Source organism: Mesorhizobium sp. B2-3-4 (assembly GCF_006442315.1).
Lineage (GTDB): Bacteria > Pseudomonadota > Alphaproteobacteria > Rhizobiales > Rhizobiaceae > Mesorhizobium.
In genome coordinates this window covers 56,485-161,388 of sequence record NZ_VFVY01000020.1, presented here as the reverse complement: position 1 = coordinate 161,388, position 104,904 = coordinate 56,485, and the positions used below count along the sequence as shown (strand labels likewise).

Annotated in this window: 97 protein-coding genes and 1 tRNA gene (1 of these 98 only partly in view); 47 read left to right on the top strand and 51 right to left on the bottom strand. The window is 64.7% G+C overall.

What is annotated here, in order from left to right; all coding sequences use genetic code 11:
• Positions 1-114: 114 nt before the first annotated feature.
• Positions 115-375 carry a YiaA/YiaB family inner membrane protein gene (locus FJ967_RS26150; protein WP_135898198.1) on the bottom strand — a complete coding sequence of 87 codons (261 nt, stop codon included), beginning with the start codon at positions 373-375 and terminating at the stop codon, positions 115-117.
• A gap of 111 nt (positions 376-486) precedes the next feature.
• Positions 487-1,113, bottom strand: coding sequence for a PspA/IM30 family protein (locus FJ967_RS26145; RefSeq protein WP_246675390.1), 627 nt, complete (start codon positions 1,111-1,113; stop codon positions 487-489).
• 181 nt (positions 1,114-1,294) lie between these two features.
• Here FJ967_RS26145 and FJ967_RS26140 point away from each other — a divergent pair, with 181 nt between their 5' ends.
• Both FJ967_RS26140 and FJ967_RS26135 read left to right on the top strand, forming a co-directional pair.
• A complete protein-coding gene (locus FJ967_RS26140; RefSeq protein ID WP_140735202.1) occupies positions 1,295-1,936 on the top strand; it encodes a TetR/AcrR family transcriptional regulator in 642 nt (213 codons plus the stop codon).
• Positions 1,937-1,979: 43 nt separating this feature from the next.
• On the top strand, positions 1,980-2,276 hold the full coding sequence (locus FJ967_RS26135) for an HlyU family transcriptional regulator (RefSeq protein ID WP_140735201.1): 297 nt from the start codon (positions 1,980-1,982) through the stop codon (positions 2,274-2,276).
• Positions 2,277-2,507: 231 nt separating this feature from the next.
• Here FJ967_RS26135 and FJ967_RS26130 read toward each other — a convergent pair whose 3' ends face one another.
• A complete protein-coding gene (locus FJ967_RS26130) occupies positions 2,508-3,539 on the bottom strand; it encodes a class I SAM-dependent methyltransferase (RefSeq protein WP_140735200.1) in 1,032 nt (343 codons plus the stop codon).
• A 310-nt stretch (positions 3,540-3,849) separates the two neighbouring features.
• On the opposite strand from FJ967_RS26130, the gene FJ967_RS26125 reads away from it, so the two are divergent.
• Complete coding sequence (locus tag FJ967_RS26125) at positions 3,850-5,832, top strand: EAL domain-containing protein (protein WP_181176146.1); 1,983 nt, start codon at positions 3,850-3,852, stop codon at positions 5,830-5,832.
• Between the two features lie 82 nt (positions 5,833-5,914).
• On the opposite strand, the gene FJ967_RS26120 is transcribed toward FJ967_RS26125, so the two are convergent.
• From FJ967_RS26120 to FJ967_RS26110, 3 genes are all read right to left on the bottom strand, one after another.
• Positions 5,915-7,117: an MFS transporter gene (locus tag FJ967_RS26120; protein WP_140735198.1), complete on the bottom strand. Its 1,203-nt coding sequence runs from the start codon at positions 7,115-7,117 to the stop codon at positions 5,915-5,917.
• Positions 7,118-7,294: 177 nt separating this feature from the next.
• Positions 7,295-7,987, bottom strand: coding sequence for a glycerol-3-phosphate 1-O-acyltransferase PlsY (gene plsY, locus FJ967_RS26115; protein ID WP_140735209.1), 693 nt, complete (start codon positions 7,985-7,987; stop codon positions 7,295-7,297).
• A gap of 46 nt (positions 7,988-8,033) precedes the next feature.
• Positions 8,034-8,492 carry an Lrp/AsnC family transcriptional regulator gene (locus tag FJ967_RS26110; RefSeq protein WP_140735197.1) on the bottom strand — a complete coding sequence of 153 codons (459 nt, stop codon included), beginning with the start codon at positions 8,490-8,492 and terminating at the stop codon, positions 8,034-8,036.
• 144 nt (positions 8,493-8,636) lie between these two features.
• Between FJ967_RS26110 and FJ967_RS26105 the strand changes: the two genes are divergently transcribed.
• Positions 8,637-9,377, top strand: a complete 741-nt coding sequence (locus FJ967_RS26105; RefSeq protein ID WP_140735196.1) for an AzlC family ABC transporter permease — start codon at positions 8,637-8,639, stop codon at positions 9,375-9,377.
• Entirely contained in the window at positions 9,374-9,673 is a 300-nt protein-coding gene (locus FJ967_RS26100; protein WP_140735195.1) for an AzlD family protein, read from the top strand. The genes FJ967_RS26105 and FJ967_RS26100 overlap by 4 nt, the downstream gene beginning before the upstream one ends.
• 53 nt (positions 9,674-9,726) lie before the next feature.
• Here FJ967_RS26100 and FJ967_RS26095 read toward each other — a convergent pair whose 3' ends face one another.
• The gene (locus tag FJ967_RS26095) at positions 9,727-10,356 is read right to left on the bottom strand and encodes an FMN-dependent NADH-azoreductase (RefSeq protein ID WP_140735194.1); all 630 of its coding nucleotides are present in this window, start codon (positions 10,354-10,356) and stop codon (positions 9,727-9,729) included.
• 108 nt (positions 10,357-10,464) lie between these two features.
• Here FJ967_RS26095 and FJ967_RS26090 point away from each other — a divergent pair, with 108 nt between their 5' ends.
• Positions 10,465-11,427: a LysR family transcriptional regulator gene (locus FJ967_RS26090; RefSeq protein ID WP_140735193.1), complete on the top strand. Its 963-nt coding sequence runs from the start codon at positions 10,465-10,467 to the stop codon at positions 11,425-11,427.
• 264 nt (positions 11,428-11,691) lie between these two features.
• Here FJ967_RS26090 and FJ967_RS26085 read toward each other — a convergent pair whose 3' ends face one another.
• Positions 11,692-12,285, bottom strand: coding sequence for a TetR/AcrR family transcriptional regulator (locus FJ967_RS26085; protein WP_140735192.1), 594 nt, complete (start codon positions 12,283-12,285; stop codon positions 11,692-11,694).
• Positions 12,286-12,351: 66 nt separating this feature from the next.
• Between FJ967_RS26085 and FJ967_RS26080 the strand changes: the two genes are divergently transcribed.
• Both FJ967_RS26080 and FJ967_RS26075 read left to right on the top strand, forming a co-directional pair.
• On the top strand, positions 12,352-12,777 hold the full coding sequence (locus tag FJ967_RS26080; protein ID WP_140735191.1) for a VOC family protein: 426 nt from the start codon (positions 12,352-12,354) through the stop codon (positions 12,775-12,777).
• Between the two features lie 224 nt (positions 12,778-13,001).
• On the top strand, positions 13,002-15,842 hold the full coding sequence (locus FJ967_RS26075) for a patatin-like phospholipase family protein (RefSeq protein WP_140735190.1): 2,841 nt from the start codon (positions 13,002-13,004) through the stop codon (positions 15,840-15,842).
• Positions 15,843-15,876: 34 nt separating this feature from the next.
• Here the strand turns inward: FJ967_RS26075 and FJ967_RS26070 are convergent, their stop codons facing one another.
• Positions 15,877-16,842, bottom strand: coding sequence for a trypsin-like peptidase domain-containing protein (locus FJ967_RS26070; protein WP_140735189.1), 966 nt, complete (start codon positions 16,840-16,842; stop codon positions 15,877-15,879).
• A gap of 224 nt (positions 16,843-17,066) precedes the next feature.
• On the opposite strand from FJ967_RS26070, the gene FJ967_RS26065 reads away from it, so the two are divergent.
• The 3 genes from FJ967_RS26065 to FJ967_RS26055 all read left to right on the top strand — a co-directional run bounded on the left by FJ967_RS26065 (position 17,067) and on the right by FJ967_RS26055 (position 19,558).
• Positions 17,067-17,939, top strand: coding sequence for a S1C family serine protease (locus FJ967_RS26065; RefSeq protein ID WP_140735188.1), 873 nt, complete (start codon positions 17,067-17,069; stop codon positions 17,937-17,939).
• Positions 17,940-17,947: 8 nt separating this feature from the next.
• Entirely contained in the window at positions 17,948-18,574 is a 627-nt protein-coding gene (locus FJ967_RS26060) for a response regulator transcription factor (RefSeq protein WP_140735187.1), read from the top strand.
• Positions 18,575-18,691: 117 nt separating this feature from the next.
• Positions 18,692-19,558 (top strand): NAD(P)-dependent oxidoreductase, encoded by an 867-nt coding sequence (locus FJ967_RS26055; RefSeq protein ID WP_140735186.1) that lies wholly within the window; start codon positions 18,692-18,694, stop codon positions 19,556-19,558.
• A gap of 39 nt (positions 19,559-19,597) precedes the next feature.
• Here FJ967_RS26055 and FJ967_RS26050 read toward each other — a convergent pair whose 3' ends face one another.
• Positions 19,598-20,302, bottom strand: a complete 705-nt coding sequence (locus FJ967_RS26050; RefSeq protein ID WP_140735184.1) for a class I SAM-dependent methyltransferase — start codon at positions 20,300-20,302, stop codon at positions 19,598-19,600.
• An 85-nt stretch (positions 20,303-20,387) separates the two neighbouring features.
• On the opposite strand from FJ967_RS26050, the gene FJ967_RS26045 reads away from it, so the two are divergent.
• The gene (locus tag FJ967_RS26045) at positions 20,388-21,164 is read left to right on the top strand and encodes an AraC family transcriptional regulator (RefSeq protein WP_140735182.1); all 777 of its coding nucleotides are present in this window, start codon (positions 20,388-20,390) and stop codon (positions 21,162-21,164) included.
• A gap of 31 nt (positions 21,165-21,195) precedes the next feature.
• On the opposite strand, the gene FJ967_RS26040 is transcribed toward FJ967_RS26045, so the two are convergent.
• Both FJ967_RS26040 and FJ967_RS26035 read right to left on the bottom strand, forming a co-directional pair.
• Positions 21,196-21,717 carry a TIGR00645 family protein gene (locus tag FJ967_RS26040; protein ID WP_140735180.1) on the bottom strand — a complete coding sequence of 174 codons (522 nt, stop codon included), beginning with the start codon at positions 21,715-21,717 and terminating at the stop codon, positions 21,196-21,198.
• Between the two features lie 383 nt (positions 21,718-22,100).
• On the bottom strand, positions 22,101-24,338 hold the full coding sequence (locus FJ967_RS26035) for an OmpA family protein (protein ID WP_140735178.1): 2,238 nt from the start codon (positions 24,336-24,338) through the stop codon (positions 22,101-22,103).
• Positions 24,339-24,535: 197 nt separating this feature from the next.
• Between FJ967_RS26035 and FJ967_RS26030 the strand changes: the two genes are divergently transcribed.
• Together FJ967_RS26030 and FJ967_RS26025 are read left to right on the top strand one after the other, a co-directional pair.
• Positions 24,536-24,982, top strand: a complete 447-nt coding sequence (locus FJ967_RS26030) for a YcgN family cysteine cluster protein (protein ID WP_140735208.1) — start codon at positions 24,536-24,538, stop codon at positions 24,980-24,982.
• Positions 24,983-25,247: 265 nt separating this feature from the next.
• Positions 25,248-25,604: a hypothetical protein gene (locus FJ967_RS26025; RefSeq protein WP_140735176.1), complete on the top strand. Its 357-nt coding sequence runs from the start codon at positions 25,248-25,250 to the stop codon at positions 25,602-25,604.
• A gap of 244 nt (positions 25,605-25,848) precedes the next feature.
• Here the strand turns inward: FJ967_RS26025 and FJ967_RS26020 are convergent, their stop codons facing one another.
• On the bottom strand, positions 25,849-26,559 hold the full coding sequence (locus FJ967_RS26020) for an SIMPL domain-containing protein (RefSeq protein ID WP_140735174.1): 711 nt from the start codon (positions 26,557-26,559) through the stop codon (positions 25,849-25,851).
• 135 nt (positions 26,560-26,694) lie between these two features.
• Between FJ967_RS26020 and FJ967_RS26015 the strand changes: the two genes are divergently transcribed.
• Positions 26,695-26,770: transfer RNA gene (locus tag FJ967_RS26015), tRNA-Ile, on the top strand.
• A 125-nt stretch (positions 26,771-26,895) separates the two neighbouring features.
• On the opposite strand, the gene FJ967_RS26010 is transcribed toward FJ967_RS26015, so the two are convergent.
• Positions 26,896-31,260, bottom strand: coding sequence for an autotransporter domain-containing protein (locus FJ967_RS26010; protein WP_181176144.1), 4,365 nt, complete (start codon positions 31,258-31,260; stop codon positions 26,896-26,898).
• Between the two features lie 299 nt (positions 31,261-31,559).
• Between FJ967_RS26010 and FJ967_RS26005 the strand changes: the two genes are divergently transcribed.
• Positions 31,560-32,528 (top strand): helix-turn-helix transcriptional regulator, encoded by a 969-nt coding sequence (locus FJ967_RS26005; protein ID WP_140735170.1) that lies wholly within the window; start codon positions 31,560-31,562, stop codon positions 32,526-32,528.
• Between the two features lie 54 nt (positions 32,529-32,582).
• Here FJ967_RS26005 and FJ967_RS26000 read toward each other — a convergent pair whose 3' ends face one another.
• The 4 genes from FJ967_RS26000 to FJ967_RS25985 all read right to left on the bottom strand — a co-directional run bounded on the left by FJ967_RS26000 (position 32,583) and on the right by FJ967_RS25985 (position 37,552).
• Positions 32,583-33,281, bottom strand: a complete 699-nt coding sequence (locus tag FJ967_RS26000; protein WP_140735168.1) for an ABC transporter ATP-binding protein — start codon at positions 33,279-33,281, stop codon at positions 32,583-32,585.
• Complete coding sequence (locus FJ967_RS25995) at positions 33,278-35,119, bottom strand: branched-chain amino acid ABC transporter ATP-binding protein/permease (protein ID WP_140735166.1); 1,842 nt, start codon at positions 35,117-35,119, stop codon at positions 33,278-33,280. Before FJ967_RS25995 ends, FJ967_RS26000 begins: the two co-directional genes overlap by 4 nt.
• A gap of 11 nt (positions 35,120-35,130) precedes the next feature.
• Positions 35,131-36,006 carry a branched-chain amino acid ABC transporter permease gene (locus FJ967_RS25990; RefSeq protein WP_140735164.1) on the bottom strand — a complete coding sequence of 292 codons (876 nt, stop codon included), beginning with the start codon at positions 36,004-36,006 and terminating at the stop codon, positions 35,131-35,133.
• Between the two features lie 193 nt (positions 36,007-36,199).
• Positions 36,200-37,552 (bottom strand): substrate-binding protein, encoded by a 1,353-nt coding sequence (locus tag FJ967_RS25985; protein WP_140735162.1) that lies wholly within the window; start codon positions 37,550-37,552, stop codon positions 36,200-36,202.
• Positions 37,553-37,780: 228 nt separating this feature from the next.
• Here FJ967_RS25985 and FJ967_RS25980 point away from each other — a divergent pair, with 228 nt between their 5' ends.
• On the top strand, positions 37,781-38,515 hold the full coding sequence (locus FJ967_RS25980) for a Crp/Fnr family transcriptional regulator (RefSeq protein WP_140735160.1): 735 nt from the start codon (positions 37,781-37,783) through the stop codon (positions 38,513-38,515).
• A 3-nt stretch (positions 38,516-38,518) separates the two neighbouring features.
• Here FJ967_RS25980 and FJ967_RS25975 read toward each other — a convergent pair whose 3' ends face one another.
• Genes FJ967_RS25975 through FJ967_RS25965 form a run of 3 tightly spaced genes read right to left on the bottom strand, consistent with a single transcriptional unit; the run spans position 38,519 to position 41,555 of the window.
• Positions 38,519-39,658, bottom strand: a complete 1,140-nt coding sequence (locus tag FJ967_RS25975; RefSeq protein ID WP_140735158.1) for an alpha-hydroxy acid oxidase — start codon at positions 39,656-39,658, stop codon at positions 38,519-38,521.
• A gap of 30 nt (positions 39,659-39,688) precedes the next feature.
• Positions 39,689-40,786 (bottom strand): isocitrate/isopropylmalate dehydrogenase family protein, encoded by a 1,098-nt coding sequence (locus tag FJ967_RS25970; protein WP_140735156.1) that lies wholly within the window; start codon positions 40,784-40,786, stop codon positions 39,689-39,691.
• Between the two features lie 25 nt (positions 40,787-40,811).
• A complete protein-coding gene (locus tag FJ967_RS25965; RefSeq protein WP_140735154.1) occupies positions 40,812-41,555 on the bottom strand; it encodes a glucose 1-dehydrogenase in 744 nt (247 codons plus the stop codon).
• Positions 41,556-41,697: 142 nt separating this feature from the next.
• Here FJ967_RS25965 and FJ967_RS25960 point away from each other — a divergent pair, with 142 nt between their 5' ends.
• Positions 41,698-43,194: an aldehyde dehydrogenase family protein gene (locus FJ967_RS25960; RefSeq protein WP_140735152.1), complete on the top strand. Its 1,497-nt coding sequence runs from the start codon at positions 41,698-41,700 to the stop codon at positions 43,192-43,194.
• Positions 43,195-43,351: 157 nt separating this feature from the next.
• Here the strand turns inward: FJ967_RS25960 and FJ967_RS25955 are convergent, their stop codons facing one another.
• The 7 genes from FJ967_RS25955 to FJ967_RS25925 form a co-directional block, all read right to left on the bottom strand.
• Positions 43,352-43,639, bottom strand: a complete 288-nt coding sequence (locus FJ967_RS25955; protein ID WP_140735150.1) for a GIY-YIG nuclease family protein — start codon at positions 43,637-43,639, stop codon at positions 43,352-43,354.
• Between the two features lie 154 nt (positions 43,640-43,793).
• On the bottom strand, positions 43,794-44,690 hold the full coding sequence (locus FJ967_RS25950; RefSeq protein ID WP_140735148.1) for a LysR family transcriptional regulator: 897 nt from the start codon (positions 44,688-44,690) through the stop codon (positions 43,794-43,796).
• Positions 44,691-44,813: 123 nt separating this feature from the next.
• Positions 44,814-46,313 carry a sugar ABC transporter ATP-binding protein gene (locus FJ967_RS25945; protein WP_140735146.1) on the bottom strand — a complete coding sequence of 500 codons (1,500 nt, stop codon included), beginning with the start codon at positions 46,311-46,313 and terminating at the stop codon, positions 44,814-44,816.
• 3 nt (positions 46,314-46,316) lie between these two features.
• A complete protein-coding gene (locus tag FJ967_RS25940) occupies positions 46,317-47,411 on the bottom strand; it encodes a strictosidine synthase (protein ID WP_140735144.1) in 1,095 nt (364 codons plus the stop codon).
• Positions 47,408-49,525 (bottom strand): SMP-30/gluconolactonase/LRE family protein, encoded by a 2,118-nt coding sequence (locus tag FJ967_RS25935; protein ID WP_140735142.1) that lies wholly within the window; start codon positions 49,523-49,525, stop codon positions 47,408-47,410. The genes FJ967_RS25940 and FJ967_RS25935 overlap by 4 nt, the downstream gene beginning before the upstream one ends.
• A 12-nt stretch (positions 49,526-49,537) precedes the next feature.
• Positions 49,538-50,554, bottom strand: coding sequence for a sugar ABC transporter substrate-binding protein (locus FJ967_RS25930; protein WP_140735140.1), 1,017 nt, complete (start codon positions 50,552-50,554; stop codon positions 49,538-49,540).
• Between the two features lie 35 nt (positions 50,555-50,589).
• Complete coding sequence (locus tag FJ967_RS25925; protein ID WP_246675389.1) at positions 50,590-51,543, bottom strand: ABC transporter permease; 954 nt, start codon at positions 51,541-51,543, stop codon at positions 50,590-50,592.
• A 310-nt stretch (positions 51,544-51,853) separates the two neighbouring features.
• Between FJ967_RS25925 and FJ967_RS25920 the strand changes: the two genes are divergently transcribed.
• The gene (locus FJ967_RS25920; protein WP_140735136.1) at positions 51,854-52,126 is read left to right on the top strand and encodes a hypothetical protein; all 273 of its coding nucleotides are present in this window, start codon (positions 51,854-51,856) and stop codon (positions 52,124-52,126) included.
• Here the strand turns inward: FJ967_RS25920 and FJ967_RS25915 are convergent.
• Positions 52,101-52,631 (bottom strand): peptide deformylase, encoded by a 531-nt coding sequence (locus FJ967_RS25915; RefSeq protein ID WP_140735134.1) that lies wholly within the window; start codon positions 52,629-52,631, stop codon positions 52,101-52,103. The genes FJ967_RS25920 and FJ967_RS25915 overlap by 26 nt on opposite strands.
• An 82-nt stretch (positions 52,632-52,713) precedes the next feature.
• On the bottom strand, positions 52,714-53,799 hold the full coding sequence (locus FJ967_RS25910) for a CaiB/BaiF CoA-transferase family protein (protein ID WP_140735132.1): 1,086 nt from the start codon (positions 53,797-53,799) through the stop codon (positions 52,714-52,716).
• Between the two features lie 106 nt (positions 53,800-53,905).
• Here FJ967_RS25910 and FJ967_RS25905 point away from each other — a divergent pair, with 106 nt between their 5' ends.
• Both FJ967_RS25905 and FJ967_RS25900 read left to right on the top strand, forming a co-directional pair.
• Positions 53,906-54,928: an LLM class flavin-dependent oxidoreductase gene (locus tag FJ967_RS25905; protein WP_181176145.1), complete on the top strand. Its 1,023-nt coding sequence runs from the start codon at positions 53,906-53,908 to the stop codon at positions 54,926-54,928.
• A gap of 48 nt (positions 54,929-54,976) precedes the next feature.
• Complete coding sequence (locus FJ967_RS25900; RefSeq protein WP_140735128.1) at positions 54,977-55,624, top strand: ThuA domain-containing protein; 648 nt, start codon at positions 54,977-54,979, stop codon at positions 55,622-55,624.
• On the opposite strand, the gene FJ967_RS25895 is transcribed toward FJ967_RS25900, so the two are convergent.
• Positions 55,625-56,044, bottom strand: coding sequence for a VOC family protein (locus FJ967_RS25895; protein ID WP_140735126.1), 420 nt, complete (start codon positions 56,042-56,044; stop codon positions 55,625-55,627).
• Between the two features lie 600 nt (positions 56,045-56,644).
• The gene (locus FJ967_RS25885) at positions 56,645-58,672 is read right to left on the bottom strand and encodes an amidase (RefSeq protein ID WP_140735124.1); all 2,028 of its coding nucleotides are present in this window, start codon (positions 58,670-58,672) and stop codon (positions 56,645-56,647) included.
• 30 nt (positions 58,673-58,702) lie between these two features.
• Here FJ967_RS25885 and FJ967_RS25880 point away from each other — a divergent pair, with 30 nt between their 5' ends.
• Entirely contained in the window at positions 58,703-60,064 is a 1,362-nt protein-coding gene (locus tag FJ967_RS25880) for a hypothetical protein (RefSeq protein WP_140735122.1), read from the top strand.
• An 18-nt stretch (positions 60,065-60,082) separates the two neighbouring features.
• On the opposite strand, the gene FJ967_RS25875 is transcribed toward FJ967_RS25880, so the two are convergent.
• From FJ967_RS25875 to FJ967_RS25860, 4 genes are all read right to left on the bottom strand, one after another.
• A complete protein-coding gene (locus FJ967_RS25875) occupies positions 60,083-61,168 on the bottom strand; it encodes a Gfo/Idh/MocA family oxidoreductase (RefSeq protein WP_140735120.1) in 1,086 nt (361 codons plus the stop codon).
• A gap of 70 nt (positions 61,169-61,238) precedes the next feature.
• The gene (locus FJ967_RS25870) at positions 61,239-62,003 is read right to left on the bottom strand and encodes an ATP-binding cassette domain-containing protein (RefSeq protein ID WP_140735118.1); all 765 of its coding nucleotides are present in this window, start codon (positions 62,001-62,003) and stop codon (positions 61,239-61,241) included.
• Complete coding sequence (locus FJ967_RS25865; RefSeq protein ID WP_140735116.1) at positions 62,000-63,004, bottom strand: ABC transporter permease; 1,005 nt, start codon at positions 63,002-63,004, stop codon at positions 62,000-62,002. The genes FJ967_RS25870 and FJ967_RS25865 overlap by 4 nt, the downstream gene beginning before the upstream one ends.
• Entirely contained in the window at positions 63,001-63,990 is a 990-nt protein-coding gene (locus FJ967_RS25860) for a substrate-binding domain-containing protein (RefSeq protein ID WP_140735114.1), read from the bottom strand. Before FJ967_RS25860 ends, FJ967_RS25865 begins: the two co-directional genes overlap by 4 nt.
• A 372-nt stretch (positions 63,991-64,362) precedes the next feature.
• Between FJ967_RS25860 and FJ967_RS25855 the strand changes: the two genes are divergently transcribed.
• Together FJ967_RS25855 and FJ967_RS25850 are read left to right on the top strand one after the other, a co-directional pair.
• A complete protein-coding gene (locus tag FJ967_RS25855; protein ID WP_140735113.1) occupies positions 64,363-64,593 on the top strand; it encodes a hypothetical protein in 231 nt (76 codons plus the stop codon).
• 80 nt (positions 64,594-64,673) lie between these two features.
• Positions 64,674-64,874: a hypothetical protein gene (locus FJ967_RS25850; protein WP_140735111.1), complete on the top strand. Its 201-nt coding sequence runs from the start codon at positions 64,674-64,676 to the stop codon at positions 64,872-64,874.
• A 158-nt stretch (positions 64,875-65,032) separates the two neighbouring features.
• Here the strand turns inward: FJ967_RS25850 and FJ967_RS25845 are convergent, their stop codons facing one another.
• Positions 65,033-66,202 (bottom strand): alpha-D-ribose 1-methylphosphonate 5-triphosphate diphosphatase, encoded by a 1,170-nt coding sequence (locus FJ967_RS25845; RefSeq protein ID WP_140735207.1) that lies wholly within the window; start codon positions 66,200-66,202, stop codon positions 65,033-65,035.
• A gap of 331 nt (positions 66,203-66,533) precedes the next feature.
• Between FJ967_RS25845 and phnF the strand changes: the two genes are divergently transcribed.
• Positions 66,534-67,298, top strand: coding sequence for a phosphonate metabolism transcriptional regulator PhnF (phnF, locus tag FJ967_RS25840; RefSeq protein WP_140735109.1), 765 nt, complete (start codon positions 66,534-66,536; stop codon positions 67,296-67,298).
• 19 nt (positions 67,299-67,317) lie between these two features.
• Positions 67,318-67,845, top strand: coding sequence for a GNAT family N-acetyltransferase (locus FJ967_RS25835; RefSeq protein ID WP_246675388.1), 528 nt, complete (start codon positions 67,318-67,320; stop codon positions 67,843-67,845).
• A 60-nt stretch (positions 67,846-67,905) separates the two neighbouring features.
• Here the strand turns inward: FJ967_RS25835 and FJ967_RS25830 are convergent, their stop codons facing one another.
• The gene (locus FJ967_RS25830) at positions 67,906-68,964 is read right to left on the bottom strand and encodes an aminopeptidase (protein WP_246675387.1); all 1,059 of its coding nucleotides are present in this window, start codon (positions 68,962-68,964) and stop codon (positions 67,906-67,908) included.
• 169 nt (positions 68,965-69,133) lie between these two features.
• The gene (locus FJ967_RS25825; protein WP_140735107.1) at positions 69,134-70,237 is read right to left on the bottom strand and encodes a helix-turn-helix transcriptional regulator; all 1,104 of its coding nucleotides are present in this window, start codon (positions 70,235-70,237) and stop codon (positions 69,134-69,136) included.
• 199 nt (positions 70,238-70,436) lie between these two features.
• Here FJ967_RS25825 and FJ967_RS25820 point away from each other — a divergent pair, with 199 nt between their 5' ends.
• The 4 genes from FJ967_RS25820 to FJ967_RS25805 all read left to right on the top strand — a co-directional run bounded on the left by FJ967_RS25820 (position 70,437) and on the right by FJ967_RS25805 (position 73,394).
• A complete protein-coding gene (locus tag FJ967_RS25820; protein ID WP_140735105.1) occupies positions 70,437-71,195 on the top strand; it encodes an SDR family oxidoreductase in 759 nt (252 codons plus the stop codon).
• A 17-nt stretch (positions 71,196-71,212) separates the two neighbouring features.
• Positions 71,213-72,124 (top strand): sigma-70 family RNA polymerase sigma factor, encoded by a 912-nt coding sequence (locus tag FJ967_RS25815; RefSeq protein WP_246675386.1) that lies wholly within the window; start codon positions 71,213-71,215, stop codon positions 72,122-72,124.
• A gap of 101 nt (positions 72,125-72,225) precedes the next feature.
• Entirely contained in the window at positions 72,226-72,861 is a 636-nt protein-coding gene (locus tag FJ967_RS25810; RefSeq protein ID WP_140735101.1) for a TetR/AcrR family transcriptional regulator, read from the top strand.
• The gene (locus FJ967_RS25805) at positions 72,858-73,394 is read left to right on the top strand and encodes a DUF6151 family protein (protein WP_140735099.1); all 537 of its coding nucleotides are present in this window, start codon (positions 72,858-72,860) and stop codon (positions 73,392-73,394) included. The genes FJ967_RS25810 and FJ967_RS25805 overlap by 4 nt, the downstream gene beginning before the upstream one ends.
• A 45-nt stretch (positions 73,395-73,439) precedes the next feature.
• Here the strand turns inward: FJ967_RS25805 and FJ967_RS25800 are convergent, their stop codons facing one another.
• Positions 73,440-74,063, bottom strand: a complete 624-nt coding sequence (locus tag FJ967_RS25800; protein WP_140735097.1) for an FMN-binding negative transcriptional regulator — start codon at positions 74,061-74,063, stop codon at positions 73,440-73,442.
• Positions 74,064-74,171: 108 nt separating this feature from the next.
• Between FJ967_RS25800 and FJ967_RS25795 the strand changes: the two genes are divergently transcribed.
• Positions 74,172-75,599: a PLP-dependent aminotransferase family protein gene (locus tag FJ967_RS25795; protein ID WP_140735095.1), complete on the top strand. Its 1,428-nt coding sequence runs from the start codon at positions 74,172-74,174 to the stop codon at positions 75,597-75,599.
• Positions 75,600-75,602: 3 nt separating this feature from the next.
• Here FJ967_RS25795 and FJ967_RS25790 read toward each other — a convergent pair whose 3' ends face one another.
• Positions 75,603-76,751, bottom strand: a complete 1,149-nt coding sequence (locus FJ967_RS25790; protein WP_140735093.1) for an amidohydrolase — start codon at positions 76,749-76,751, stop codon at positions 75,603-75,605.
• 49 nt (positions 76,752-76,800) lie between these two features.
• Complete coding sequence (locus FJ967_RS25785) at positions 76,801-77,013, bottom strand: hypothetical protein (RefSeq protein WP_140735091.1); 213 nt, start codon at positions 77,011-77,013, stop codon at positions 76,801-76,803.
• Between the two features lie 158 nt (positions 77,014-77,171).
• On the opposite strand from FJ967_RS25785, the gene FJ967_RS25780 reads away from it, so the two are divergent.
• From FJ967_RS25780 to FJ967_RS25750, 7 genes are all read left to right on the top strand, one after another.
• Complete coding sequence (locus tag FJ967_RS25780) at positions 77,172-79,424, top strand: caspase family protein (protein WP_140735090.1); 2,253 nt, start codon at positions 77,172-77,174, stop codon at positions 79,422-79,424.
• A gap of 25 nt (positions 79,425-79,449) precedes the next feature.
• A complete protein-coding gene (locus FJ967_RS25775) occupies positions 79,450-80,355 on the top strand; it encodes a hypothetical protein (protein ID WP_140735088.1) in 906 nt (301 codons plus the stop codon).
• Positions 80,352-81,521 (top strand): hypothetical protein, encoded by a 1,170-nt coding sequence (locus tag FJ967_RS25770; RefSeq protein ID WP_140735086.1) that lies wholly within the window; start codon positions 80,352-80,354, stop codon positions 81,519-81,521. The genes FJ967_RS25775 and FJ967_RS25770 overlap by 4 nt, the downstream gene beginning before the upstream one ends.
• Positions 81,522-81,665: 144 nt before the next feature.
• Positions 81,666-82,526, top strand: coding sequence for a xanthine dehydrogenase family protein subunit M (locus FJ967_RS25765; RefSeq protein ID WP_140735084.1), 861 nt, complete (start codon positions 81,666-81,668; stop codon positions 82,524-82,526).
• A complete protein-coding gene (locus tag FJ967_RS25760; RefSeq protein WP_140735082.1) occupies positions 82,526-83,002 on the top strand; it encodes a (2Fe-2S)-binding protein in 477 nt (158 codons plus the stop codon). Before FJ967_RS25765 ends, FJ967_RS25760 begins: the two co-directional genes overlap by 1 nt.
• 1 nt (position 83,003) lies before the next feature.
• Complete coding sequence (locus FJ967_RS25755; RefSeq protein WP_140735080.1) at positions 83,004-85,265, top strand: xanthine dehydrogenase family protein molybdopterin-binding subunit; 2,262 nt, start codon at positions 83,004-83,006, stop codon at positions 85,263-85,265.
• A 17-nt stretch (positions 85,266-85,282) separates the two neighbouring features.
• Complete coding sequence (locus FJ967_RS25750; protein WP_140735078.1) at positions 85,283-85,528, top strand: MoaD/ThiS family protein; 246 nt, start codon at positions 85,283-85,285, stop codon at positions 85,526-85,528.
• Between the two features lie 146 nt (positions 85,529-85,674).
• Here the strand turns inward: FJ967_RS25750 and FJ967_RS25745 are convergent, their stop codons facing one another.
• From FJ967_RS25745 to FJ967_RS25730, 4 genes are read right to left on the bottom strand one after another with little or no spacing between them, the layout of a single operon-like run.
• The gene (locus FJ967_RS25745; RefSeq protein WP_140735077.1) at positions 85,675-87,330 is read right to left on the bottom strand and encodes a hypothetical protein; all 1,656 of its coding nucleotides are present in this window, start codon (positions 87,328-87,330) and stop codon (positions 85,675-85,677) included.
• Entirely contained in the window at positions 87,323-87,931 is a 609-nt protein-coding gene (locus tag FJ967_RS25740; protein ID WP_140735075.1) for an HNH endonuclease, read from the bottom strand. Before FJ967_RS25740 ends, FJ967_RS25745 begins: the two co-directional genes overlap by 8 nt.
• A complete protein-coding gene (locus FJ967_RS25735; RefSeq protein ID WP_140735073.1) occupies positions 87,924-88,592 on the bottom strand; it encodes a hypothetical protein in 669 nt (222 codons plus the stop codon). Before FJ967_RS25735 ends, FJ967_RS25740 begins: the two co-directional genes overlap by 8 nt.
• Positions 88,593-88,599: 7 nt before the next feature.
• Positions 88,600-91,116 (bottom strand): ATP-binding protein, encoded by a 2,517-nt coding sequence (locus FJ967_RS25730; RefSeq protein ID WP_181176143.1) that lies wholly within the window; start codon positions 91,114-91,116, stop codon positions 88,600-88,602.
• 399 nt (positions 91,117-91,515) lie between these two features.
• On the opposite strand from FJ967_RS25730, the gene greA reads away from it, so the two are divergent.
• From greA to FJ967_RS25715, 3 genes are all read left to right on the top strand, one after another.
• On the top strand, positions 91,516-91,998 hold the full coding sequence (greA, locus tag FJ967_RS25725) for a transcription elongation factor GreA (RefSeq protein ID WP_140735069.1): 483 nt from the start codon (positions 91,516-91,518) through the stop codon (positions 91,996-91,998).
• A 247-nt stretch (positions 91,999-92,245) separates the two neighbouring features.
• On the top strand, positions 92,246-92,716 hold the full coding sequence (locus tag FJ967_RS25720; RefSeq protein WP_140735067.1) for a hypothetical protein: 471 nt from the start codon (positions 92,246-92,248) through the stop codon (positions 92,714-92,716).
• Positions 92,717-92,756: 40 nt separating this feature from the next.
• The gene (locus tag FJ967_RS25715; RefSeq protein WP_140735065.1) at positions 92,757-93,191 is read left to right on the top strand and encodes a hypothetical protein; all 435 of its coding nucleotides are present in this window, start codon (positions 92,757-92,759) and stop codon (positions 93,189-93,191) included.
• A 55-nt stretch (positions 93,192-93,246) separates the two neighbouring features.
• Here FJ967_RS25715 and FJ967_RS25710 read toward each other — a convergent pair whose 3' ends face one another.
• Both FJ967_RS25710 and FJ967_RS25705 read right to left on the bottom strand, forming a co-directional pair.
• A complete protein-coding gene (locus FJ967_RS25710) occupies positions 93,247-94,209 on the bottom strand; it encodes an ornithine cyclodeaminase family protein (RefSeq protein ID WP_140735063.1) in 963 nt (320 codons plus the stop codon).
• A gap of 69 nt (positions 94,210-94,278) precedes the next feature.
• Complete coding sequence (locus FJ967_RS25705; RefSeq protein WP_140735061.1) at positions 94,279-94,710, bottom strand: DOPA 4,5-dioxygenase family protein; 432 nt, start codon at positions 94,708-94,710, stop codon at positions 94,279-94,281.
• A gap of 294 nt (positions 94,711-95,004) precedes the next feature.
• On the opposite strand from FJ967_RS25705, the gene FJ967_RS25700 reads away from it, so the two are divergent.
• Complete coding sequence (locus FJ967_RS25700; RefSeq protein ID WP_246675385.1) at positions 95,005-95,838, top strand: class I SAM-dependent methyltransferase; 834 nt, start codon at positions 95,005-95,007, stop codon at positions 95,836-95,838.
• Between the two features lie 64 nt (positions 95,839-95,902).
• Here the strand turns inward: FJ967_RS25700 and FJ967_RS25695 are convergent, their stop codons facing one another.
• Positions 95,903-97,735, bottom strand: a complete 1,833-nt coding sequence (locus FJ967_RS25695) for an ABC transporter ATP-binding protein (RefSeq protein WP_140735058.1) — start codon at positions 97,733-97,735, stop codon at positions 95,903-95,905.
• Between the two features lie 199 nt (positions 97,736-97,934).
• On the opposite strand from FJ967_RS25695, the gene FJ967_RS25690 reads away from it, so the two are divergent.
• From FJ967_RS25690 to FJ967_RS25670, 5 genes are read left to right on the top strand one after another with little or no spacing between them, the layout of a single operon-like run.
• Positions 97,935-99,287 (top strand): LLM class flavin-dependent oxidoreductase, encoded by a 1,353-nt coding sequence (locus tag FJ967_RS25690; protein WP_140735056.1) that lies wholly within the window; start codon positions 97,935-97,937, stop codon positions 99,285-99,287.
• A gap of 10 nt (positions 99,288-99,297) precedes the next feature.
• Complete coding sequence (locus tag FJ967_RS25685; RefSeq protein ID WP_140735054.1) at positions 99,298-100,071, top strand: DUF427 domain-containing protein; 774 nt, start codon at positions 99,298-99,300, stop codon at positions 100,069-100,071.
• A gap of 40 nt (positions 100,072-100,111) precedes the next feature.
• On the top strand, positions 100,112-101,746 hold the full coding sequence (locus FJ967_RS25680) for an ABC transporter substrate-binding protein (protein ID WP_140735052.1): 1,635 nt from the start codon (positions 100,112-100,114) through the stop codon (positions 101,744-101,746).
• A gap of 14 nt (positions 101,747-101,760) precedes the next feature.
• Complete coding sequence (locus FJ967_RS25675) at positions 101,761-102,720, top strand: ABC transporter permease (protein ID WP_140735204.1); 960 nt, start codon at positions 101,761-101,763, stop codon at positions 102,718-102,720.
• Positions 102,717-103,598, top strand: a complete 882-nt coding sequence (locus tag FJ967_RS25670; protein WP_140735050.1) for an ABC transporter permease — start codon at positions 102,717-102,719, stop codon at positions 103,596-103,598. The genes FJ967_RS25675 and FJ967_RS25670 overlap by 4 nt, the downstream gene beginning before the upstream one ends.
• A 430-nt stretch (positions 103,599-104,028) precedes the next feature.
• On the opposite strand, the gene FJ967_RS25665 is transcribed toward FJ967_RS25670, so the two are convergent.
• On the bottom strand, positions 104,029-104,397 hold the full coding sequence (locus FJ967_RS25665) for a response regulator (RefSeq protein ID WP_140735048.1): 369 nt from the start codon (positions 104,395-104,397) through the stop codon (positions 104,029-104,031).
• Positions 104,398-104,412: 15 nt separating this feature from the next.
• Positions 104,413-104,904, bottom strand: partial view of a PAS domain S-box protein gene (locus FJ967_RS25660; RefSeq protein ID WP_140735046.1) — the 3' portion only. Its footprint extends 1,770 nt past the window's final position; the window shows 492 of its 2,262 coding nt (coding positions 1,771-2,262); its start codon lies off the right edge, out of view; it ends in the stop codon at positions 104,413-104,415.

Sequence of the window (104,904 nt, the reverse complement as noted above, 5' to 3'; positions counted from 1 at the left end):
CGAGCGCTTGAAACTCGCACTGTGTCTGGACATACAAAACCCCCGAAGGTTGTGTCCAACTTTCGGGGGTCAGTTCAGGCGACCCGGGCTTTTCTGCGTCAGGGCAGGCCGGCATCATTCCTTGCCGACATACTCGCTGATCAGTTTTTCGTTGCGCGCCTTTTCGATCTTGGCCGTGGTCTCGGCGGAGATGCGTTCGTCGGTGCGATACTTGACCAGGTTCACCAGGCTGCCGGTGAGCAGCAGGATGCCCATGCCCCAATAGCCCTTGGTCGAGAGGTCGACAGGCGCCAGCCACAGCGACAGGCCGAGCATGAAATAGGCGGCGCCAACCGAGATGGTGTTGAACATGATGTAGGTCTGATTGCCGTTCATTGTCGTGTTCCTTTGATTGGATCGAAGTTGGGTCCGATAAGATCGTTGTCAGGTCCTGGAGGCTTCAGTCGACGGTCCTCAGGCGTTCGAGCACGTCCTTGGCGCGTACCTTCACCGCCGGGCCGTGTCCGGCGTCGGCAAGGCGGTCGCGGATCGCGTCGTGACGCAGCTCGCCGTCGATCTCGTCGAGAATGCCGGCCTCCTGGAACGGGTCGCTGGCGCCCTGCGGGCCAGAAGCTCCTCGGCGTCGTTGAGGCTCGCCGAACGGCCGATCGACCTGACGAGACGTGACTGCGCCTTGCGCTCGGCATCGATGGCGCGGGCCGAGATCATGCCCTGGTTGAGGTCGATGATGCGGCGGTGCGCCCGCTCCACCGAGACCCGCATGCGCAAGGTTTTTTCGCCGAGGCTCTGCACCGTGGCGCGGCGAACCTCGCGTTCGTTCTCCAGTTCGGCGATGGCCGCCGCACCGCTTTCGGCCAGCCCGCCATTGCCGGCCGCCAGCGCGCTGAGCGTGCGTGTTTCGAGGTCGGCGTGGCGGCGTTCGAGCTGGTCGAGGCCGGCCTGCTCGGCGCGCTGGCGCACAATCAGCGTGGCAAGCGTCTGCTTGGCGGCGGCGAGGCCCGCCTCGGCGTCGCGGATGCGTTGCGCCAGAAGATCGATGGCGAAGCGATCCTTGAGGCCGTCCTCGGCGCGCGCGCTGGCGCCGTCGAGCAATGTCTTGATCAGGCTAAGCATGGTTCTTCTCCCTGCGAATTTTCTTGTGAACGATGTTCACGAAGTCAACATAACAGGAAATGAACGTTGTTCAAGATCTTTTTTGAACGCTGTTCACGACACCCTGGATATGGTAAACGAAGCGGCATCGGGGTCGAAAACTACGGGCCGTTCGCAAGGCGCGCCCATCAGAAGGAAAAGCATGGCACTGGACAAGGAAGAGACGGGTGAGCGGGTTCTGGCCATTGCCGAAGTGCTGCTCAACGAAGGCGGCATGGACAATCTGAAGGCCAGGACCATCGCCGAGCAGGCGGGCATCTCGGTCGGCTCGGTCTACAATCTGTTTTCCGACCTCGACGGTGTGCACCGCGCGGTCAATATGCGGCTGCTCGACCGGCTGGGTGTCGCGGGGGCGGCGGCAATGGCCGATCTCGGCAGGCGCGGCGTCACCGACGTGCGCGACCGGCTGCTGGCGCTGGCCGATGCCTATGTGCGCTTCGTCGAGGCGCATCCCGGCAGCTGGCCGGCCCTGCTTGCCTTCAACAGGCGGCGTCCGGTGTTGACCGAGCCCGATGTCTATGAGGCGCGGCTCGACCAGTTGTTCGAGATCATCGCCGGGGTTCTTGCCGATGGCGGCTTCGATCTCGACGAGGACACGCGCCGGATCGCCGCCAGAACCCTATGGTCGAGTGTGCATGGCATCGTCACCAGCGGCTACGCGGCCCGGTCGGTGCGCCGGCAGGCGGACGAGATCGATCGGCAGATCGCACTGCTGGTCGGCGTCTTCATCAGGGGGCTGGAACGCGGCGGCACATTCGCGCATGCTGGGGGGACAACGTCGTGAATCGCATGCGAAGGCGGTCACCGGCGACAAGGAGATTTGAGCGATGTCTTTTCTGAAACGTCTTTTCGGCGGTGGCGGCGGCGGTGAAGCGGCCGAACCCGGCAGCGCCGCACCGGCCAAGCAGGTCGAACACAAGGGTTTTACGATCAGCGCCACGCCCTACAAGGCCGATGGCCAGTACCAGACCTGCGGCGTCGTCTCCAAGGAGGTCGATGGCGTGGTCAAGGAGCACAAATTCATCCGCGCCGACCGTTTCGCCGGGCTGGACGATGCCGTCGACATCTCGATCAAGAAGGGCATCCAGCTCGTCGACGAGCAGGGCGAGCGGATTTTCGGATAGGGCAGGGCCGTTCCCGAAGAGCGGGGATTGCGCGTCGGCGAGCCGATACCCTCGAGCACTGCGATCGAAGCGCTGGAGGTCCTTGGAGCGGTTCAGAGTTTGATAGAATCTCTGACCCGTCCAACGTATTGTTTTTACGCAATTTCCAGGGGAAGCGCTGCGCGCCTCTCCCGGGAAAACCACTCCGCACTTTTCCCGGAATTGCTCCAGCCGGTGCCGTCCAGACGGATTTCATCCGCGCTTCTGGATGACGGCGTAGAGAACGTTGCGGTTCTCGCCGAAAAACACCTGGGCCTCGACGGTGTTGCGGTCGACGCTGGCGTTGATGATGTTCCACATGTCGACTTCCGACCGCAGCAGCAGCACCCAGTCCATGAAGGTTTCGCGGTAGCCGGCGTCAGGCGTGCCCTCGGCGTAGTTGGCAAACAGGAACGTGCCGTTCGGCTTCAGCATCTGCAGGCAGGTCTTCGTGAGTTTCACGGCGACGTTGTGCTGGAGGTAGTCGTAGAGGCCCGAGGCATAGATGAGGTCGAACTTGCCGAGCTTGTGGCCGCGGGTCAGCACGGTCCGCACCGAGCCGTCGATGGCTTCGACCGCCGTGCCCCGGAAGTCGCGCGCGATCAGTCCGACGCTTTGCGGGTCCTGGTCGAGTGCGACCCAGCGCTTGAGGCCGCCTTCGGCGAGCGCGACGGAGCGGTTGGCTTCGCGCAGATGGCCGGCGGCGATCGCCAGCACTTCCGTGTCGGGGCCATGCCTGGCGGCGGCCTCGTCGACATAGCGGGTCAGGAGATCGCGCCGCTCGCGAGCCGCCACGCAGGACGGAACGTTCTGGGTGTGGCTGTAAAGCGCCTTGCCGATCTCGGAGGCGTTGGCCACGCTCTCGGCCACGTGCGGGTCGCAATAGATATAGTCGAGCAGTTCGGCGTCGCCGGAATAGCCCCTGGGCTTGGTGAACGACCAGTTCGTCAGCGGATCTTCGAGGAAATAGTTCTGCAGCGGATGGTTCTGCGCCACCGGGATCAAGGCCTGCCAGACGTCGGGATGGACCTTGTCGCGCAGCGCGTTGAGCAGCGACAGCAGCCGGCGAACGATCTCGGCGGGGAATTTCTGCTCCTCGATCTGCTGCTGTGTCGCGTGCAGGATGAGTGCCAGTTCCGCGCGCGCGGTCTCGAATGCTTCGCCCTGGTGCTCGGGATTCCGATGGAGACTGCCGGCGATCATCTCGGAAGTAATCAGACTTTGGCCATCAAGGACAGTTTGCACCGCAACGCTCCATAGTTAACAGTCAGTTAACTTATTGCGTAGAATGCACGGTTTGCCAATGCGGGTTCCAGCGCAATTTAGCGGTATGATTAATTTCTGGTTAACCATCTCGGCTCATTAGAGATCTTGCAGATAAGATTCGGGGGTCGAGTTAACGCAAACTTGTCTTGCACCGTTGCATTTTACTGCGTGGTAGATCGTGCCGTGACCCAAGGAGTCGGCCTGCGTGGGGGCAGAAGCTGGAAAAGAGCTTGAAGCGCAAAGTTCCCCACAGCGGGGGTTCATCGTGAACGAACGCGCGTCATTCGGATTGGCCGACACGGCGCCCGCGGATACGTTCGACCCACGCCACGAGCTTGGGGCCGACGAACTGCGCATCCTCTACCGCACCGAGGCCCAGTCCAAGCGACGCAAGGACGCCAGGCCGGGGCTCTGGATCGCCGTCGTCATCTATGTGCTGTTTTCGGTGTCGGATCTGTTGCTGATACCCGACGTGGCGGCCTATACGATCACGGCGCGCTTTGCCGTCGGGCTGACCGCCTTGCTGATCCTGGAAGCCCAGCTTCGCCGGGGAGCCGCCACCGAGTGGCTCGACGTGACCTGCGCCGCGGCCATCATTTTCGGCTATATTGGCTGGCTGTATCCGGCGTCGATGGGCGCGAACAAGGAAAGCGTCGCCTACTACATGGTTTTCGGCACCATCTTCATGATGAGCGCCAACCTCTTTTTCACCTTCAGCTTCAAGGTCTCGATCGTCACATCGACGATCATCCTGTGCATCCTGTACGTGGTGAATTATTTCGTGCCCGCGTCGCTGACCTACAAGATGGTCTTCGGCACGTTCTACGTTTCGTGCTTCACCTTCACCTCCTATGTGAACTGGAAGCTGAACGAAGAGCGCTACAACGTTTTCCTGAACGCGCTGGAAGCCAAGATCCAGCACAATGAGGCCACCGAACGCGGCAAGGCCCTGCTCAGGCTGTCACGGACGGATCCCCTGACAGGTCTGGAAAACCGGCGGGCGATCGACGAGAAGCTGCGCGATTACTGGAATGACTGGCAAAAGCTTGGCCACGGTTTCGCGGCGATCCTCATCGACGTCGATTTCTTCAAGAAATTCAACGACTGCTACGGCCATCAGGAAGGCGACCGTTGCCTGATCCAGGTCGCCAATGCGCTCAGCGATCTGATCAGGCAATATGACGGTTCCATCGGCCGCTATGGCGGCGAGGAATTCATCGTGCTGGCGCGCATGGAGAAGAAGGACCAGGTCGCCGATCTCGCGGAAGCCATTTGCCGCACGGTCGAGAACCTGGCGATCGGGCATGAGTTGCGCCGCGACGGCATTTCGATCGTGACGGCGAGCGTGGGCGCGGCATTCACCAGGAAGCAGACCGCCGCCAAGCTGGAGAAGATCATCCACGAGGCCGATCGAGCGCTCTACCTGGCGAAAGCCGGCGGCAGGAACTGTGCCCGGCTGTTCGATCCGACCGATCCCCAGAGCAGCGACGAGAGCGAGAACCTCGCGGCTCTGCTGAAGATCGCGATCGGCCAGGATCTGGTTTCGCTTGTCTACCAGCCCATACAGGACGTCACGTCGGGTGGGGTCGAGGCCGTCGAGGCGCTGATGCGGCTCAAAATGCTGGACGGCACCCTGGTTCCGCCGAGCCTGTTCATTCCCGTCGCGGAACGGACCGGCGCCATCCTCGAGCTCGGGCGTTGGGCGATAAGGACCGTGTGCGCCGAATTGCTGGCGCAGGACCATGTCCGCGTCGTCAGCGTCAACGTATCGCCGATCCAGCTCAAGACGCCCGGTTTCGCGACATCGGTCGCGACCATTCTGGGCGAGACCGGCGTGACCGGCAACAGGCTGGCCTTCGAGATCACCGAAGGGCTGGAGATGGAGATGCACTCGGACATCCTGCGTTGCATCAGCGACCTGAAGCTGCTCGGGATCAGGATCTGGCTCGACGATTTCGGGACGGGCTTCGCCGGCCTTTCATGGCTTCGTCTCATCGATTTCGATACGGTCAAGATCGACCGCTCGTTTCTCCACGACTGCGGCACCCCCAAGGGCATGGCGATGCTGCAGGACATCATTGCCCTGGTCAGAAATCGTGGCCACAAAATCCTGGTCGAAGGGGTGGAGACCGAAGAGCAGATGCTGCTCATGCGCCAATTCGGCATCGACAAGGTCCAGGGCTTTCATGTCGGCCGGCCGGCTCCGGCGGCAAGTTTCCAGGTCAAACGGCCGCTTCAGAAACGGGCGTTCACGGTCCTCAAGTCGGCTTGACGCAGGCCGGGCGGTGGCTTGACGGGCGATTGGCCCGCCAAGCCACGACGTCGAGAGGCCTCACTGTGCTGCCTGGCCCCGCCTATGCCGCCTGCAACGCCCTGCGTGGCAGCGGCGGGAAGGCGATGGCTATGCCCGCGGCACCGAGGCCAATGAGAGCCGAGCCGATGAACAGCCAATGGTAACTGGCATAGGCGTCGAAGATCATGCCGCCGGCAAGCGGGCCAAGCGCCATGCCGAGACTGGAGAGCATGGTGGCGGCGCCGAACACGGTGCCGAGGATGCGCTGACCGAAATACTCGCGTGCCAGCACCGCGTAGAGCGGCATGACGCCGCCATAGGTGGCGCCGAAGATGATGGCCAGCATATAGAACTGGTCGAGCTGGCTGATCGAGAGATAGGCGGCAATGACGACCGCCTGGATCGCCAGCCCCGCGATCAGCACCGGCTTGACGCCGAGCCGATCGGCCAGCACGCCGTAGAGCAGCCTGCCGCCGAGGCCGGCCAGGCCCTCGACGCTGTAGATCGAGACCGCGGCCATGGGGGCGACACCGCACAGCATGGCGTAGCTGACCATGTGGAAGATCGGGCCGGAATGGGCCGCGCAGCAGGCGAAGAAAGTCAGCCCCAGCACGATGAATTGCGGCGAGCGCAGCGCCTGCCCGACCGTCAGGCCGGCGCCGTCGGCGACCGGCGTCGCGGCCGCATCGGCGGCCGCGGGCTTCGGCGGCTGGCGCACCAGCAGGACGGCGGGCAGCAGCAGCACCCAGGCCAGGAGACCGATGTCGAACATGGCGGTGCGCCATTCATAGGCCGTGATCAGCCAGCGGGCGAAGGGCGAGATCGTCATCGGCGCCACGCCCATGCCGGCCGAGACCAGCGACACGGCCAGTCCGCGATTGGTGTCGAACCAGGCCGTGGTGAGCGCGATCATCGGGGCGAAAAACGCGCTGGCCGCCAGCCCCACGAGCACGCCATAGGTGATCTGGAAGGTGAGAAGCGAACCGGCGCGGCTTGCCAGCACCAGCGCCAGCCCGAGCAATACCGCACCGATCGCAACGACGATGCGGGCGCCGAACCTGTCGGACAGGGCGCCCCAGGCGAAGCCGCCGAGACCCATCACCAGGAAGTTGAGCGTCATGGCGCTCGAAATGCCCGCGCGCGACCATTGTGTGTCCAGCGCCATGGGTTCGAGGAAGATCGCCAGCGAGAACATGGTGCCGATGGCGACGCAGGACATCAGCGCGCCAGCGGCGACGATGACCCAACGGTAGGAATGGTTCATGGTTCTCTCCCATGCCGGAACGCAGTCTTGTGACGGCACGGTCCAGCTTCGCCGTGCCATTGCGTCCGTAGGACGCCGGCGCGGGCATCCATCCTACAATCCGGTTGCATTTTTTATCCAGTCTGGACGCGCAGATTTGCGGCGGCGCGGCAAACGGGTCGCGGAATGCGCCCGGGATCAGCGCTGCCGTTTCGATCCCGCTTCCGGGGCCAGGCTTGATTGCCCTAGACGTGGCTCTGTGCCAGCGAGCAGCCGCTGGATGTTGGCGCGATGGCGCGCGATCACGTAAATGCCGCCGGCAATCACCAGCAGGCGGTAAGGCAACGGATGCTCGAGCCCGCAGATCAGGGCGATGGCACTCAACGCCGCCAGCATGGAACCGAGCGAAACGATCCGAACAACTGCCAGGACGAGACCGAAAATCCCGGCCGCGCCCAGACCGACGGGCCAGGATATCGCCATGAGCACGCCAAGGCCGGTCGCGGCCGATTTGCCGCCCGTGAAATTCAGCCAGATCGACCGGCCATGCCCGAGCAGCGCGGCAAGCCCGGCCAGGCAGACGGCCCACGGCACAAAGGTCTGCGCGGCAAGCGCCGCCGGCGGCGTGACGGACGGCATGGTGAAGAGCCAGGCGAAAAACCGGTTTGCAAAGGCGATCGCCGCCGCGCCTTTCAGCACATCGACCAGCAGCACGACCAAGGCAGGCCCTTTTCCCAGGGTTCGCAATACGTTCGTGGCTCCAGTGGATCTGGAGCCGTGCTTGCGGATATCGATACCCCCGAGCAGTTTGCCCACCAGATAACCCGTCGGAATGGAACCGAGGAGATAGGCAATCGCCAATCCAGCCGCACACGCTATCCAGAACACCACGGAATTCATCTTGAGGCCCTCGTTTCGGCGCGCATGCGGACCTGTCCTAGATCGGCAGTTCCGACGTGTATTTGATGGTCTGGCTCGGCACATCGGTCTTGACGTTCTGCACGCCCTTGATGCGGCTCAGATGCTCCGATTGGAAGCGGCGGTAGTCGTCGATGCCGGCCGCCACCACGCGCACCATGGCGTCGCAGTCGCCAAGCATGAGGTAGCACTCCATGACCTGCGGCAGCTTGGCGACCTCGGCGGCGAAATGTTCGATCGTGTCCTCGTCCTGCGCCTTCAGCCAGATGCGGGTGAAGAAGGTGAGGCCCTTGCCGATGCTGGCCGGATTGAGCACCGCGACATAGCGGTCGATGATGCCGGCTTCCTCCAGAAGCTTGACGCGCCGCAGGCATGGCGAGGGCGAAAGCCCGACTTCCGTTGCCAATTCATTGTTGGGAATGCGCCCGTTGCGTTGAAGGGCGCGCAGGATACGCCTGTCGATGTCGTCCAACTTCATGGAGTGGTATTTCAACCTCATGATATTTTCTGGCATTCAATGCCAATATGGCAGGAATAACAACAATGTTCGCAACCAAATTGCGAAGGCAAGTTTATATGGTTGCGTCGGTACCACCGAAACGGAGCCGCGAGTCCGGCAGTCATGAGCATTTCCCAGGCAGCAGCTTCCGAGGCCGTCCACGGCCGATCGGGTTCGGAGTTCCGGCGCGGCGTCATGTCGTGCCTGCCGGTGCTTCTGGGCACGGTACCTTATGCCCTGGTGTTGGGCGCGCAGGCGCGGCAGAAGGGGCTGAGCGCGCTGGAATTGCCGATGATGACCGGACTGAACTTCGCCGGTGGTTCGGAATTCGCGGCGATACAGCTGTGGACGTCGCCGCCGCATATCGTGCTGATCGTGGCGATCACTCTCCTGGTTAACAGCCGGCATCTGCTGATGGGCGCGGCGCTCGCGCCGTTCCTGCGCCACCTGCCTCGGCGCAAGGCGTTCGCGGCGCTGTTCTTCATGTGCGACGAGAGTTGGGCGCTCGGCCTGGCCGACGCCAGGCGGCGCGCCGGCGCGAATGTGACGCCCGCTTTCAGCCTTGCCTATTACATGGGCGCGGCGCTTGCCATGTATGTGGCCTGGGTCGCCTTCACGACGGCTGGAGCGCTGCTTGGCCCGTTGCTCGGCAATGTCGAGCCTTATGGTTTCGACATGGCGTTTCCGGCCGTTTTCCTGGTGCTGATGGCCGGCATGTGGAGGGGCGTCGCGGCGGCGCGGCCCTGGCTGGTCAGCCTTGTCGTCGCGGCGCTGGTTTATCTGCTCGTTCCCGGCGCCTGGTACGTTGCCGCCGGCGCGGTCAGCGGACTGGCTTCAGCATGGCTGATGGCGGGTGACGCATGATCGACATGGCAACACTTCTCGCCATCGTGCTGATGGCCTGTGTCACCTACCTGACGCGCATCGGTGGATACATCGTCCTGCGAAACCGCGCGCTCAGCGCCCGCGCAACGGCCGTGATGGAGGCCGCGCCGGGCTGCGTGCTGATCTCGGTCATCGCACCGAACTTCGTCTCAAGGAACCCCGCCGACCTCGCAGCGCTTGCCGTCACCATCCTTGCCGCCACGCGGCTGTCGATGCTGCCGACAGTGGTGATCGGAATAGCCTCGGCGGGATTGCTGCGGCATCTCCTGGGTTAGAAACGAAAAAGGCTGGCCTGAGGCCTGCCTTTTCAGTTCATGCGGAGGATGGATTACGCGGCGAGGTTGCGCGCCTCTTCCACCACGGCATCCACCTTGGCGGTGGCCTTGGCAAGTGCTGCGGTCACCGCCTCAGGCCCCATGCCGACGCCCTCGATGCGGATGACGTCGACATCGGTCATGCCGAGGAAGCCGAGCACGCCGCGCAGATAGGGAACGGCGTGATCGAACTGCACGGCCGCACCTTCCGAATAGATGCCGCCCGAAGCTAGCACGATGTAGACCTTCTTGCCGGTGACGAGGCCCTTGGGGCCGCCTTCTCCATAAGCAAAGCTCCTGCCCGAGCGGGCGACATGGTCGACCCAGGACTTCAGCGTCGAGGAGATGTTGAAGTTGATGAAGCCGGTGGCCAAGATCACCGTGTCGGCGGCAAACAACTCGTCGAGCACGGCGTCGGAGACGCCGACCACCTCGGCCTGGCGCGGGGTGCGCGCCTCGGCGGGCGTGTAGATGCCGGTCGAATAGTCGGCATCGATATGCGGCAGCGGGTTGGCGACGAGGTCGCGCACGACCAGCGTGTTGGACGGGTCGGCGGCGATGAGTTTTTCAGCGAACTCGGTGGCGATGCGGGTCGAGTGCGAGGCAGCGCCGCGCGGGCTCGAGGTAACAAGAAGAATGGACATGGCGGGTCTCTCCAGTGGAATGAATTGTCCCGCCACATATGGGGCTATCGATCCATCCGATAAACTGGTATATTTTCTATATGATCCATCTATAAAATCGATAGCGCGATGCAGCCCAATCCAACCCTCGACCAGCTCCAGATCCTTGTCGCCGTTGCCGACACCGGCAGTTTCTCGGCCGCCGGCCGCAAGCTCAACCGGGCGCAGTCGGTCATCAGCTACGGCATCGCCAATCTCGAGGCGCAGCTTGGGCTGAAGCTTTTCGAGCGCGAGGGCACGCGCGAACCGCAGCTGACCGAGATCGGCCGCGCTATGCTTGAGGACGCGCGGCGCATGATGGGCATGCTGCAGCGCATCCGCTCGCGCGCCGACGGCCACCATCACGGACTGGAGGCCGAGGTCGCGCTGTCGGTCGACGTGGCCTTGCCTTCACCGGTGCTGGTGGGGGTGCTGAAAGCCTTCGAGGCGCAGTTCCCGACGGTGACGTTGCGCCTGCATATCGGCACGCTCGGCCTCATTCCCGACCTCGTCGTCAACGGACAGGCCGATCTCGGCATAGGCGGCCTGCTGGGGGAGGTGAATGTGCATCTGGTGCGCATCGGTTTCATGTCGATGGTGCCGGCGGCAGCACCCCACCATCCGCTGGCCCTGCTGCCGAAGCCGGTGGCGCTCGAGGACCTGCGCGAACACACGCAGCTTGTCGTCACCGACCAGTCGGAGCGTACCAAGGGGCGTGACTACGGCGTCTTCGCCTACCGCACCTGGCGACTGACCGACATGCGCACCAAACACATATTGATGCGCGAGGGGCTGGGCTGGGGCGGCCTCCCGCGCTGGCTCATCGCCGACGATCTGGCCTCCGGGCGGCTGGTGGAACTCGATCTCGAACCCTACAAGGAAACGAGCGCGCCCTTGTTTGCCATGCACCGCACCGACCGCAGCCCGAAGCCGGCCGCCGCCTGGCTCATCGAGCGGTTCAAGCGCGGGCTCGGCTGCTTCAACGAGTTCGAACCGGGCGAGGTGCCCGAGGAGGAACCGGAGGTCCATGGCGGCCCGGGCTCCGGTATCTGATCCGGCAACGCCCAAGCCCCGCAGCTCGCCCTGGAATCACTGGATCATCGTCACCCCGGAAACCACGATCTGCGCCGTGCGTGCGGTCAATTTTTCGCGCTTGCGTAGTGTCGGTTTCTCATAGGTCTTTTTCATCTGTCGGTCCCGAGTGCTGGCTCCCGCCGGGTTGGTAAGCTCAGTCATAACGGCATCGCGCTGGTTCGGTTGCGTCGCGCGGCGGTTTTCATCGTCACCGCCGGAGCGCGGATGCGTGCTGCCTGCCAGCTAGGCGCGGGACAAGCCATCGATGAGCGCTGTCAGAACGGCGCGGTACTCCTCGGCCGGTGCGCCCGCCTCGATGGCCAGCGCCGCCCGGTCGAAAGCGGCGGCAAGAAGGGCCGTCAGCGCCTCCGCCGGCAGCTTTGTCATCGATCGCGCGCGCATGGCCGCGACAAGGCCCTCACGCAGCGAACGGTTGCCGTGGCGGTTGTCGATGGCATCCATTTCGGCGCGGCCAAGCACGGCCGGGCCGTCGAGCAGCAGAAGCCGCGTGCGGCCGGGTACCCGCATGGCGGCAAGATAGGCATCGGAGCCGGCAAGCAGCGCATCGCGGGCACCGAGCGAAGGCGGGGAGGCGCGGTCGATCTCGCCCGCTACCGCCGCCGCTTCCTGTTCGACCACGGCGGCGAACAGCGCCTGCTTGTCAGCGAAATGGTGATAGAGCGCGCCGCGCGTCACCCCGGCCGCGGTGACGATCTCCGGCGTGCTTGTCTCGGCGTAGGATTTCTGCGTGAAAAGTCTTCGCGCCGCGGCGATCAGCTCGGCGCGCGTCGCCTCGGTGCGGTCGCGGTTCGAGCGGCGCGCGGAATCCTGTTGCATACATGCAGCCTGTATGTTAATTCAACTTACATGCAGACTGTATGTTAATTGACGGGAGAAAGAAAGATGAAGACGACGAGCTACTATCCGGTGCTGATGACGGGCGATGTCGCCGGCACGGCGGCGTTCTATGTCGAGCATTTCGGCTTCCAGCCGCTGTTTGAAAGCGACTGGTACGTGCATCTGCAATCGGTCGACAGCAAACGCGTCAATCTCGGCATCGTCCAGGGCGACCACGAGACCATTCCCGAGCAGGGGCGGGGGCGGACGTCGGGCCTGCTGATCAATTTCGAGGTTCGCGACCCCGATGCGGTCTATGCCCGGATCCTTGCCGCCGGCCTGCCGATCCTGCGGACACTGCGCGACGAGCCTTTCGGCCAGCGCCACTTCATCACCAGGGATCCCAACGGCGTGCTGATCGACGTGATCAAGCCGATCCCGCCCAGCGAGGAATTTCTGGCGCAGTATGCGGAAGGGGCGGCGGGGGCGTGAGGGGTCCTGCCGGCAGGCGCCGCCGGGATGCCGCTCGCGCCGTCTTGCCTGACGCTGCCCGTCCGATGGCTTGCCGGCGGCAAGGTGATTGCCGCGACATTATAATCGGTCTTGTTTCAAATCTTGGCTGAAAAGGGCCGGTTCAACTTCCCGAATGCAATAATCCTTGCTGAAAACTTTCCGGCCTGCTGTATAATTCAACAGGGTTGGCATCGGGGGGAGCCATGGCCACCGACTTCAAGACGGTTCTGCGGTCCGAGTATCGTTCGATCATCCATCGCCGCAAGAGACTGGGCGTGAAGGTTTCGAACGATGCCAGCGGCGGTAAGCCGGATTCCGTTCCCAGGCATGATCCTGCCTGGCTGTTCGGCGTTGCGCTGTCGGGCGGCGGGATAAGGTCGGCTTCGTTTTGCCTTGGCGCGTTACAGGCGCTCGACCAGTACAAGCTCATACCCAGGATCGACTATCTGTCGACGGTATCGGGCGGCGGCTATATCGGATCGGCGATGGTCGCCGACATGACGCGTCAGGAACTCAAGCAGGCGAGGAGAGGCAACGACGATCAGCTCGATTTTCCCTTCGCCTCCGACGACGACGTGCATGACAACAAGCTCGTCGGCCATATCCGTGACAACAGCCGTTTTCTGGCGCCGCGCGGCTTTCGCGACATCACCCTTTCTGTCGGCATCCTCATGCGCGGCTGGATGGTGAATTTCCTGCTGCTGCTGACCCTTGTCCTGCCGCTGGCGACATTCATCATCCTGACGAACCCGACCACCGATCATCTCGGCCACAGCATCGTTCTCGACGTCGCCAACTGGCTGTTGGGGGCCGACTGGGGCATGACCGGATGGGGTGCCAGCCTGCGATCGATGATCGCCAATCCTTTCGTGCTGTCGCGCTCGGCCCTGGTGGTCTTCGCGGTGTGGCTGGTTGGATGGGGGCTGCGGCGATCCTACTCCGACAGCTATGCCATCGCGCGCAAGGGCGAGCATCTGGAACAGGACAGCCTCTGGGCCAAGGATGGCCGTACCTTGCTGCTGGTCACGGCCGGCCTGTTCCTGATCGAAGTGCAGCCCAAGATCATCCTGTGGCTGATCGAGGTGACCTCGCCGAAGTCCGGCCACCGGCAGACCACGTTGGAAACGCTCAAGGCGCTGATCACGGCCGCCGCGGCGATCGTCACCGCCACCGCGGCTTTCAGAGGCTTGCTGATTTCCTGGGTGCAGAAGGCGCTGAATTCGCCGAAGATCGGGCATCAGATCCGCGGCTACCTGGCGCGGGCGGCGTTCCTCGCGCTAGGCCTTGCCTTGCCGTTGCTGATCTATGGTTTCTTTCTGCTGATCACGCTCTGGGGCATCAAGATATCTGCGATCACGTTCCTCGGCTTCAACGTGTCGTGGTTCTTTGGCCGTGCCAGCGGTTACGCCTACGGCCCGGCCTGGCTGACCGCCGACAGCCACCTGCTGTTCACCTGCCTGGCCGTTTGCACGGCGCTGTTCCTGCTGGGGCGAACCTTCGCGGTCCGCTATCTTGCCGACGATCTGGCGCCTGGCCGGCTCACCGCCTTCTTTGCCGCGATGAGGCATGACTACAGCGGATCCGTGGTCGTGAAGGTGGTTCTGGTGCTTGCGAGTTCAGGTCTTTTCGCCGTGGCCGCCAGGATGTCGGGCGGTTTCTGGCATGCCGACGAATTCACGGTGCTGCTCAATTATCTGGCCATTACCGTGATCGTGATAACGGTGGCCTTCAATTTCACCGAGAATGCCAATGGCCTGCACCGCCTTTACCGCGACCGGCTGCGCTGGGCGTTCCGGCTCGGCGGCAGCGAAGGAATGCCCGACATCGCGTTGAAGGGGCTTGGCGCCAAGGCGCCTTATCTCTTGATAAACGGCACGTTGAATGTCCGTCACGCCAGGCAAGCCGCCGGACCTGCGAGAAAATCATTCGTCGCCAGCGCGGTCCGCTGGGCGGGCAAGAAGATTGCCGCCGCGATCAGGTTGAGCGCCTGGTGGGGCGGGCCCGACATCACGCTGCCGCCCCGCCGCCAGCCTCCGGCAAAGGTAGCCGCCAGCCTGCCGCTGGCCGATCCCAGCAAGCGGGGACGCAATGCCGAGTTCTTTCTGTTTTCAAAACACTTCGTCGGCAGTGAATCGACAGGCTACGTGGCATCGGCCGCGATGGCCAAGGAGGAAGGCCAACTGGATCTCGCGGCGGCGGCCGCGATTTCGGGTGCCGCCATCTCTTCGAGCATGGGACGGATCAGTCTCGGCCTGCTTGGGCCGACGCTGGCGTTGCTCAACCTGCGGCTGGGATTCTGGCTTCCCAATCCAAGCCGGGTCGCGCTTGAAAGCGAGCGTGCCATCCTGGGCCCGGTCGCGACCGAAGAGGAGCGTCCAAGGCGCAGCTGGGAGGACATATTGCGGCTGTACCTGCTTGCGGAGGCGACGGGACAGTTGAGGTCGGACAGTTCGCGCGTCTACATCACCGATGGCGGCCATATCGACAATATCGGTCTCTATCAATTGCTGAAGCGCAAGTGCAAGCTGATCATCGTCGTCGATGCCGAGGCCGATGCCGGCATGAATTTCGGCGCCTTCACCGATGTGCAGCGCTTCGCCAGGATTGATCTCGGCGCACGCATCTCGCTCGACTGGCGGCCGGTGCGGGATGCGGCGCTGGCGCGCGACGCCAACCGCACCAAGATCATCCCGGCGGAATCGGAACTGCATCTGCGGCATTTCGCTGTCGGCAAGATCCTCTACGAGAATGATCCGGTCGAAGGCATCCTGCTTTACGTCAAGGCGTCGGTCACCGGTGACGAGCCCGACTATGTCCTCGACTACGAACGACGCTACCCGCTTTTCCCCAATGAGCCGACCAGTGATCAGTTCTTCTCCGAGGAGCAGATGGAAGCCTACCGCTCGCTCGGGTTTCACGCCATGCGCGTGGCGCTTCGCGAACGGCAGCAGACCGCAAGCGTCCAGGGTCTGGATTCAATGCAGGCAAGCCGCGTCACCTTGCTGAAGATGCGGCTGGGCAATCAGGGACTGGAAATCAACTAGGGCAGGGGCGGGCCGAAGGTCCGCCCTTCTCAGGTCAACTCGCCCGTGCCACCGGCGTAACCGCCACCTGGCTGACGCCGGTGCGGCGTACCACGGTGCAGAGCGTCTCGCGGCCGATGCGCTCGGCGTCGAGCATGCGCACGAGATCGTCGACGCCGGTGACCGGGCGTCCGTCTATCGCCGCGATGATGTCGCCTTCCTTGAGGCCAGCCTTGGCCGCCGGGCCGCCCTTCTCGACACTGCGCAGGCGCACCGCCGTGCTGGTCGATACCTGCGACAAGAGAGCGGCGCGGCGCGGCAGATTGGTGGTGTCGGCGGAGACGCCGATGAAGGCGCGCCGCACGCGGCCAAAGCGGATGATCTCGGAAATGACGAACCTGGCGGTGTTGGAGGCGACCGCGAAGGCGATGCCTTGCGCGCCATGGATCATGGCGGTGTTGACACCGATGACTTCGCCCGCTGACGACACCAGCGGCCCGCCCGAATTGCCGGGGTTCAGCGCGGCATCGGTCTGGATGACGTCGTCGATCAGCCGGCCGGTCGAAGCGCGCATCGAACGGCCGAGCGCGGAGACGACGCCCGAAGTGACGGTCCATTCGAAGCCGAGCGGGTTGCCGATGGCGATCGCGATCTGACCGCGCCTGAGCCGCTTGGAATCGCCGAGCGGCGCCACGTCGGCAAAGCTGCCGTCGGCGCGCACCAGCGCAATGTCGGTGTCGGGATCGCGGCCGAGCACGCGGCCCTCGCTCGAGGCGCCGTCCGGCATCGAGACGCGCACTGTCCTGGCGTCACCTACGACATGGAAGTTGGTGACCACAAGCCCATCCGGCGCGATGACGAAACCCGAACCATGACCGCCCTGGCCGCCAACGCGCTCGATGCGGCAGACGGCCGGCCCGATGCGGTCGACGGCATCCGCGACCGTCGTCGAGTAGGTGTCGAGCAGCAAGCCGTCGGCCAGCGCTTCATCGGTTTCAAATTTCTGGGCGGCAAGGGCCATGGACGGGCTCCTATTGTCAGGCGCAACGATGCGTTTCTCGTGTATGTGCCGTCATCCCGAACTGGTGAGCACTTTTGGCCGGCACGCACTATATGTGCGGAGCGGCGCGAACCGCCGCGACCTGACCAGATGGCCAGTCAAGTCAGCAACTAGCCGTCAGGCGAGTACCTGCAAGCGCGCCGTCGAGCGATATCTGGGACATGAGAGAAACCCAGGAGACCCATATGAGCGACTTCAATCCAAGCGCGTTTTCAGACGCCATTGCCGATCTGGCCGCGAAGGCGGCTCTCGCGACGGCGAGCTTCGCCACCCATCATCACCGCACCGTAAGCGCCTTCCATTGGCGTGACGGCTATTTCGTCACCGCCGAGGAGGCCGTCGAGGCCGGCGAGGAGATCGAACTGACGCTGGCCTCAGGCGAGACGGCGAAGGCCGAACTCGTCGGCCGTGATCCTTCGACGGGCGTGGCCCTCCTGAAGCCGGCGGATGCGGCCGCCGCGCCTGTCCTTGCCAGGGCCGATGCCGTGCGGCCGGGCAACATCGCCATCGCCGTCGGCAGCAGCGAGGGTTCGTTGCTGGCGGTGTCGGGCTCGGTCGGCGAGGTCGGCCCGGCCTGGCGCTCGATGCGCGGCGGCACGATCGACCGGCGCATCAACCTGGCCGTCGGCGCCGGCGGCCGCTTCGAGGGCGGTCCGGTGCTGGACGCGAAGGGCGCGCTGATCGGCATGCTTTTGTTCGGGCCGCGCGGGCGCGCGCTGGTCATGCCCTACGAGACGATCGAGCGGGCGGCGGCGACACTGCGCGAAAAAGGCCATGTCGCGCGCGGCTATCTCGGCGCCGGCCTGCATCCGGTGCGCGACCGCGACGCCAAGGGCGCGATGGTGATGAGCCTCGACGACAATGGCCCGGCCAAGGCCGCCGGCCTGTCGCTCGGCGACATCATCGTGGCCTGGAACGGCGAGGCCGTGCATGGCCCGCGCGATCTGATCCGCAGGCTCGGACCCGACAGCGCCGGCGCTTCGGTGACGCTTGGCGTCGTGCGCGGCGGCGAAAAGCGCGACGTGCAACTTACCGTCGGCGAGAAGCCGCTCTCCTGAGAGGAATGATGGACATATCGGCCAGCGATCGCATCATGAGTGACAGCACCACCGCGCGGCGGCTGGTGGTGCTGATCGCGCTTGGCGACGCGGCGCGCGCCGAACAGCTTGCAGCCTCTCTCGCCGCCAGCGAGGATCTGTTGCCGGTCGTGGCCGGTCCGGCCGATGTGGCCGTCGTCGACGACAGGAGCAGCGATGCCGTGCCGGCCTCGACGCCGCGGGTGCTGCTGTCGGGCCGCGCCGAGGGCGAGCGGCCAGCCGGCGAAGTCCTCGCCGTCATGGCCGCCGGCGCTGATGATCTGCTCATCGCATCGGCGGTGCGGCTGGCGGCGGTGGGTTATCGGATTTCCGCCGGTGTGCGCGCCAGCCCGCAGGATTTCCGCGGCGGTGAAAGCGAGCCGCTGGAAGAGGAAGCTTCCGACGAGCATGCCGCTCATCCGGCGCTGTCGCCACGCGAGGCGGAAGTGCTGGCGCTGCTGGCCGAAGGCGCGCCCAACAAGGTGATCGCGCGGCGGCTCAATATTTCCGTACACACGGCGAAGTTCCATGTCGCCGCGATCCTGATCAAGCTCGGCGCGGCGAACCGGACAGATGCCATCGCGATCGCCATGCGGCAGGGGCTGGTGCTGGTTTAGGAACCCAAGTTCTGTGAGACCCTCCGCAGCGTCACCATAACTTCGCGCCAGAAGCTCTTGTATCCCGCTGCGGCGCGCGCAAGGATCGCGCAACGAGACAATTCACGCGGAGGAAAAATGTCGCTCAAGGGAAAGACGCTGTTCATCTCCGGCGGGTCGCGCGGCATTGGGCTGGCGATCGCGCTGCGGGCGGCGCGCGACGGCGCCAATGTGACGATCGCCGCCAAGACCGCCGAGCCGCATCCGAAGTTGCCGGGCACGATCTACACGGCGGCCGAGGAGATCGAGCAGGCCGGCGGCAAGGCGCTGCCCATGTTGTGCGACATTCGCGAGGAGACGCAGGTCGCGGAGGCGGTTGCAAAGACGGTGGAAAAATTCGGCGGCATCGACATCTGCGTCAACAATGCCAGCGCCATCCAGCTCACCGGCACGCTGGAAACCGACATGAAGCGCTACGACCTGATGCATCAGATCAACACGCGCGGCACCTTCCTGGTGTCCAAAATGTGCATTCCGCACCTGAAGTTGGCTGAGAATGCTCACATTCTGAATCTGGCGCCGCCGCTCGACATGAAGGCCAAATGGTTCAAGAACCACGTCGCCTACACCATGGCCAAATTCGGCATGTCGATGTGCACGCTGGGGATGAGCGCCGAGTTCGCCAAGGACGGCGTCGCGGTCAATTCGCTGTGGCCGATCTCGACCATCGACACGGCGGCGGTGCGCAATCTGCTGGGTGGAGCGACGGTTGCCGCGATGAGCCGTTCGCCCGACATCATGGCGGATGCCGCGCATGCCATCTTCATGCGTCCGTCGCGCGAGGCGACAGGCAATTTCTACATCGATGAAGAGGTGCTGCGCGCGGAGGGCGTCAGCGACTTTTCCATTTACGCACCCGGCGCCACCGGCCCGCTGGCCGGCGACTTTTTCGTGCCGGACGAGGTGTTCGCCAATTCCGACACCAAGATCAGGACAGCTTTCTGACGCGGCCGCGAAGACGCGTCCGGCGCGTCGTCGCCCGTATCACTTTCGGAATGCGATCCAGGCACCCCAGAACAGGCTTGAGAAAAAGCGCTGCGGCCTTGTAAAGCCGGACTGCGAAAGCAGGGCGAAGACGGCATCTTCCGATTGCGGCGGGTCGGCTCCTTGCAGGATTTTGCCAAGCTTTGCCTCGATCTCGGAAGGGGTCGCTCCGTTCATTCGCCAACGCTGAGCCCAGGCCGCCATCATCAGCGGCTGCGAAGCGTAGGCATGGTGATTGCCAGCCAGGACAAGCGGACCGTCCTTTTTCACACGCCTGGCGATGTCGCCGAGGATTGTCTGCTTGGCTTCGTGGCCGGGCAGATGATGCAGGACGCCGATCAGCGTCGCGGCATCGAAGCCCCCGTCCTCGGGCAGGTCCGACACGGTCCCCAACACCGTCTCAGTCCGATCCATGAGCCCGGCGGCCTCGATGCGCGATGTCGCCAAATCCAGCATCGGCTTCGACGGGTCCACGGCGACGAAGGTCCAGAACGGTTCCAGCCTTGCGGCAGTGATGATCTCGCGTGCGGTGCCGCCGGCGCCCGCGATAAGTATGCGTGAGCTCGATTCGGTGCCGAGCGACGCCGCGAGCATGCAGGCGGCGAGCTCATGGCAGGCATCATAGCCGGCAAGCGCGATCCTGCTTTGGGTTTCGTATTCGGCGGCCCGCGACGGGTCGAACTTGGCGGCGGCATCGACTGACATGGCGGTCCAACTCTGATGTGTCAGGGGTAGCTCTATCAAGGAACGTCACTTTGGCATAATCTCGATCACGATTACCGGGTGTTGCATGATCGAGAATCTGATTTCTGGACGAAAGCATGATCGGCTGACGGCCTTCATGCAGGCGTTTGGCCTGCGGGCCGTGGTGACCGACCGGCTGGAGGCAGACGCCAACCTCTTCCTGGTCAGCCGAGAAGAAGAAGCCGACGCCTCGTACGTCGTCTTCCGTGCCGCGGGAGGCGCTCCCAGCGACCCGACGTTTTCCGTCCTGGTGGCGGCCAGGATCGATTTTGGCGGGATCGACAATCCGCTTGTCGGGGCCTTGCCCGAGGAACTGGTGTTGGCGTTGGCCGAGCACCCGCGGATGCGGGGTCTTGCCGACGCCTTGATGATGGAGACCGAGAACGCCAGTTGCGGTGGACGCACCGTCCAGGAACGCCTGTGCGAAATCATCGTGGTCCTGGCGGTGCGGCGCGCGATAGACATGGGGCGCGTCGGCGCGGGACTTCTGGCCGGCCTTGCCCATCCGACCCTGCACCCATGCCTTGTGGCCGTCCATGACAGGCCGGCTTTTGGCTGGCGCACCGAGACGCTCGCCCAATTGGCGGGACTGTCCCGCGGCCACTTCATCGCGCAATTCACCGGGGTCGTCGGGACGACGCCCGCTGCCTATGTGACGGCCTGGCGGCTTGCGCTGGGCCGTGCCGAAATCGCTGCCGGCCACAGCGTCAAAGCCGTCGCACACAGGGTTGGTTTCGGCAGCGCGGCGGCGTTTTCCCGAGCCTTTTCCCGCAGCTACGGCTATCCGCCCGCGGAGACGCCCAAAGCCAGATCGCCGCGATGATCCTAGCCAACCCGCCGGGCCAATGCTGGCCTCACTCCTCGTCCTTCTTGCCTTTGCTCAGGCCCATGAGGCGGTCGATATAGGCCAGCATCAGCGCCGAGACGACGAAGGCGAGGTGGATGATGGTCAGCCACATCAACTGGTCCGTCGAATAGGAGGACGAGTTGAGGAACACCTGCAACAGGTGGATGGAGGAGATGGCCACGATGGTCGAGGCGACCTTGACCTTCAGCGAGCCGACATCGATCGTGCCCAGCCAGTGCACGCCGCCGTCGCTATCCTGGGCGTCGAAGCGGCTGACGAAATTCTCGTAGCCCGAGATGATGACCATCACTACCAGCGAGGCGACAAGGGCTGCATCGATCAGGCCGAGCATCTTCAAGATGGTGTCGGTGTCGCCAAGCAGGAACACCGTGGTGATGAACTCGTAGAGCTTCTTGCCGAACGACAGCGCGTAGACCGCCAGCGCGAGGCCGAGCCCGATATAGAAGACGACCAGCAGCCAGCGCGAGGCCAGGATGATCGATTCGATGGCGAGTTCGAGACGCTTCATGGGGCCGGTTCCGCTTGGTTCTCTTGTCCGTCGGGGCGTATTTCGGTCACCCGGCGACAGTTTGCAAGACAAAATCAGAAGCAAAAAACCCCGCCGGAGAGGGGACCCGGCGGGGCTCAATGCGTCCCGCTGGAGTCGGGACGGGGCAGGGAACGCCCAGTCCTGAATCTGGGGTAGGCGGCCTCGCGATTCAATGAGCGGGACGGCCTGGCTGGACAATTCTTGTTGAATTGGGTGGTCATGCGGGGCCGGACCCATCCCGGCGAACCGGAATGGGCCTTTCTTGCCGATCTGATTCCAGAGGCCGCCTCAAGCCTCTGGAAAAACAGACATTTGACGGGCCATGGTCTTTTGGGAAAGGCGGTTTCCTTTCCGGTTCATGGTCAGTTGTTGCTGGCAACCGGCGCCACCAGCGAGGTGATGCGGCGGATGGCGACGCGCCGGTTCTCGCGGTTGGGCGCGGAGGTGTTTACCTTCAGATACTCCTCGCCATAGCCCTGCGTCGTCAGGTTCTCCGGCGGAATGCCAAAGGCATTGGTCAGCGCCTCGGCGACCGCTTCGGCGCGACGATCCGACAGGGCAAGGTTCGCCTCGGGTGCGCCGACCGCGTCGGTATGGCCTTCGATGAGGAAGGTCTCGGCCGGGTTCTTCTTCAACAGCTTCTCCATGGCATCGGCGACGCCTTCGAGCTTCTGCACCTCGGTGTCGGAGATCGAGGAGGAACCGAATTCGAAGTTCAGCGTGTCGAGATCGACGCGGCGTGCGATGTCGCGCACGCGGGCCGAGCGCTTGACCTCGTCGATCGAATAGAGGCGCTGGACCTTTTCCACCGGCGGCTGTTCGAGGAAGGTGTAGTAGTCGTCGGGGCTTTCGACATCCTCCGAATCCAGGATGTAGTCGCGACGCGGGATGGTCAGCCGCATCGGCGGCAGGTCGTCGCCGGGATCGCGCCAGTCGCCATCGTCCTGATAGCTGCGCTCGTCGACATAGCTCAGCACATATTCGCGGCCATCGGAGCCGATGCGCGAGCGCTGGATGACATCGCCGTAGCGGTTGCGGATGGTGACGATCTGGACGCCATTGCCGCGCTCGACGGTTTCGCGGGTGCGGCCCTGCGGCAGGTCTTCGTAGTAGACATCCTTGGCGCCACGGTTCATGCGCGGTCCGTCATTGCTCTGGACGATCGTCTGGCCGCCGAGCTGGATGATGACGCGGTCGCCGATCTCCTTGAGCACGTCGACGCCCTTGGGCCGGCGGCGGTCACGGATGTTCTCGTCGGGGGCGCGATCGAGGCGTTTGCCCTTCTCCTGCGTCACCGGGACGATCTTTTCCGGCTTGATCGCTTCCTGGGCGGCCTTGTCGTCGGTGGGAGGCGGACCCTGATCGACGGGTGCCACGACCGGCTTCTGGCCCTGGTCTCCGCCCTGCTGGGCATTCTGCCCGCCATTCTGCTGCCCGTCATTTTGTTGCTCGCCGTTCTGCTGGCCGTTCTTGTCGCCATGCTTGCGGCCGCCGCCCTTGCGTTCGGCATCCTTCTGGCTGTCGAGGATCGGGGCGGCATTCTTGTCGGCGGGTGCTTCGCCCTGGACAGGGTTTTCGCCCTGCACAGGCGCCGCCTTGCCGCCGTTAGCTGGCTGCTCTCCCGTCGCCGGCTGTTCGCCGGTGGCGGGCTGCTTGCCGGTGGCGGGCTGTTCGCCGTTTGCGGGCTGTTCGCCATTCGCCGGTTGTTCGCCAGCCGGTTTCCTGCCGTGCTTCTTGGTCTTGTCCTGGGACTGCTCGCCCTGGACCGCCGGCTGTTCGCCGGCGGGGGCCGGTTCAACCTTCGGCGTTGCTTCGCCGGCGGGTGCCTCCTTCGGCGTCGGAGCGGTCTCCGGCACCGCGGCGGGCGCCTCTTTCTGCTGGTCCTGCTTGTGCTTCCTGCCGGGTTTGGCCGGCTGGTTGTCATTGGCAGGGGCCGCCTCGCCGGCGGGCGCCTGTTCGGTCTGCTGCTGCTTGTCGCGCTTCTTTTTGCGCGGCTGCTGTTCGTCTGTTGCTGGCGCCGCCTCGCCGGCGGGCGCCTGTTCGGTCTGCTGCTGGTCGCGCTTCTTCCTGCGCGGCTGCTGCTCGTCTGTTGCTGGCGCCGCCTCGCCGGCGGGTGCCTGCTCGGTCTGCTGCTGCTGATCGCGCTTCTTCTTGCGCGGCTGCTGCTCGTCGGTCGCGGGGGCGGCCTCGCCGGCCGGGGCCTGTTCGGTCTGCTGCTGCTGCTGCTCGCGCTTCTTCCTGCGCGGCTGCTGCTCCTCGGTGGCGGGGGCGGCCTCTCCGGCCGGGGCCTGTTCGGCCTGCTGCTGCTGGTCGCGTTTCTTCCTGCGCGGCTGCTGCTCTTCGGTGGCCGGTGCCGGCTGCTCTGCGGCGGGGGCGGCCTCCGTTTGCTGCTGCTGCTCGCGCTTCTTCCGGCGCGGCTGTTCCTGATCGCTCTGTCCCTGGTCGGTGGGCGTATCCTGCGCCAGGATGATCAGCGGTGTCGCGTCGCGTTGCATGGGGCCGAACGCGGCCGTTCCCTGCAGCGGGGATGCGCCTAACGGCGCGGATGCCATTAGCAGGCCAAGGGCGGTGCCTGCCAGAATCCGTGGTTGGCGTTTCATCGAAATTCTCCTTGTGGGGTCCCATCCTTGCCGAAACCGCTTCTAACGAAATTGGTTCCAGCTGCCCATGGTTAGGAGCCGTACGGGGCGATTGGCCGGCCTTTTGAAGGCAAATTCGTGTCATTCGGCCGGGTTGCCGCCCCATTCCGGCTGTTGTCGCGCTTGACCTGGGCGGCGGCTGGGGCCACATGCCGGAAATGGAAACGCCGTTCTGGAAAACCAAGACGCTGGAAGCAATGAGTCCCACGGAGTGGGAATCGCTCTGCGACGGCTGCGGCAAATGCTGCCTGTCGAAGCTCGAGGACGAGGATACCGGTGAAATCTACTGGACCAGCGTCGGCTGCCGGCTGTTCGACGCCAGGAACTGCCGCTGTGCCGACTATGCCAACAGGCTGGCGCGCGTTCCCGATTGTGTCGGGCTGACGCCGCAGAATGTGCGCACCATCAGCTGGCTGCCCAGCACTTGCGCCTACCGGCTGGTGGCCAAGGGGCGCGATCTCTATTGGTGGCACCACCTGGTCTCGGGCAGTGCCCAGACCGTGCACGAGGCCGGCATTTCGATGCGTGGCCGCGTCAAGGCGAGCGAGACCGATCTGGCCGAGCCGGAAGATTACTTCGACTATATGCTCGACGACGAGCCTTGATGCGCGGGGATATCGTCCGCTGTTGGTGACCAAATCGCTCGTTGCCGGGAACCGGGCGAAGGGGCAAGGCGTTTGGCGCGATATTGTTTGATACCGGCGGGGATTTGACCGGGTTAGAGATTTGCAAATGCCGGCGATTTGCCCGCCGGCGCCACATGAACCGCAGATGAACGGCGAGTTCGTAAATAGTTCAGACAGGCCAGTGCATTCTCCCGCTATCGGTTTCACGAGGACGGGCGCCAGCCCGCAACAAGGAGAGAGAACCATGTACACCACCATCAAGACGGCTGCGCTTTCGGCCCTGGTCGGCCTCGGCACGCTGGCGGCCATTCCCGCCCATGCCGACAGCCTCTACCTTGGCTTCGGCAACAACCAGGATCCGCGCTTCGGCGTCTATGCCGGCGACGACGGCTATCGCCACCGCCGGGACGAGCGCCGCGACGATTGGCGCCGTGGCTGCTCGCCGGACCGCGCGCTGGACAAGGCCGAGCGCATGGGCCTGCACCGTGCCCGCATCGTCGATGTCAACCGCCGCGTGGTCAAGGTGATGGGCCGTCAGTATGGCGACCGGGTGGTCATCGTGTTCGCCAACGAGCGCGGTTGCCCGATCATCAACCGCTGAGGCGTTCTTCTGCGAGGATCGGCCGGTGCAGATCGGTAGCGGCATAATCCTCTGCGATGACTAGCTTGGAGACTCGATCTTCCGAGAAGATCGGTCTGGAGTAGTGAGCCCCTGTCTTGTCGACGGGTGCGGCTCGAAAAAACCCCGCGGGATCGATCCCGCGGGGTTTTTCATGTGTGCCGGATGGCGATCGATGGCCGGCAGGGCCGGCCATCGTCTTCAGGCGCTTACTTCGGTTCGCCAATCATTTGAGTTCGAAGGTCACGGTGACCTGGACATTGTAGGCGTTCTCGCCGGCCTGCACGGGGGCCGCGCCGGCGGCTGCGTCGAACGCCTTGGCGTTGATCGGCATCGGTGCCGGCCTGATGTTCTGATCGGTGATCTCGAGCACCCTGCCGAGGCTGACCCCGGCCGCCTCGGCCAGCGTCTTGGCCTTGGCCATGGCGTCGGCCACGGCCTTCTTGCGGGCCTCGGTGACGGTGGCCGCCGGATTGTCGTTGGTGAAGGCGATGCCGCCACCCTGGTTGACGCCGAGGGACACCGCCTTGTCGAGGATCTCGCCTGTCTTGTCGACGTCGCGCACGCGCACCGAGAGCGTGTTGGTGACCTGATAGGCGACGAGTTCGGCCTCCTGGCTGCCGTCCGGCTTGTTGGTGTAATTGTAGCGCGGGTTGATCTGGATGCCCGCGGTCTGCAGGTCGCGATCCTTGATGCCGGCGGCCTTCATGGCGGCGATCACGGCGGCCATCGCATCATTGTTGGCGTCGAGCGCGGCGCGCGCCGTCTTGGCTTCGCGCATGACGCTGAGCGTCAGGACGGCAAGGTCCGGGGCCACGGTTGCTTCACCCTCGCCGGACACGATGATGCGCGGCGGCGTCGGCAGATCGGTGGCTCCAGCCATCGCCGGAAAAGCGATTGCAGCGGCGAGCGCGAGGGGCAAAAGATGTCTGGTCATGAAAATCTCCTTGGTCCGCGATCAAAGTCGCAGGCGTCGCGTAGAGCGCGATTATGGGATGATTTGGGCGATCTGCGAAAGCCAGCCGGTAAAGCCTTGTGCCGCGATGCGAAAGACATTAATCCAGCCCGCGTGGGGCCTGTAGCTCAATGGTTAGAGCCGGCGGCTCATAACCGCTTGGTTGGGGGTTCGAGTCCCTCCGGGCCCACCATTATTGTCCGCCATTTAGGCGCGTTCTCCGTGGATTAGCCGGCGTGTGAGCGGCAAGGCTTGGCCGGGATCGCCAGTCCCGGCCATGGAGGCGGCCGTCCTTTCGCCGGGACCGCACGCGTGATCTCAGAATTTTGCGTCGAAGGTGGCCTTGACCGACTGGTCGGACAGGCCTGACCCGTACTGGCCGTCATAGGTCACATCGAGTTCGGCGTCGGGGCCCAGGGCGAGGTCGAAGCCTGCCTCGACTTCGGCCGTGTCGCGGGCGGTCGGAACGCCTGCGATCGTGAAAGGATCGCCGCCGGCGGCAAAGCGCATCGTCGAGAGCGGCGTGACGTCGCCGAAGGCGTGACGCCAGCCCAGCGTGCCCTTTGCCGTCACCGTCGCGCCATTCACATCGAAGCTGGTCGAGGCGTGCAGGCCGAGCGTCGTGAGTGTCGCATCGGTCGTCGCCTCCTCGACGGTCAGCGCGGCAGCGCCGCCCTTCTCGGCAAAACCGTCGGTGTGGGCGCTCACATAAGCGAGGTTGGCAAAGGGCTCGAGCCGGGCGTCGCCAGTGGCGATGCCGTAGCCGACTTCGCCGAAGACCTGCGCCGTGCCGGCGTCGTAGTCGGCCTTCAGACTGTCGCTGAAGCCCGGGAAGGCCACGTCGCGGTTCGTCGCGACGTCGTGCCAGGCGTAGGCGGCGCCCGAGCGGAAGGCAAGATTGCCCCAGTTCGTGCCGGCATAAAGGCCGAGATGGTAGGTGTCCGCCGAAGCCGAGGAGTGGCGATCGTCAACGTCGAAGCTGGTGTTGGCGTAGCCGGCCACGACGCCGAAGCGCCAGCTGTCGAAGATCGGCGCATCCGCGCCCATCAGGAAGCCGCCGGTCGAGCGGTCGAGGCGCGCGGCATTGCCGTCGCTGTTCCAATGGCCCCAGGACCCGAAGGCCTGGCCCCAGACGGCGAAGCGGTCGGTCGTGGCGGGTGCAAGTTGCGGGGCGCCATCGGCATAGGCCATGACCGGCATGGACGAGGCGCCGACGCTGTCGAAGGCCGCACGGATGCGATCCTCGACGGTGTCGCGGATGAAGCGGCTGTCCTCCAGCATGGCGGTGTGGAGCGATGGGTGAATCTCGCCGGAGAGCTGGTCGAAGGCATAGCGCGCCTGATCGGCCGAGAGGTTCAGCACCGCATCGTAAATCGGGTCGCTGGCCCCCAGGCTTTCGACGCCGCCGGCGGTAGCGATCTGGTTCGGGGTCAAGCCGACATTCTGGAAGCCGATGTCGTTGCGTGTCATCGTCAGATAGACGTCGTTGGCATCATAGCTGAGCGACGGGTTGAGGAAGGCGAGGTTCGAGGTTACGGTGTCGAACTGGCCGTTGCGGCCGCCATTGGCGGCAAGGATCGTGTACTGCGTCTGCGGCGCATAATTCCCGGCGCCGGCCAACACCTTCACCGAGCCGCCATTGATGGTGGCCGCACCCGTCGCCGCGATCTTGTCGGACTGCCCGGCATCGTCCACTTCGACCTCATAGATCGAACCCGGATTGAAGGCGATGCCGCCGGTCACGTTCAACGTGCCGATCGAACCGCCCGGCGCGACTGTGCCGTCGACGACGGTGTCGCCGACCGTGCCGGAGCCTGCAAGCCTGGCGCCCGTCTGGACATCGACGGAGCCGCCCAGCGTCCCGTCGACGCGCAGGGCCCCTTTGATGACATTCGTCAGGCCGCTGAAGCTGCTGCTGTCGCCGGTCAGCGTCGTCGTGCCGGTGCCGATCTGGCTGATCGCGCCGGTTCCCGAGATCACGCCCGCGAAACTGAAATCATCCGAGCGGTAGAAACCCAGCACGCCGGCATCCGCGACGTTCCCCGCAATCGATCCGCTGGTCCCGCCATCACCGATGGCGAGGGCTGCGCCGCCCGAGATGATCGTGCCGCCGGTGTAGTTGTTGTCGGCGGTCACCGCCACGAGGCCGGCGACAAGCTGCACCGAACCGGAACCAGTGATCGCGCCGGTGAAAACCAACTCGTCCGAACGGACAAACGCAAGTTCCCCGTTGTCGGTGACGTCGCCTGTGATCGACCCGGTGGTGCCGCCATTGCCGAGTGCCAGCGAGGCGCCGCTGGCGATCGTGGTGCCGCCGGTATAGCTGCTGTCGGCGGTCAACGAAACGCCGCCCGCGATCAGATTCACCGAACCCGAACCGGTGATGGTGCCCGCGAAAGTCAGGTCGTCGGAACGGTCGAAGGCAAGCACGCCATTGTCGGCGACGTCGCCGGCGATCGACCCGCTGGTGCCACCATTGCCGATCTGGAGCGTGCCGGCGCCGATGATGGTGCCGCCGGTGTAGCTGTTTTCGCCGGTCAGGATCAGCGTGCCGAGGTCGTCCTTGACCAGGCCGCTGGCGCCGGTGAGTTCGGAGCCGATGGTGGCGCTGTAACCGGCGCCGGCCGCCGTTCCGTCGCCGACGCGGATGGTGGTGTTGCCGCCGGCGCCGGCGAGCGTGACCGGATCGCCCGAGACGGTCCACCCCGCGCCGATGAACTGCATGCCGGTCGTCGCGATCGCCCCCGCGGAGCTATCGACCGTCACCGTGCCCGGATTGGTCTGGAACACCGCGAACTGGCCGCCCCAGGCGCTGGCGGTCGCACCGTTGGCGTCGGTCCAGTTCGTCGGTCCGGCGATCCAGGTGCCGTTGCCGCCGTGGATGGTGCCGTCGGCCGTCGTTGTCGAGCCGTTCCAGAACTGCGTGTCGTTGACCGAGACGACTAGGTTGACCTGGTTCGCCACGGAGGTCTGCACAGCGCCGTTGTTGCCCGCGGGCATCATGCCGACATTGAGGCCGTTGTCGGTGAGCGCGCCGGTATAGTCGATGATACGATAGACACCCTGGCCGAAACCGCCGGCATCGGCGACGTTGAGCGCGCCGTCGAGCGTGAGGTTGCCGTTGACCTTGAACAGGCCGGTGGTGTTGCCCGCCGTACCGAGTGAGACGTTGACGTTCGAGGCGGAGGCGAGCGTGAGATTGCCGGTGGTCAACGTCTGGCCCTGAACGCCGGCGAGCGTGCCGCCATTGGCGACGGAAACGGCGCCCACGGTGCCGGAGCCGGCAAGCGTGCCGCCGGACTGGACGGCGACCGAACCGCCAAGCTTTCCATCGACCGTCAGGCGCCCGCCGGTAACATTGGCAGCGCCGGTGAAGCCGCTGGAGTTGGCGGTCAGGATTGTGTTGCCGGCAATCTGGTTGATGGTGCCGAGGCCCTGGATCTTCGGAGCGAAGCTATAAGCAGGATCGGAATGCTTGAAGTTGATCGTGCCGGTGCCGGCGCCGAACGACACGGTGCCGGCATTCAGCGTGCCCGTGGCCACCGGCGCCTGGATGGCGGGCGCGCCGATGTCCAGCGTGCCGGTCGAGCCCGCGAGATCCGCGATGATCACGGAGCCGCCCACGTTGACCGCAGCGCCGTCCTGTACGATCAGAGTTCCGGTGCCGCCATAGCCGACGAAGAGGTCGTGGGTCGTGGTCCAGGCCGAGCCTGCGCCGCTGACAATCACCGCTGCGTTGCCGATCGCGCGCTCAGCCAGATAGCCGTTGTCGCTCGCGACTTTACCGCCATTGGTAACGCTTAGGAGCGCGGTGCCGTACCCGGCAACAGTCAAGTCCGAGCCATTCGTCCACGTCGATCCGGAGCCATCGACCTTGACCGTGCCAACCGCCCCGTTGGAGGCGGCCAGAGCGCCTCGCAAGGTGTTGGCCACCTTGGCGCCATTGGTGATCGTCAGCGAGCCCACCCCGCCGGTTGAGCTTTCACTGCCGCCGACGACCATGCCCGTGCTGCTGGTCCAGGAGGAGCCGGCGCCGTCAACGGTGACAGTACCCGTTGCACCGCCGAGCCAGCCAACGCCACCGTCGCTGCTGGTCACCACGCCCCCGTTGCTGATGGTCAGCGTGCCAGTGCCTTGATCTCCGACGAGAAGAACGTCGCCGTTGATCCATTTCGAGCCAGCGCCATCAACGGTCACGGTGCCGGTCGCGTTGGGCCCAAAGCCAATAAGTCCTTTGGCGTTGTGAACTTGGCCACCATTCTGGATGGTCAGCGTGCCGGTGGCGGCGAATCCGGCATAGAGATCGTTGACAATGGTCCATTGCGAGCCTGCCCCAGTCACCGTCACCGTGCCCGTCGAACCGGGGTTTACGCCCACTCTGCCGGCAGTGCTGCCAACCGTTCCTCCGGTCTGGATGGTAAGCTGGCCCTTGGCGAGGACGCCCACATCGAGGGTACCGGTCTGTGCGCCGGGCGCACCGACGACCGTAGGATTCGGAGAGATCCTGTCGATGTTCGTGAGGACCGCGCCTGGGACGCCGGCCGTCCAGTTGGACGCATTGAACCAGTTGGAGGAGGTCGTACCGGTCCAGTCCGTCGCCATGGCAGGAGACATCGGCAAGAGAAACAAGGCGGTGCCGCCAAGCAACGCCCGCGCGCGAATTGCGCACGCTCTATTTTTCATCGAATTCCCCCGGTCTTTCATGCTACGGGCAGCGCCCGCATCCGTGGCGGAATCTACAGGCTCGGCGCATGCGGTCTTGGGCAGGGGCGCGCTCAATCTTTGGCTGAAGCGCAGTCGGCATCGTTTGCCGATGCGTGTGGTCTTTCGGCAACCCACCCCAGGGTTGATTGAGTTGCTGCGCAGTTTCTTGTGCTGGAGCGCATAGCTGCGTCAGTTTGACGCACAAATCGCGTCCGTCTCCCGAGCGACGGCAATGCGGGACTCCAATAACCTGCACCAACTCAACAAATTGTCGTGCAATGACCCCGAAATATCAGCCGGTTCGATTGTCGACGGACGACATTCCCGAGAAGCATCGCGATGAGATGATCCGCGACTTCTACGGGAAAATCGCGATGCGCATGGAGGTCGCGCCGATCTCCGATGAACCAATCTGGATCGATGCCTACACGCATTCCTTGCCAGGCATAATGGTTTCTCTTGGAAGCTTTTCAGCCGTTTCGGGCGAGCGCACGAGTGAATTGCTCTCCGACGGCAATGACGATATCTTCATTTCCGTTGCCGCCGATGGCTTCATCGCTTCGCGCAACGGCAACGAGGCGTTGCGGACGACCTCGTCGGAGGCGGTGCTGACCTCGCTGTCGTCCCGCATTCGCTTCATGTCCCCGCGCACCTCTCTCAGGACCGTGCAGATCAAGCGCGGGCTCGTCGCTCCGCTGTCGGACGCGATCGACGACCCGCCGATACGCGCGCTTTCGCTGAGCCGGCCCGAGGTGCGATTGCTGTTCCACTATGTCGACGGACTGGCGGACCTCGACCTGTCGTCGCCGCAGGTCAAGCAGACCGTTGCAACGCATCTCACAGACCTGGTCTCGCTCGCCATAGGCGCGACGCGCGAGGCCGCGGAAATCGCACAATTGCGCGGCCTGCGCGCCGCGCGGGTGCGCGAAGTGCTCTCCGAGATCAAAGCGGGTTACGCGAACCCGGCCTTCTCCGTTACCGACATAGCGCGCAAGCTAAGGCTATCGCCTCGCTATGTGCAGGACCTGTTGCACGAAACCGGCACAAGTCTCAGCGCCCGCATCCTGGAATTTCGCCTGCAGAAGGCGCATGCGATGCTGGTCGACCGCCGCAACCTCAGTCTGCGCGTCAGCGAAATCGCCCTCACATCCGGTTTCAGCGATATTTCTTATTTCAACCAATGCTTCCGCCGCCGCTACGGCCTGACGCCGTCGGATATCCGCGCTGCCAGTCACATGAGCGGGTAGCGCTGGGCCCTCGGCGGTTGCGACAACCTGTCGGTAGCGGAAATTCCGGCGGCCTTAGACGCCGAGATAGCGCTGCAGCAGTTCCGGCTGCTGCTTCAGCTCCGCAGCCGGGCCCTCATGCGCGATGTGGCCGTTGTTGATGATATAGACCCGGCTGGCGAGCGCCAGCGTCGCGGCGAGGTTCTGCTCCACCAACACCATGGTCTGTCCGGCCTGTGCCAGTTCGCGGCAGGCACGCACGAGGTCGTGCACGATGACGGGGGCAAGCCCTTCGAAGGGCTCGTCGAGCAGCACGATTTTCGGATCGCGCACCAAAGCGCGCGCGATCGCCAGCATCTGCTGCTCGCCGCCGGACAGGTCGGTGCCGCGGCTGCCGCGCCGCTCCTTCAGCCGTGGGAACATGGCGTAGATACGTTCCAGCGGCCATTTGTTCTGCGCGGTCAACCCGGCGAGAATGATGTTTTCTTCGACGCTCAGGCTGCCGAAGATGCGGCGGTTCTCGTGCACGAGCTGCATCCCGCGCCTGGCGATGCTGTGCGCCTTCTTGCCGGCGAGTTCCTCGCCGTCCAGTTTGACGCTGCCGGCGCGCGGCGTCACCACGCCCATCAGGCTCTTCAGCGTCGTCGATTTGCCCGCGCCGTTGCGGCCGAGCAGCGCCACCACCTCGTTCTTCTCGACCTTCAATGCGACATCGAACAGGATGTGGCTGTCGCCATAGTAGCTGTTCAGTCCGCTGACCTCGAGCAGGCTCATGCCATCTCTCCATGCACGCCGCCGAGATAGGCTTCCTGCACCTTTGCGTTGGTCTTGATCTCGGCCGGCGTGCCTTCCACCAGCACCTTGCCCTCCTGCAGCACGGTCACCTTGCCGACCAGTTCGAACAAGGCATCCATGTCGTGGTCGATGATGATCATGGTGCGGCCGCGCGCGATCGCCTTGAGCAGCGCCACGGTTTCGACGCGCTCGCGCGGGCTCATGCCGGCGAGCGGTTCGTCGAGCAGAAGCAGGCTGGGGGAGGTGGCCAGCGCCAGTCCGATCTCCAGCCGGCGCTTTTCGCCATAGGCGAGCTCCGAAACGGGGACGTCCAGTCGCGCCGTCAGGTTGACCAGCGCCGCCGTGCGCTCGACCTGTTCGCCGAGACCGGGAACGCCGTGAAGACCCTTGAACAGATCGAGCCTGAACTTGCCGCGGGTCTCGCCCAGCGCCGCGATCGTCAGATTGCGGCGCACGGTCAGCCGGTCGAACAGCTGGTTGATCTGGTAGCTCTTGGTCAGGCCGAACTGGCACACGTCGGTGACGCTCTTGCCGGTGATGTCGCGGCCCTCGAACATGATCGTGCCTGACGTCGGCGCGATCTCGCAGGTCAGCATTTTGAAGAAGGTGGTTTTGCCCGCGCCGTTCGGCCCGATGATGCCGCGCATCTCGCCATGGTCGACGGAAAAGTCGATGTCGCTGTTGGCGGCAAGGCCGCCATAGCGCTTGGTCAGGCCACTCGCTTGCAGGATCGGTCCGGAGGTCGCCGCGTCGCCGCGTCGCCGCGCCGGCATCGGCTCAATCGCTGCCGGGTCGAACGCGGCTGCCGCCGTATCGACCCGCTCGGCCGGTCGAGCGTTCTTGCCGGCTTTCGCAACCAGCCGGTACAGGTCGACGATGGCGCCGACGATGCCGTGCCGCAGGAATACCACGAGAAGCACGAAGACGATGCCGAGCACCAGCTTCCAGGTTGCGCCAAGATGCAGCGTGTTCTGGAAGAAGTCGCTGAGATAGAGCCACACCGTGGCGCCGACCAAAGGCCCGAACAGCGTGCCGGTGCCGCCGATCGCGGTCTGCATGACGAGTTGGCCGGAGGTGTCGAACATGAAGGCGTCCGGCGGCATGAAACCCTGCATGGTGCCAAGCAGGCCGCCGGCGAAACCGGCATAGATCGCCGCCACGACGAAGGCGGTCAGCTTGTAGCCGTGGATGTCGTGACCGAGTGCCGCGGCGCGCAGCGGATTGTCGCGGATGGCCGAAAGGATCGCGCCGACGGGTGAGCGAACTATACGCAGCGCGGCGGCGATGCCGATGAAGTACCAGAAGGCCAGGAAGATATACATCGTCCAGTCGGTGTTGAATTTCAGCACCGTGAAGCCGAGATTGAACTCCGGCGTCGGCACGCCGGGAAGGCCGTTCTCGCCGCCGGTATAGGCCGAGAGGGGGTTGAATTCGACGAAGAAGAACACCTCGGCGATCGCCACCGTGATCATGGCGAAATAGATGCCGGTGCGCCGCAACGCGATCAGGCCGATAAGATAGCCGACGGCGCCGGCCACGACCGCACCGAGTATGATGGCGACCATGACGTAGTCGAAACCCGCCTCGGTGAGCAGGTAGGCGGCAAACATGCCGCCGGTGCCGTAGAAGGCGGACTGGCCGAAGGACAACAGCCCGGTGTAGCCGAACAGGATGTCGAAGCCGAGGCCGAACAGACCCCAGATCAGGATGCGGTTCATGGTGCTCGGCGAAAAGCCGAGATGGGGCAGGACGAATGGCGCCAGGATCAGCGCCAGGGCGGTGATCAGCTCGGCCAGATAGGGGCGTTTCATCTGCATGACGGGCACCCCTATTCGCGACCGGCCTGGCCGAACAGCCCGTGTGGGCGCAGCACCAGAACCAAGGTCATCGCCACGAACAGCATGATGTAGGAGTAACCCGGGTTGAACATCGAGGTGATCGATATGATCTCGCCGGCGATGAGGCCGCCGATGACGGCGCCGGGGAAAGAGCCGACGCCGCCGATGACCACGACCACGAAGGTCTGCACAAGGATCGCCTCGCCGACATCGGGTGCGATCGATACGACGGGCGCGTTGACGATGCCGGCGAAGCCCGCCGCCATGGCGCCGATGCCGAACACCAGCATGAAGACCTTGTAGACATCGATGCCGAGCGAATCGACCATCCCCGAATCCTCGATGCCGGCGCGCACGATCATGCCGATGCGGGTGCGGTAGAGAACGAAATAGAGGATCAGCAGCGCCACGGCGACGATGCCGAGCAGGGCCAGCCGGTAGGTCGGGTAGATCATGAAGCCGAGATTGGTGATGCCGACCAGCGGCCCCGGCGGCGGCACAGTCTGCGACAGGGAGCCGAAGAAAAAGCGCACCGCCTCGACGAAAACGATGCCGAGGCCAAAGGTGACGAGAAGCTGGTCCTCATATGGCCTGGTATAGAAATGGCGGATGATCAGCCGCTCCATCACGATGCCGACGACCATGACGAACAGCGAGCCGGCGGCGACCGCGGCAAGATAGGAGCCGGTATAGCTATAGGCGAGCCAGCCGGCATAGCCGCCCAGCATGAACATCGCGCCATGCGCCAGGTTCAGCACGCCCAGCGTGCCGTAGATGATTGTCAGGCCCGACGAGATCAGCGCCAGCAATGCGCCCAGCACCAGCCCGTTGAAGCATTGTGAAATGAAGTTGGCCCAGTTTATCACGCTGCCGTCCGCATTGAGGTTGAGGTAAATCCGTGTTGCCCGTCACTGCCATCATGGCAGTGAATCGGCGAACTTTCGACAGCCCATCGCCATCGATGGATTGTCGGTGCACCCTGCCTCGGAACGGCTGTCCGGTCACAGGAAGAGCCTTCTCCACCCCTAGGGGCGGAGAAGGCTCGGGAGAGGGTCAGGGTCAGGTGTAGTCGCCGAGCTGGCAGCCGAAAGCGTCGGGCTTCTGCATCAGGCCTTCGCCCGGGACGACTTCGAGCACCTCCCAGAAGTCCTCGTCGTTCTTCATGTCCTTCTTGGCCTTGCCGCGAACGATGACGACGGGACGGATGCACTGATGGTCTTCAGGCCGGTAATGGACATCGCCGAGCAGGGAGGGAATGGTCTCGCCCTTCTCATATTGCTTGATGACATCAGGCGGATAGAAGCTGCCTGCTTCGGAGACCATGCGCGCCCAGTGGGCGAAGCTGACATAGCTGTTCTCGGCGCCCCATTCGGGCCGATATCCGAACTTGGTCTGGAACGCCTCGACGAACTGCTTGGCCAGCGGATACTGGTCTTCCTGCGTCCACCAGAAATCGGTGGCCGCGAAGACGCCCTCGGTGATCTCGGGACCGACTTCCTTGGCCAGGAACGGGATCTGGTAGGGGATGACGAGCTTCATGTTGGGCAGGAGGCCGAACTGCTTGGCCTGCTGCGACGACAGCACCGCGTCGCGGCCCCAATTGACGTTGATGAGGAATTCGGCGCCGGAATTGGCGATGTTGGTGAGATACTGGCTGAAGTCCTGGGTACCGAGCGGGGACACCTGGTTGGTCACCATCTCCCAGCCGCCCTCCGAGGTCAGGTAGTCGTTCACCGACTTGGTCACGGTGTGGCCGTAAGTGTAGTCCGGCGTCATGAACGCCGCCTTCTTGCCCTTGCCGAACTGCTTCAGGAGCACCGGGCCGATTGCCGCGGCGGAGGTCTGGCCGAAAAGGTTCTGGCGGAAGCCATAGCGGACGCAGTCCTTGCCGGTCGTGTCGTTCGAACCGGAAATGCCCGCTACATAGAGGACCTTCTCGCGCTGGGCGAATTTGTTCAGCGCAACCGCGACCGCCGACGACGTCGAGCCGGTCATCAGGATAATCTTGTTCTGATTGATGTAATTCTGCTCGACCTCGACGGCCTGATTGGGCTTGGCAGCGCTGTCGGCGGACACCAGCTCCACCTTCTTGCCGAGCAGCCCTTTTTCGACCTTCGGCGCCAGCGCCTTCATCAGCTCGTGGCCATTGTTGATGTGCTCGACCGCGAGCTGCCAGCCCTTGAGCTCATCGGCTCCCTGCAACGCATAGGCGCCGGTGAGCGGCACCGCGGCGCCGATATAGACGGTGTCGCCTGCCGACCCGGCCGGCCAGGTGCCGATCGCGGGCTTGTCGTCGGCCGCGAAGGCGGAAAAACTGAAAGCGGGCAGCATGGCGCCGCCCAGCAAACCGGCACCGGCGTGCAGCACGGTACGGCGCGATATGGTGGCGGCCTGTCGATCGTCGAGCGGCATTGTGTTCCTCCTGAACCTTGAAGCCTTCCAAGGCTCTCGTTGTTGTTCCCAGATTGCGAGACCGGCTTGTTCAAGCGAGACGGTAAAAACACACCTGCCTGCATGGGGCATTCGCAGCGGCGGGGGCGGGGTAGTCAATACAACTTTCGTTTGATGATTCTCTTCATTAATCTGGATTAATAGTCCTGTAGAAGTTTCGCCGCAGATCACGAGCCTTAGGATCCTGGCATGCCGCTGACCGGCCACCCCGTCGTGACCCGATTGACACGCGCGATGAAGTTGAATTCGGCCGACATCGAAAACCTCGCGGCAATCTTCGAGCGCGATCTTTCGATCCGCAAGCGGGAGGAACTCGTCGTTCACGGTTCGGAGTTCCGGAGCCTGTGCTTCGTCAAGGACGGCTACGCGATCCGCTACAGGCTGCTTCGCAGCGGCAAGCGGCAGATCCTGAAGCTCATCCTGCCCGGCGACGTCATCGGGTTTCCGGTCAGCTTCTTCGACCGGTCGAGCGGCGCGGTCGTTGCCGTGAGCGAACTGACATACGCCGTCTGTCCGTTCGATGCCTATGTGCGTCTATGCTATGAGCAGCCGCAATTCGGCCTGGTCTTGAGTTGGATCGCCGCCCAGGAGGCGGCGACCTATGCCGAACAGATCGTCAATCTGGGCCGGCGCACCCCGATTGAAAGGCTGGCGCATCTCCTGCTCGAGATTCACGCGCGTCTCTTCGAGGTCGGGCGCGCGGGCGAGGCAAGTTTCGAACTGCCGTTTTCGCAGGAAATCATGGCGGACGCGCTTGGCTTGAGCGTGCCTCACCTCAATCGTGTCATTCAGCAATTGCGCGCCGAGCAGCTCATCACCAGCAGTTCCCGCTTCATCGAACTGACCGATCTTTCGGGCCTGCGAAGGCTGGCGCAGTACGAGCCGATGGCGCTCATTTCGATCCCGCTGCCGGGCCATTTCTAGCGATCATGCGATCAGGTCGGGACCAATCCGGCTGAACGCCGGCGTGCCCGCGAGTTTCAGCCCGTTGGCGATTTCTTCCAGCAGTATTTCGAGCACCCTGGTCACGCCGGCCTCTCCGGCGACGGCGCCGAACAGGGCAGCCCGGCCGATCGCGGCCGCGCGCGCGCCGCTTGCCCCGGCCTTGATGACGTCCATGCCGGTGCGGATGCCGGAATCGATCAGGATCGGCACGTCGGCGCCCAGCGCATGGCGGATCGCCGGCAAGGCGTCGATGCTCGATATGGCGCCGTCGAGCTGGCGGCCGCCATGGTTGGACAGCCAGATGCCGTCGGCGCTCGCCGCCACGAGGCTTGCGGCGTCGCCGGCATGCAGCACGCCCTTGACCACGAGCCGGCCTTTCCACCAGTCGCGGATGCGGCGAAAATCGTCCCAGTCGAAGCCGGCATGAAGGTTGGCGCCGACGCGCGCGGCGATGGTCAGTCCGGCGCTGGTGTCGCCGAGATAGCCACGCACATTCTCGAATTGCGGCAGCCCGCCGCGCAGCAGGCGCAGCGACCAAGCGGGGTGCAGGATGCCTTCGAGGAGGTGGCGAGCCGAGGGGCGCAGCGGGATCGAGATGCCGTTGCGCAGGTCCTTCTCGCGCTTTCCACCGGCCTGCAGGTCGACGGTCACCACCAGCGTCGAATAGCCGGCTTCCTGCGCCCGCTGCACCAGCTGCCTGTTGAAGTCGAAATCCTTGAGCACGTAGAGCTGGAACCAGAGCGGGCCCTCGACGGCCTTAGCCATGCGCTCGATGCCGGTCGTCGACATGGTGGAGAGCGTGTAGGGGATGCCGCGCGCCGCCGCTGCCCTTGCAATGGCGATGTCGGCCCCAGGCCTGACCAGCGCGCAGGACCCCATCGGGCTGATCACCAGCGGCGTCGCGAAACTTTGCGACCATAGCGACGTGGACAGATCCGGCCGCGACACGTCGGTCAGCACGCGCGGTATCAGCCGGATGCGCTCGAAGTCGGCGCGGTTGGCCGCGAGGGTCAGCTCCTGTCCGGCGCCGCCGTCGACGAATTCGAAGATCGATCCGGGCAGGCGGCGGCGGGCGAGCTGGCGAAAATCCTCGACCGAAACCAGGCGATCGACCGATCCCATCTCAGATCGAGCCCGTCAGCCTTGCGCGGCTCATGCCTGGCCCGCGAGGCGCCCGCACACGGCCTGGGTAATCTCGCGGGTCGAGGACGATCCCTTGAGATCGGCGCTGAGCAGGCCACCGGCAAGGCAGGCTTCGGTGACGGCGCGGATGCGGTCGGCTGCCCGGTTGAGCTTTGCATCGACATGCTTGTGACCGAGCCAGTCGAGCATGGAGGCGGCCGACAGGATCGTGCCGTAGGGATTGGCGATGCCTTTGCCGGCAATATCCGGCGCGGAGCCATGCGCGGCCTGGAAGAAGCCGTTTTTCTCGCCGATCTCGGCCGACGGCGCCATGCCCATGCCGCCGACCGTGGCGGCGGCAAGGTCGGACAGGATGTCGCCGAACATGTTCTCCGAGACGATGACGTTGAAATGGCCGGGTTTCAGCACGAGATGCATGGCCATGGCGTCGACCAGCGCATGTTCGGTGGCGATGTCGGGGTAGTCCTTGGCCACCCCGTCGAAGACGGAGCGGAAGAAGGCGTAGCTGCGCAGCACATTGGCCTTGTCACAGCAGGTCACCCGGCGCACGCCGTCGCGCGGCGCGCCGTTGGACTGGCGGGCCAGTTCGAAGGCCTTGCGCACGATGCGCTCGATGCCGTCGCGGGTCTGCACCAGCGTGTCGACGGCGACTTCGCCACGCAGCAGGGCGCCCGAACCGCGCGCGGCGTAAAGCCCTTCGCTGTTCTCGCGCAGGATGATGTAGTCGATGTCGCCGGCCTTGATGCCGCTCAATGGACTTTGCACGCCCTCGAACAGCCTGATCGGGCGGATATTGGCATAGAGGTCGAGCTCGAAGCGCAGCTTCAGCGTGAAGTCGAGGCCGGCTTCGGTGCCGTCCGGGTGCACGACACCGGGCAGGCCGCCGGCGCCGTGGAGGATCGCATCGGCGTTCCGGCAGGCCTGAAAGGTCGGCTCGGGAAAGCTCTGTCCTGTCTTGAGGAAATGCTCCGCGCCGGCCGGATAGTCCGTGAAGCGCAGGGGATTGCCCGGCCCAAGCGCCGCCTTCAGCACCTCCACCGTTGCGGCGCAGACTTCAGGGCCGATGCCATCGCCATGCACCACCGCGATTTCGTAAGTTTCCTTCATCGGTGGGCACCCATATCCCTGAGCCTCAGATGCACTTGCCACCATCGACGTTGAGGTCGACGCCGGTGATCATGCTGGCCTCGTCGGAGCACAGGAAAGCCGCCGCATTGCCCATGTCCTGCGGCGTCGACAGGCGGCCGATGGGAATGGTGGCGATGACGCGGGCGCGGTTCTCCTCGCCCGAGCCGATGAAGGTGGAGAGCAGCGGCGTGTCGCCGGCAACCGGATTGATGGCGTTGACGCGGATGCCGAAGGGGGCGAGCTCCACCGCCATAGCCCGGGTGGCGGCGATCGCCCAGCCCTTGGAGGCATTGTACCAGGTGAGGTTCGGACGCGGCGAGACGCCGCCGGTCGAGGCGACGTTGAGGATGGCGCCCGCCTTGATCGATTTGAAATGCGGCACCACGGCACGCGCGCCATTGTAGATCGAGCGCATGTTGACGTTGGCGATCCTGTCGAACAGGCCTTCTTCCATGGTCTCCAGAGGCAGCGGCGGCTGTGCCACGCCGGCATTGTTGACGAGGATGTCGAGGCCGCCAAAGGCGGAGCGGGCAAGATCGGCGGCGGCGGCGAAACTCTCCAGCGCCGAGACATCGCCGGCGATCGGCCGCACATTCTGGCCGACCTCTCCTGCGACACGGGAGGCGGCTCCTTCGTCGCGATCCATCAGCACGACCAGCGCGCCTTCCTCGACGAACTTTCTGACGATGCCTTCGCCGAATCCCGAACCGCCGCCGGTGACGATGGCGACCTTGGCTGCAAGTCTCATATCCGTTCCTCCGTTGGCCAAACCATCGGGGAAGTCGCGGCAATTGCACAGTCCGATTATCTGAACGCCCTTTTAGCTTTCCTTGTTTGAGGTCGCCCGTACCGGGCGTAATAGTCGCAGCGGAATTGCCGAGGAGGAGAAGATGACGCTGAATTTCGACCCGAGGGCGAAGGCCATGACGCTCTACCATGGCGAATTCCGGCCGATGTTCATCGGCGGCAAGTGGGTCGCGGCGCAATCCGGTGCGGTGATGCAAGCGCTGAACCCGGCCACGGGCGAGGTGCTGGCCACGGTGCCACGTGGCGGCGCCGCCGATATCGATGCGGCGGTGGCAGCAGCCCGCGCGGCCTTCGAAGGCCCGTGGTCGAAATTCTCGCCCTACGAGCGGCAGTGCGTGCTGCTCAGGATCGCCGATCTGTTCGAGACGCATTGGGAAGAACTCAGCGTTTCCGACACGCTCGACATGGGGCTGCCGATCACGCGCACGCTGGCCAACCGGCGTCGGGTCATCGGCATGTTGCGTTTCTATGGCGGCATGGCGACTGCCTTGCACGGCGAGACGATCGACAATTCCATTCCCGGCGAGATCGTCTCCTTCACAAGGCGCGAGCCGATCGGCGTGGTGGGCGCGATCATCCCGTGGAATGCGCCGACAGCGGCCTCGATCTGGAAGATTGCGCCGGCGCTCGCCACCGGCTGCACCATCGTGCTGAAGCCTTCCGAGGACGCGTCGCTGACGCCGCTGCTGATCGCCAGGCTGATGCAGGAAGCCGGCGTTCCCGACGGTGTCGTCAACATCGTCACCGGTACCGGCGCGGAGGCCGGGGCACGGCTCGCCGAACATCCCGACGTCAACAAGATCGTCTTCACTGGCTCGACTTTGACCGGCCAGGCTATCGCCCGGGCCGGCGTCACCAACCTCAAGCGTGTTTCGCTGGAACTCGGCGGCAAGTCGCCGGTGATCGTCTGCCGCGATGCCGACATCGACAAGGCCGTGCCTGTGGCGGCGATGTCGGTGTTCGTGCATTCGGGACAGATCTGCATCGCCGGCTCGCGGCTGTTCGTGGCGCGCGAAATCCATGACGAATTCGTGCGCCGGCTGGCCGAGTTCGCCGGCAAGCTGCGCATCGGCCATGGCATCGAGGCGGAGACGGAAATCGGGCCGCTCATCAATGCCAGGCAGGCCGGCAAGGTCGAGGGCTATATCAAGGCCGGTAGCGACGAAGGCGCCGAACTGATCGCCGGCGGCTCGCGGCTGACGGGCGCGCTCTACGATGGTGGCAACTTTATCGCGCCGACCGTCTTCGGCGCGGTGTCGGACAAGATGACGATCGCGCGGGAGGAGATTTTCGGACCGGTGATTTCGGCGATGCCCTTCGACACGCTGGACGAGGCGGTCGCGCGTGCCAATGCGACACCTTATGGGCTGGCGGCCGGCATCTTCACCACCAATCTCGGCACCGCGCACAAGCTGGCCAAGCGCGTCAAGGCCGGCTCGGTCTGGGTCAATATGTACCATGCCATCGACCCGGCCGTGCCGTTCGGCGGCATGAAGATGTCAGGCTATGGCCGCGAGGGCGGCGTCGAGCATCTGCATGAGTATCTGGAAACCAAGGCGGTCTGGATTCAGACCGACTGACGGGTGTACCGATATTCAGGTGAGGGCGGCCTGCGAGTGGCCGACAACTGCGCTTCCCCAGCGTTCGTCATCCTAGGGCGAAGCAAGGAGCGAAGCGACGCGCGCAGACCCTAGGATCCATTCCGTGACATCAAGGCGTTGCGACGGTGCAGAACGGTCACCACCCGGTTCCGCGGAAAAGCTCAAACCAATCTGGATTCGCTTTCTCGATGAGGTCAATCTTCCACTGTCTTAACCAGCGCTTCAGTGATTTTTCTCGCTGAATAGCATCGGTGATATCGAAATATTCTTCGTACCAGACCAGCCGCTGCACGCCGTACCGACTGGTGAACTGCGACCCTTGCCCGGACTTGTGTTCGGGCATGCGGCGGCCAAGATCATTGGTGACGCCGATATAGATCGTGCCGCGCTTCTTACCTGAGGTCATGTAGACATAGCCGGTCATCGACTGACGTTAGCTGTCAAAGCGAGCGCCTTCTATCCTGGACCGCAGCATTTTTCGACCGACGTCACGGAATGGATCCTAGGGTCTGCGCGCGTCGCTTCGCTCCTTGCTTCGCCCTAGGATGACGAAGTAGGGGGGGCTTTTCTGATCTCAATCAATGTGCCAGTTCGCGCAGGTTGGTGCGGATGAGGTTCATCAGCTGTTCGGAGAAGGAGTGGTGCACGTAGCCGCGCGCGGTGATGATGCCGACGGAGCGGTGGGCGTCGCGATGGTCGATCGGCACGACGCGCATGCGCTCGTCATTGCGCGAGATGGCGATGCCGGGCACGACGCAGACGCCCAGTCCCGAACACACCAGCGCCACCGCCGTCTGGGCGCTCTCGACCTCGTATTGCGGCTTGAGCTCGATGCCCTCCGCCGCCGTCAGCCGGTCGACGAGGCCGCGCACCGCCGTCTTGCGATTGAGCAGGATGAGCGGGAAGCGTTGCAGGTCGGACAAAAGCAGCTTCTTTTCGCCGCCATGGATTTCGGTGGGAATGCAGGCCATCAGCGGATCGTCGAGGATCGATTCGAACTGGAAGTCCGTCAGGTTCGGCAATTCGGGGCCGATATAGAACTCGACTTCCTGCTGTTGCAGCAGGCTGAGTGCCGCCTGCGGCGGCAGTTCGATGACCTCGACGATCGAGCGGGGATAGCGCAGCTTGAAGGTGGCCAGGATGTCGCCCAGCCGGCTTGCCGCAAGGGTGGGCGCGCAGGCGATCTGCACCTTGCCCTTGCGGCGCGCGGCGATCTCGGTCAGCCGGTCGAGGCTGGTCTGCACCTGCGACATGGCGTTGGCGATCTCCTCGAACAGGATCTGCCCCTCCGGCGTCAGGCTGGCGCGCTGCGCGGTGCGGATGAAGAGCGAGATGCCGATCTGTTCCTCGAGATCGCGGATCTGCATGGAGACGGCCGATGGCGAGCGGTTGCTCTCTTCGGCGGCGCGCCGGAAGCTGCCGTTTTCGGCGGCAAGCAGGAATGTCTGCAGAAGTTTGAGGTTGATGCTGGACATGTCCGTTCGGGCAGGTGATCTGGCCTCCTGACCTATTGAGACGCGGAAGTGATTGCAAGGCAATAGGCCGGGCCAGGCGTTGGTCCTGGATTAGCCAGCAAAGCTATCCGGTTCAGCCGGGGATCAATGGACCGCGGCGAACATGACGCGTTCCTCGGTCGCTTCCGACAACATCATCTCTTCCACCACACGGCCACGCTTGACTACCAGGATACGGTCGGAAACCGCAAGAATCTCAGGCAGATAGGACGAGATGACGACGACGGCCATGCCCTGGTCGGCGAGCTCGCTGATGAGCTGATGGATCTCGACGATGGCGCCGACGTCGACGCCGCGCGTCGGCTCGTCGAAAATCACCAGCTTCGGCTTCTGGATCAGCGATTTGGCGATCACGACCTTTTGCTGGTTGCCGCCGGAAAGCTCGATCATCCGGGCACGGTCGCTGATCTGGCGCAGGCTCAGCCGCTCGCCCCATTCGCGGGCGAGCTGCCTGGCGCGTGCCAGCGACACCATGGAGACCGGATTGGCGCCGTCGGTCAGTTCCCCCATCTGCAGGTTCTCGCCCGCCGTCATGGTTTCGAAGAAGCCGTCGACCTTGCGGTCCTCGGTGACATAGACGATGCCGTCGCGCACCGCGGGCCTGGGCACGCGGTAGCGCACCGACTTGCCGAGCAGGCGGATTTCGCCGCCATGGAAAATGTTGCGCTTCAACAGGCCGGCCACGACCTTGGCCATTTCCGTGCGGCCGGCGCCGACAAGACCGAACATGCCGGTGACCTGGCCCGAGAACACCGAGAAGGAGGAGTTGCGCACCAGGCCGGCGCAGGACAGGTTCTCGACCGAAAGCACCTTGTCGCCATAGGGGCGCGCCGTGCGCTTGACCTCGCCATGCAGCGTCTCGGTCAGCGTGCGGCCGACCATGGCCTGCACGATCGAGGCGCGCGTGAAGCCCTTGGCATCGCCGGACGCGACGATCTCGCCATCGCGCATGACGGTGATACGGTTGGCCACCGCAAGCGCTTCTTCCAGCGCATGGGTGATGAAGATCACCGCGATGCCTTCCTTCACCAGGCGCTGCAAAAGGTTGAAGAAGTGGCTCTTCTCCTCGGGCGTCAATGTCGCGGTCGGCTCGTCGAAGATGATGACGCGGGCCTTGTGGTGGACGGCGCGCGCGATCTCGACCATCTGCTTGTGCGCCGCACCCAGCGTGCTGACCTGCGCGGTCGGATCGACCTGGAAACCCATGCCGGCGAGGAACTGGCGCGCCTGGATGTAGAGGCCGCGCAGCCGGTTGAACATCTTCTCCTCGCCGAGATAGAGGTTCTGCGCCACCGTCATGGCCGGCACGAGATTGGTTTCCTGGAACACCATGGCGATGCCGGCGCGCAGGGCTTCGGCGGGTGTCGAAAAGGACACCTCCTTGCCGTCGAAGGTCATCTTGCCCTCGGTCAGCTTGAAGACGCCGGCCATCACCTTGGTCAAGGTCGACTTGCCGGCGCCGTTTTCGCCGAGCAGTGCGTGGATTTCGCCCTTGCGCAGGTCGAAATCGACGTTCTTGAAGGCGGGGATGCGCGAGAAGGCCTTGGCCGCGTTCCTGAGTTCGATGATGTTGGCGTCCGACATCGCTTAACCCCGCTTGCCGCCGGCGGCGGCGGCCACACGCACGATCCTGGAGCCGCCGCGCGAGGCGACGAGCAGGTCATCGCCCGCCTCGCAGGCGCTCAGCGTGCCGTGCACCTTGCCGTCGGCGCGGGAATGGAAGCTCGACAGCGGCTTCATGTTCTGGTCGCAATGCACCACCAGCCCGTAAGACCGGGTGACGGCGTAGGGCTTCAGCACGTTCATCTGCTTCAACTGGCTGCCTTGCATCGGCTCGCGATAGTCGCGCCACGAGCCGAGCGACGGCGCCATCCAGTAGGCTTCCGGGACTTCCGCCAGCATGCGCTTGCGGTAGGCCTCCTCGCGCAGGATGAACTCCACCAGCTGGTTGCGCACGGAATAGAAGGTCAGCCAGTAGCCGGCGTTGAAGGCCGGCGCGATGCGGGCTGGATAGGCCGGCAGATGTTCCAGCACGGGCAGCGTCGCCCTTGTGGCAAGGTCGATCGCCAGCACGCGGTGGCGCCAGGCTTCGGTGACGTAGACGCGGTTGGATCCGGTGGTGGCGATGCCGGCCGGCCAGGCGAGGCCGTCGCGGATCAGCTCCAGCCGGCCGCTTTTCAGATCGAGGCGCCAGAGCGAGCCGGACGCGTTCTTCTGCATCAGGTCGCGGCGCCAGCCGCTTGCCGGCAGCGTCCCCGAGCCGTTGGCCACCAGCAAGGTGTTGCTGTCGAGGAAGGTGAGGGCGGTGACGCAGGAGAGACGCCGGGCCTCGTCACCGGTTGCTTCACGCCCGTCATGCAGGCCGCCGCGAATGACGACGCCCTTGCCGTCGATGGCCATCGCGGTCATGCCGCGGGCATGGGCAAGGGCCGTGATGTCGCCGGGAAATTCCTGCAGCGTCTCGGCATGGCCGTCGGCGCCGAAGCGCATCAGCCGGTTCGCGCTGCTGGCCAGGATGCCCTTGTCGGTGCGCACGAGATTGTCGGCCTCGGCGAGACCGGCAAATGGCTCGGCCTCTTCCAGCCTCTGGTTGGGCAGGAGCGGGCCGTCGAGGGTCGGCACCGTGACGGCCCAATCGCCACGGCCGAGGAAGCGGTCAAAAAGCTGGCTCAAACCGCTCATGGCTTCTTGCCCCAGTAGGAATCCGAGCTGAACCAGTCAGGATCGACGCCCTTTAGGGGCAGCGTGCCCATGCGGTTGTTGAAGATGCCGCAGAGATAGAGGATGCCCTTGTGCTCGCGCATCGAGGTGATCATCGGATGCTTCTCGCCGACCTGGTCCCACAGGCTTTCGAGGATCTGGCCGTTCTCGTCGAAGCGCAGCACGCAGCCGGTGTTGAGATTTGGCATCAGCCAGGCGTCCTCCGACACCCGCCGCGCCATGCGGCGGCGGAAGCCCGGCATTTCCAGCGACAGGTCGAGCGCCGGCGTGCGCATGCCCATCAGCGCCAGCCAGTAGGTGCCGTCGGAGGCGCGGTTGATGTTGTCGGGATAGCCCGGCAAACCTTCGAGAACGCGCTCGACCTTGCCCTTCTTGGGGCCGTCGAAATAGTAGCGGCTGATGCGGCAGGCCCAGCTTTCGGCGAACAGAACCGACTGGCCGTCGAAGGCCGTGCAGATGCCGTTCGGGAAGACGAGGTTGGACAAAAGCGTGCGCGTCGCGCCGGTCCGGGGATCGTGGACAATGATGCGGCCATTGCCGCGGCTTTCCAGCGCGTCGGCATACCAGTCGTGCATCTCGAAGCGCACGGTCGCCTCGGAGAAGACGATGCGGCCATCGGGCAGGATATCGCAGTCGTCGGCGAGCTTCATGGTGGAGTCGTCGACCACCGATGTCAGCGAACGGTTGGTCTCGGCCGTCAGCAGCTTGACATCGCCATTCGGGGCGACCCGGTAAAGGCCCATGCCGGCGACGCAGATGACCAGGTTGTCGTCGCGGTCGAAAGCCATGCCGAGAGGCGAGCCGCCAATATGGGCGAACACTTCGCTCTCGGTGTAATGCGGCGGCTGGAAGCGCAGTATGTCGCCCTGCCGGCTGCCGGTATAGAGGCGGTCCTGCCGGTCGAAGATCACATCCTCGGCGCCGTCGAGGAAGCCGAGGCCGATGACGCCGACGTCCTTCAGCCGGTCGTTCACCGCCATTGGCGCGCCGGGCGCCGTCGAGATCGCCTGCGGCATCTTGGCGAAGGTCGGCGAGATGTAGACGCTGCGCAGGATCTTGTGGCGGTTCTTGACCCAGCGGACGTCGAGCAGCACCGAGAGCAGCAGCACGAAGCCGAGGATCAGGAAGTTGACGGGGCCGGGCACGGCGAGCGCAAGCAGGCTGTTCGACAGGACGAGCACGAAGACGGTGCCCATCAGCGCCTTGGCGACCGAGCCGCGCCCGCCGCCCAGAGAAATGCCGCCGAGCACGGTGGCGGTCAGCACCTGCAGTTCGAGCCCGGTCCCGATGTCGGAAGCCGCGCTGCCGATGCGGGCCGAGAAGAAGAAGCCGGAGAGCGCCACCAGCACCGAGCAGAGCACATAGGCGCTGAACAGGGTGAAGCGCACATTGATGCCGGCATTGTAGGCGGAGCGGCGCGCGCCGCCGACCGCGAACAGGCGCCAGCCATAGCGGGCGCGCGACAGGACGAGGTGGATCGCCAGCGCGATGACGACAAAGACGACGAAGGAGGTCGGCACGCCCCAGATCGTGCCGAAGCCGAGGAAATCATAGGCCGGCGAATCCGGGCCGCTGGTGACGATGGGCGTCGAGACCTGCGGGAAGACGATGTCGAAGGTCGAGCGGTAGATGATGAGCGTGACCAGCGTGGTGAGGAACGCCCGCATGCGCAGGAAGCCGACCAGGAAGCCGTTGATGGCGCCGCAGACGACGCCGAGGCCAAGGCATGCCAGCAGGCCAACCCCAAAGCTCCACTGCTCGACATTCATGCCGTAGAGCGTGACCAGCACGGCGAGCGCGAAGGTCGAGCCGACCGACAGGTCGATGCCGCCCGACACCATGACGATGGTCATGCCGAGCACGACCAGGCCAAGCTCGGCGGTCTGGCCGCTGAGGTTGGTCAGCGTCGTCAGGTCGAAGAAGCCCGGCACGATCGAGCCGAAAATCGCGCACAGGATCACCAGCGCCGTGAAGGGGATGACGCTGTCGATCCACTTCTTGGTCAGGATCTCCCCGACCACGTGGTCGGGGAGGAGGCGGTAGCGCCAGCGCACTAGGCTTTCGGCCAGGCTCATCAATGAAGTCCGTTACTTGAGCTCGTCCAGCTTCCAGCAGTTCCTGCCGGTTGCGTTGGTCTTGTCGACGCGGGTGATCGGGCCGAAGAAGATGGTCTTCTCGCTGCCGGCCTTGCGGTCGGGCTGCTGCAGCAGTTCGGAAATCTGCTGGGCGGCGATCTCGGCCTGGATCGGGGCGTTGAAGTTGAAGATCACGTCGAGCAGGCCGTTCTTGATGCTCTCGCAGCCGGTGGCGCTGCCGGCGCCATTGGTGACGATCGTCACCTGGTCCTGCTTGCCGGCGGCAACGACGGCTGCACCCGCGCCGACCTCGGCATTGTCCCAGATGCCCATGATGCCGCACAGGTCCGGATGCTGCTGAAGGACCGTCTCGGTGATCTGGCGGGCCTTTTCGCTCATGTAGTCGGCCGGCTGGTCGGAGACGAGCTGCAGCTCGGGATTGGCCTTCAGCACCTCGTCGATGCCGGTGCGCATGTAGATGTTGGCCGCGCCCGTCTGGACGCCGGCAAGCCAGACCACCTTGTGCGAGACGGCGTTCGGCCCGGTGCAGTGCTTGGCCAATTCGCCCATTTCGAGGCGGCCCATCTCGATCCAGTCATTGCCGACATAGGAGTCGGTCTGCGTCGCCGACTGCATGTTGACCTGCAGCACCTTGATGCCGGCGGCCTGCGCCTGCTTCAACAGGCGCGCATAGGTCTGGACATCGGGGTTCTGCACGATGATCAGGTCGGGCTTCTCGGCGATGGCGCCCTGCATGGCGCGGATGCCGGCATTGGTGTCGCCGGAGGGATCGCGCACTTCGAGGCTGAAGCCGTAGCGGGCGGCGTGCCGCTGCCACACCACCACCCAGGCCTGGTTGAGGTCCATGCCCTGCGAGATCGGCACGAAGATGACCTTCTTGCCCTTCAGCGCCTCGAGATAGGTCGAGCGGCCGACCTGGTCGGTTTCCTGTGCGGTGGTGACTTGCGCCGCACCCAGCAGCGTCAGCGCTGTCAGGCCCGCCAGCAGGCAGTTCTTGAACAGTTTCATTGGTTTCCTCCCTGATTTGATGTGAGTTCTTTGTTTCAGATGTCGCCGCTCTGCGAGGTCTGCTCGTCGCGGGGATTGATGATGGCGTCGATCGCCAGCGCGCCCAGCAGGATCACGCTCTTGATCAGGTTCTGGCTGGTGTAGCTGAAGTTCAGGATCGTCATGCCGTTGGTCAGGATGCCGACCAGGATGGTGCCGACGATGACGTTGCGCACGCCACCCTGGCCGCCGGAGAGGCCGATACCGCCTAGCACGACGACCAGCAGCACGTCGTAGATCAGGCTGGAATTGTAGAGGCGCGTGTCGATGCCGGTGACCAGCCCCAGCATGATGATGCCGGCGGTATAGGCAATGAGGGCGCTGATGACATATTGCGTTACGATGATCGGGCGCGTCGGCAGGCCGGTGGTGCGGGCCGCGTTCGGGTTGTCGCCGGTGGCATAGACCAGCCGGCCGAAGCGGGTCTTCCTGAGGAAGAAGCCCATGAGCGCGGCCACGGCGGCGAAGATGATGACGGACATCGGGATGCCCAGGATGGTGCCGTTGCCGACGAATTTCAGCCAGCCGATATCGGAGGGGGCATAGAGCACGTCGGACGCAAAGACGATGCGGCCGGAGCCGTAGACCGAGGAGGCGATCGCCAGGGTGGCGAAGATCGGCGGGATTTCGGCCACCGCCACCATGATGCCGGTGAACAGGCCGATGACCGCGACCAGGATGGCGCCGCAGATGACGGCCAGCGTGAAGTCGACGCCCCAGGTGGAGATCCAGATCGAGAAGGCGACGCCGACGACCATCACAGCCACCATGGTGAGATCGATGCCGCGGCCGACGACGATGAACCCCATGCCGACGGCAAGCGTGCCGAGGATCGAGACGTTCTTCAGAATGGCGAGGATGTTGCCCTGGCTCAGGAAATTGTTGAGCGTCGCCGAGAACACGACGAAGAGGACGGCCGAGATCGCCACGACGACGAGTTCCTGGGACATTTTGATGCCCGGGCGCGCGGTGTCGGATTTGCCCGAACCAGCCAATGTCCTACCTCCCTCGCTGCCAGCTCCAAGCGGCAGCCTGCCGGCAGCCCTGCCGTCCGGCAATTCCTCCGCAGCCTTGAGCCGGCTGCCTCCCACCAGACCATCGCGGCTCGGGGCGGCAGGGGCAATTTCGATTTTCTGATGCGCTGTGCAGTTCGGTCCGGACGCGGACGGCGCCATGGTCACGTCGCCTCACCCGGAACTTTTGTCTCTTTGACGATTTTCGCTATATTATGGACTTTAGGCAGTCAGGAAGGTTTTGCCGATGACCATGAAATCGCTTGCGATATGCGCTCTCGCACTGGCCGTGGGTTGCGGCGCGGCTTCTTCGGCGTTCGCCGGGACCAGGCATTACAAGCACATCGACCAGCAGCGCTATGTGCCGGCAGACGACAACCTCTTCGACTTCCTGTTCGGCGGCCCGCGCTATTATGACCAGCAGCTGTTCACCACCGGCGCAGGGCCATGTTCCTATGACCGTACAGGCCCCGATGGCTTTGCCATCAACCACATCAACGATCATCACTGCGGGAAATAGACTGTCGGGACGATCCCGCCAGCTTGCCGTAGCGCTTGATCAGCCGGTCGCGCCTCAGGCGTGAAAGCCTCTGAATCCAGAACAGCCCGTCGAGCTGGTCGATTTCGTGCTGGTGGCAAACCGCCAGCAGACCCTCTGCCTCCTCGACATGCTCGGCGCCGTCCAGGTCCTGGAAGCCGACGCTGACGCGGGCGTGGCGCTCCAGCTCCTCGGTCACGCCCGGCATCGAAATGCTGCCTTCGGTGTGACGGATCATCTCGGTCGAGGCCTCGACGATGGCCGGATTGACATAGATGGAGGGCTTGCCGGCGCCGGGCAGCTCGATGACGACGACACGCTGCAACACGCCGATATGCGAGCCGGTGATGCCGATGCCGGGCGCGGCACGCATGGTGTCGACGAGGTCCGCCGCCAGCTGCCGCAAATCCTCGTCGAAATGCCGGACGGGATCCGTGACGATCCGCAGAAGGGGGCTGGGGTATTTCACGATCGGCCGAACCGCCATGGAACCTCGTCCTGAATTTGCCAGCCATCTCAGGCAGCAGGCTGCCAGCGAACACTGGCTGGCATAGCCTACCACGGAGCCATCAAGGTTCCGCCAGCTCGGCACGGATTTCGGCGTCGTGCTCGCCGCGCGCGGGGCTTTTCGCCGGCATGCCGTGCGTCCATCCGGAAAAGCGTGGCGCGGCCGCAGCCTGCAAGGCGCCGTCCGCTGTCAGCCATGTGCCGCGCGCGGCCATGTGCGGATGCCGCGCCGCTTCATGGGGGCTGAGGACAGGTCCGACACAGGCGTCCGACCCTTCGAACAGCTTGACCCACTCGTCGCGTGGCCGCGTGGCAAAGATCGCCGCCAGCCGATCGCAAAGCCCGGGCCACAGATCGCGATCGAACTGGCTGGCGAATTGCGGATCGGCGGCAAGGCCAAGCCTGTCGAGGAAGAGGGCATAGAATTTCGGCTCCAGGCACTGGACGCTGATGAAGCCGCCGTCGGACGTGCGGTAGACGCGGCACCAGTGCGGCCCGTCGAGCAGGCCGCGGCCGCGCTCGGCGGCAAGCGCGCCGGACTGGCCGAGCGACATCAGCAGGTTCATCATGTGGGCCGAGCCGTCGACGATCGCGGCATCGACGATGGTGCCTTCGCCGGTGGCTCGGGCGCCGATGATGGCGGCCAGCATGCCGATCGCCAGATAGAGCGCGCCGCCGCCAATGTCGCCGACCAAAGTCGGCGGCGCCATGGGCGGTTCGCCCGGCGCGGAGGCGTACCAGAGCGCGCCGGACACGCCGGCATAATTCATGTCATGACCGGCTGTGTGGGCCAGCGGCCCCTCCTGGCCCCAGCCGGTCATGCGGCCATAGACCAGGCGCTTGTTGACCGCGAAGCAGTCTCGCGGGCCAAGCCCGAGACGTTCCATGACGCCGGGCCGGAACCCTTCGATCAGCCCGTCCGCGGTGGCGATCAGGCACGTCAGCACGGCCGCGTCGGCCTCATCCTTCAGGTCGAGCGCGATGGAGCGCTTGCCGCGATCGAGCAGCGAGCGCTCGGGCATGCCCGGCATCGATGCCTGCTTGCGATGGACGACGATGACGTCGGCGCCGAGGTCGGCGAAGAGCATGCCGGCGAAGGGCGCCGGCCCCAGCGCCTCGATCTCGACGATGCGGATCCCCTTCAGCATCCCACCCTCCATGGCGGTCAATCCCTTCGGCACGCCGAAAGGCGACGGTGTGTAACCCTGCTCTTTCGCCATTGAAGCATGTGCCGCCCGCATATACTTCATGACCATGAAAAAAATCGGTTTCCTGTCATTCGGGCACTGGACGCCCTCGTCGCAATCGCAGGTGCGCTCGGCTTCCGACGCGCTCTTGCAATCCATCGATCTTGCCGTCGCCGCCGAGCAGCTGGGCGCGGACGGCGCCTATTTCCGCGTGCATCATTTCGCACGCCAGCTTGCCTCGCCATTCCCGCTGCTGGCGGCGGTCGGCGCCAGGACCAGCCGCATCGAGATCGGCACGGCGGTCATCGACATGCGCTACGAGAACCCGCTCTACATGGCCGAGGACGCGGGAGCGGCCGACATCATCGCCGGTGGGCGACTGCAATTGGGCATCAGCCGTGGCTCACCCGAGCAGGTCATCGATGGCTGGCGCTATTTCGGCTATGTGCCGCAGGAGGGCCACAGCGAGGCCGACATGGCGCGCCATCACGCCGAGGTTTTCCTCGACACGTTGCGCGGCGAGGGTTTTGCCCAGCCCAATCCAAGACCGATGTTCCCCAACCCGCCCGGCCTGCTCAGGCTCGAGCCGCATTCGGAAGGCTTGCGCGAGCGCATCTGGTGGGGCGCGGCCACCAACGCAACCTCGGAATGGGCGGCCAAGCTCGGCATGAACTTGCAGAGCTCGACGCTGAAATTCGATGAGAGCGGCAAGCCGTTCCACGTCCAGCAGGCCGAGCAGATCCGCGCCTATCGCGAAGCCTGGAAGGCGGCCGGGCACAGCCACGAGCCGCGCGTCTCGGTCAGCCGCAGCATCTTCGCCCTGGTCGACGACCGCGACCGGGCCTATTTCGGGCGCGGCAATGAGAGCCGCGACCAGATCGGCTTCATCGAGGAGAACACGCGCGCCATCTTCGGCCGCAGCTACGCCGCCGAGCCTGACGTGCTGATCAGGGAACTGGCGCAGGACGAGGCGATCGCCGAGGCCGACACGCTGCTGCTCACCGTGCCCAACCAGCTCGGCGTCGACTACAACGCTCATGTGCTGGAAGCGATCCTGACCCATGTCGCGCCGGGGCTGGGCTGGCGCTGACGGCCGCGCCGTGTAACCATCCGCGGGGAGCAGGATGGAGTTCACGGCATGCAGAAGACGGCGTTGATTGCCTGGGGCGGCTGGGAAGGCCACACGCCTGAGCGCAGCGCCAAAATCGTGCGCGACATGCTGGAGCGCAATGGATTCACGGTGACGCTCGGCCATGGCACCGAAATGTTCGCCGATCCAAACCTTGCCTCATTCGATCTCATCGTACCCGTCATCACCATGTCGGCGATCGAAAAGGCCGAGTTGAGGAACCTGACGCAGGCCGTTCGCTGGGGAAGCGGGCTCGGCGGCTTTCACGGCACGATGGGCGACAGCTTCCGCAACGAGCCCGACTACCAGTTCATGACCGGCGGCCAGTGGGTCGCGCACCCCGGCGATATCATCGACTACACTGTCGTCATCTCAAGGCCGGACGATCCGATCACGAGCGGCGTCGGTGATTTCGCCTATCGGTCGGAGCAGTATTACATGCATGTCGATCCGGCCAACGACGTGCTGGCGACGACCAGCTTCACCGACGCGCATTTCCCAGGCCTTGGCGGCGTGGTCATGCCGGTGGTGTGGAAGCGCCGGTATGGCGCCGGCAAGGTCTTTTACAGTTCGCTCGGGCACACGGCGGATGAGTTCGCCGTGCCGGAAATGGCCACCATTGCCGAGCGTGGTCTGCTGTGGGCCGCGCGTGGATAGCTACCAGTCCGCTACCCGGTCGCCGCCGGTGAACTGCGCGCTCTTGCCGGTGTATTCGAAGAGTTCGATCTTCACGCCATTGGGGTCGCTGAGCCAGGCCTGGTAGGTGTCGTCACAGGCGAGCTTCCTGGCGGTGACCTCAACGCCCCTGGATGCGATGTGCGCGATCGCGGCGTCGATGTTCTCCACCTCCAGACAGAAATGGTTGATCTGGTTCGTCTCGCTGAACCTGGCTCCGTCCTTCTGGAAAACCTCGACATGGCTGCGGCCGCCGCAATCGAGGTAGAAACCGAACACCGCGCCGTCGCGCAGGAAATTGAACCGAATGTCCATGCCCAGGACATCGCGATAGAAGCGCCGTGTCTCTTCGAGGTCATTGGCGAAGATGCAGACATGGGCGAGTTGCTTGACCTTGATCATGGCTGATCCTTGAAGCTGTGCGGGGCCGCATGGTCGGTGCTGTAGCGGCGCAACACAAGCGGCGAGCGGGTCGGCCCGTCCTTTCATGCATTCTCACCGTTGAATGCTCCATCGGCGATGGCTGGAAAGCCGGTGAATCTGGCACTAATGTCCCCGTCGATGGCAATGGGCGAAATAGGAATGGATCATCAGCGGAGGGTGTTCTTGATCGGAGGGGGCACGGGCGGAGACGAGGAAGCCGTGTTTACACTGCATGTCGAGGGCGCAGTCTGCAGCTTGACATGTGCCTACCGGGACAAGGTGATCAAGGCGGAAGAGGAAGACTTTTTCGAAGCTCTGTTCCAGATCCGTCAGGCGCTGGAAGTCGATGGCTTACTGCCCTTCTGTTATGGAGCAAGTGCCAATGTCTATCCGGAAAACACGGTGATGGAGAAAAGTCGCGGATTGATAGCCTGCAAGGTGAAGGCGGGGCAATTTCCCAGGAGACCGATCTGGTCGACATATTTGATGATGGCGTCGACGTGGTTCCGGTTTTCGTCCATATGCAACAGGAATTTTGGGAAGAATGGCTGGCTTCGCTGCCTTCCTAATCGCCGGCGCTCATCCAATCCCGCCGGTCACCACATAGGCACCGGCGGCGCGGCCATCCTCCAGTCGCACGACCGCCGTCACGATCGACCCATAGGAGCCGCGCCAGACGCTGTGGACGCGCCGGTGCTCGGCGGCTGGAACGAGCGCGCGGCCAGTGAGGCGCGCGCCGGCCCGCCGCATCTCGACGGCCTGTCCATTGACATGCAACTGGACGTGGAGTCCCTCGTTGTCGGCCGCGTCATCGGGCAGGTCGAGCATGATGATGATCTCGTCCCTGTCGCCCGAAACCAGCGTCTCGGCAGCGAGCGTGATGGCGACCGCCGCGGTGTTGCTTCCGCCAGGCCGGACCGGCCGGCGCGAAAATGCCTCGCCCGCCAATTCCGGCGTGCGCGGCGGCCGGGCGCGGCGCCGCGTGGCGCGCTCGTAGTCGCCGGCCATGCGCAGCAGGTTTTCGTCGTCATAGGCCCTGGCGGCGAAGGTGAGGCCGACCGGCATGCCGATGTCGGCCATGGTGCCCATCGGCACGGTGACGGTCGGGATGCCGAAATGGCGCCAGACAAGATTGCCGTTGGCGACCCAGGTGCCGTTGCGCCAGGCAAGATCGGCGGACGCCTCGTCGATGTCGGCATCGGCCGGGCCGACATCGGCGGCGGCCGGCAGCACCACGGCATCGAGCCCGTTGGCGGCGAGCCAGTCCTCGAAATCGATGCGCCTTGTCGCTTCCAGCCCCTTCAGGCCCTCTTCCAGCGTCGGTATATCCCTGAACGGCGTGACGCCGGTTTTGGCGCGCTCGACATACTCCCTCAGGTCGAAGCCACCTTCGTAGCGGTCGGGCAGCGTGCCGGGCGGCTGCGGGAAGATTTTCGGGCCGTCGACCGAGGCGAGATCGGGCAGGGCCGGGTCGGCATTGGCGCGCAAAAAGTCGTCCCAACCCCAGATGCAGAGGTCCCAGAGTTCGCGGCCGGCGAAGTCCTGCGGCACCAGGCCGCGCTCGACCATGGTGTGTGCGCCGGGACGGTCGCGCTCGTAGTTGGAGACGACGGGAAAATCGACCTCGACCAATTCGGCGCCAAGCCGGGTAAGATCGGCTGCCGCCTGCTCCCAGAGATCAAGCACCGAGGGGCGGGTCTCGATCGGGGCATCGGCGCCGTCGTCGCGGCCGATATACATGCGCGGCACGCCGAGCCGCTTGCCTTTCAACGATCCCGCCAGTGGGAGATCGGTGTAGCGTTGCGGTCGTGACGCGGAGCTTTTGGGCAGGGCGACCCAGGGCTGCGCGCGCCAGAAATCGCCACGGGTTTCCGGGTCGTCTGCGACAATGACATCGAGAAGCTCCAGCATGTCGGGCACGCTGCGCGTGTGCGGCACCACCACGTCCATGGTCGGCACCAGCGGCCAGTTGCCGCGCACGGAAATCACGCCGCGCGAGGGTGTGTAGGCGACCAGCGCATTGTTGGTGGCCGGCGCGCGGCCGGACGACCAGGTCTCCTCGCCGAGCCCGAAGGCGCAGAAGCTGGCCGCCGTCGCGGTGCCCGAGCCGTTCGATGAGCCCGAGGCGAAGGCGGCGGTCAGGAAGTCGCCATTGTAGGGGCTTTCGGCGCGGCCATAGACGCCGCGCTGCATGCCGCCATTGGCCATGGGCGGCATGTTGGTGAGGCCGATCAGCACCGCGCCGCCGGCGCGCAGGCGGGCGATGGTGAAGGCGTCCTCATTGGCGACGAGATGCTCGAAGGCCGGCGAGCCGGCGGCGACAGTCAGGCCCCTGACCTTGTAGCTGTCCTTGGCGGTGTAGGGGATGCCGTCGAGCGGCCCGAGCAGGGTGCCGTTACGCCGACGTTGGTCGGAAGCTGCGGCCTCCTCGAACATATCGGGATTGAGCACCGGGACCGCGTTGAGGCTGATGCCATGCCGGTCGAAATGCGCGATGCGCCTGAGATACGCCGCGACCAGTTCGACGCTGGTGACGAGGCCGTCCTCCAGCGCGCGGCGCAGTTGGTCGATCGTTGCTTCTACGAGGTGCAGGCTGGCATCGGTCATCATTGGTTCCAGGGAGAGGCGGTATTGCGGATGGTCGACAGCGATCCTGCTTCATGCAGGGCGGCTGGGCAAGCAGCCGCGCCGTCCGCCAACGTGGCTTGCTCGCAATCAAAACATTACGTATTCCTGATCAAGGGGAGCATGAAAGATCGTCTGAACATCATACTTGTTCACGGCACATTCGCGCGGCATGCGAATTGGTGCAAGGAGAACTCATCGCTCCATAGCATGCTCGTGGGGGAGTTTCCCGACGCCGATATCAAGGTGTTCAACTGGTCCGGATTCAACCTGCACCGGGCGCGGCTCCGGGCAGGCAAGAACCTGGCGAACTTCGTTGCCCGCAATTTTGCCGAAGACGACGAGGCTCCGCTGATATTGATAGCCCACAGCCATGGGGGTGCCGTGGTCCAGTATTCGATGAGGAGCGAGACGGTGGCGCGACGGGCGTCCGGCGTCGTCACTTTAGCCACGCCGTTCTTTGTCGTCGAGGCGCGAAGCTTCACTCCCTTGCTTTACTGGATCGTGCGGCTTTTTGCCTTGCAGGCAATCTCATTGCTGGTCCTGGCAATGGTCGCCGCGATCACCCTGGTTGGTATCTATTCCGGCGATATCGTCGAGCGCATCCTCCACAGTGGCGGGTTCATCAATCTCGTGGCCTTGCCCATCCTGTACGGCTTGTTCAAGCTGTTGAAGGAGGTCTACCTGGGCTTCATCGCAAGCAAGACGGTAGCGATTGCGGAGAGACTGTCAAAGACGCAACTGGGTCTATTTGCGGAGCTGTGTCCGCCATCGATCAGTGGAATCCCGCTGCTTGCGTTTGCGCCAGTTGGCGACGAGGCGCGCAGGGCCCTCATTGGAACCTTCACTTTGAGCCGGACGCTCTCGAACCCGGTCTTTTTCATCTGCGGCGTCAGCCTGATCGTTCCCTATCTCGTTTTGTGGGTGATGTTTCGGCCCGACTATAGTGCAGACGAGATCATGACCCTGTACTTCTGGCTCGGTCTGCCCGCCGCCTTCCTGGCACTGCCCATCACCGCCGGCATCGCCCTTTTGCCGACGCTTGTGATTCCGCGCGCATTGCATGCGCCGGTATTCGGCGAGGAAGGCATCGTCGAGAATTTCCTGCTGTCCATTACCGCCGCGGCGACACCTGCCGCATGGGAGCCCGTTTCGGAGGAGGTGGTGAAGATCAAACCCGCATTTCTCAGCCTTCGGCATAGCTCGATCTACGAGGACAAAGGTACGCTGGCGGCCACCTCGACCTGGATAAGAAAAACCCTCGACCAGGGCAGCAAGGATGCGGCCCGGATAACAACTCCGGCCTATTCGATCGGCCCTTTCGCTTCGCCGAGCCAGCTTGTCGATTTCGTGTTGCCGCCGGACCGTCGGTAGTCGACTCCACGCGAGGCTTCAGCGCCGCCCGCTCTGCTTCATCTTCTCGATGATCCCGGCCATCAGCGCCAGGTCGCGGCGGGAGTCGGCGAGGTCGGTCAGTGGCCTGGTGCCTTCCTGGATATGGCGGTGGAAGGTTTCCAGTTCGTTGGAGAAGGCGTCGCCATAGAGCGGGCCGAAGCTCTTCGTCACCGGGCCGAGCGGGCCGGCCTCGGTCACCTCCAGCCGCGTCGGCAGGCTTCTGATATAGGGCGTGTCGTAGATGATGCGCACGCGCCTGGTGTTGGAGCGCACCTCGATCATGGCGTCGAACAGGCCGAGATCGTCGACCACCGCGTCGTACAGGCAAGCGAAGTGGCCGTAGTCGAAGGTGATCGAGGTGTTGGCGCCGCCATTGGTGCGGTGCGCTGAGACCACGCCCTTGGGCTCGCCAATAAGCCCGCGCATTGCCGAGATGTGGTGCGAGGACAGCGCCGTCAGCCCGCGATAGGCGCGCACCAGGTCCGCCGGCGCATCGGCGCCGACCACTTCGCGGATCAGCGCATCGCGCTCCCTGGCGCCGCGCGCCAGCAGGGCAGGGTCGATGTCGCCGGGATAGAGGACATTCTGGCTCTTCTTGAGGAAATGCCGGCCCTCCGAGATCAGATCGAAGATGCGGACATGGGTGATGTCGGCATGCGCTGGCAGCTCATCCCTGGCCGCGAGATAGGCCGGCGCGTAGCGACGCATGTAACCGACGAAAAGGGTTTTATTATAGGCCGGCATCAGCGCCAGCAGCTCATCTATCTCGCGCACCGTGAGACAAGCCGGCTTTTCCAGCAGGATGTGTTTGCCGGCCCGCATGGCGGCGCGCACGAAGCGGCTGTGGGTGTCGTCGGACGAGAGCACGAAGGCCACGTCGATGTCGGGTGATTCGATCAGCGCCTCGGCGGTTTGGTAAGCTTTCGCGGGTGCGTATTGGGAGGTGGCCAGCGAGACCAGGCTTGGCGAGACGTCGTACACGCCCGCGATCGACCAGCGGTCGCGCTGGTCGGCCAGGACAGGCAGATGGATCGACTGCGCGACCTCTCCAAGACCGACAAGTCCGACACGAAGTGGGTTCACTCGAAAAACTCCTTCCGATTTCATGCTCGGTGCCGGCCGTGCCGGCGGCCAGACGTGGATTTGATGGAGATCACGCCGCGCCGGTGACCAGCGCGACCAGTTCGTTGCCCGAGGTTTCGGCGGCGCGCACGGTCGCCGCCATCTTGCCGGCCCGCATCACCCAGATCTGGTCGGACAGGCGGCGCACCTGATCGAAATTGTGGCTGACCAGGATGACCGAGACCGATTGTTCGCGCAGGCGCCGGATCAGCGCCTCGACATTGGCGGTCTCCTGCACGCCGAGTGCCGCCGTCGGTTCGTCCATCACCACCAGCTTGGCGCCGGAGCCGACGGCGCGGCAGATCGAGATCGCCTGCCGCTGGCCGCCAGACAGGCGGCGCACGCGCTGGTTGATCGACGGCACGTTGATCGACAGGCGCGACAGCATCGAGCGCGCTTCGCGCTTCATCGCCTTGCGGTCGAGGAAGGCGAACGGGCCGATGCGGCGCACGATCTCGCGGTTGAGGAACAGGTTCTGCGCCACCGTCAGTTCGTCGATGAGCGCCAGGTTCTGGTGCACGGTCTCGATGCCGGCCTTGCGGGCGCCGTCGGGGTTGGAGAAGGGCTGCTCGCGGCCGTCGAACACGATCGAGCCGGTATCGGGCACATGCACGCCGACCAGGCAGCGGATCAGCGTCGACTTGCCGGCGCCATTGTCGCCGATGACGGCGGTGACCTCGCCGCGGCGCGCCTGGAAGGCGACATCGGTGAAGGCGCGCACGCCGCCAAAATGCTTGCTCATGCCCTGGCAGGCGATGATTGCATCGGAGGCGGGAAAGGGGAGGACGACGCTCATTTCTGGTACCGCATGATCAGCGCCGCCAGCACCACGATGGCGCCCACGGCGAGCGGTTGGTAGAAGGCCGAGACGCTGAGCAGCGTCAGCCCGTTGACGAGGGCGGTCAGCATCAGTGCGCCGATGGCCGGGCCCAGGATCGAGGCGCGGCCGCCGAAAAGGCTGACGCCGCCAAGCACCACGGCCGCCACGGAATTGAGCAGCAGGCTGGTGTTGATCAGGGGTTCAGCCGAACCGATGCGCGCCACCAAAAGGATGGCGGCGATACCGGCGCAGAAACCCGAGATGGTGTAGGCGGCGATCTTGACGCGGCCGGTGCGGATGCCGAGCGCGCCGGCGCTTTCGGCCTGGCCGCCGGTGGCGAGCAGATGAACGCCGAAGCGCGTGTGGTAGAGCACGACATGGGCCGCGACGACGGCCGCGATCGCCACCCAGACCGGATAGCCGAACGGACCGAACGAGCCCGAGGCGAGTTTCAAAAGGAAGGTAGAGCCGACCATGGTCGGTTCGCCGCCCGACAGGATGAGGCCAAGCCCCGTTATGGCCGACAGCGTGCCGAGCGTCACCACGAAGTCGGGAATTTTCCCGACGGTGATGATGAGGCCATTGAGGAAGCCGACGGCGCTGGTGGCAAGCAGTGCAAGCACGCAGGCGAGGACAATGCCGTAGCCGGCGGCGTTGACGAGGCCGAGAATGATGGCGCCGAGCATGACGGCCGCCGCCAGCGACAGGTCGATGCCTGATGTCGCCACGACGAAGGTCTGACCGATCGACAGCACGACCAGGATCGCGGATGCCAAGAGCAGCGCCTGCAGATTGGCGACGCTGAGGAAGACCGGCTGGGCGATGCCGAAGATGATGACGAGGCCGACCAGGCCGACGACGGATGCCCAGTCGGCCCAGAAGGAAGGATCAAGGAGGAGAGCCGACAGGGAGGGGCGGCTCTCCTCCGCCGCGCCAGCCGAATGGGCGGCGGGCGCGTTTTCGGTGGAATTGCTCACTTCAGTATCTCACGCAACGGATCGGGGTAGTCGCCGCCGGGGCGCGGGAAGTTCTTCAGCGAGGCCTCGGCATTGTCCTTGTTGATCAGGAGCACGGGCGCCGGCACATAGGCCGGCAGTTCCTTGCCCTTGACCGCCACCTTGCAAGCCTCGACGCCCATGGCGCCGACGACGTAAGGATATTGGGCGACGGTTGCGGAAAGCTCGCCCGCGGCGACCGATTTCAGCGCGTCGACGATGCCGTCGAGGCCGATCACCTTGACGTCCTTGCTGGAAGTCTGCACGGCGCGCTCGACGCCGAGCGCCATGATGTCGTTGGCGGCGAAGAAGCCGGCCAGATCCGGATGCGCCGCCAGAATGTCCGTGGCCGCCGTCAGCGCCTTTTCGCGATCCCAGTCGGCACTCACCATCACGACGACCTCGAGCTTGCCTTCGACGGCCTGCTTGAAGCCCTTGATGCGGGCGTTGGAGCCGACGTCGCCGACAATGCCAGCGACCAATGCGACCTTGGAGCCCTTCGGCACCAGCTTCAGCATTTCCTCGCCGGCCAGGGCACCGGCGGCGACGTTGTCGGTGCCGATATAGGTGGAGACGGTGAAGCCGGCGGCCTTGGCCTGCTCGGCGTCGATGGTCGAATCGATGTTGATGATCGGCTTCTTCTTCTGCGCCACCGGCACCAGCGCCTGAACCAGATTGGAAACGCTGATCGGGTTGACCAGGTAGCAGTCGAAATCCTGCAGCGCCATGGCGGTCAGCCGGTCGGCCTGGCCGGTGGCGTCGCCCATATTGGCGGCGGCCTGCACGGTGACGTCGACGCCGTCGGCCTGGGCCTGTTCCTCGATGCCCTTCTGCATGGTCTGGAAGAACGGGTTGTCGAGACCCTTGACGATGGCCGCGACCTTCGGTGCGTCCTCGGCATGGGCAGGCGCCATCATCGTCGTTGCAAGCAGGCCGGCGCCAATCGCCAGGCTATTGAACACGCGCATTGTCTTCCTCCTCCGAAATCCTTGGTTGCCGGCATGGTTTTCCGCGAGGCGATATCCGACAGCATGCAAGCAACCCCGATGCTTGCATTGAACGGACCGGCCGGGGCAGCGACCCCGGCTCAAGTCCCTTGCGTGTCAGGCATTGCTCCTCCCAGAGCGCTGACTTGATGCCGTGTCAGCATTTCCGCATGTTTCAGAAAAAATTGACACGCGTCAAGATTTAAAATTGTGCGCCGCGATTCTTGCGGCATGTCATTCAATTTGACCGCCCATGATCTGAAAAAAACGATTTTTTATGCAACCTCTGATGGGCGCGTGCGTTACAAGGCTCCCTAGGGGAAGGGGCTCCCTGGGGGAAGGTGAGGGTTGCTATTGGACCGTTTCGAGATCCTGAACGAGCCGACAGGCACGTATTCCATTTTCGACAGATTCACCGAATTGCCGGTAACGGTGGGAGGCAGGACTTTAATCGGTCTTTATCGACACGAAGTGCCGCTGGCCCTGCTCGCCGCCATGGAGCATGGCGACAGCGGGATACCGTCGCTCTTGCCGCTGAGCGGCTCTTATCAAGACGACCATCAACAAGATGACTTGCAAGCATAGCTGAACGCTCGCATAAGTTGCGGAAAGGTGCAATGTCACGACAGAAAATGGTGCCGTTACCATCGCATGAAAGGGGAATCATGCCTGACCAGAACACGCTTGTTCGCGCGGCCATCGCCCGGCTACTGTCCGAAAAGACCGGGGTTGCCGTCATTTCGATGAGGGAGAGTGTCACGGAATTGTTGGCGATGACGGGAGCCGCGCTGACCATCGACAGCCTGCAGGATTTGCTGCTGGAAATGGCGGAGGTGCGCGGGATGATGGTGGCGCTCGACCTTTAGGACGGTCCACCGCTACGGGAGAATGAACCGCTCTGCCTTCCTGTCTCGCGCAATTGCGTGGTCAAGCACCGTGCGCTTTTCGCGGGAAGCCGCTTCACGCTTTTCCGGGATTGCACTTGCCCGGCTGGATGCCGGTCGGCTACGGCTTCCTTCGGCTGCTACGCCTTGCGCGCCGGCACAAGCGTGCCGTCGCCATAGATCATGCGCCCGGCACGGAAGGTGGCGCGCACGCGCGCCACGGGCTGGCGATCGGCGACGACAAGGTCGGCCAGCAGGCCAAGCTCGATGGCGCCCCGGTCCGTGAGGCCCAATGCCCTGGCCGGATTGGCGCTCGCCAGTGCCGCCGCCGCCGCCAGGCCGCCTTCGCCCGACTGCGCCAGGCCGAGTATGGCAGGCAGGATCGAGGCCGGGTGATAGTCGCTGGCCAGCATGTCGAGCAGCCCGGCCTCATAGGCCTGGCGCGCGGAAAGATTGCCCGAATAGGACTGGCCGCGCAGCGCGTTGGGCGCGCCCATGGCCGTATACATGCCCAGCCGGCGGGCTTCCCGGGCCGCTTCCAGGGTCACCGGGAATTCGCTGAGCACGGCTCCCAGGCCGTGGACGAATTCCACCTTTTCCAGCGTGTCGTCATCATGGGAGGCAAGCACGACGCCACGGGCGCGGGCGAGCGCCGACAGGCTCTGCAGCGTGCCGAGCACGCCGCCATGGCCGATGCGGTCGGCCATGCGCTTGCCGACGATCTCGGAGACATCGGCAACGGACATGCCGCGCTCCTTGGCCAGGCGGGCGATATACAGTTCGACGTCGCGATACTGTCCCTGACCCGGCGTGTGATCCATCAGCGAAACCAGGTGCAGCTTGCCGGCATCCATCAGCCTCTCCAGCACGCCGACGGCCGCGGTGAACGTCACCTCGAAGCGGGCATGGATGCGGTGGTCGACGAGAAGGTCGTCCTTCAGCCCGGCCATGGTCTCGATGATGGCGGATGTGTGCTCCTCCGAACGCAGCAGGGCGGCCGTGGCGCTGGTGCCGATGAAGGAGAGCGCGGCATAGGCTGTCGTCACGCCGCAGGAGGCCAGTCTTTTGTCGAGTTCGGCGATGCCGATTTCCATCGGCACGTGAACGCCGGTGCGCGGCTCCACTTCCCGCTCCACCATGTCGCCATGCATGTCGATGAAACCAGGCAGCAGCAGGCGACCGCCACCGATGACGTCGGCATTCTCGACGGGCTGGTCGCGGATCTCGGCGATCCGGCCGTTTTCGATCCTGACGGCGCCATTGGCGATGACACGGTCGCGCAGGACAATCTCGAATTCACTCAGCCAGATATCCCGGCTCTCCATCGACCCGTCCCGGTGGCGGGCAGCGCTGTCCATTTGTCCATCCATGGTCGTCTCCAAAAGAGCCCGCGTTCCGGATCGGATACCGGCCAGGCGGTTTCAAGGCATATCATTCGAATGTTTATTTTCGAATGACCCGGATACCCCGGTTTGATGACAATCATGTGTAGGGCGGACAGATCGATCTGTCATGCCGCCACCCGAGGAATGCCGCGCATGTGAGGATGCGGGGCGTGCGTTGCCAATCCTGTCCGCGACAGCTATGATTCATTCGAATGATATTGCGGCAGAGAACGGGCTGTCGCCAGGGGTGATGTGAATGCAGGGCAAGATCGCGCACGGCCAGTGGCAGCAGGTCGAGGAGGAACTCGCCGCTGACATCGCCGCCGGCCGTTTCGTCGGCGACAGCCGGCTGCCCAGGGAAACGGAGCTGATGGCGCGTTTCGGCGTCGGCCGGCATTCGGTCCGGCGGGCGATGCAGCAGCTGCAGGATCGCGGCCTCGTCCAAGTCGAACAGGGCAAGGGCACGTTCGTCAGGGATGCCCGCATCGATTATCGCCTGTCGGAGCGGACGCGCTATTCGCAGAACCTGTTGGAGCAAGGCCGTGAGCCGCTAGGGCAGGCTATCGAGGAGGAAGCGATCGCGGCGCCGCGCCGGGTGAGCGAGGCGCTGAGGCTGCCGCCGGGCGAGCCCGTCTATCACATCGTGCGGCTTGGTCTGGCCGACCAGGAACCGATCGACTTTTGTCATGCCTATTATCCGGTCCGAAGTTTCCCCGGTTTCGACAAGGCCAGGCGCAACGGCCGCAATGTCAGCGCCATCCTCGCCGAGTACGGCGTCGCCGATTATATCCGCTTGCGCACCGACATCATCGTGCGGCTGCCGACCAGGGAAGAGGCGCGGCGGCTGGCGCAGCCCGAGACGCAGCCGATCGTGCTGACGAGAAAGGTGGACGTGGACATGAAGGGCACGCCGATCTCCTATTCCGAAACGGTCTGGGCGAGCGAGCGCGTTCAGTTCTCGATCGACAATACGAGCCAGTTGCTGAACGCGCTGGCGCAGGCTGCGAACGGTGAGGAATGAACGGCCGAGTTCGCCGGAGATGACAGTTCCCAGGCTCACCACCGCAAGGCTCGTGCTCCGGGCGCCGGGCGAAGAGGATATCCCGGCATGGTTTGCCCGTGCGAGCGATGTCGAAGCCGCCTCCCTGGCCGGCGATCGGGTTCCCGACGACATCAGCGATGGCGCGCGATGGCTCGCCCTTTCACGTCAGCGGTTCGCCGAAGGCAAGGCGGTCAAATGGTCGATAGACCAGGCAGGCGTGGCGGACGCGATCGGCACGATCACCCTGTCCTTCGGCGCGACCGAGGCCAGGACGGCCGCCCTGGGCTTTGTGCTGGGGCGCGCGCATTGGGGGCAGGGACTGGGCAGCGAGGCCGCGCGTGAAGTGGTCCGCTACGCCTTCGAGACCCTGGCGCTCCAACAGGTGAGCGCCGAGGCGGCGGCGCGCAACGTTGCGTCGCTGCGGATTCTGGCGAAGCTCGGCTTCAGGCATGTCGAGAGCTTCATCGACGACGCCGACGGCGAGCGCTGCGAACGTTTCGTGCTCGGCGCGGACATAAAACGTTAGTCCTGGCGAACCAGGCTTGGATCATCGGAGCACGCCAAAGGATCGCCGTGCCCCCGCAAGTCAATCACAGCTGGTCGCGGCCTTCAGCGCTTCGGCGCGGGCGGGTTGCGGCAGATCGGCGATGCGTCGAACGGAAGCGTAGAACCTCGGATAATTGCTGGAGCAGAGCTCGAACAAGCGAAGGAACGCCGGAACCTGTTCGCCGTAGACGGACGTCGCGGCGAGCTTGGCGTTGTTGATCGGAGCATCGAACCAGGCATCGTATCCCTTGTATCCGGCCCAGCGTTTGTCGCGCATCTGCCGATAACGCGTCCGCATCCTGTCGATCGCGGCTTCCTTGGCGGCCGCCATCTTTTCCGGGGCGCGGGGGCTTCCATAGACCTGCGCCAGTTCTACCCGCGTTTTCGACACCAGTGCGAGAAAATCGGTGCTGCGCCCGCGATCGGCTTCGTAGCGGCGCAATCCGGCGCGGTCGCCGGCGGCGCGGAGCCATTTTCGCGTGCCGCTGGTTTCGACGGCGACCGCGAAAGCCTCGTTGAACGCGGAATCGCCGTTCACATAGAGGCGCTGATGCGCCAGTTCATGAAAGATGAGGCTCGCAAGATAGGTGTCGTCCTGGCGCAGCATGGTCGAGAGCAGTGGGTCGCTGGTCCAGCCCAGCGTGGAATAGGCGGTGACGCCGCTGACATAGACGTCCCACCCCTGTCGATGCAGTGCGACAGCACTTTCCGCCGCGGATTTCCGGTCGAAATATCCCCTGTATGGAACGCAGCCGAAAACCGGAAAACACCATGTCTTCGGCGCGAGCGAGAATTGCGGGGCGGCAAAGACGGCCCAGGTCACCGCATCCCGGTGGATGTCGACATAGCTGCGGTAGCTGCTGTTGTCGGGCAGTGCCAGTTCATCCGTCGCGAACCGTCTTATGGCGCTCGCCGAGGTCAGCTTGGCGCGCAACGCCCGCGGCGTCGAAGGGGCCTCGATCAGTCTTGCGACGTCCTGGCGCGCGGCCATGATCCGGACATGGCCCTCCAGCGATTGCGCGTAGTAGGAAACGCTGGTGCAACCCGCCACCGCCGACACCATGACCGCCGCGGCCAACAATCGAAAAACGCGCTTCACTTCGTCCCCACCGCTTCGTCACCAGTCCATGGAGCACATGTGCGGCGGACCGTCCACTGGGCACGGCCTCGAAGCCGCCGGCCGGCAGCCATGGCGCAAAGCCACATGGCCCGCCATGCGCCTCAGCTCGGCCTTAGGGTGCGTGCTTGTCTCCCGTCAAGGAGGCTGGTCAGTTGCCCTTCGATGGGTTGACAGGAGCCTGCGCGCCCTTGAGGAGCGCCACAAGTTGTGCCTGATGGTGGGTGCCCGTCTTGGCGAATATGCGTTCGAGATAGGTGCGGGCCGTGCTGTATGTGATGTTGGTACGTGCCGCTACAGCCTTGAGATTGTCCCCCGCGCTCAACGCAGCCGCCAATCGCGCCTCGGCGGGCGTGAGGTCGAAAAGGCCCGTCAGGACGGTGGGCGACGGCACGAGATTTGTCGGATTGAGCGCAGTGGCCGCGATGAGCATGTCGGCGCCTGAAAAAAGTTCGTGCGCCAGACGGCGAAGCGGAATGATGTGGACAATCATGGCGTCACGGTCTTCGCCCGGCGGTATGGGAATGGATCGGACAGGCATTTCGACATCCGTTCCATAGGTGGTCGTCTGTTGGAACAGCCTGTTTGCCTCGGCATCGGCAATGGCAAGTCCATCGAAGGCGGTCGGCACGAATACCTGGGGGAGGGCTTCGAGCAATCGGTTGCTGGACAAAACACGTCCCTTGCTCGTCATCACCGCGGCGGGCAGACCGATGGTCGTCAGCGCTTCCGTCGCGGCCCGCGCGCGTTCCAGCCTCAGACGTGCGCCGATCAATCCCGAGCGCGCCAAATGCGGCCGCATCAGATTGAGCCGGTCCAACTCCTCCCTGGAGGGACGGTCGTTGGTCAGCCACCGCTCCATCACGAACAACAGGAGCTCGCCGGTCGGCAGCGGTATGAACGTCCCTATCTCGCCTCCAATGCCCATGGGTCGCGTGCGGTCAAGCCGCGTTCGATTGGCCTCCAGCGCCTCACTCGGGAAATAGTCGGCGTCGTAGACGAAGGCGGGCGGTGGCGGAAGCGTCATCAAAAGCGATGTGACGCTGCTCGTTTTGAACCCGCCTTCCGCGGCAATGCCTTCCAGCACCGGCTGGATCAGCTCCGAGGCAATCAACGTTGGCTCCAGCCGCTCATCGAACAGGCCAAGGCCGCCACCGGCTGAATTGGACAGATCGCTCAACCTGTCGAAAACGTCCGGCCAGATCTCCGGAACGAATGCCGCTTCATAGATCCGGTCGACAAGGCCTTCGATCATTCAGCGGGCCTCGGTTGCAGCCACCCCAACTCGTATCGGTTGTAGAGTGCGTCCATGCCGAGTTCAACGTTTCACGCGCCGCATGTTCATCGATGGTGAACACATTGCCTGGAGCAGGACGCCAAATCTTGCGCATGCGCCGACTCTTTTCCCGGCCCTCGAACGTCTTAGCTACAGTCAAACACTGGAGCAGGGTCCAATGAGTCTCAAGGACAGGAAAATCGTGGTGACCGGCGGCAGCCGTGGGCTTGGCCTCGGTCTGGTCGAAGCGCTGGTCGAGAAGGGCGCCGAGGTGACCGTCGTCGCCCGGGGCGCCGAGGCGCTGGAGGCGGTTGGGGCTCGGCTCGGGGTTGCCGCGATTTCGGCCGACGTCACGGATGAGGACGCGGCCTATCGCATTCTTGGCGAGATGCGTCCCGACATACTGGTGCTCAACGCCGGTGCGACGCCTCGCATGGGGCGGCTGGACCAGTTGAAATGGGAGGATTTCTCCATCGCTTGGGAGACCGACGTCAAGGCGGCACTCTATTGGCTGCAGGCGGCGCTGAACCTGCCGCTCGGGCCGGGCAGCCGGGTGCTGGTCGGGTCGAGCGGTGCCGCCGTCACCGGGTCGCAAATGTCGGGCGGCTATGGCGGCGCCAAGCGGATGCTGTGGTTCATGGCCAAATACGCCAATGGCGTGGCGCGGGAGAAGGGCCTCGACATACGCTTCCAGGCAATCCTGCCCCGCCAGATGATCCTCGGCACCGGGGTCGGCGATGCGGCGGCGGGCGCCTATGCCGGCTCGATGGGCATCACACCGGAAGAATTCGTCACCCGCTTCGGCGCGCCGATGCCGCCCCGCGCGTTCGGCGACAGGGTCGTTTCGCTGCTCGAGGATCCGCATTATGCGGACGGCGTCGTCTTCGGCCTCAATGGCGACGCGGGCGTGACGATCATGGAGGGTGCCGGACCTTGAAAGCGGGAGAGGCAGCCGTGGAGCGCGACCGGCAGGAAGGGTTGCTTGCCCTTGCCGCCGCGCTGCGGCCGGAACTGCACCGCTATTGCGCCCGTCTGATGGGATCGGTCATCGACGGCGAGGACGTCGTGCAGGACACGTTCGCGCGGGCCTTCGTGGCGCTCGACGAGTTGAACGAGGTGCCGCAGCTCAGGCCCTGGTTGTTCCGCATCGCCCACAACCGGGCGCTCGACCTGTTGCGCAGCCGCGCGATCCGCGCCGCGGAGCCGATCGAGGCGGCGTTTGAAATTGCCGACGACACCAAGCCCGACCCGGTGGAGATGCTGATGCGCAGGCAAGCCGTGCAAACCGCCGTGTCGCGCTTCGCGGAACTTCCGGTGCCTCAGCGCAGCGTGGTCATCCTCCGGGATGTGCTGGACGAACCGCTGGCCGAGATTGCCGCGCTGCTCGGCATCACGGTCGACGCGGTGAAGGGGCATCTCGCGCGCGGCCGCGCCCGGCTCAGGCACATCAATGCCGAGGCCAGTCCGCTGCCCGACGCGCGCATCGCCTCGGCCGCCGTGGTCCGATACGTCAGTCTGTTCAACCAGCGCGACTGGGACGGCCTGCGGGCGCTGCTGGCCGACGATGTGAAGCTTCAGCAGTCCATGCACCCGCCGCGCTCGGGTGCCGGCGATGTCGGCATGTTCTTCACGATCTATGCCAGGAGTGACGGTGTGTGGCTCCGACCGGCCTGGGTCGAGGGCCGCGAGGTGATAGCGGTGTTCGAGGACCGGGCCGATCCGAAGCCCAATCATTTCATGTGGCTGGAGTGGCGCGAGGGGCGGATCAGCTTCATTCGCGACTACCGCTATGTGCGCTACGTCCTCGACGAGGCGGATCTGGTGCTGGCAAGAGAGGCCGGATTTTCCCGCCGCACTGACCGGTAATCCGGCGCACATCGTCGGTTTCCCGCAACGTGCTCAAATGGCGGACGAGGGGGCAGCAACTCCGACCTTGACACATACCAACCGTATGGTATGTATTCTTTATGGCAAGACCCACCAAACATTCGCCCGAACGCGGCGGCGCGCGCATCCGGCTCCTCGAGGCGGCGCGCGACGTCATCCGTGCCAAGGGGTTCGCCGCCACCTCGGTCGACGATATCTGCGGGGCGGCCGATGTCACCAAGGGAGCGTTCTTCCATCATTTCGGCAGCAAGGACGCGCTTGGCGTGGCCGTGGCCGAGTTCTGGACCGAGACGACGACACAATTTTTCGCGGCGGCGCCCTATCACGAGCCGGCCGATGCGCTGCGGCGCGTTCTCGCCTATGTCGCCTTCCGCAAGGCGATCGTCACCGGCGACCTTGCCGCCTTCACCTGCCTGGTCGGCACGATGGCGCAGGAGGTCTACGCCAGCGCACCGGCCATTCGCGACGCCTGCGGCCGCAGCATTTTCGGCCATGCGGCGACGCTCGAGGCCGATATCGAGACCGCGCGGCGGGATCGCGGTATATCAGGCGACTGGACGGCGGCAAGCCTGGCGCGGCACACGCAGGCCGTGCTGCAGGGCGCATTCGTGCTGGCCAAGGCGGGCAACGATCCGCAACTCGCGCGCGAGAGCCTCGACCATCTGGACCGCTACATCAGGCACCTGTTTCATGTCACGGAGGAGGAGACACAATGAGCGCGAGCTGCGAAATCGGATGCGCCTGTGGGCGCACGCGCCTGGAGGTGAGGGGAGCGCCGATCCTGGTGTCGGAATGCCTGTGCAACAGCTGCCGCGCCGCCGCCGGCCGCTTGGCAAGGCTTCCCGGCGCCAGGGACGTGCTGACCTCCTACAGCGCGACGCCTTGCGCGGAATATCGCAAGGACCGGGTGCGGATCCTGTCGGGCGCGCAGCATTTGAGTGAATTCAGGCTGTCGGCGGACGCCGGCACGCGCCGCGTCGTCGCCACCTGCTGCAACACGCCCGTCTTCCTGGAGCTGAAGGGCGCGCACTGGCTGAGCCTCTATCTTCAGCTGTGGCCCGCCGCGACGCGGCCGAAGGCGGAGCTTCGGACGATGACCGGCGACCTCGCCGACCGGTCCGGGCTGCCGGACGACATCCCCAATCTCAAGACCCACACGGTGGCCTTCTACGCCAAGCTTCTCGGTGCCTGGATCGGCATGGGGTTCCGCAATCCGAAGATCGAGGTCGCGGGCCGGATCAACGCCTGACGGCAGTCGCCGCAAGACGCCGCATCCGAATGAGGTGCCGGTCAATCACGACGGGATCAGGGCAGCGACCTCGCGGTCGGATGGCCGCTCGCTCGCCGCCAGCCCCGCGACCACGCCGGCACGGTCGGCCGCGTTGCGGTTCTGGCTCATCTTGCGCTTGCCCTCCAGCCTGGTGACCCGCATGCGCAGGCCGACAATGCCGCGAAGCTGCGACTGAATGAAATCGGGCGGCGCGTCCGACACCGCCCAGGGTGTGGCGCGCGTGCCCTCATGCAGGTTGGTCAGCCGCGTGACGACTTCGAGCAGCCTGTCGGCATCGTCGAAGAACTCGACCGGCCCATAGGCGTGGACGGCGGCGTAGTTCCAGGTCGGCACGACCTTGCCGGTTTCCTGCTTGGTCGCGTACCAGGCCGGCGTCACATACGCGTCCGGCCCCATGAAGATGGCGAGGCCGTCGCCACTCGCGGGAACGCGCCACTGCGGGTTGGCCCTGGCCAGATGGCCATGGATGACGCCGTGCTCGCCCTCGGTCTCGTCGAGAAAAAGCGGCAGCGGGGTGGCGAGCGGCCCGTCCGCCGTGGCGGTGACGAGGTTCGCCAGCCGCGCGGCGCGGACCGTCGCCATGAGGCTGTCCCTGTCGTCGTCGCGGAAGGCGGGCGGCGTGTACATTTTCGAACTCCTCGCGTTTTCGAACGTCTTGCGTTGCAGCGACAGATGCCAGACAATCTGGCCTGTTGGAAATATCCAGTTTCGAAGAGTTTAGGTGGTCCAGTTGAGATGACCAAGTTGACTGGCGACGGCGCCGCGCGCCGCATCGTCGCCGATATCAAGGAGCAGATCCACAATGGTGCCTATCGGCCGGGCGACCGCCTGCCGTCGACCCGGCTCTTCGCCGCCGAATGGGGGGCGTCGCGCACGACGGTGACGGCGGCGTACGGCCAGCTCATCGCCGAGGGATACCTGACCTCGCGGGCCGGGGCGCGTGCCGAAGTGGCGCAAGGGCTGGGGCGCGCGGCGGCACCCAAACCCGCAATCGCGGCCGCGCCCCGACACCTCTCGGCCTTCGCGCAACGCCTGGCTGGCCTGCCGGTACCAGCCCTGGCGCAGCCGGCGCGGATCGCGGATTTCCGCTATGGCGACCTGTCGGGCGCCGATTTCCCGGTGCTGGCCTGGCGGCGGGCGATGAACAGGGCGAGCGTGCGGCGCGGCGCGCGGCTGGCCTATGGCGATCCGCAGGGATCGGCCGACCTGCGCGCGGCGCTGCAAGGCTATCTCTGGCGGGCGCGCGGCATTAGCTGCACGCCGGACCGGATCGTCATCGTCAACGGCTCGCAGCAGGGGCTCGATCTTTGTGCCCGGCTGCTGCTCGACGCCGGTGACCGCTTCGTCATCGAGAACCCTGGCTACCTGCTTGCCCGCCAGGCCTTCGCCGCGGCGGGCGGTGCCGCCATCCCCATTGCCGTCGACGGCGACGGGCTGAGGACGGATGCGCTGCCGCCGGCGCGACTCGCCTATGTAACCCCCTCGCACCAGTTTCCGCTCGGCGGCATCCTGTCGGCGACGCGCCGCCGCGCGCTGCTGGCCTGGGCGGCGCGGGAAGGCGCTTATGTCGTCGAGGACGACTATGACGGCGAATACCGCTACGACGTCGCCCCGATCCCGCCATTGCAGACGCTGGACGCGGATATGGTGATCTATGCCGGCACGCTGTCGAAGACGCTGTCGCCGACGCTGCGGCTCGGCTACCTCGTCGTTCCCGCCGGCCTGCGCCAGGCTTTCAGCGCGGCCAAGCGGCTGACGGACCGGCACTCGCCGCTGCTCGAACAGGAGGCGCTGGCCGACATGCTGGCGAGCGGCGCCTATGAGCGCCATGTGCGCGCCATCAGAAGGAAGAACGCCGAGCGAAGGGCGCTGCTGCTGCGGGCGCTGGCGGACAGGCTCGGCGCGTCGGTCACCGTCGAGGGCGCCGATACCGGTCTGCACGTCGTCATCTGGGTGAACGGCGTCGGCGCCGGGCGCGTTGGCGCCATCGTTGCGGCCGCGCAGGCCGCCGGCATCGGCCTCCACCCGGTGTCGCCGCTCTACGACCCGGCGGGGCCGCAACCGGCGACGGCTGGGTTCATCCTGGGCTATGCCGGGCTCCATGCCGATGCCTTGCGGCAGGGCGTGGCGGTGCTGGCGACGGTGCTGGCCGGCTTCCGCTGAAAATCAGCCCAGAAGATTGCGCGCAGTGCGCATGAAGATCTTCGAGCCGATCGGGATAAGGTCGTCGGGAAAGTCATAATCGGGATTGTGCAGCGCCGGGTGACGTTCGCCGGCGCCGAGGAAGAACATCGCCGACGAGGCGCTGTGGCCGAACAGGCCGAAATCCTCCGAGGCGCGCATCGGCAGCGCTTCATCGCCATGCGCGACGCTCTCTTCATCGAGCGCACGCCGCAGGTGCTCGACCGCGTCCGGCGCGTTGACGCTGGCGACGAAGATCTCGTGGTAGTCCGAGCGGGCGGCGAGGCCGTGACGGCCGGCAATCTCCTTGACCAGCGTTTCGGCGGCGGCACACAGGTCCGCCATGCGCTCGTCGCGGCGAGTGCGCAGCGTCGCCCAGACCTCGGCATGGGCTGGCGCTATACCGAACACGGCTTCGCCCATGGCGGCATGGGTGACCGTGACCATGGCGAAATCGTCGTCGGCGAAGGTGGCGCGGCCGAGCGCGGGCAAGGCCGGCATCAGCTCGGAAATCGCCTTCATCGGCGAAATGCCGGTCTCGGGCATCGAAGAGTGGGCGGTCTTGCCTTCGAGCATGATGCGCATGCCGCGCGAGGCGCAATTGACCACGCCGGGCTTCAACCTGACCTCGCCGAACGGCACGCCGGGCAGATTGTGCAGCGAAAAGGCGAAATCGGGCGCGATCTCGCCAAAGCGGGGATCGGCGACGACGCCGGCGGCGCCATTGCCGGTTTCCTCGGCCGGCTGGAACATCAGGACGACGCGGCCGCTGGCCGGCCGCTCACGGCCGAACTGGCGGCCAAGCGAGGCCAGGATCGCCGTATGCCCGTCATGGCCGCACATATGCGACTTTCCAGGCACTTGCGATGAATGCGGCACGCCGGACAATTCCTCGATCGGCAGCGCGTCGAGTTCGGAGCGAAACAGGACGGTCGGTCCGTTTTTGCCGCTGTCATAGACCGCCGCGACGCCATGGCCGCCGAGGCCGGTCAGCACCTTGTCCGGCCCGGTGTCGGCGAGGAAGGCGACAACCGCTTGCGCCGTCTTCTCCTCCTCGTTGGAGATTTCCGGCTGCCGGTGCAGGCTGCGCCGCCACTCGGTCAGTTCGACGATGTCGCGATTGGTCAGGGTCATGCTGTTGGCCTCCGTCGCATTCCTGTCAAAACGTGCCCGGCCACCCGGGTCAGAAACCGATGCCGATTGCTATCGGCAAACGGCGGCGCGGGCCACGGTCCAAACGCGGGGGCTTCAGCGGGCCAGACTTGCTGCAATCCGCTGGCCAGAGGCTAGCGCACGCGGCTGGGCAGAGCGCCTTGAACCGCTCCAGCGTATAGACTTCGGTGATCAGATAAGCGGCGGTCACATCCGTGCCGTTGTTGCGGCCCTGGAACAGCATGTCCGCCCAGCTTCCGGCTAAAGCGGGATCGCGGCCTCAAATATCGGGTGAAGTTTGCGGCAATAGAAGCAAGAGGTCCGGCTGGCGCAAGCCAATAATTTTCTTGCTTCGACTGAAGGCCACAGTACTGTCGAACGATTGGCTTGGTGGCTATCGACATGCCTGACTTCAAACCCATTCGCAAGGCGATGGTGGTCATCGCGGTATCCAACTATGATCCGCCTTACGAGGCGCTGCCCGGTACGCTGACCAGCGCCCGGCGCATCGCCGACTGGGCGAGGGGGCCGGGCGACGGGCGAAACTACAAGGTTGTCGAGATCACCGATGCGCCGGTTGGCGGCAAGCCCGGCGCCGCCGTCACCGTCGAGCGGCTGCGCACCGCGATCACCGACCTGCTCGACACGACGATCATCGATCGTCTCGTCGTCTATTTCGCCGGGCACGGCGTCGTCCGTTCTACGGCCGAGGAGTTCTGGCTGCTGACCCATGCCGGCAAGGACAGCGGCGAATGCGTCGGCGTCATGCAGTTCATGGAAGGGCTGAAGAATTACGGCATCGGCGCGACCAGCCAACAGCTGAAAAAGGGACAGTTGGTCATCATCGCCGACGCCTGCCGCAACGTTCACCAGGATGGCCTCGGCTTCGTGGCGAACGCGGTGATGACCAGGAAGGGCAAGGCGGTCGGATTGCAGACCGATCTGTTTCGCGCGACCACGGCCGGGGCCTATTCGTTCCAGGTCAAGGCGGTGGACGGCGCCGAGCCCTATTGCCTGTTCTCCTCGGTGCTTTGCGATGCCTTGGAGGGCAAGGTCCCCGATGTGATCGACAGCGAGTTCCATCCGTTCAAGCCGGTCATCTCCAACGACGCGCTTGCCGACTATCTCGACGCGGAAGTGCCGAAGCGCGCGGCCGAACTCAAAGAGACGATGGAGCCCGACAACCAGGCCGGCATCCGCGCATTCCACAATTACTACGATATCTTGCGACCCGGCCCGGTGGTTCCGCCGATCCAGGAACAGCAGCAACAGCAACAACAGCAGCAGCAACAGCAACAGCAGGGCGACCGCGTCACGCTGCCCGTGACCACGGTGACCGAGATCCTTCGACAGCTTTCGCGGGCCAATGAAGGCTTCGGCGTGGGCAAGCCCGCGACGGCGCCGGACACGGTCGACATCAAGAAGATCATCGAGGACGTCTTCCGGCGCAACAACTGGCCCGGCAGCATCGATCCGCCCGCCAAGACCACGCTGCCTGGAAAGGACCTGCCGGGCCAGGTGACGCTACCCGACAAGCCTTTTGTGCCCGGCCGTATCGACCTGCCCGGCAAAATATCCCTGCCGGATGGAGGCGGGTTTGGCGGAGGTGCTTCTTCTGGCGATTTCGATTGGGAAGCGCTCGCGGAAATCCTTCGCGGCATTCAACTGCCGGCTCCGGACGAAGGCGTGCCGAAACCACGGATCGAAATCGACCTGTCGGAGCTGCTGAAGCCAAAACCTCGCGCGGGCAAACGCGTGGCACGCATGCAGTTCGAGCCGGAACCGGACGCGGCCGCCGGGTTCCGGCGATCGCTGCAGCGGGCGAGCCAACTCGCGGATGCCTTACTGCATGCCGAAGTGCCCCATGTCGTCTTCGATGGGAATGGTCCTGTCGCTGTCCCGAAGGCGGGAGCCAATGCTTTTTCGCGAGTGCTTTTCGGCTGGAACTATGTGCCGTCGGCGAGGATTCGCGACCTGCCGTTGTTCATGCGGCAAGAGCATGGCTGGACACTTGCTCCCTGCCTGCGGAATACGGTCTCAGCCCTGCTTGAGGAATTGCCGGGGGAGGTCCTGATGCGCCCTCGCTATTTTGGTGATTGGGACGTTTCGCTGAGCTCCGGTGCACGGATGGGCCCGGGGGCAACAAGCCGGGTATCGGACGCAAAAAAGCTCGGCGACAGCAGGCGTTTGCTCAAGGAGGAGCATCCCAATGACGGTATCCGGGCGGGCTATCTCTACCGGTTCGCCGGCGATGACGACAACATCGTGCGCACCGCCAATTACATGGCCGGCTATGGTCTGCCGTTCGATCTTGCCGCGCTTTCGGCTACTGCGATGACGTGGCAGCAGCGCAATGGGAGGTGGCAGGTCATCGCCGACTTGCCGGCCGTCGAGGCCGATACGGACGAAAGCCGTCCCTATTACGCAAACGCCGCCTTCGCCGCCAGAAAATCCGTCCGGGTCTGGGGCCTGTTCCCGATCCATCGTCAGGGCTGGCAGCTTCTCGCCGACGCCGATCATCTCGACGTGCCGCAAGTGCTGCGCGACGTGGCGGCAGAGCTGGTCGGGGCGGCGGCCGTGGTGCTGCCCGGGTCGGCATTGGAAAGGCTCGCCGACCATTTCGGCTATGTCATCGTGAATCCGTCGAAAGCCTGATATCCAGCCTGCTGGAGGGAGCAATATGCGGCGTCTCGTCTTCGTACACGGCATCAACAACCAGGACCTGACCAAGGCCCAGATCGAGGCCAGCTGGTCCAGCGCGTTCCGGGGCACGCTGGGCAGGCTCGCGGATAGCTGGTGGGACGATGTGGAGATACGCACCGCCTACTACGCCGATGTTCTCTACGCCGAGGAGCAATCATGGGACGGCGGCGCCGAGGCCGTCGCGGCGATGGCGGCCGGAGGGCCGAACACCGATTATGCGCCGAACGATCTTGCCGCGCTCTATCTCGAACTGCAGCGCGCCCACAACATCAGCGACGCGCAGGTCGAAGCGGAACTGCGGCCGGGTGAGCAGAAGCAGGCCAGCCGCATGGCGGCCGGCATCCACAAGAGCTGGCTCAAGGCCATCACGCGGGCGCTCGAGAAGGTCATTCCGGGCGCCAGCGGCGGACTTGCCGAGAAATTCCTGCGGCAGGCCGCGACCTACCTCAACAAGCCGGGCGTCTACGACAAGATCAACGCGCTGGTTCGCGGCCAGGTTTTCGGCGATCTGGCCGACCCCGGGCAGACGGTCATCGTCAGCCATTCGCTCGGCACCATCGTGTCCTATGTGCTGTTGCGCCAGATGCCGGAAGCGCCGCAATTGCCGCTGTTCGTGACGCTCGGCTCGCCGCTCGGCATCCGCATGGTGCGCGACCGGATCCAGCCGCCTTTCATCACGCCACCTATTGCCTCGAAATGGCTGAACGGCGCCGACAAGGAGGATTTCGTGGCCTTGCAGCCGCAACTCGACGCCGACACGTTCGGCCCGGCCAAGCTGACCAACCTGGCCAACCTCGACAATGGCTACGAGGATGCCCATTCGATCGAGAAATATCTGGCGCAGCCGGCGATCGCGCTGGCCATCGGCCAGGCCCTGGTATGAGCGATCCCGGGGCCGGAGCGGACGACGCCGGGTTCCGCTTCGTCATGGATGCCGACGAAGCGCCCGCCGGGCTCGATGCCGTCGGCGTCGATCCGGCCGACATCCTGTCGCTGGCCGACGGGGCGTATCTGGGGCTGCATCTGCTGCCGGTCACCATGGCCGACGCGGATCATTTCGACAGCCGCGACCATGTGCGCGAAGATGGCAAGCGGCTGCGCTGCGCGTCCTTCTATGTCGACCGGCTGGACGCCACCGCATTTGCCGGCGTCATGGAGAGCGGCGCCGTCGCCGCGCTGGACGGCGGCCATGTCGCGCGCATGACCTGCATCTGCGACCGGCTGACGCCGGCGCTGCGGCGGGTCGTCGATCCGGACCCGCAGCCGGAGCCCGCGCGCGACGTGCAACTGGTGCGCCTGCTGCGCCGCCTTGCCACGCCCGGCTGGGCGCAGGCCGATGAGGTCGCCAAGGGTTTTCCCGATCCGATGAAGCAGGGTGCGGCCTATGGCGGCTATATGGCGCTGTCGGACCTTGTCCGGCTGATCTGGGTGCACGAATGGGCGCACATCCTGCTCGGCCATGTCGATATCGTGTCCGCCATGGGCCAGGCCGGCAGGCTGGACGAGCATTCGCCGCGGCGCGCCGACGGCGCCGCGATCGAGGGCATGCCATGGCCGCACATCCTGCAGGCCTTCGAGTTGCAGGCGGACCAGTTCGCCGTCAGCTTCGCGACACAGCAGATCCTGCGCGGCTACGACCCCGCGGGCGCCATGGCCGGGCCGGAAACGAACCTGATCCACCGGCTCTGCATGCTGGCCGCCGCATGCGCGGTGTTCGCCGTGGACGCCGAACTCAAGCAAGGGCCGCGCGATCCCAACACCGCGACCCATCCCAGCGCGGCGCTGCGCTATATGTGCATGCTTCAGCAGATCGACGGCATCTGCGTCGAGACCGATCCGGGACTTGGCTATGCCCAGTTCGCGGCCTTCAACCTGATCGGCGACCTCGCCAGGCTGTGCGAGGATTTCCACGGACTGCTCGAAGTGACGCCGATGATCGCCAAGACACCCAAATACAAGGCGATGCTGCAGGTGGCCGACTATCTTTTCAATGTCGGCGGCAGGATGGACGCGGTCCGCCGCCCCTATGTCTATTTGCCCCGCCGCTGACACCGCGCGGCGCTTGCCCGCCGAGCGCGATCCGAGCCTCCATCCTGCGGCATCTGGCCCAATCGCCTCGGCCCACGAACCGGATGGCCTTTATGAGGTGATTGTTTATAACGGTCGGCGAGATCGCGATACCAAGGGGAGACGATGCGCTACATACGTCCGCTTTCAATCGAAGATGCCGTCGGCCAATTGGCCAGGGCGGTCGGCCCGGCCGCCATTCTCGCCGGAGGCAGCGACCTGCTGGTGCGGATGAAGGGCGGCTTTGTCGAACCCGAGCTGATCGTCGATATCAAGGGCATAGCCGGCCTGTCCGAAATCCGGGAGACGGCCGAGGGCTTCAGCATCGGTGCTGCCGTGCCTTGCGCGGTGCTGGGCGAGAACGCTGCCTTGAAGAAGGCCTGGCCCGGCGTGGTCGAGGCGGCCAAGCTGATCGGTTCCAAGCAGGTGCAGGGGCGCTGCACCATCACCGGCAATCTGTGCAACGCCTCGCCGGCGGCCGACAGTGTGCCGGCGCTGGTGGCGGCGGGCGCGAAGGCGGTGGTCGTCGGCCCGTCGGGTACGCGCACCGTCGCCGTCGAGATCGTGCCGACGGGGCCCGGCAAGACATCGCTCGCCAAGGGCGAGATCATTGAGGCGATCCTGCTCGGCAAGCGGGCGGCGCATTCGGGCGATGCTTATCTCAGGTTCATTCCGCGCACCGAAATGGACATCGCCGTGGTCAGCGCCGGCGTGAACCTGACGCTGGACGAGCAAGGCGTCGTCAAGGCGGCGCGCGTGGCGCTGGGCGCGGCGGCACCCACCGTGTTGCTGGTGGAAGAGGCCGCCGAGGCGCTGATCGGGCGCAAGCTCGACGAGGCCGCGCTCGAGCGGCTGGCCAGGATCTGCTCGGGCGCCTGCCGCCCGATCGACGACAAGCGGGGCACAATCGAATTCAGGCGCAAGGTTGCGGGCGTGCTGGCCAGGCGGGCCGCCACCACTGCCTATGCGCGCGCGGGAGGCAAATGATGGCTGGCGTAGCGGTATCAACTGTCATCAACGGCGACGCGGTCGAGTATCTCTGCCAGCCCGACGAGCCCTTGCTTGATGTGCTGCGCGACCGGCTGGGTCTCACCGGCGCCAAGGAAGGCTGCGGCACCGGCGACTGCGGCGCCTGCTCGATAATTCTCGACGACAGGCTGGTGTGTTCGTGCCTGGTGCTGGGCGCGGAAGCCGAAGGCCGCCGCATCGAGACCGTCGAGGGCATGGCGCATGGCGAGAAGCTGCACACGCTGCAGCAGAAGTTCCTCGAGCATGCGGCCCTGCAATGCGGCATCTGCACGCCGGGTTTCCTGATCGCGGCCAAGGATCTCCTGGCCAAGAACCCGGACCCGACCGAGGAGGAAATCCGCTTCGGGCTGGCCGGCAACCTGTGCCGCTGCACCGGCTATGACAAGATCGTGCGCGCCGTCCAGGACGCGGCACAGGTGATGAAGGGAGCCTGAGATGAATTTCGATCCGCGTTACTCCGGGCGCAATTTCTCTTCCGTCGGCACCCGTCCGATCCGCCCCGACGGCGTCGACAAGGTGACCGGCCGCGCCCGCTATGGCGCCGACTTCAACATGGCCGGCCAACTGGTGGGCCGCGTGCTGCGGAGCCCGCACGCGCATGCGCTGATCAGGAAGATCGACACGTCGAAGGCCGAAAAGCTCGCCGGCGTGAAAGCGGTGATCACGGCGAAAGACCTGCCGGACCTGACCAATGGCGATGCCGGCATGTACGACATCCTCGACAATTGCATGGCGCGCACCAAGGCGCTCTATGACGGCCATGCGGTGGCCGCGGTCGCCGCGATCGACGCCCGCACCGCCAGGCAGGCGCTGAAGCTGATCGAGATCGACTATGAGGTGCTGGCGCACGTCACCGATGTCGACGAGGCCATGCAGCACCATGCCCCGCTGATCAACGACGCCATTTTCACCGAGGGGCTGGAGGAAAAGCCGGTCAAACCGTCCAACGTCACCAAGCGCAGCCAGTTCGGCCATGGCGACGTGCATCAGGGTTTTGGAGCCGCCGATTTCATCGTCGAGCGCTCGTTCAAGACCGAGCAGACGCATCAGGGCTATATCGAGCCGCATGCCTGCGTGGCGAGCGTCAATCTCGACGGCACGGCGGAGCTGTGGGTGTGCACGCAGGGCCATTTCGTCTACCGCCAGCATTGCGCCCAGCTGCTGGGGCTTGAAGCCTCGAAGCTGCGCGTCACCTCCTCGGAGATCGGCGGCGGTTTCGGCGGCAAGACCCATGTCTGGGCCGAGCCGGTGGCGCTTGCCCTGTCGCGCAAGGCCGGCCGCCCGGTGAAGCTCGTCATGACGCGCGACGAGGTGTTCCGCGCCTCGGGCCCGACCAGCGCCACCTCGATCGACGTCAAGATCGGCGCCCGCAAGGACGGCACCATCACCGCCGCCGAGGCGACGCTGCGCTATTCCGCAGGCCCCTATGCCGGGTCCTGGGCAGAGATCGGCGCCATGACGGCCTTCGCCTGCTATCGTCTAGACAACGTCAAGACGGTGGGCTTCGAAGTGCTGGTCAACCGGCCCAAGACCGCCGCCTACCGCGCGCCTTCGGCACCGATGGCGGCCTTCGCGGTGGAAAGTGCGGTCGACGAGCTCGCCAAGGAGATCGGCATCGATCCGGTCGAGTTCCGCATCAAGAACGCCGCCCAGGAAGGCACACGCTCGTCCTACGGCCCGGTCTACGGGCCGATCGGCATCGGCCCGACGCTGGAGGCGGTGAAGGCGCATCCGCACATGAAGGCGCCGCTCAAGCAAAACCAGGGGCGCGGCATGGCCTGCGGCTTCTGGTTCAATTTCGGCGGCCAGACCTGCGTCGATCTCAACATCGGCATGGACGGCTCCGTCTCGCTGGCCGTCGGCACGGTGGACGTCGGCGGGTCCCGCGCCTCGCTGTCGCTGGTGGCGGCGGAGGAACTGGGCATCGACTATGCCCAGCTCAAGGCCGTGGTCGCCGACACGTCGAGCCTCGGCTACAACGACATGACCGACGGCAGCCGCGGCACCTTCTCCTCCTCGATGGCCACCATCTCGGCCGCCCGCAACGCGATCAAGATCCTGCGCGACCGCGCCGCGCAGATGTGGGACATTCCGGTCGACGATGTCGTCTGGGAACAGGGCCACGCGGTGGCCAAGGGCGACAAATACGGCAATCTCGGCAAGCTGTCGCTGAGGGATATCGCCGCCAAGTCGGGCACGACGGGCGGGCCGATCGCCGGCCATAGCGAGCTCGTCGCCGACGGCGCCGGCGTCTCCTTCGCCACCCATATATGCGACGTCGAGGTCGACCCCGAGACGGGCGCGACCAGGGTGATCCGCTATACGGTGGTGCAGGATGCCGGCAAGGCCGTGCACCCGACCTATGTCGAGGGTCAGTACCAGGGCGGTGCCGCGCAAGGCATAGGCTGGGCGCTCAACGAGGAGTATATCTACGGCAAGGACGGAAGGCTGCAGAACGCCGGCTTCCTCGACTACCGCATCCCCGTCTGCTCCGACCTGCCGATGATCGACACCCAGATCCTGGAAATCCCCAACCCCAACCACCCCTATGGCGTGCGCGGCGTCGGCGAAACCTCGATCGTGCCGCCGCTGGCGGCGATCGCCAATGCGGTCTCGAACGCGGCCGGCGTGAGGATGACGCATATTCCGATGTCACCGCCACGGATTCTGGCGGCGATCGAGGCGGAACGGGGCTAGGCCGGGGCCGACCGGCGATGGTCGAAGTCACCCTCTGGGGCGCGCTCAGCCAGCTTGCCGGCGGCCAAAGCAAGGTCGAGGTCGAGGCCAAGGATATCAGGGAGCTGTTCAGGAAACTGGCTGAACAGTATCCCGCGTTTGAGCCGTGGATCGACAAGGGGATCGCCGTGGCGATCGACGGGGTGATTTATCGGGATACGTGGGGGAAGACGCTGCCGCTGGGGGCGGAGGTGTTTTTGCTGCCGCGGCTGGCGGGTGGGTGAGGGGGAGGGCGCCTCGGTGCCAACGCCTCGCATCAGGTTCTCGAACGTCTTGGTAGGGGCCGTTTGCTGACTGTCCAGTCAATAGGAGTCGTTTGGCGAAAAGCTGCCCTTAGGCACCGCCCGTCAGACAAAGTTGGCTCTTCCGCTCACGAACGTATTGCCGTCGAAAGGTTTGACTGAGATATCGATTCGGGGCCGGAGCGGCCATGGCGCAGTCTATGGGACCGGACGGAAGACCATGCCTGACGAAGCTCGTCCAGGTTCGACGGCGAAAGCTGAAGTTTTCGGGCCAGCCAACCGTCGCCGAAATCCAGCATGGCATCGACGTCTCCAGAGCGATGCACTTCGAGGAAAGCCGCGAATTCCTCGTCAGTAGGCTCGTGATAGGCGAGGGGCAGGTTGCGGAACTCAACCGGGGAAAGCTCCAATACCCCGCCTCCGTAGAACCGACCGTCCATCTCGGCGAACAGGAACGTGAGCGAGTTATAGAACGAATAGCAAATGCCGCGAATGGTGCACTCCGACTTGGGCGTTATGCCGTAGACGTTGTCCGTGACGTAGACGCCGGCCTCATTGATGACCAGCCGCGGAAACTCGTGCGATCGCCGGAACACGAAACCTGCTGCCGGCGTGACCAGAGGGACATTATACCAGAGTTTTCGGTTGCGGCACTTGTAGCGCTCGTCCAATTTCCGGAGTTCGCCCGTCACAACATAGGAGAGCGCCGCATCCGTGAGGTTCTCCCTAGGCGCCGTGATCTTAAGCAGTCGACTCCGCTCGCGCACTGCCAACTCGTCGAAGTCGGCGGAGGTGAATATCGGCGACTTCTTCGGAAGGCTTCCCCTCTTAAGGATCGGCAGCGCGAATTCGCCCAGACCAAGCTCGTTGACGCGATCAATTGACTGAATGAAGAAGTCATTTGCTGCGGTCACGATGCCGGGCGCGGTCGAACAAAAATCGGAGATTCGCGAGACGCCGGATCGCATACTGCGAAGCCTGTCGATGGTTCCGCGATTGATCAGGAAACCGTTGAGCTCAAGAGACAGGTCGGTAGGTTCGTCCAAAGACACCGGGTGTTCGGTCGCGGTCGACAGGTCGCTCAGCGATGCCACGTGCTGCAGCCAAAGGCCCCGCTGGTCGTCGAGACCCTTCCGACCGAAAAGGATGATCGCGTCTTGGTCGATCTCGGGGAATGCCCGCTCGTTGGAAACAAAAAGGTCGATTCGATCGAATACTTCCAGGAGATGGGACAGGGCCGTCTGACCGTACGCGACCGTCATCAGCTCGTAGGGTAAGACAAAGGCCACAAGTCCGCGCTCGCCGATCAGGTGCGCGGAGGCGACGAGGAACGCAGCCCAGCTGTTCTTGAGCCATTTCGCGGGGTAGTGCGTCAGTGCGCCTAACCGCTCGACGAGGTCGCCGAATTCGCCCGAGAAATTGTGTTTGCGGATGAAAGGCGGGTTGCCGACGACCATGCCGAAAGAGGGTTGGCCGGCTTCGAGACGGTCGCAAGCGAAGCTCAAGAAATCGCCGGCATGGAATACCGACCGCGCGGGAAACTCGACCTTCCTGGTCCGAAGACGCTCGATCACTACGCTGTCGATGTCGACCGCGGTGAAGGGGTACGACGGCAGCGTGCGCGCCAGCGCGGACAGGAAAGCGCCGTCGCCGACGCTCGGTTCAAGCACGTGCCCATCGATACCAGTGGAGTGGGCGGCGACCAGCTCACTGATTGCCCGCGCGACCGGCTCGGGCGTGTAAACCGCGCCGGTATAGCGGATAGACCGCTTCGCTTCAGACATAGGCACGAAGTTCATAGTCCTCGATTGCTCGGCTCAGGGAGCGGTAGCGCTTCAACAACTCGTGGTGACCGTACCCGTCGCCTTTGCCGCGCGCCTCGAGTTCATCGATAAGCCTTTCCACTTCGTCGCGAAGCTTCCTGGCCCTTCTGGCCTGCCAAAGGAGCTCGTGGCGGATCAGGTTGAGCTTGAGTTTGCCGACGATGTAGCGCCCCAATTCGGTCTTTCCGACTATTCGGCCAGATGTCAGCCTCTGAAGATGTTTCTCGTAGTCCTCGGAGCAAGGATCGATGAACCCCTGTTTTCCATCGTGATGGACCGCCGCGTCCTTACCGATCCAATGGTCGGACTTGCTCACGTTGCAATAACGGCAGGCGTAAACAAGGTTGTGGTAGGAGACGGCGAGGTCGGGGAACCGCGACTTGGGCGCGAAGTGGTCGATGTGGAAGACCACAGCATCCACCCGCACGTCTTCGTCGCCGCAGTATCCGCATGCGCCTTGGAAGTCGCGTTTCAGATCCGCGCGGTATGATTGATAAATTTTCTGTGCCGCCACCGCCGTTCGGGTCGGCATTCTCCCCCGTACAACCAATACCTCACTCATCCAGCGTCTTCCGGATATCGGCGACGAGACGCTCGGTCTCGGCGATCAAGGCTTGCCGACCTTCGAAAACGTTATTTTCGAGGACCGACCGTTTTGACGGACCGGGCATGGAATCGTCGGAGCCGAGCCCAGATTCCAACCATGCGTCGAGAGCGAGAATCCTGTCGATGGCGTCGGCCGAAAGCTTGGACCTGTCCTGTTCGAGCAGCTCGGACAACTCCGCGGTCCAGGCCTCCACCTGCCTGCGGTGACGCGTCACCTGCAAGCCGACGCGTTCGAGCAGCGGGCGTATATCCTGCGAAACCTGGTCTTCCTTGGCGTAGACCGTGTTCACGTCTTCCGCTTCGTGTAGGGCTTCGCGCTCGTACGACGTCCGGATGAAGCAGGGGAAATCTTGCCTGACTCGGCCGAAACGTTCGACCAGTTGGGCTCCGTTGTAGTCCACGGGTGCCGCATCGGCCAACCTGAAATCCGAGACCAGTGCCTCGAACTTCAATTCCATCAGGGCGGCGATCATATCGTCGAGACGAGGCTCAGGACTAAGCAGGACGATCGATGAAAAGAGCCCCGACTTTTTCGCGTCGGTACCGAAGTCCTCAAGCGCATCCAGGTTCTCGTCTACATAAACGATCGTGGGGAGTTCATTCTGGTCCTGTTCCATCGAGCGCCTATTCATTCGTGCCGGAGGTCGGCAGCATGATACGGATCGCGAAGCCCGGCTGTCCTGGCTCGCAGTCGAGTTTGACCTTGCCGAAATACTCGTCGACCACGTTCTTGAGCAGCCACATGCCGAGGCCGGTCCCCACAGCATCCCCGGCCGCTTCCTCCTTCTTCGAGGTCACCCCGAAGAGGAAAATGTCGTCACGGGTCGTGAATTCAGCCGACAAGCCCGGACCGTTATCCTTGTATTGGATCTCGACCCCGCCGTCCTCACCTGACACCACCCTGACTGAGATCTCGCGGCTGGTCTGGGCGGAGGGGCGGACGAGAGCCTCGACCGAATTGTTGACGAGGTTGTAGAAGACGCTGTCCAGGTCGATCTCGTGCGCCAGGACACTCAACTCGGCACCGCTTTCCACGTAGGTCTGCAACTTGATCGATCTGGATGTCAGGAAATCACCCCAGTAGGTGTGCATGCCCGCGAGATATTCTCCTAGATCGATCCGGCGCCTGCGGCGCTTGGCCGGTGAGACGGCCGTCAAGGCGAAATTGACCCATCGGCTTACCTTCTGGTCCTGCAGTCTAAGCCGCTCGAGGATACGGAACGGGCTGCTCATCTCGTCGACCGCCGCCAGCTTTTCGTCGCTCACAACGTCCTGGATGGCATCCGAAAGGCGCTGGGATCTGGTTTCGATATTGGCACGGATCTGGCGGAGTTCGTGGGTGAATGAGACCAAGACTGTTCCCAGGGTGGCCATGCCCCGCATGACTTGGATGTCGTCGCGTAGCGCCTCGTTCTTCTTCCGCTCCGATCCGTATGCCTTGGAGACCTTGAGCAGGTCATCGCTGCTACCGGCTGCAGGCGCCGATGGCGCGGGCCTCAGGTCCAGCTGGGGCTCGGTGGTATCCCCTGCCAGCGATGACTTATCCGCTTCCAGGGCCTTTTCGGCGATCGCGCGGCCTTCCTCCACCTCCGCAGGTTCGGGATTGTCCAGCTCGAAGGCTTGCTGGAAGTGCTGGAGCACGTAGGCGCGATCGCGTTCGAATTCCCGGATCAGCGCGATGACAATTCGGCGGAAGGCGGAGAACGCACGTTCGTTGATAATGCCTTCGCGATTGGACTGGTCGGTCAGCGAGGGATTGTCACGTTTCGTCAGATGGATTGTGCCCGCGACTTGGTTGGGCCCCACGCGCCATCCCGGCCTTGACGCCTGCGCCGGGTTCCGGGTCGAACGTTCGCCCATAGAGAGCCAGTCATATGCGGGAGATCGCGGTTCGCCGAACGGTCGGACACGGAAATTGTCGCGATACAGCCGTACGCCGCCAGAATTGGCGAGCCAGCGTCTGCGGGCAGCCACGTCAAAGTTCTTCTGCGGGAAGCGTTCGAGGTTCTCGGCGGTCGCGTTAGTGAGCTTGAAGAAATAGAGCGTGAAGAAGAACGGGCCGATGTCCAGGAATGGGCGGGGGTCTTCCTTGGGGTCGATCAACTCGGTCAATGGTTTGGAATATGTGATCTCGCCGGCTTTGAAGTCGGCGCGCCTATATAGTGGCTTTTGCATCGCCGGAAGCTCGAAGAAGGTCGGGCTGATACGATCAAAATCGATCTCCTGGCGCTGCAGGGTGATTTTCACTTGGCCGTCCGCCGTCACATCGGCTAGCATGCGATAGTCGAACTGGTCGGGCGGGAAATTGTCGATGAACCCGCTTTCGAACGGTACACGATGGTCATGCACGAAGATGTCGAAATCGCCCCGATCGTGGGGTGGGAGAAGCGCTTCCAGCGTTTCCTTGAGCCGGATGCTGTCCTTCTCGTCCCATATGTCGTTCAGGAGGCCGATCCTGATCGCGGTGCCGGTCGAGTAATCGATCGGATGCGACACGCCTTCGCGCTCGGGAGTGTTCTTGGGCAAGATGTCTTCGAGCCCGTAGTCCCGATACAACGACACGAGTTGCCGACGCTCGGACTCGAGAACCGCCTCCACGTCGCCGATGACCTTGCCGGTACCTTCGAACGCCGACCAATCCACCAGCCAGTGGGAGATCTCGCCGGTTCGCCCTGCGGCAGAGAACAACTCGCACTCGCGCCCTAGCCGATCCAGCGCGAACCGTCCGATTCCTTTCGCACCGGTGACTACTCGACCGCCTTTCGACGTGGCGTTGAGATCCTTTGCGTCGGTACCGATGACCATCCAGCGGTCCTCGATCGTCTTGACAGACATGCCTGTGCCGTTGTCGACGATCCACAGATCGAGCACCCTTGAGTGCAGGTTGGCGATCGCGGACTCTTGTGTCGCGGTCCAATCGTCCTTTGCCTTCCACCTGCCGCCAACGAGTTCGAACATCTCGTCGGTCTCGGGAAGGACGGCCTTGAGCGCTTGGCGCTCGTTGTCGTCGAGTTCGGTGGGGACGGTCTCCCAGCGTGGCATGAACAGGACGGCCGAGACGGATGCGTCCGCGTCGTAGGCGTTCTTGACCAACTCGGTCACCGCGCCCTGCGAGGTGGCGACGTTTTCCCTCCCGATCAATCGGGCCGCTCGTGCGGAGACTGTGAAGGGCACTTTGGCCAAGTTGCGACGCTCTCATTCGATAAGGCACCGAAACTGTTACAATGAGCGCTCGGCTATCGCAACGTAGCCGTGAGTCGCGAAGGCGAGATCCAAGGCCGCCACTTGTGAGAGGGGGCGGAACGTCCGCTTTCAGGTGAGAGCAAAGTTTGCTTGAACGTCCGGGATGAGGCGCATTGCCGTCCGACAGCTTTTGGCCGCAAGAGGGACCGTCCAGTTCCGGCATTGAGGGCAAGGGAGCAGACCTGCCGTCGACCCCTGTCGCCATTCCCCCAAAGCCACCCATCGAATTCTTGCAGCTTTATCCCCACCCATGCGCTATCCCCTAACCAACACCATCCCACACGGAGTTACTCCCCATTGAGCGTAGCCTTTGCCAAGGAGGAAAGTGCGGAGGCGGCATCGGAGACCATCCTGCCGGCTCGGCCTGTCTCCGATCGGATCAACCTCGTCACCGAGGCGGGGCTCAAGATGTTGCATGATGAGCTGGCGCGCGCCCGGCAGGCGCTGGAGGCGGCCAGCGTGCTGGAGGATGTCAATGAGAGGCGGCGGCAGTCGGCGGTTCCGGTTCGCGATGTCTCCTATTATGCCGAACGCGTCCGGACGGCTCGGCTCATGCCGGTGCCGACGTCCCATGATGTGATCGCCTTCGGGCATACCGTTACATTCGCGCGGGACGATGGCCGCACCCAGACCTTCCGTATCGTCGGCGAGGATGAGGCCGACCCGTCCCGAGCGTCCATCTCACATGGGTCGCCGGTCGCCATAGCGCTGATCGGCAAGGCCGTTGGCGATGTTGTCCAGCTGGGGCCGCGCGAACTCGAGATCCTGTCCATTTCTTAGAGCGTTTCACCGTTTCGCGGAAACGGAGACGATGACGCGGTCGCAGCAAGGCACCGTTTCGGCCAGCCATGGCAGGGCCTGTCGGTCGTCATGGTGAAGCTTGCGGGCTTGCGCCAGATATCATCGCAGCCGGCGTATTTCGAGCGTACCCACGTCACCACACTTTCGGGGCCGCCCCCAAATCCCCCCCGGTTGAGTTCTAACCGAACCAATGCTTAGCTGGCCTCGGGCTTATGGGGATTAATAAATGCTATTTTCGAGAACTGTGCCTTTGGTCGTGGCGGCCTTGGCGATGTCGGTTGGCGTGTCGCGCGCGGATACGATCATCCGGGGGGTCTGTATCGCCGGAATCGCGGGCAAGACGGGGCAGGTGAATTTCAGCGCGAAGGTGTGCGACGAGAACTTCGAGAATTGCGTCGACGACGGCGCGCTCAGTGTCGAGAACATCACGCCGGGATACTCGTTCCGGCCGACGATCGCGGGCATGCAGGCCGAAGGGGACATCAACGATCCCGACGATTCCAAATGGTTCGTGATCGTCAATTTCGACGCGTCCTACGTGCCGGGCTATCAGGAAAAGCGCTACACCTTGCCGGCACGGCGCGCCTATATGGGCGATTGCAGTCTTCTGCCCAACTACCACTTCGCGGAGGTCGCGGGCGGTGTCGAACTCTACAAGGGGTGCAGTCCCGTGCAGAGCACCGAGTGCTGGTACTGAGGGCCGGCAAACCCGCATCGCGACGGTGCCGCGGACCGGAGTGACCAGGCCGCCGCGCAAGATCCTGCTCGTCACCAGCGGCGCCGACACCATGATCGCGCGCCAGATGCGGCAGTTCTGGATGGAAAGGGTGCGCATCTACCACCCCGATGCCAGCGTCCCGGTGACGGCGGCCGACGATGACTTCGACCAGATCGCGCTTGTGCTTCTCACGCCGTCGCTGGTTGCCTGCGACAAATGCCTGCGTTTCCTGGAGGAGATGCAGGAGGCGGGCAAGGAGATCGTCACGCTCTATTTCGGTTATCTGAACTTGCCCGTTCCGGACGTGGCAAAGCCACGAAGCCTGGTCTTCGAGGTCATCGTCGCGACGAACTACGAGCCGGCCCGGCTGATCGCCAGCGACGTCTGCTGGAAACGCTTCGCCGGCTGGCTCGACAAGCTCATCGCGTGGCGGAACGGCAACTGGCAGGAATAGCCGCGGCGGGCAAGGGCGGGCCTGGGGATCGGTCCCGCCCACGGCAGCGGCATTGCTAGGCGGCGACCACCCCTGCCATCTTCGCCCTTTGATACACCAGCCCCGCCACCGCCAGGTCCCCCACGGCCAGCCCCCGGAACACGAACGCCGTCGTCTCATGTGCGTTCTCCCGCCCGGCAAAATCCCCGCACACCAGCCCCGTCAAATCGCCGGCGGCCGTGGCGGGGTCGATCATGGGCCTGGCCATGGTCTTCTCCTGCTCCAGATCGTCGACGATGATGCGGTCGAAGCGGGTCATGGTTTCGGCCAGCCAGGGCAGGGCCTGGTCGGTCATCACGGTGAAGCTTCCTGATTTCAGCCAGTTGGCGTCGAGGAAGGGCGTGGGCCTGGGCACCAGGGTCACCGACGTCACCACCATGTCGGCGCCTTCCAGCGCTTGCCTCGGCGTGTCGCAGGGGATGGCTTCCAGCCCCCGCGCACGCGCCATCTCGCACAGCGCGTCGCGGTTGGCGGCGCCGCGGCCGAAGGCGCGGATTTCGCGCAAGGGGAAGAGGTCGGCGAAGACTTCGAGGTGGCCACGCGCCTGAACGCCGCAGCCGATGAAGGCGAGCGACGATGCGTCGCTTGCGGCCATGCGCCTGGCGGCGACGGCGCTCAAGGCAGCCGTGCGTTTCTCCGTCACCCAATTGCCGTCGACCAGGGCGAGCGGCAGGCCGGTTTCGGCGTCGAGCAGCGTGATCAGCGAATTCAGCGTCGGCAGCCCGCGCCCGGCATTGCGCGGATTGACGACCAGCGATTTCGTCGCCAGCACCGGCGGCGTCGAGGCAACGCCGAGCGTCGCCATGATGTAGCGGTCGTCGCCGGGCTGCACGACGGCCTTCGGCGCGCACCAGACCTCGCCGCGCCGCTGGCCTGATATCTGGCGTTCGATCTCGTCCACCAAGTCGGCCGTGGGGATCGACAGGTGGTCGAGCAGTGCGGCCGACAGATAGGGCAAGGTTTCGGCGGAATTGTTCATCTTGTCATTTCCCAGGGGATCATCGAACCGCCGCTGCGCGCGAGGCCCTCATCGCGGGTCCGCGCGCCCTCACGCCTCCAGCGTCGGCTGCGTGTTCACCTCCAGCGCCTCTTCCGCCTCGTCCTCCTCGCCCAGCACCTCGCCGTGCACGCCGAGCGACCGGCCGATCCAGATCGGGTCGACCGTGTGGTCGCGCTTGGGGTTGGTGGTGTTGGGGTGGACGAGGATGCTCAGGCCGCCATGGTTCAGCATCAGCCAGGGCACCAGCGTGGCGAAGATTTCGGTGGCGAAGGAGACCTGGTACATGGCCTGCTCATGCGGGCCGACCGGCTCGTCGCGCCAACTGCCGAGGCGCACGCGGAAGCGTTCGCCGATGCGCTGGCGCAGCCATTCGGCGTGTCGGCGCTGGGCGGCGTCGCCGAAATAGATATGGGCGTGATAGCTGGCGATCTCGGCGAGAGGCCGTGGCTGCCCGGCCGGCGTTGGATTGGCTTTGCTCATCGCGATGCTCCTTCGCCCGGTTTCCAGCGAAACTCTAGCCGAAGCAGGGGCGGCTTGTCTTCAGCCGTGATCAGCCGGCACGCTTCCAGCAGGCGATGCCATGGCCGGTTCGGCCGCGCGCAATAGCTCCCTGCCGGCTTAGACCGGCGCCGGCTCAGCGCTGTTTCGCCAGGGCATTGCGCGATGCCGTCGGGTACGCTTCTATCCCTTTGTTTTTGACGCAATTCCGGACGGAAAACCGCTCACACTTTTCCTGGAATTGCTCTATCCCGTCGCGCCATGGGGGGTCATTCTTTGTCTGGCAGGAACCAAACGTCCACCGGTCACGAAGCGAGCGAGGCCGGCTGGCTCGATCTTCATTTCGAATCGTCGCGGCCCGAATACGAGGCGGCCTTGCTCGACGCCGGTATCCACCCGGGCTGGCGCGTGCTCGACGCCGGGTGCGGCAGCGGCGGCTTCCTGCCGCTCATCGCCAGGGCCGTCGGCCCATCCGGCTTTATCGCCGCGCTCGACCTCGCGCCTGAAAATATCGGCCGGGTCGAGGCGCTGGCGGGCACGCTGCCCGAGCCGCCGGAAATTGCCACTGAAGTCGGCAGCATCCTGTCGCTGCCCTTCGCCGACGCATCGTTCGATTGCGTCTGGTCCGGCAATGTCATGCAGTATCTGACGCCGGCCGAGTTCGAGCTTGCCGTCGGCGAAGCCAGGCGCGTGCTGAAGCCGGGCGGCATCTTCGCCGTCAAGGATTTCGATTCGACCATCCTGCAGATACTGCCCATGGAGCGGGCCCTTTTGGCGCGCTTCATGGCCGCCAGGCTGCAGGGGTTTCGCGACCGGGGCGTGCTCGGCACCGATTGCGGTTCGACGCTGCCGGCGCGTCTGCGGCAGGCGGGCCTCGAGGTCGTCAGCCGCAAGGGCTGGCTGGTAGAGCGCTGGGCGCCCGCGCCTGGCTTCACGCGCGACTATGTTCGCGACCTCCTGGCCTATTTTGCCAGCGTCGCGCCCGGTTATGCCTTGCCTGACGCGGACCAGGCCTATTGGCGGGAGCTGACGCAGCGGCCGGATCGCCTGCTCGACGATCCCGATTTCTGCTACCGCGAGTTCTTCGTCATGGCGGTCTGCCGGATTTAACGCTCGGCATCGAGCCGCTCAAATCGCCGGTGCACCGGCCTTGTCTCGGCGGATAGGGCCCGCCTCAGCCGGCACGTTTCCAGCAGGCGATGACATGGCCGGCTTCAACCTCGCGCGCCACGGGCTCCGCCTCGAGGCAGCCGGCATCGGCCAGCGGGCAGCGGCCGGCGAAGGCGCAGCCGCGAGGACCGTCTTCGATGACGGCTTGTGCTTCGGCCGTTGTCGCGGCCGGCGCCTCATTGGAAGACGCGGCCAGCAGCATCTGCGTGTAGGGGTGGTTGGGACCGGCAAAAATCTGGTCGGAGGTGCCGGTCTCGACCAGGCGGCCGCGATAGATCACGCCGATGCGGTCGGCCATGTAGCGCACGACGCGCAGATCATGGCTGATGAAGAGATAGGCGGTATCTTTCGTTTTCTGAAGATCGTTGAGCAGGTTGAGCACGGTCGCCTGCACCGAGACGTCGAGCGCCGAGGTCGGCTCGTCGAGCACCACCAGCCGCGGCAGGCCGGCGAAGGCGCGGGCAATCGCCGTGCGCTGGCGCTGGCCGCCCGACAGTGTGCCGGGCTTCTGTTCCGCCGTCGTGCGGGCAAGCCGGACCGAGGCCAGCAGGTCGCCCACGCGCTGCGGCACGGCGCGGCGCGGCAGGCCGGCCAGCCGCCGCAGCGGGCGGCCAAGGATGCGGCCGATGCGCTGGCGCGGGTTCAGCGTGCGGTCGGGCGACTGGAACACCATCTGCACGTCGCGGCGCTCGACCGGCTGTCGGCGCTCGACGAGCGGCGCGACCGCCTTGCCGAACAGTTCGACGCTGCCCGCCGCCGGCGGCTGCAGTCCGGTGACGATGCGCGCCAGAGTCGATTTGCCGGAGCCGGATTCGCCGATCAGCCCGAAGGTCTCGCCGGCGGCGATGTCGAGGTCGATGCCGTGCAGCACCGGCTGGCCGCCGAAGGATTGTTTTATCCCGCGGCAGGAGAGGGCGATCTCGCGCCGCGACGCGGGCAGGGCGTTGTCCTCGCTCTCGCCGGCAGGCGCATCCGAAGTGAGGTCCATGGGGCCGGCATCCTCGGCCAGCCTGCCGTCGCGCTTGGTGCGGGTCAGTGTCGGGATCGCGGCGACCAGCGCGCGCGTATAGGCGTGGCGCGGATTGTCGAAGACGTCTTCCGACATACCGGTTTCGACGATCGCGCCGGCCTGCATCACCGAGACGCGGTCGCAGGAGCGGCGGATCAGATTGATGTCGTGGCTGATCAAAAGGATCGAGGTGCGGTGCTCGCGGCGCAGATCGTCGAGGATGGCGATGATCTCGGACTGGACGCTGGCGTCGAGCGCGGTGGTCGGCTCGTCCATCACCAGCAGCGCCGGGTCGAGCGCTATCGCAATGGCGATGTTGGCGCGCTGCTGCATGCCGCCCGACAATTCGTGCGGATAGAGCCGCAGCACGCGCTCGGGGTTGGCGACGCGCACGCGGCCGAGCAGTTGTTCGGCGCGCGCCTGCGCGTCGTCGCGGTGCATCGCGCGATGGCGCAGCAGGGTCTCGGCGATCTGGCCGCCAATGGTCATACTCGGGTTCAGCGCCGAACCCGGATGCTGGTAGACGGCGGCGATGCGGTCGCCGCGCAGCCGGCGCAGCTCGACGGCCGAGAGGTCGCGGATCTCGCGGTTCTCGAAGGCGAGCTGTGCGGCCTCGACGCGGGCGTGTCTCGGCAGATAGCGAAGCACGGCCAGCGCCACCGAGCTCTTGCCGGAGCCGGATTCGCCGACCAGGCCGAGCGCTTCGCCCTGGCCGATCGCCAGCGAGATGTCATCGACCGCGCGATGGATGCGCCCGGCGCCGGCGTAGGAAACCGATAGATGCTCGACGTTCAGAACCGACGACGAGGATGGCAGAACTGACGACATGGGTGACCCGAAACCACTTTTTGCGCGCGCGGCGCGATTGGAGGCAATCGCTTCCGCTTTCATATGAAACAATCTCTATAAAATTACTCGAATTAAGCTCGGACGCAATCTAGCTTCTTGAGGACAGGACGATTTTCGGGGCACGGCCAGACGCCGTCGCGCTGCGGATTTCGGTCACCCGAAGGCAAGGAAACCAGAGATGTCGCACCTCATCCTCAGCGCGTTCTTCTTCAACCCGCAGGGCGACCATCGCATGGCCTGGCGCCATCCCCGCGCGCCGGGGCGCGAGGTGCTCGGCTTCGACTATTACCGTGACCTGGTGCAGGCGGCGGAGCGGGCGCGCATCGACACCATCTTCGTCGCCGACCACGTCTCGATCTGGGATTCGGTGAAGAGCGGCGTCGCCCACTATGCCAATGCGCGGCTCGAACCGTTGACGCTCTTGTCGGCGCTGGCCGGCGCCACCCGGCATATCGGGCTGATCGCCACGGCGTCGAGCTCCTACAGCGAGCCCTACAACATCGCGCGCCAGTTCGCCTCGCTCGACCATATCAGCGGCGGCAGGGCGTCGTGGAACGTCGTCACCTCGGCGATGGACGAGGAGGCGCGTAATTTCGGCCGCGACGGCAATATCGAGCACGCCTTCCGCTATGAGCGCGCCGGCGAGTTCCTCGATATCGTCAAGGCGCTGTGGGACAGCTGGGAGGACGAGGCGCTCCTCATCGACAAGCAGACGGGCTATTTCGCCGACCCCGACAAGGTCCACCCGATCGACCACAAGGGCAAGCATTTCAAGGTGCGCGGGCCGCTCAACGTGTCGCGGCCGCCGCAGGGCCATCCGCTGATCGTGCAGGCCGGCTCGTCCGAGGACGGCAAGAATTTCGCCACCGCGCAGGCCGACGTGCATTTCGCCATCTTCTCGACGCGCGAGGACGGGATCAGATACCGGCAGGACATCAACGAGCGGCTGGCGCGCCATGGCAGGCGGCCGGAGAGCTTCAAGATTCTGCCCGGCATCCTGCCCATCGTCGCCGCCTCCGAAGCGGAAGGGCGCGACAAGCAGGCCTATCTGCAGACGCTGCTGCCCGACCAGGTCGGCATCGACCTGTTGTCGAGCTGGAGCGGCATCGACCTGTCCGCCTATCCGCCGGACGGGCCGCTGCCGCCGTTGCCGGACGAAAGCACCTTCAATGGCGGGCGCACCTCGCTCAACCGGGTCAAGCAATGGTCGCAGCAGAATCTCAGCCTGCGCGACATCGCCCGCAAGCTCGCCAACAGCGGCTCGGTGCCGACGGTGGCCGGCACGCCAAAGCAGATCGCCGACCAGCTCGAAGACTGGTTCGTCTCGGGCGCCTGCGACGGCTTCAACCTGATGTTCCCGCTGCTGCCGGAAGACTGGGTGAATTTCGCCGAACAGGTGGTTCCGGAGCTGCAGCGGCGTGGCCTGGTCCCGGTCGAGTACGCGCCGGGCACGCTGCGCGACCGCTTCGGCCTCGCCCGCCCCGCCAACCGCTTCGCCGAGCAGCGCGCCAATGCGCGCGCCGTATCCTGAGGACCCGACCATGACCGCCGCGCCGAACCTCCAGCCCCGCGAAGCCACCACTCCGCGCCTCGTCAATGTGCTCCACAGCCCCAAGCGCATCCGCGTCAAATTCGGAGGCCGCACCATCGCCGACAGCCGCAATGTGCTGGTGCTGCGCTCCAACCACTTCCTGCCGATCTATTTCTTCCCGCCATCCCAGGTCGATGCGTCGGTGCTGAAGCCGTCGGCGCATCGCGAGCCGCACGCGGTCGGCGGCGAGACCGCCTATTGGGACATCGACAGCGGCGACAGGCGCGCCGCCAACGCCGCCTGGTCGTTCACGGCACCGCCGGATGAGAACCTGGCGCCGCTCGCCGGCCGCATCGCCTTCACCTGGAAGGCGGTCGACCAGTGGTTCGAGGAGGAAGAGGAGGTCTTCGTCCATGCCCGCGATCCCTATGCGCGCATCGACGTGCTGCAAAGCGCAAGCCATGTCCAGGTCTGGTTCGACGGCGAGATCGTCGCCGACAGCCATCGCCCGGTGCTTCTGTTCGAAACCCATCTGCCGACGCGGTTCTATTTGCCGCCCGAGGATATCAGGCTGGAGCGGCTGACGCCGTCCAACTCCGCGACGCGATGTCCCTACAAGGGCATCGCCTCCTACTGGTCGGGTGTTCTCAAGGACGGTTCGGTTCGCCCCGACATCGCCTGGAGTTATCGCGAGCCGGTCGACGAAGTTTCAAAAATCAGGGGCCTGATCGCCTTCTATCCGCAGGCGATCGACCGCATCCATCTCGACGGCCAGCCGGCCTGACGACGGTTTTCTCCATCTTCCCTTTCAAGCGAGACAGACAATGACAAAGCGTTCCGACATCGATCTTCTGCGCAATCAATCCGGCGACATCTGGAATGTCGCGGTGGATGAATACGCGCAAGGCTTCCTCAAACGCCGCGACCTCCTGAAATACGCCGCACTGCTCGGCCTCACCGGCCTTGCCGCCTCGCAGGGGCTGTTCACGTCGGGCGCCCGCGCTGCGAACAGTGGCGGCACGGTGCGCGTCGGGCTCGGACAACCGACCAAGGCGATCGACCCGGTGACGGTCACCGACCCCGCCAGCATCGGGGTCATCAGCCAGGTCGGCGAATATCTCATCCTCGACGACCCCAAGGACGGGCTGCAGCCGAAGCTCGCTTTGTCCTGGGAAGCCGATGAGACGGCCAGGCGCTGGACCTTCAAGCTCAGGCCCGGCGTGAAATTCCACGACGGCCGCGCCGTCACCGCCAAGGATGTGGTCGCGACCTTCGAGCGGCTGGTCGATCCGGCGACCGGCTCGGGGGCGTTGTCGGCCTACAAGGGCATTCTGTCGAAAGGCGGCGCCAAGCTGGTCGACGATGAAACAGTCGCCTTCGACCTCGACCAGCCCAACAGCAATTTCCCGTTCTATGTCTCGTCCGACGTGTTTAACGCCGTCATCCTGCCGGCCGACTATGCAGGCGACTTCGAAAAGACCTTCATCGGCACCGGGCCGTTCAAGTTCGATAGCTTCCGCCCCAAGCAGGGCGCCAGCTTCGTGCGCAATGCCGATTATTGGGGCGACAAGGCGCTGCCCGACCGGGTCGAGATCAAGTTCTTCGACGACGAGCAGGCGCAGGTGCTGGCGCTGCAGGCGGGCCAGCTCGATGTCATCCCGAGCACGACGCGCCTGGAGCTGGCGATCGAGGGCAACCCCAACTTCAAGCTGCTCAGCGTCCAGGCAAGCTCGCACGACCAGGTGCATCTGAGGACCGACCAGGCGCCGTTCACCGACAAGCGCGTGCGCCGCGCGCTGGCGCTGACGATCGACCGCGAGGCGGTGGTGAAGGGCCTGCTCAAGGGCCGCGCCATCGTCGGCAACGACACGCCCTTCGCGCCGATCTTCCCGTCGGCCGATCCGGCGGTGCCGCAGCGCAAGCAGGATATCGAGGAGGCCAAGCGTCTGCTCGGCGAGGCTGGCGTGCCCAACGGGTTCCAGGTGACGCTGACCACCGAGCGCGCCTACGACATTCCCGACTATGCCGTCATCATCCAGAACTTCGCCAAGAAGGCCGGCATCGACATCAAGCTCAACGTGCTGCCGCAGGATGCCTATTACGGCTCGGCGACGTTCGGCTCCTCGCCCTGGCTGGACTCCAATCTCGGCATCACCGATTTCGGCCATCGCGGCACGCCCGACATCTTCCTCAACGCGACGCTGAAAAGTTCGGGCGCCTGGAACGCGGCGCATTTCAACAATCCCGACTATGACGCGCTGCTGATCGACTACGGCAAGGCACGCGACCTCAAGGCGCAGAGGCTGGCGGCGGGCAAGATCCAGGCCTTGCTGCTCGACGAGACGCCGCTGATCATCGGCTATTTCTCGCAGTACAGCCGCATCGTCTCATCCAAGGTCGAGGGCGTGCGCTTCACCGCCATCTCGCATCTGCTGCTCGACAAGGTGTCGTTCGTGTGAGCGGCCTCGCCTCGATGGCGATCGTGCGGCCGCTCGCGGCGCGCGGGGCTTCGCTGCTTCTGACGTTGTGGCTGGTCAGCGCGCTGGTCTTCCTCGCCGGGCAGGTGCTGCCCGGCGATGTCGGCCGCGTCATGCTCGGCCCTTTCGCCGATGCTCAGGCGGTGGCCGAGCTCAACCGCAAGCTCGGCACCGACCAGCCTGTCCTGACCCAGTACTGGCACTGGCTGGCCAGGGCGATGGCGGGGGATTTCGGCGAGTCGCTGTCGATGCGCGCGCCGGTGGCGCCGTTCGTGCTGGAAAGCATCAGGAACTCCGCAGCCCTTGCCGGTGTCGTGCTGCTGTTCCTGGTGCCGATCGGCATCGGCGCCGGCGTCGCTGCCGGCCTGCGTTCGGGGAGCGTTGTCGACCGGGCAATCGTGCTCACCGGCGTATCGCTCTCGATCGTGCCCGATTTCGTCTCCGGCCTTTTGCTGCTGATGGTGTTCGGCCTGTGGCTGGCCTGGTTTCCGATCACGGGTGCAGCGCCGCAAGGCGCCGGCTTATGGACGACCGGCTATTATCTCATCCTGCCGGCCTTGCCGCTGGTCCTGAACCTCATCGGCTATGTCGCGCGCATGACCCGGGCAGGGGTGATCGAGGCACGCGCCGCCGATTACACCCGCACCGCCATCCTCAAGGGGCTCAGCCCCGCGCAAGTGCTGTTCAAGCATGTGCTGCGCAACGCGCTGGTGCCGACGGTGGCGGTCATCGCCACGCAAAGCGGCTTCCTGCTCGGTGGGCTGGTGGTGATCGAAGCGCTGTTCGGCATACAGGGCCTCGGCAATCTGGTGCTGACCGCGGCCAAGGCGCGCGACTTCCCGATGCTCGAAGCCGGCGTGCTGGTGATGGCTGCGATCTTCGTGTCGACGGCAGCGCTCGGCGATCTCCTGCAGGCGCTGCTCGACCCACGCCTGCGGCGCCGGAGCGCGCCATGACCGACCTGGCGCAATCTCCGATGCGCGGCGACATCAGGCTTTCCTGGATCGGCAGGTTGCGCGGCTCCTTGCCCGGTGTGGCGCCGTCGGCGGCGATCGGCTCGGCGGTGCTTCTGTTCTGGGTCGCCTGCGCGCTGCTCGGCCCGCAATTCGTGCCGTTCGATCCCTATGCCGAGGATTTCCTGTCGATGATGACGCCGCCCGACGCGGTGCACTGGTTCGGCACCGACCAGCTCGGCCGCGACGTGTTCTCGCGCATCATCGTCGGCTCGCGCGATATCCTGCTGGTGGCGCCGCTGGCGACATTGGCGGGGGTGGCCACCGGCAGCGTCATCGGCCTGGTGCTCGGCACGTCAGGCGGCCTGGTCGACGCCATCGGCGCAAGGCTGCTCGACGCGGTCATGTCGCTGCCCTTCATCGTGCTGGTGACGATGGCCCTGGTGGCGATCGGCCCGTCCAACCTCACCGTCATCGCGGTGATCGGCCTTGCCTATGCGCCGCTGGTGGCGCGCACCGTGCGCACCGCCGCGCGCGAACAGCGCGAGCGCGACTATGTCAGCGCCGCGCGGCTCGCCGGCGAGGGACGGCTAGCGATAATGTTCCTGGAAATCCTGCCCAATGTCAGGGAGACCATCCTGATCGAACTCATCACCCGGCTCGGCTACGCCTTCTTTTCGATCGCGACGCTCTCCTTCCTCGGCCTCGGCATCCAGCCGCCCTCGGCCGACTGGGGGCTGGCGATCGCCGACGGCTACGGCTTCCTCACCGGCGGCAAATGGTGGGTGGTGGTGTTCAACTCGGCCGCCATCATCTCGCTGGTGATGGCCACCAACCTCATCGCGCAGGGTATCGGGGCGTTCGAAAACAGCGATAAGTAGGCCGTAGCCGACCGTCGCGTAGGCCAGACCTATCGCCGCTACAGTTGGTGGAGGTTGGCCTCAGCCAGCCTTCGAAACTATTCGTAAACCATTCCAACAAGGTAAATATTTTATGGAGAACCGATCAGGTTGCAGTGGGTTGTGCACGGGTCTGCAACAAAGAGGCCCAACGCTATCATGCACCGTTTATCCGTCTTGACCGCCCTGATGATCTCTTTCGTTACGGCCTATGGCACATGCGTTTGGGTATTCTCTCCCTGTCCGATCGACCTGTTCCAAGCTCAGGCGTCGCCGTTGGAAATTCGTGGCTCGGAGTAGCTTCAATAGCTTCAGATGACGAAAGGATGGTTCCGGGGCGCTTAAGGACAGCTCTTGCGCACAGCTGGAGTGCAAAGCAGCCCTTCGGGTTGCTCTGTCTCGGAGTAGCGAACTAGTGCAGCAACCCCTGGATGGTCGCTGCAACCGCCGCCGGCGCATAGGGCTTGGGCAGGAAGACGCCGCCGCTCGGCATCGCGTCGCGGGCCGGCTGCTGCTTGCCGGATGTGATGATGATCTTGACCGGCGGCCAGCGGTCGCGCACGGCGGCCGACAGACGCAGCCCATCCATGGAACCGGGCATGTCGATATCGGTGAACAGTATGGCGATGTCTCCCCGGGTCTCCAGCAGCTCGATCGCCTGGTCGGCATTGCTGGCCTCCAGCACGTGATATCCGGCCTCGCGCAATTCGTCGGCGATGGAGAACAACAGGAACGCTTCGTCTTCGACGACGAGGACGGTGGCGGCGGGCTGAATGTTCATTGCAAGCTTACCTGGTCAATAGCGCGCTGTCGGCAATTGCGGCGCCGGCGCATCCAGCACGCATTCAACGCCATCGGGACGATAATCGATCTGGACCGATCCGCCGAAATCCGTGCCGAGCACGCGCTCGATCAGGAACCGGCCGAAGCCGCGCCGGGTCGGTGGTGTCACGGGCGGGCCGCCTTGCTCGCGCCAGCGCCAGATCAGCCGGGCTGCGCCCGATGTCTCCTGCGCCGGATGCAGCGCCCACTCAATCGTCACTCTGCCGCCCGGCGTCGACAGCGCGCCATATTTCAGCGCGTTGGTGGCGAGCTCGTTGACGGCGAGCGCCAGCGTCAGCGCCATCTTTGGGTTGATCGGCAGCGCCGGGCCGGAGATCGATATCTGCTCGAGCGGGAAGGTGGCCATGGTGTTGTCGACCACCTCGCGGATCGAGGCGCTTGTCCAGCGCGTCTGGTTCAGGATGTCGTGCGCGTTGGCAAGCGCGCGCAAGCGCTCGTTGAAGGT

Bases quoted from the DNA above. Each gene is read 5' to 3' on its own strand.
- FJ967_RS25805 (WP_140735099.1), top strand. From the start codon at position 72,858: ATGAGCGCGAGCTGCGAAATCGGATGCGCCTGTGGGCGCACGCGCCTG.
- FJ967_RS26010 (WP_181176144.1), bottom strand. From the start codon at position 31,260: ATGAAAAATAGAGCGTGCGCAATTCGCGCGCGGGCGTTGCTTGGCGGC.
- FJ967_RS25920 (WP_140735136.1), top strand. From the start codon at position 51,854: ATGACCATGAAATCGCTTGCGATATGCGCTCTCGCACTGGCCGTGGGT.
- FJ967_RS25755 (WP_140735080.1), top strand. From the start codon at position 83,004: ATGAATTTCGATCCGCGTTACTCCGGGCGCAATTTCTCTTCCGTCGGC.
- FJ967_RS26140 (WP_140735202.1), top strand. From the start codon at position 1,295: ATGGCACTGGACAAGGAAGAGACGGGTGAGCGGGTTCTGGCCATTGCC.
- FJ967_RS25930 (WP_140735140.1), bottom strand. From the start codon at position 50,554: ATGAAACTGTTCAAGAACTGCCTGCTGGCGGGCCTGACAGCGCTGACG.
- FJ967_RS25955 (WP_140735150.1), bottom strand. From the start codon at position 43,639: ATGACCGGCTATGTCTACATGACCTCAGGTAAGAAGCGCGGCACGATC.
- FJ967_RS26055 (WP_140735186.1), top strand. From the start codon at position 18,692: ATGTCGCTCAAGGGAAAGACGCTGTTCATCTCCGGCGGGTCGCGCGGC.
- FJ967_RS25775 (WP_140735088.1), top strand. From the start codon at position 79,450: ATGCGGCGTCTCGTCTTCGTACACGGCATCAACAACCAGGACCTGACC.
- FJ967_RS25675 (WP_140735204.1), top strand. From the start codon at position 101,761: ATGGCGATCGTGCGGCCGCTCGCGGCGCGCGGGGCTTCGCTGCTTCTG.
- FJ967_RS26075 (WP_140735190.1), top strand. From the start codon at position 13,002: ATGGCCACCGACTTCAAGACGGTTCTGCGGTCCGAGTATCGTTCGATC.
- FJ967_RS25670 (WP_140735050.1), top strand. From the start codon at position 102,717: ATGACCGACCTGGCGCAATCTCCGATGCGCGGCGACATCAGGCTTTCC.
- FJ967_RS26035 (WP_140735178.1), bottom strand. From the start codon at position 24,338: ATGAAACGCCAACCACGGATTCTGGCAGGCACCGCCCTTGGCCTGCTA.
- FJ967_RS25800 (WP_140735097.1), bottom strand. From the start codon at position 74,063: ATGTACACGCCGCCCGCCTTCCGCGACGACGACAGGGACAGCCTCATG.
- FJ967_RS26030 (WP_140735208.1), top strand. From the start codon at position 24,536: ATGGAAACGCCGTTCTGGAAAACCAAGACGCTGGAAGCAATGAGTCCC.
- FJ967_RS26100 (WP_140735195.1), top strand. From the start codon at position 9,374: ATGATCGACATGGCAACACTTCTCGCCATCGTGCTGATGGCCTGTGTC.
- FJ967_RS26080 (WP_140735191.1), top strand. From the start codon at position 12,352: ATGAAGACGACGAGCTACTATCCGGTGCTGATGACGGGCGATGTCGCC.
- FJ967_RS25690 (WP_140735056.1), top strand. From the start codon at position 97,935: ATGTCGCACCTCATCCTCAGCGCGTTCTTCTTCAACCCGCAGGGCGAC.
- FJ967_RS25850 (WP_140735111.1), top strand. From the start codon at position 64,674: ATGCCTGACCAGAACACGCTTGTTCGCGCGGCCATCGCCCGGCTACTG.
- FJ967_RS25710 (WP_140735063.1), bottom strand. From the start codon at position 94,209: ATGAACAATTCCGCCGAAACCTTGCCCTATCTGTCGGCCGCACTGCTC.
- FJ967_RS26120 (WP_140735198.1), bottom strand. From the start codon at position 7,117: ATGAACCATTCCTACCGTTGGGTCATCGTCGCCGCTGGCGCGCTGATG.
- FJ967_RS26000 (WP_140735168.1), bottom strand. From the start codon at position 33,281: ATGAGCCTGCTCGAGGTCAGCGGACTGAACAGCTACTATGGCGACAGC.
- FJ967_RS25720 (WP_140735067.1), top strand. From the start codon at position 92,246: ATGCTATTTTCGAGAACTGTGCCTTTGGTCGTGGCGGCCTTGGCGATG.
- phnF (WP_140735109.1), top strand. From the start codon at position 66,534: ATGCAGGGCAAGATCGCGCACGGCCAGTGGCAGCAGGTCGAGGAGGAA.
- FJ967_RS25910 (WP_140735132.1), bottom strand. From the start codon at position 53,799: ATGCTGAAGGGGATCCGCATCGTCGAGATCGAGGCGCTGGGGCCGGCG.
- FJ967_RS25915 (WP_140735134.1), bottom strand. From the start codon at position 52,631: ATGGCGGTTCGGCCGATCGTGAAATACCCCAGCCCCCTTCTGCGGATC.
- FJ967_RS25810 (WP_140735101.1), top strand. From the start codon at position 72,226: ATGGCAAGACCCACCAAACATTCGCCCGAACGCGGCGGCGCGCGCATC.
- FJ967_RS25765 (WP_140735084.1), top strand. From the start codon at position 81,666: ATGCGCTACATACGTCCGCTTTCAATCGAAGATGCCGTCGGCCAATTG.
- FJ967_RS26105 (WP_140735196.1), top strand. From the start codon at position 8,637: ATGAGCATTTCCCAGGCAGCAGCTTCCGAGGCCGTCCACGGCCGATCG.
- FJ967_RS25900 (WP_140735128.1), top strand. From the start codon at position 54,977: ATGCAGAAGACGGCGTTGATTGCCTGGGGCGGCTGGGAAGGCCACACG.
- FJ967_RS26090 (WP_140735193.1), top strand. From the start codon at position 10,465: ATGCAGCCCAATCCAACCCTCGACCAGCTCCAGATCCTTGTCGCCGTT.
- FJ967_RS25705 (WP_140735061.1), bottom strand. From the start codon at position 94,710: ATGAGCAAAGCCAATCCAACGCCGGCCGGGCAGCCACGGCCTCTCGCC.
- FJ967_RS26145 (WP_246675390.1), bottom strand. From the start codon at position 1,113: ATGCTTAGCCTGATCAAGACATTGCTCGACGGCGCCAGCGCGCGCGCC.
- FJ967_RS25820 (WP_140735105.1), top strand. From the start codon at position 70,437: ATGAGTCTCAAGGACAGGAAAATCGTGGTGACCGGCGGCAGCCGTGGG.
- FJ967_RS25860 (WP_140735114.1), bottom strand. From the start codon at position 63,990: ATGCGCGTGTTCAATAGCCTGGCGATTGGCGCCGGCCTGCTTGCAACG.
- FJ967_RS25785 (WP_140735091.1), bottom strand. From the start codon at position 77,013: ATGCTGTTCCAGGGCCGCAACAACGGCACGGATGTGACCGCCGCTTAT.
- FJ967_RS25950 (WP_140735148.1), bottom strand. From the start codon at position 44,690: ATGTCCAGCATCAACCTCAAACTTCTGCAGACATTCCTGCTTGCCGCC.
- FJ967_RS25770 (WP_140735086.1), top strand. From the start codon at position 80,352: ATGAGCGATCCCGGGGCCGGAGCGGACGACGCCGGGTTCCGCTTCGTC.
- FJ967_RS25780 (WP_140735090.1), top strand. From the start codon at position 77,172: ATGCCTGACTTCAAACCCATTCGCAAGGCGATGGTGGTCATCGCGGTA.
- FJ967_RS26020 (WP_140735174.1), bottom strand. From the start codon at position 26,559: ATGACCAGACATCTTTTGCCCCTCGCGCTCGCCGCTGCAATCGCTTTT.
- FJ967_RS26085 (WP_140735192.1), bottom strand. From the start codon at position 12,285: ATGCAACAGGATTCCGCGCGCCGCTCGAACCGCGACCGCACCGAGGCG.
- FJ967_RS25685 (WP_140735054.1), top strand. From the start codon at position 99,298: ATGACCGCCGCGCCGAACCTCCAGCCCCGCGAAGCCACCACTCCGCGC.
- FJ967_RS25740 (WP_140735075.1), bottom strand. From the start codon at position 87,931: ATGAGTGAGGTATTGGTTGTACGGGGGAGAATGCCGACCCGAACGGCG.
- FJ967_RS25795 (WP_140735095.1), top strand. From the start codon at position 74,172: ATGACCAAGTTGACTGGCGACGGCGCCGCGCGCCGCATCGTCGCCGAT.
- FJ967_RS25925 (WP_246675389.1), bottom strand. From the start codon at position 51,543: ATGTCCCAGGAACTCGTCGTCGTGGCGATCTCGGCCGTCCTCTTCGTC.
- FJ967_RS25940 (WP_140735144.1), bottom strand. From the start codon at position 47,411: ATGAGCGGTTTGAGCCAGCTTTTTGACCGCTTCCTCGGCCGTGGCGAT.
- FJ967_RS25835 (WP_246675388.1), top strand. From the start codon at position 67,318: ATGACAGTTCCCAGGCTCACCACCGCAAGGCTCGTGCTCCGGGCGCCG.
- FJ967_RS25980 (WP_140735160.1), top strand. From the start codon at position 37,781: ATGCCGCTGACCGGCCACCCCGTCGTGACCCGATTGACACGCGCGATG.
- FJ967_RS26045 (WP_140735182.1), top strand. From the start codon at position 20,388: ATGATCGAGAATCTGATTTCTGGACGAAAGCATGATCGGCTGACGGCC.
- FJ967_RS26110 (WP_140735197.1), bottom strand. From the start codon at position 8,492: ATGAAGTTGGACGACATCGACAGGCGTATCCTGCGCGCCCTTCAACGC.
- FJ967_RS25735 (WP_140735073.1), bottom strand. From the start codon at position 88,592: ATGGAACAGGACCAGAATGAACTCCCCACGATCGTTTATGTAGACGAG.
- FJ967_RS25905 (WP_181176145.1), top strand. From the start codon at position 53,906: ATGAAAAAAATCGGTTTCCTGTCATTCGGGCACTGGACGCCCTCGTCG.
- FJ967_RS25665 (WP_140735048.1), bottom strand. From the start codon at position 104,397: ATGAACATTCAGCCCGCCGCCACCGTCCTCGTCGTCGAAGACGAAGCG.
- FJ967_RS26025 (WP_140735176.1), top strand. From the start codon at position 25,248: ATGTACACCACCATCAAGACGGCTGCGCTTTCGGCCCTGGTCGGCCTC.
- FJ967_RS25995 (WP_140735166.1), bottom strand. From the start codon at position 35,119: ATGCAGATGAAACGCCCCTATCTGGCCGAGCTGATCACCGCCCTGGCG.
- FJ967_RS25975 (WP_140735158.1), bottom strand. From the start codon at position 39,658: ATGGGATCGGTCGATCGCCTGGTTTCGGTCGAGGATTTTCGCCAGCTC.
- FJ967_RS26060 (WP_140735187.1), top strand. From the start codon at position 17,948: ATGGACATATCGGCCAGCGATCGCATCATGAGTGACAGCACCACCGCG.
- FJ967_RS25985 (WP_140735162.1), bottom strand. From the start codon at position 37,552: ATGCCGCTCGACGATCGACAGGCCGCCACCATATCGCGCCGTACCGTG.
- FJ967_RS25960 (WP_140735152.1), top strand. From the start codon at position 41,698: ATGACGCTGAATTTCGACCCGAGGGCGAAGGCCATGACGCTCTACCAT.
- FJ967_RS25880 (WP_140735122.1), top strand. From the start codon at position 58,703: ATGGTCGACAGCGATCCTGCTTCATGCAGGGCGGCTGGGCAAGCAGCC.
- FJ967_RS25870 (WP_140735118.1), bottom strand. From the start codon at position 62,003: ATGAGCGTCGTCCTCCCCTTTCCCGCCTCCGATGCAATCATCGCCTGC.
- FJ967_RS25895 (WP_140735126.1), bottom strand. From the start codon at position 56,044: ATGATCAAGGTCAAGCAACTCGCCCATGTCTGCATCTTCGCCAATGAC.
- FJ967_RS25695 (WP_140735058.1), bottom strand. From the start codon at position 97,735: ATGTCGTCAGTTCTGCCATCCTCGTCGTCGGTTCTGAACGTCGAGCAT.
- FJ967_RS25945 (WP_140735146.1), bottom strand. From the start codon at position 46,313: ATGTCGGACGCCAACATCATCGAACTCAGGAACGCGGCCAAGGCCTTC.
- FJ967_RS25885 (WP_140735124.1), bottom strand. From the start codon at position 58,672: ATGACCGATGCCAGCCTGCACCTCGTAGAAGCAACGATCGACCAACTG.
- FJ967_RS25680 (WP_140735052.1), top strand. From the start codon at position 100,112: ATGACAAAGCGTTCCGACATCGATCTTCTGCGCAATCAATCCGGCGAC.
- FJ967_RS25760 (WP_140735082.1), top strand. From the start codon at position 82,526: ATGGCTGGCGTAGCGGTATCAACTGTCATCAACGGCGACGCGGTCGAG.
- FJ967_RS25965 (WP_140735154.1), bottom strand. From the start codon at position 41,555: ATGAGACTTGCAGCCAAGGTCGCCATCGTCACCGGCGGCGGTTCGGGA.
- FJ967_RS26005 (WP_140735170.1), top strand. From the start codon at position 31,560: ATGACCCCGAAATATCAGCCGGTTCGATTGTCGACGGACGACATTCCC.
- FJ967_RS25745 (WP_140735077.1), bottom strand. From the start codon at position 87,330: ATGTCTGAAGCGAAGCGGTCTATCCGCTATACCGGCGCGGTTTACACG.
- FJ967_RS25790 (WP_140735093.1), bottom strand. From the start codon at position 76,751: ATGACCCTGACCAATCGCGACATCGTCGAACTGACCGAGTGGCGGCGC.
- FJ967_RS26065 (WP_140735188.1), top strand. From the start codon at position 17,067: ATGAGCGACTTCAATCCAAGCGCGTTTTCAGACGCCATTGCCGATCTG.
- FJ967_RS26070 (WP_140735189.1), bottom strand. From the start codon at position 16,842: ATGGCCCTTGCCGCCCAGAAATTTGAAACCGATGAAGCGCTGGCCGAC.
- FJ967_RS26095 (WP_140735194.1), bottom strand. From the start codon at position 10,356: ATGTCCATTCTTCTTGTTACCTCGAGCCCGCGCGGCGCTGCCTCGCAC.
- FJ967_RS26050 (WP_140735184.1), bottom strand. From the start codon at position 20,302: ATGTCAGTCGATGCCGCCGCCAAGTTCGACCCGTCGCGGGCCGCCGAA.
- FJ967_RS25935 (WP_140735142.1), bottom strand. From the start codon at position 49,525: ATGAGCCTGGCCGAAAGCCTAGTGCGCTGGCGCTACCGCCTCCTCCCC.
- FJ967_RS26135 (WP_140735201.1), top strand. From the start codon at position 1,980: ATGTCTTTTCTGAAACGTCTTTTCGGCGGTGGCGGCGGCGGTGAAGCG.
- FJ967_RS26040 (WP_140735180.1), bottom strand. From the start codon at position 21,717: ATGAAGCGTCTCGAACTCGCCATCGAATCGATCATCCTGGCCTCGCGC.
- FJ967_RS25750 (WP_140735078.1), top strand. From the start codon at position 85,283: ATGGTCGAAGTCACCCTCTGGGGCGCGCTCAGCCAGCTTGCCGGCGGC.
- FJ967_RS25970 (WP_140735156.1), bottom strand. From the start codon at position 40,786: ATGAAGGAAACTTACGAAATCGCGGTGGTGCATGGCGATGGCATCGGC.
- FJ967_RS26150 (WP_135898198.1), bottom strand. From the start codon at position 375: ATGAACGGCAATCAGACCTACATCATGTTCAACACCATCTCGGTTGGC.
- FJ967_RS25825 (WP_140735107.1), bottom strand. From the start codon at position 70,237: ATGATCGAAGGCCTTGTCGACCGGATCTATGAAGCGGCATTCGTTCCG.